The organism is Pseudogemmobacter hezensis, from assembly GCF_013155295.1.
Taxonomy (GTDB): domain Bacteria; phylum Pseudomonadota; class Alphaproteobacteria; order Rhodobacterales; family Rhodobacteraceae; genus Pseudogemmobacter; species Pseudogemmobacter hezensis.
Genome location: NZ_JABJXT010000012.1, coordinates 1 through 115,343, shown reverse-complemented (window position 1 = coordinate 115,343; position 115,343 = coordinate 1). Strand labels below are relative to the sequence as shown.

Annotated in this window: 100 protein-coding genes (1 of these 100 running past the window's edge); 36 read left to right on the top strand and 64 right to left on the bottom strand. The window is 64.1% G+C overall.

The features are described from left to right. The 3 genes in view from HOY34_RS14320 to HOY34_RS14310 are tightly spaced (at most 16 nt apart) and all read right to left on the bottom strand, a layout consistent with a single transcriptional unit that may run on beyond the window. A protein-coding gene (locus HOY34_RS14320; RefSeq protein WP_172364006.1) for an ABC transporter ATP-binding protein crosses the window boundary here: on the bottom strand, positions 1-567 show its start. Its footprint begins 963 nt before the window's first position; only the first 567 of its 1,530 coding nucleotides appear in the window; it begins with the start codon at positions 565-567; the stop codon falls past the left edge of the window. Continuing rightward, positions 564-1,964: an amidase gene (locus HOY34_RS14315; protein ID WP_172364004.1), complete on the bottom strand. Its 1,401-nt coding sequence runs from the start codon at positions 1,962-1,964 to the stop codon at positions 564-566. The genes HOY34_RS14320 and HOY34_RS14315 overlap by 4 nt, the downstream gene beginning before the upstream one ends. Positions 1,965-1,980: 16 nt before the next feature. Then, the gene (locus HOY34_RS14310; RefSeq protein ID WP_172364002.1) at positions 1,981-2,973 is read right to left on the bottom strand and encodes a BMP family protein; all 993 of its coding nucleotides are present in this window, start codon (positions 2,971-2,973) and stop codon (positions 1,981-1,983) included. 336 nt (positions 2,974-3,309) lie between these two features. Here HOY34_RS14310 and HOY34_RS14305 point away from each other — a divergent pair, with 336 nt between their 5' ends. After that, a complete protein-coding gene (locus HOY34_RS14305; RefSeq protein ID WP_172364000.1) occupies positions 3,310-4,269 on the top strand; it encodes an MYG1 family protein in 960 nt (319 codons plus the stop codon). Positions 4,270-4,362: 93 nt separating this feature from the next. Then, the gene (locus HOY34_RS14300; RefSeq protein WP_172363998.1) at positions 4,363-5,247 is read left to right on the top strand and encodes an aldose epimerase family protein; all 885 of its coding nucleotides are present in this window, start codon (positions 4,363-4,365) and stop codon (positions 5,245-5,247) included. Between the two features lie 10 nt (positions 5,248-5,257). On the opposite strand, the gene HOY34_RS14295 is transcribed toward HOY34_RS14300, so the two are convergent. The 4 genes from HOY34_RS14295 to HOY34_RS14280 are packed head-to-tail and all read right to left on the bottom strand — an operon-like array spanning position 5,258 to position 9,976. Further along, positions 5,258-6,184, bottom strand: coding sequence for an ABC transporter permease (locus tag HOY34_RS14295; RefSeq protein ID WP_172363996.1), 927 nt, complete (start codon positions 6,182-6,184; stop codon positions 5,258-5,260). A 9-nt stretch (positions 6,185-6,193) separates the two neighbouring features. Further along, on the bottom strand, positions 6,194-7,255 hold the full coding sequence (locus HOY34_RS14290; RefSeq protein ID WP_172363994.1) for a putative B6 ABC transporter permease subunit 2: 1,062 nt from the start codon (positions 7,253-7,255) through the stop codon (positions 6,194-6,196). Then, positions 7,248-8,879 (bottom strand): putative B6 ABC transporter ATP-binding protein, encoded by a 1,632-nt coding sequence (locus HOY34_RS14285; RefSeq protein WP_172363992.1) that lies wholly within the window; start codon positions 8,877-8,879, stop codon positions 7,248-7,250. Before HOY34_RS14285 ends, HOY34_RS14290 begins: the two co-directional genes overlap by 8 nt. Positions 8,880-8,932: 53 nt before the next feature. Further along, on the bottom strand, positions 8,933-9,976 hold the full coding sequence (locus tag HOY34_RS14280) for a putative B6 ABC transporter substrate-binding protein (RefSeq protein ID WP_172363990.1): 1,044 nt from the start codon (positions 9,974-9,976) through the stop codon (positions 8,933-8,935). A gap of 98 nt (positions 9,977-10,074) precedes the next feature. Here HOY34_RS14280 and HOY34_RS14275 point away from each other — a divergent pair, with 98 nt between their 5' ends. Then, the gene (locus HOY34_RS14275; RefSeq protein WP_172363988.1) at positions 10,075-10,521 is read left to right on the top strand and encodes a hypothetical protein; all 447 of its coding nucleotides are present in this window, start codon (positions 10,075-10,077) and stop codon (positions 10,519-10,521) included. A gap of 92 nt (positions 10,522-10,613) precedes the next feature. On the opposite strand, the gene HOY34_RS14270 is transcribed toward HOY34_RS14275, so the two are convergent. Further along, the gene (locus HOY34_RS14270; RefSeq protein ID WP_253944471.1) at positions 10,614-11,999 is read right to left on the bottom strand and encodes an ammonium transporter; all 1,386 of its coding nucleotides are present in this window, start codon (positions 11,997-11,999) and stop codon (positions 10,614-10,616) included. Positions 12,000-12,361: 362 nt separating this feature from the next. On the opposite strand from HOY34_RS14270, the gene HOY34_RS14265 reads away from it, so the two are divergent. From HOY34_RS14265 to HOY34_RS14250, 4 genes are all read left to right on the top strand, one after another. Continuing rightward, entirely contained in the window at positions 12,362-12,889 is a 528-nt protein-coding gene (locus HOY34_RS14265; RefSeq protein ID WP_172363986.1) for an RNA polymerase sigma factor, read from the top strand. A 52-nt stretch (positions 12,890-12,941) separates the two neighbouring features. Further along, entirely contained in the window at positions 12,942-13,997 is a 1,056-nt protein-coding gene (locus HOY34_RS14260) for a FecR family protein (protein ID WP_172363984.1), read from the top strand. Positions 13,998-14,303: 306 nt separating this feature from the next. Further along, positions 14,304-16,709, top strand: a complete 2,406-nt coding sequence (locus HOY34_RS14255) for a TonB-dependent siderophore receptor (RefSeq protein WP_172363982.1) — start codon at positions 14,304-14,306, stop codon at positions 16,707-16,709. 73 nt (positions 16,710-16,782) lie between these two features. Then, the gene (locus tag HOY34_RS14250) at positions 16,783-17,967 is read left to right on the top strand and encodes a YncE family protein (RefSeq protein WP_172363980.1); all 1,185 of its coding nucleotides are present in this window, start codon (positions 16,783-16,785) and stop codon (positions 17,965-17,967) included. A 75-nt stretch (positions 17,968-18,042) separates the two neighbouring features. Here the strand turns inward: HOY34_RS14250 and HOY34_RS14245 are convergent, their stop codons facing one another. Next, positions 18,043-18,807: a class II aldolase/adducin family protein gene (locus HOY34_RS14245; protein WP_172363978.1), complete on the bottom strand. Its 765-nt coding sequence runs from the start codon at positions 18,805-18,807 to the stop codon at positions 18,043-18,045. Then, positions 18,804-19,934, bottom strand: coding sequence for a TauD/TfdA family dioxygenase (locus HOY34_RS14240; RefSeq protein ID WP_172363976.1), 1,131 nt, complete (start codon positions 19,932-19,934; stop codon positions 18,804-18,806). The genes HOY34_RS14245 and HOY34_RS14240 overlap by 4 nt, the downstream gene beginning before the upstream one ends. 133 nt (positions 19,935-20,067) lie before the next feature. On the opposite strand from HOY34_RS14240, the gene HOY34_RS14235 reads away from it, so the two are divergent. Then, a complete protein-coding gene (locus HOY34_RS14235) occupies positions 20,068-20,982 on the top strand; it encodes a LysR substrate-binding domain-containing protein (protein ID WP_172363974.1) in 915 nt (304 codons plus the stop codon). 57 nt (positions 20,983-21,039) lie between these two features. Here the strand turns inward: HOY34_RS14235 and HOY34_RS14230 are convergent, their stop codons facing one another. Further along, positions 21,040-21,942, bottom strand: coding sequence for a LysR family transcriptional regulator (locus HOY34_RS14230; RefSeq protein ID WP_172363971.1), 903 nt, complete (start codon positions 21,940-21,942; stop codon positions 21,040-21,042). A 165-nt stretch (positions 21,943-22,107) separates the two neighbouring features. On the opposite strand from HOY34_RS14230, the gene HOY34_RS14225 reads away from it, so the two are divergent. The 3 genes from HOY34_RS14225 to HOY34_RS14215 all read left to right on the top strand — a co-directional run bounded on the left by HOY34_RS14225 (position 22,108) and on the right by HOY34_RS14215 (position 25,675). Continuing rightward, positions 22,108-22,509 (top strand): DoxX family protein, encoded by a 402-nt coding sequence (locus tag HOY34_RS14225; RefSeq protein WP_172363969.1) that lies wholly within the window; start codon positions 22,108-22,110, stop codon positions 22,507-22,509. A gap of 126 nt (positions 22,510-22,635) precedes the next feature. Continuing rightward, complete coding sequence (locus HOY34_RS14220) at positions 22,636-23,448, top strand: HugZ family pyridoxamine 5'-phosphate oxidase (protein WP_253944470.1); 813 nt, start codon at positions 22,636-22,638, stop codon at positions 23,446-23,448. Between the two features lie 133 nt (positions 23,449-23,581). Further along, the gene (locus HOY34_RS14215; protein WP_172363967.1) at positions 23,582-25,675 is read left to right on the top strand and encodes a GumC family protein; all 2,094 of its coding nucleotides are present in this window, start codon (positions 23,582-23,584) and stop codon (positions 25,673-25,675) included. Positions 25,676-25,696: 21 nt separating this feature from the next. Here HOY34_RS14215 and HOY34_RS14210 read toward each other — a convergent pair whose 3' ends face one another. After that, a complete protein-coding gene (locus HOY34_RS14210; protein ID WP_172363965.1) occupies positions 25,697-27,004 on the bottom strand; it encodes a lipopolysaccharide biosynthesis protein in 1,308 nt (435 codons plus the stop codon). 245 nt (positions 27,005-27,249) lie between these two features. Between HOY34_RS14210 and HOY34_RS14205 the strand changes: the two genes are divergently transcribed. After that, a complete protein-coding gene (locus HOY34_RS14205) occupies positions 27,250-29,529 on the top strand; it encodes a hypothetical protein (protein ID WP_172363963.1) in 2,280 nt (759 codons plus the stop codon). Positions 29,530-29,624: 95 nt separating this feature from the next. On the opposite strand, the gene HOY34_RS14200 is transcribed toward HOY34_RS14205, so the two are convergent. From HOY34_RS14200 to HOY34_RS14145, 12 genes are all read right to left on the bottom strand, one after another. Continuing rightward, positions 29,625-30,395, bottom strand: coding sequence for an HpcH/HpaI aldolase family protein (locus HOY34_RS14200; RefSeq protein ID WP_216654760.1), 771 nt, complete (start codon positions 30,393-30,395; stop codon positions 29,625-29,627). A gap of 7 nt (positions 30,396-30,402) precedes the next feature. Beyond that, positions 30,403-31,185 carry a fumarylacetoacetate hydrolase family protein gene (locus HOY34_RS14195; protein WP_172363961.1) on the bottom strand — a complete coding sequence of 261 codons (783 nt, stop codon included), beginning with the start codon at positions 31,183-31,185 and terminating at the stop codon, positions 30,403-30,405. 13 nt (positions 31,186-31,198) lie between these two features. Further along, positions 31,199-32,653, bottom strand: a complete 1,455-nt coding sequence (locus tag HOY34_RS14190) for a 2-hydroxymuconic semialdehyde dehydrogenase (RefSeq protein WP_172363959.1) — start codon at positions 32,651-32,653, stop codon at positions 31,199-31,201. Positions 32,654-32,666: 13 nt separating this feature from the next. Continuing rightward, the gene (locus HOY34_RS14185; RefSeq protein WP_172363957.1) at positions 32,667-33,338 is read right to left on the bottom strand and encodes a class II aldolase/adducin family protein; all 672 of its coding nucleotides are present in this window, start codon (positions 33,336-33,338) and stop codon (positions 32,667-32,669) included. Between the two features lie 2 nt (positions 33,339-33,340). After that, a complete protein-coding gene (locus HOY34_RS14180) occupies positions 33,341-34,201 on the bottom strand; it encodes a VOC family protein (protein ID WP_172363955.1) in 861 nt (286 codons plus the stop codon). After that, entirely contained in the window at positions 34,198-35,058 is an 861-nt protein-coding gene (locus tag HOY34_RS14175; protein WP_172363953.1) for a VOC family protein, read from the bottom strand. The genes HOY34_RS14180 and HOY34_RS14175 overlap by 4 nt, the downstream gene beginning before the upstream one ends. A 52-nt stretch (positions 35,059-35,110) precedes the next feature. Continuing rightward, positions 35,111-36,058, bottom strand: coding sequence for a 3-hydroxyacyl-CoA dehydrogenase family protein (locus tag HOY34_RS14170; RefSeq protein WP_172363951.1), 948 nt, complete (start codon positions 36,056-36,058; stop codon positions 35,111-35,113). A 3-nt stretch (positions 36,059-36,061) separates the two neighbouring features. Further along, positions 36,062-36,805, bottom strand: coding sequence for an ABC transporter ATP-binding protein (locus HOY34_RS14165; protein WP_172363949.1), 744 nt, complete (start codon positions 36,803-36,805; stop codon positions 36,062-36,064). Next, positions 36,802-37,560, bottom strand: a complete 759-nt coding sequence (locus HOY34_RS14160) for an ABC transporter ATP-binding protein (RefSeq protein WP_172363947.1) — start codon at positions 37,558-37,560, stop codon at positions 36,802-36,804. The genes HOY34_RS14165 and HOY34_RS14160 overlap by 4 nt, the downstream gene beginning before the upstream one ends. Then, positions 37,557-38,555, bottom strand: a complete 999-nt coding sequence (locus tag HOY34_RS14155) for a branched-chain amino acid ABC transporter permease (RefSeq protein ID WP_172363945.1) — start codon at positions 38,553-38,555, stop codon at positions 37,557-37,559. Before HOY34_RS14155 ends, HOY34_RS14160 begins: the two co-directional genes overlap by 4 nt. After that, the gene (locus tag HOY34_RS14150; RefSeq protein ID WP_172363943.1) at positions 38,552-39,421 is read right to left on the bottom strand and encodes a branched-chain amino acid ABC transporter permease; all 870 of its coding nucleotides are present in this window, start codon (positions 39,419-39,421) and stop codon (positions 38,552-38,554) included. The genes HOY34_RS14155 and HOY34_RS14150 overlap by 4 nt, the downstream gene beginning before the upstream one ends. A 112-nt stretch (positions 39,422-39,533) precedes the next feature. After that, complete coding sequence (locus HOY34_RS14145) at positions 39,534-40,736, bottom strand: ABC transporter substrate-binding protein (RefSeq protein ID WP_216654759.1); 1,203 nt, start codon at positions 40,734-40,736, stop codon at positions 39,534-39,536. 212 nt (positions 40,737-40,948) lie between these two features. Between HOY34_RS14145 and HOY34_RS14140 the strand changes: the two genes are divergently transcribed. After that, the gene (locus HOY34_RS14140) at positions 40,949-41,662 is read left to right on the top strand and encodes a GntR family transcriptional regulator (protein ID WP_172363941.1); all 714 of its coding nucleotides are present in this window, start codon (positions 40,949-40,951) and stop codon (positions 41,660-41,662) included. A gap of 148 nt (positions 41,663-41,810) precedes the next feature. Further along, complete coding sequence (locus tag HOY34_RS14135; protein ID WP_172363939.1) at positions 41,811-43,205, top strand: aminotransferase-like domain-containing protein; 1,395 nt, start codon at positions 41,811-41,813, stop codon at positions 43,203-43,205. On the opposite strand, the gene HOY34_RS14130 is transcribed toward HOY34_RS14135, so the two are convergent. Continuing rightward, a complete protein-coding gene (locus HOY34_RS14130; protein WP_216654758.1) occupies positions 43,177-45,297 on the bottom strand; it encodes a TonB-dependent siderophore receptor in 2,121 nt (706 codons plus the stop codon). The two genes, HOY34_RS14135 and HOY34_RS14130, sit on opposite strands and share 29 nt — an antisense overlap. Before the next feature lie 255 nt (positions 45,298-45,552). Between HOY34_RS14130 and HOY34_RS14125 the strand changes: the two genes are divergently transcribed. Genes HOY34_RS14125 through HOY34_RS14110 form a run of 4 tightly spaced genes read left to right on the top strand, consistent with a single transcriptional unit; the run spans position 45,553 to position 49,249 of the window. Then, a complete protein-coding gene (locus HOY34_RS14125) occupies positions 45,553-46,392 on the top strand; it encodes an ABC transporter ATP-binding protein (RefSeq protein WP_172363937.1) in 840 nt (279 codons plus the stop codon). After that, positions 46,385-47,368: a FecCD family ABC transporter permease gene (locus HOY34_RS14120; protein ID WP_172363935.1), complete on the top strand. Its 984-nt coding sequence runs from the start codon at positions 46,385-46,387 to the stop codon at positions 47,366-47,368. Before HOY34_RS14125 ends, HOY34_RS14120 begins: the two co-directional genes overlap by 8 nt. After that, positions 47,365-48,288, top strand: coding sequence for a FecCD family ABC transporter permease (locus HOY34_RS14115; RefSeq protein WP_216654757.1), 924 nt, complete (start codon positions 47,365-47,367; stop codon positions 48,286-48,288). Before HOY34_RS14120 ends, HOY34_RS14115 begins: the two co-directional genes overlap by 4 nt. Positions 48,289-48,316: 28 nt before the next feature. Next, positions 48,317-49,249, top strand: coding sequence for an ABC transporter substrate-binding protein (locus HOY34_RS14110; protein ID WP_216654756.1), 933 nt, complete (start codon positions 48,317-48,319; stop codon positions 49,247-49,249). On the opposite strand, the gene HOY34_RS14105 is transcribed toward HOY34_RS14110, so the two are convergent. The 3 genes from HOY34_RS14105 to HOY34_RS14095 all read right to left on the bottom strand — a co-directional run bounded on the left by HOY34_RS14105 (position 49,241) and on the right by HOY34_RS14095 (position 53,591). Beyond that, positions 49,241-50,107, bottom strand: a complete 867-nt coding sequence (locus HOY34_RS14105; protein ID WP_216654755.1) for a sucrase ferredoxin — start codon at positions 50,105-50,107, stop codon at positions 49,241-49,243. The two genes, HOY34_RS14110 and HOY34_RS14105, sit on opposite strands and share 9 nt — an antisense overlap. A 100-nt stretch (positions 50,108-50,207) precedes the next feature. Further along, positions 50,208-51,482, bottom strand: a complete 1,275-nt coding sequence (gene rhaI, locus HOY34_RS14100; protein ID WP_172363931.1) for an L-rhamnose catabolism isomerase — start codon at positions 51,480-51,482, stop codon at positions 50,208-50,210. A gap of 6 nt (positions 51,483-51,488) precedes the next feature. Beyond that, the gene (locus tag HOY34_RS14095) at positions 51,489-53,591 is read right to left on the bottom strand and encodes a bifunctional rhamnulose-1-phosphate aldolase/short-chain dehydrogenase (RefSeq protein WP_172363929.1); all 2,103 of its coding nucleotides are present in this window, start codon (positions 53,589-53,591) and stop codon (positions 51,489-51,491) included. A gap of 190 nt (positions 53,592-53,781) precedes the next feature. Between HOY34_RS14095 and HOY34_RS14090 the strand changes: the two genes are divergently transcribed. The 7 genes from HOY34_RS14090 to HOY34_RS14060 all read left to right on the top strand — a co-directional run bounded on the left by HOY34_RS14090 (position 53,782) and on the right by HOY34_RS14060 (position 60,988). After that, on the top strand, positions 53,782-54,600 hold the full coding sequence (locus HOY34_RS14090) for a DeoR/GlpR family DNA-binding transcription regulator (protein WP_172363927.1): 819 nt from the start codon (positions 53,782-53,784) through the stop codon (positions 54,598-54,600). A 22-nt stretch (positions 54,601-54,622) separates the two neighbouring features. After that, positions 54,623-55,627: a rhamnose ABC transporter substrate-binding protein gene (rhaS, locus tag HOY34_RS14085; RefSeq protein WP_172363925.1), complete on the top strand. Its 1,005-nt coding sequence runs from the start codon at positions 54,623-54,625 to the stop codon at positions 55,625-55,627. 100 nt (positions 55,628-55,727) lie between these two features. After that, complete coding sequence (locus HOY34_RS14080) at positions 55,728-57,254, top strand: sugar ABC transporter ATP-binding protein (RefSeq protein WP_216654754.1); 1,527 nt, start codon at positions 55,728-55,730, stop codon at positions 57,252-57,254. Further along, a complete protein-coding gene (locus tag HOY34_RS14075; protein ID WP_172363921.1) occupies positions 57,251-58,240 on the top strand; it encodes an ABC transporter permease in 990 nt (329 codons plus the stop codon). Before HOY34_RS14080 ends, HOY34_RS14075 begins: the two co-directional genes overlap by 4 nt. Beyond that, positions 58,237-59,250: an ABC transporter permease gene (locus HOY34_RS14070; protein WP_253944468.1), complete on the top strand. Its 1,014-nt coding sequence runs from the start codon at positions 58,237-58,239 to the stop codon at positions 59,248-59,250. The genes HOY34_RS14075 and HOY34_RS14070 overlap by 4 nt, the downstream gene beginning before the upstream one ends. Then, a complete protein-coding gene (rhaM, locus tag HOY34_RS14065) occupies positions 59,250-59,564 on the top strand; it encodes an L-rhamnose mutarotase (protein ID WP_172363919.1) in 315 nt (104 codons plus the stop codon). Before HOY34_RS14070 ends, rhaM begins: the two co-directional genes overlap by 1 nt. Further along, complete coding sequence (locus tag HOY34_RS14060) at positions 59,561-60,988, top strand: FGGY-family carbohydrate kinase (RefSeq protein WP_172363917.1); 1,428 nt, start codon at positions 59,561-59,563, stop codon at positions 60,986-60,988. The genes rhaM and HOY34_RS14060 overlap by 4 nt, the downstream gene beginning before the upstream one ends. An 18-nt stretch (positions 60,989-61,006) precedes the next feature. Here HOY34_RS14060 and HOY34_RS14055 read toward each other — a convergent pair whose 3' ends face one another. Next, complete coding sequence (locus HOY34_RS14055; protein ID WP_172363915.1) at positions 61,007-62,377, bottom strand: cellulase family glycosylhydrolase; 1,371 nt, start codon at positions 62,375-62,377, stop codon at positions 61,007-61,009. Next, entirely contained in the window at positions 62,374-63,669 is a 1,296-nt protein-coding gene (locus HOY34_RS14050) for a hypothetical protein (RefSeq protein WP_172363914.1), read from the bottom strand. The genes HOY34_RS14055 and HOY34_RS14050 overlap by 4 nt, the downstream gene beginning before the upstream one ends. Before the next feature lie 177 nt (positions 63,670-63,846). On the opposite strand from HOY34_RS14050, the gene HOY34_RS14045 reads away from it, so the two are divergent. The 3 genes from HOY34_RS14045 to HOY34_RS14035 all read left to right on the top strand — a co-directional run bounded on the left by HOY34_RS14045 (position 63,847) and on the right by HOY34_RS14035 (position 66,830). Beyond that, positions 63,847-64,977 (top strand): glycosyltransferase family 4 protein, encoded by a 1,131-nt coding sequence (locus HOY34_RS14045; RefSeq protein WP_172363912.1) that lies wholly within the window; start codon positions 63,847-63,849, stop codon positions 64,975-64,977. Positions 64,978-65,042: 65 nt separating this feature from the next. Next, a complete protein-coding gene (locus tag HOY34_RS14040) occupies positions 65,043-65,588 on the top strand; it encodes a serine O-acetyltransferase (RefSeq protein WP_216654753.1) in 546 nt (181 codons plus the stop codon). Positions 65,589-65,612: 24 nt separating this feature from the next. Further along, positions 65,613-66,830: a glycosyltransferase family 4 protein gene (locus tag HOY34_RS14035; RefSeq protein WP_172363910.1), complete on the top strand. Its 1,218-nt coding sequence runs from the start codon at positions 65,613-65,615 to the stop codon at positions 66,828-66,830. Positions 66,831-66,854: 24 nt separating this feature from the next. Here HOY34_RS14035 and HOY34_RS14030 read toward each other — a convergent pair whose 3' ends face one another. The 7 genes from HOY34_RS14030 to HOY34_RS14000 form a co-directional block, all read right to left on the bottom strand. Then, the gene (locus HOY34_RS14030; protein ID WP_172363908.1) at positions 66,855-68,213 is read right to left on the bottom strand and encodes a polysaccharide biosynthesis/export family protein; all 1,359 of its coding nucleotides are present in this window, start codon (positions 68,211-68,213) and stop codon (positions 66,855-66,857) included. 26 nt (positions 68,214-68,239) lie between these two features. Continuing rightward, a complete protein-coding gene (locus HOY34_RS14025; RefSeq protein ID WP_172363906.1) occupies positions 68,240-68,848 on the bottom strand; it encodes a YjbF family lipoprotein in 609 nt (202 codons plus the stop codon). Then, the gene (locus HOY34_RS14020; protein WP_172363904.1) at positions 68,845-71,007 is read right to left on the bottom strand and encodes a YjbH domain-containing protein; all 2,163 of its coding nucleotides are present in this window, start codon (positions 71,005-71,007) and stop codon (positions 68,845-68,847) included. The genes HOY34_RS14025 and HOY34_RS14020 overlap by 4 nt, the downstream gene beginning before the upstream one ends. Then, positions 71,008-71,877, bottom strand: a complete 870-nt coding sequence (locus HOY34_RS14015; protein WP_172363902.1) for a metallophosphoesterase — start codon at positions 71,875-71,877, stop codon at positions 71,008-71,010. It lies immediately after the preceding gene. Between the two features lie 33 nt (positions 71,878-71,910). Then, positions 71,911-72,240 (bottom strand): hypothetical protein, encoded by a 330-nt coding sequence (locus HOY34_RS14010; RefSeq protein ID WP_172363837.1) that lies wholly within the window; start codon positions 72,238-72,240, stop codon positions 71,911-71,913. Between the two features lie 254 nt (positions 72,241-72,494). Beyond that, positions 72,495-72,881, bottom strand: a complete 387-nt coding sequence (locus HOY34_RS14005) for a GtrA family protein (RefSeq protein WP_216654752.1) — start codon at positions 72,879-72,881, stop codon at positions 72,495-72,497. Between the two features lie 65 nt (positions 72,882-72,946). Then, positions 72,947-74,899 carry a hypothetical protein gene (locus HOY34_RS14000; RefSeq protein ID WP_172363898.1) on the bottom strand — a complete coding sequence of 651 codons (1,953 nt, stop codon included), beginning with the start codon at positions 74,897-74,899 and terminating at the stop codon, positions 72,947-72,949. A gap of 227 nt (positions 74,900-75,126) precedes the next feature. On the opposite strand from HOY34_RS14000, the gene HOY34_RS13995 reads away from it, so the two are divergent. Both HOY34_RS13995 and nanR read left to right on the top strand, forming a co-directional pair. Further along, complete coding sequence (locus HOY34_RS13995) at positions 75,127-76,329, top strand: glycosyltransferase family 2 protein (RefSeq protein WP_172363896.1); 1,203 nt, start codon at positions 75,127-75,129, stop codon at positions 76,327-76,329. A 179-nt stretch (positions 76,330-76,508) separates the two neighbouring features. Next, positions 76,509-77,231 carry a transcriptional regulator NanR gene (gene nanR, locus HOY34_RS13990; RefSeq protein WP_172363894.1) on the top strand — a complete coding sequence of 241 codons (723 nt, stop codon included), beginning with the start codon at positions 76,509-76,511 and terminating at the stop codon, positions 77,229-77,231. Positions 77,232-77,265: 34 nt separating this feature from the next. Here the strand turns inward: nanR and HOY34_RS13985 are convergent, their stop codons facing one another. The 8 genes from HOY34_RS13985 to HOY34_RS13950 all read right to left on the bottom strand — a co-directional run bounded on the left by HOY34_RS13985 (position 77,266) and on the right by HOY34_RS13950 (position 85,226). After that, positions 77,266-78,294, bottom strand: coding sequence for a trans-3-hydroxy-L-proline dehydratase (locus HOY34_RS13985; RefSeq protein WP_172363892.1), 1,029 nt, complete (start codon positions 78,292-78,294; stop codon positions 77,266-77,268). A 21-nt stretch (positions 78,295-78,315) separates the two neighbouring features. Further along, positions 78,316-79,980: a cis-3-hydroxy-L-proline dehydratase gene (lhpI, locus tag HOY34_RS13980; RefSeq protein WP_172363890.1), complete on the bottom strand. Its 1,665-nt coding sequence runs from the start codon at positions 79,978-79,980 to the stop codon at positions 78,316-78,318. Next, positions 79,980-80,984: a 4-hydroxyproline epimerase gene (locus HOY34_RS13975; RefSeq protein WP_172363888.1), complete on the bottom strand. Its 1,005-nt coding sequence runs from the start codon at positions 80,982-80,984 to the stop codon at positions 79,980-79,982. Before HOY34_RS13975 ends, lhpI begins: the two co-directional genes overlap by 1 nt. Positions 80,985-80,995: 11 nt before the next feature. Continuing rightward, positions 80,996-82,237, bottom strand: coding sequence for an NAD(P)/FAD-dependent oxidoreductase (locus HOY34_RS13970; RefSeq protein WP_172363886.1), 1,242 nt, complete (start codon positions 82,235-82,237; stop codon positions 80,996-80,998). A gap of 12 nt (positions 82,238-82,249) precedes the next feature. After that, on the bottom strand, positions 82,250-82,972 hold the full coding sequence (locus tag HOY34_RS13965; protein ID WP_172363885.1) for an amino acid ABC transporter ATP-binding protein: 723 nt from the start codon (positions 82,970-82,972) through the stop codon (positions 82,250-82,252). Continuing rightward, on the bottom strand, positions 82,965-83,618 hold the full coding sequence (locus HOY34_RS13960) for an amino acid ABC transporter permease (RefSeq protein ID WP_172363883.1): 654 nt from the start codon (positions 83,616-83,618) through the stop codon (positions 82,965-82,967). The genes HOY34_RS13965 and HOY34_RS13960 overlap by 8 nt, the downstream gene beginning before the upstream one ends. Before the next feature lie 12 nt (positions 83,619-83,630). Beyond that, the gene (locus tag HOY34_RS13955; protein ID WP_172363881.1) at positions 83,631-84,344 is read right to left on the bottom strand and encodes an amino acid ABC transporter permease; all 714 of its coding nucleotides are present in this window, start codon (positions 84,342-84,344) and stop codon (positions 83,631-83,633) included. Between the two features lie 72 nt (positions 84,345-84,416). After that, positions 84,417-85,226, bottom strand: coding sequence for a transporter substrate-binding domain-containing protein (locus tag HOY34_RS13950; protein WP_172363879.1), 810 nt, complete (start codon positions 85,224-85,226; stop codon positions 84,417-84,419). A gap of 374 nt (positions 85,227-85,600) precedes the next feature. Between HOY34_RS13950 and HOY34_RS13945 the strand changes: the two genes are divergently transcribed. Next, positions 85,601-86,641 (top strand): Ldh family oxidoreductase, encoded by a 1,041-nt coding sequence (locus HOY34_RS13945; RefSeq protein WP_172363877.1) that lies wholly within the window; start codon positions 85,601-85,603, stop codon positions 86,639-86,641. 215 nt (positions 86,642-86,856) lie between these two features. Here HOY34_RS13945 and HOY34_RS13940 read toward each other — a convergent pair whose 3' ends face one another. The 9 genes from HOY34_RS13940 to HOY34_RS13900 all read right to left on the bottom strand — a co-directional run bounded on the left by HOY34_RS13940 (position 86,857) and on the right by HOY34_RS13900 (position 98,126). Beyond that, complete coding sequence (locus HOY34_RS13940; RefSeq protein WP_172363875.1) at positions 86,857-87,813, bottom strand: dihydrodipicolinate synthase family protein; 957 nt, start codon at positions 87,811-87,813, stop codon at positions 86,857-86,859. Positions 87,814-87,953: 140 nt separating this feature from the next. Further along, positions 87,954-88,661, bottom strand: coding sequence for a GntR family transcriptional regulator (locus HOY34_RS13935; protein WP_172363873.1), 708 nt, complete (start codon positions 88,659-88,661; stop codon positions 87,954-87,956). 79 nt (positions 88,662-88,740) lie between these two features. Continuing rightward, complete coding sequence (locus tag HOY34_RS13930; protein WP_172363871.1) at positions 88,741-90,444, bottom strand: ABC transporter ATP-binding protein; 1,704 nt, start codon at positions 90,442-90,444, stop codon at positions 88,741-88,743. 131 nt (positions 90,445-90,575) lie between these two features. After that, positions 90,576-91,613 carry an ABC transporter ATP-binding protein gene (locus HOY34_RS13925; protein WP_172363869.1) on the bottom strand — a complete coding sequence of 346 codons (1,038 nt, stop codon included), beginning with the start codon at positions 91,611-91,613 and terminating at the stop codon, positions 90,576-90,578. Then, positions 91,610-93,256, bottom strand: coding sequence for an ABC transporter permease (locus tag HOY34_RS13920; RefSeq protein WP_253944467.1), 1,647 nt, complete (start codon positions 93,254-93,256; stop codon positions 91,610-91,612). Before HOY34_RS13920 ends, HOY34_RS13925 begins: the two co-directional genes overlap by 4 nt. A 2-nt stretch (positions 93,257-93,258) precedes the next feature. Further along, positions 93,259-94,254 carry an iron ABC transporter substrate-binding protein gene (locus HOY34_RS13915; RefSeq protein ID WP_172363867.1) on the bottom strand — a complete coding sequence of 332 codons (996 nt, stop codon included), beginning with the start codon at positions 94,252-94,254 and terminating at the stop codon, positions 93,259-93,261. Positions 94,255-94,488: 234 nt separating this feature from the next. After that, positions 94,489-96,447 (bottom strand): amidase, encoded by a 1,959-nt coding sequence (locus HOY34_RS13910; protein WP_172363866.1) that lies wholly within the window; start codon positions 96,445-96,447, stop codon positions 94,489-94,491. Continuing rightward, positions 96,444-97,472, bottom strand: a complete 1,029-nt coding sequence (locus HOY34_RS13905) for an agmatine deiminase family protein (protein WP_172363864.1) — start codon at positions 97,470-97,472, stop codon at positions 96,444-96,446. Before HOY34_RS13905 ends, HOY34_RS13910 begins: the two co-directional genes overlap by 4 nt. 90 nt (positions 97,473-97,562) lie before the next feature. Beyond that, complete coding sequence (locus HOY34_RS13900) at positions 97,563-98,126, bottom strand: LuxR C-terminal-related transcriptional regulator (protein ID WP_172363862.1); 564 nt, start codon at positions 98,124-98,126, stop codon at positions 97,563-97,565. 133 nt (positions 98,127-98,259) lie between these two features. Between HOY34_RS13900 and HOY34_RS13895 the strand changes: the two genes are divergently transcribed. Continuing rightward, positions 98,260-98,967, top strand: a complete 708-nt coding sequence (locus HOY34_RS13895; RefSeq protein ID WP_172363860.1) for a CoA transferase subunit A — start codon at positions 98,260-98,262, stop codon at positions 98,965-98,967. Continuing rightward, positions 98,967-99,608, top strand: a complete 642-nt coding sequence (locus HOY34_RS13890; RefSeq protein WP_172363858.1) for a 3-oxoacid CoA-transferase subunit B — start codon at positions 98,967-98,969, stop codon at positions 99,606-99,608. Before HOY34_RS13895 ends, HOY34_RS13890 begins: the two co-directional genes overlap by 1 nt. A gap of 97 nt (positions 99,609-99,705) precedes the next feature. Here the strand turns inward: HOY34_RS13890 and HOY34_RS13885 are convergent, their stop codons facing one another. Next, complete coding sequence (locus HOY34_RS13885; RefSeq protein WP_172363856.1) at positions 99,706-100,104, bottom strand: hypothetical protein; 399 nt, start codon at positions 100,102-100,104, stop codon at positions 99,706-99,708. Between the two features lie 242 nt (positions 100,105-100,346). Here HOY34_RS13885 and HOY34_RS13880 point away from each other — a divergent pair, with 242 nt between their 5' ends. Further along, the gene (locus HOY34_RS13880; protein WP_172363854.1) at positions 100,347-101,420 is read left to right on the top strand and encodes a DUF475 domain-containing protein; all 1,074 of its coding nucleotides are present in this window, start codon (positions 100,347-100,349) and stop codon (positions 101,418-101,420) included. 6 nt (positions 101,421-101,426) lie between these two features. On the opposite strand, the gene HOY34_RS13875 is transcribed toward HOY34_RS13880, so the two are convergent. Both HOY34_RS13875 and HOY34_RS13870 read right to left on the bottom strand, forming a co-directional pair. After that, positions 101,427-103,640, bottom strand: coding sequence for a thiamine pyrophosphate-dependent enzyme (locus HOY34_RS13875; protein ID WP_172363852.1), 2,214 nt, complete (start codon positions 103,638-103,640; stop codon positions 101,427-101,429). A 55-nt stretch (positions 103,641-103,695) separates the two neighbouring features. Then, the gene (locus tag HOY34_RS13870; protein WP_253944466.1) at positions 103,696-105,003 is read right to left on the bottom strand and encodes an NAD(P)/FAD-dependent oxidoreductase; all 1,308 of its coding nucleotides are present in this window, start codon (positions 105,001-105,003) and stop codon (positions 103,696-103,698) included. Positions 105,004-105,112: 109 nt separating this feature from the next. On the opposite strand from HOY34_RS13870, the gene HOY34_RS13865 reads away from it, so the two are divergent. Both HOY34_RS13865 and amaB read left to right on the top strand, forming a co-directional pair. Beyond that, on the top strand, positions 105,113-106,015 hold the full coding sequence (locus HOY34_RS13865; protein ID WP_216654751.1) for a LysR substrate-binding domain-containing protein: 903 nt from the start codon (positions 105,113-105,115) through the stop codon (positions 106,013-106,015). 138 nt (positions 106,016-106,153) lie between these two features. Beyond that, on the top strand, positions 106,154-107,671 hold the full coding sequence (gene amaB / locus HOY34_RS13860; RefSeq protein ID WP_172363850.1) for an L-piperidine-6-carboxylate dehydrogenase: 1,518 nt from the start codon (positions 106,154-106,156) through the stop codon (positions 107,669-107,671). A gap of 42 nt (positions 107,672-107,713) precedes the next feature. Here the strand turns inward: amaB and HOY34_RS13855 are convergent, their stop codons facing one another. From HOY34_RS13855 to HOY34_RS13825, 7 genes are all read right to left on the bottom strand, one after another. Then, complete coding sequence (locus HOY34_RS13855) at positions 107,714-109,327, bottom strand: GMC family oxidoreductase (RefSeq protein WP_172363848.1); 1,614 nt, start codon at positions 109,325-109,327, stop codon at positions 107,714-107,716. Further along, positions 109,327-110,973 (bottom strand): amidohydrolase, encoded by a 1,647-nt coding sequence (locus HOY34_RS13850; RefSeq protein WP_172363846.1) that lies wholly within the window; start codon positions 110,971-110,973, stop codon positions 109,327-109,329. The genes HOY34_RS13855 and HOY34_RS13850 overlap by 1 nt, the downstream gene beginning before the upstream one ends. Before the next feature lie 96 nt (positions 110,974-111,069). Further along, complete coding sequence (locus tag HOY34_RS13845; protein ID WP_172363845.1) at positions 111,070-112,086, bottom strand: extracellular solute-binding protein; 1,017 nt, start codon at positions 112,084-112,086, stop codon at positions 111,070-111,072. Between the two features lie 33 nt (positions 112,087-112,119). After that, positions 112,120-112,920: an ABC transporter permease gene (locus tag HOY34_RS13840; protein ID WP_172363843.1), complete on the bottom strand. Its 801-nt coding sequence runs from the start codon at positions 112,918-112,920 to the stop codon at positions 112,120-112,122. Continuing rightward, a complete protein-coding gene (locus HOY34_RS13835) occupies positions 112,917-113,810 on the bottom strand; it encodes an ABC transporter permease (protein WP_172363841.1) in 894 nt (297 codons plus the stop codon). The genes HOY34_RS13840 and HOY34_RS13835 overlap by 4 nt, the downstream gene beginning before the upstream one ends. Next, positions 113,807-114,880: an ABC transporter ATP-binding protein gene (locus HOY34_RS13830; protein WP_172363839.1), complete on the bottom strand. Its 1,074-nt coding sequence runs from the start codon at positions 114,878-114,880 to the stop codon at positions 113,807-113,809. The genes HOY34_RS13835 and HOY34_RS13830 overlap by 4 nt, the downstream gene beginning before the upstream one ends. Before the next feature lie 10 nt (positions 114,881-114,890). Then, entirely contained in the window at positions 114,891-115,208 is a 318-nt protein-coding gene (locus HOY34_RS13825; RefSeq protein ID WP_253944465.1) for a hypothetical protein, read from the bottom strand. Between the last annotated feature and the right edge of the window lie 135 nt (positions 115,209-115,343).

Below are 115,343 nucleotides of genomic sequence, written 5' to 3'. Positions count from 1 at the left end.
CCGCGCCATGTCTTTCAGCGTGGCGAACATCTGTTCGGCTTCGATATTGGTCAGAACCGCCGTCGGCTCATCCAGCACCAGGATCTTCGCGTCATTGTAAAGCGCCTTGAGGATCTCAACCCGCTGCCGCTCGCCGACCGACAGATCGCCCAGTCGCGCGTCGGGATCGACCTTCAGCCCGAATTTCACTGACAGCGCCAGCAGCTTTGCCCGCCCCCGCGCCTTGTCAGACCAGGGCCGCCAGAGGCTTTCGGTGCCGGTCATCACGTTTTCCAGCACGCTAAGATTGGGGGCCAGCGAGAAATGCTGATGCACCATGCCGATCCCGGCCCGGATCGCCGCCCGAGGGCGACCAGGCGGCAGCAGGCGGCCCATCACCGTCACATGGCCGCTGTCGGCGGTGTAATGGCCAAACAGGATCGACATCAGCGTGGTCTTGCCCGCGCCATTCTCGCCCAAAAGCGCGATCACCTCGCCGCGCTGCAGCGAAAGCGAGACATTTTCATTGGCGATCACCGGGCCAAAGCGCTTGCTGACGGCCGAGATGTCGAGGACGGTTTCGCTCATGTCAGGCCTGCAACAGCAAAGGGATGGGTCCAGCGCTCTTCCACCTCAAGCCGGGCGGCGACTGAAAGCAAGAGCTTTTCCTGTCCCATTGGCGCGATCATCTGCACGGGCAGCGGCAGGCCCTGGGCATCTGCGCCAAAAGGAAGGGTAATCGCCGGGGCGCCCGCGATATTGGCAAGGCCTGCCAGCGGCGCAAAAGCCGACATGCGGTGCAGATGCAGATCCACATCCTGATGATCGGTCGGGAAAGAGCCGATGGGCAGTGGCGCGGTGGCCAGCATCGGCGTCAGCAACAGATCGACCTGATCGAAAAGCCGCCACAGATCGCGGCTGACCAGCACCATCTCATGCAGGCTGGCCCAGAGGTCCTGACCCGACATCGCCTGGCCACGGGTGGCAAAGGCGCGGGTCATCGGCTCGACCTGGTCAAAGCCAGGGTGGGTGCATAGCCCCGCCAGGTTGACCGCGACGATATCGGCAAAGATCCGGGCAGAGCGCCGGGCGAGCCCCGTGACCGCCGCGCTTTCCAGCGGATGGATGCGGTGACCGTTTCGCGCCAGCACCCGGGCCGCTGCCTCAACCGCCTCTGTGCGCGTCTCATCAGTGGGCCAGTCGGGGCCGGTGTCAGTTACCAGACCGATCCTAAGCGGGCCGGGCCGCGCCTCTTCGAGGCTCGGGCTGGCAAAGGGCCCCTGCACGCCGCCGATGGTGCAGGCGGCAAAGATCGCCTCGGCATCGCGCACGGATCGGCAGACCGCCAATTCGCTGGCGATGCCCGCCAGATGATTGCCAAACCCCGGCCCACCCGGCACCGAGCCGCGACCGGGCTTCAGCCCGACAAGCCCGCAGGCCGCCGCAGGCACCCGGATCGAGCCACCCGCATCCGTCGCATGGGCAATCGCGGTGATACCCGCCGCCACCGCCGCCGCCGCCCCGCCCGAGGACCCGCCAGGCGACAGGCGCAGATCCAGCGGGTTGCGGGCAATCGGGCCGATGGCAGGTTCTGACGCCAGCGAAAGGCCGAACTCGGGGCTGGTGGTCAGGCCAAAGGGGCAAAGACCCGCTGCCCGGAACCGCGCCGCAAGCTGGCTGTGATCGCCCATCCCTTCGCGTGGGAAAAGGGCAGATCCGGCGCTGACCGGAAAGCCAAGGAAGGGTGCACCAAGGTCTTTGACCAGCAAGGGCACGCCGCCAAAGGCCGCATAGCGCTGCGGGGCATTGCCGGGCAGCACGTCAAACTCGGCCGCGAAGGCGCGACCGCGGGCCGGGTTCATCCAGGCAACCGCGCCCAGATCCGCCCAATCCACGGCCTGCGCCAGCGATGCCGCCATTGCATCCGCCGCCGTCAAATGGCCCCGGCGGATCGCCGAGGCCAGGGCTGTCGCATCATTTGCCACTGTGTCTTCTTACTTGTTACTTCGGCTCGTCGAAATTCTGCGGCACGGTGAAGGTGCCCGCTTTGATCTCGGCGCGGATCTTCTCCATCGCCTCTTCGGCCTCTGCGGGGGCTGCGCCCTTCACATAGGCGATATCGCTGCCGCCCTCTTTCATCAGGCCAAACGCCGTATAGTCTTTGCCGGTCGGATTGCCCGCCTCGACATCGGCGATGATCGCGTCAAGGATCGGGCGATAGCCCCACAGCGCATTGGCGAAAACCGTATCCGGATAGGCAGGGGTGTAATCGATCAGCGAGCCGATTGCCTTCACGCCGCGCTCTTTGGCGGCATCGGCGGTGCCGATCCGTTCGCCGAACAGGATATCCGCGCCGGCCTCGATATGGGCCAGGCCCAGCTCGCGGGCTTTGGGCGGATCAAAGAAGGTGCCGACCCAGGCCACCAGATGCATTGCTTCGGGGTTCGTCGCCTTGACACCCTCGGCGAAGGCATTGATCAGCAGGTTGATTTCCGGGATCGGGATCGCGCCGACAGAGCCGACAACCCCGGTTTTGGTCATCTTGCCCGCCAGCATGCCCGCCAGATAGGCGCCGTCATAATTCCAGGTGCCAAAGACGCCGAAATTGTCGCCCTCTGGCCCGGCGGAAGAACCCATGACGAAGGCGGTCTCGGGGTAATCGGCGGCAACCTCACGGCCCTGACGCTCGATGGGGAAGGTCTCGCCGATGATCAGCTTATTGCCGGCCTCGGCATATTCGCGCATCGCACGCGGGTAATCGGTGGCCGAGATCCCCTCAGAGAAGGTGTATTCGATCTTGCCCTCTGCCGCTGCATCCAAAAGCGCCCGGTGCAGGACCGAGTTCCAGGCGTTTTCAACCGGGGACCCATGCACCCCCGCCACTTTCAGCGGCGTCGAGGCCTTTGCCCCACGCGCGAAAGGCAGCGCCGATGCGCCAAGGATCAGACCCGATTGCAGCAAAAATCGGCGGGACGGACGGAAATCTGTGGTCATGGAAACCCCCTGTGGCTGGTCGTGTTGCTCTGACCAGTCGTGGAAGCGACGATCGGGCGAGTCAACGCCTTCGTCTCTTGCCACCGCTTTGGGTTGCAGGCCAGCCATGGAAGTGCATAAATTTTGACCCATTGGTCAGTTTTTTGCTGGATTGTGCGAGCGGATACTGGACCGTGACAGGCGGCAAGCGCCATTTTGGCGCCCTGCCCCCGGTGAACCCGGCGCGAAATGCGATTTCGCAGGCGACAAGGCTGCTTTTTTGCGCTAGCCGCCTGGGCTGAAACCGGCCCGATCAAAGTCCGATCAAAGCCCGCCAAAGACCAGGACCTGCCCGCCATGGAACCGCATCTGACCCCCGTCACCCATCTTGTCACCCATTCGGGCGGCTTTCATGCCGATGAGCTGATGTCCTCGGTCATCCTGACCCGGCTGTTCCCGCAGGCGCAGATCATCCGCAGCCGCGATGAGGCCTGGATCACCCCGGCAGAGAACCGCATCATCTATGACGTGGGCCGCGATTATGACCCTGCAAAACGGATCTTTGATCACCACCAGCGTGAGGCCCCTTTGCGCCCTGACGGGCAGCCCTACAGTTCATTCGGGCTGATCTGGCATCATTATGGCCGCGACTATCTGCGGGCCATGGCTGTGCCCGAAGCGGATCTGGATCGCATTCATACCAGCTTTGACATGGGCTTCGTGCTGCCGATTGACCTGACGGACAATGGGGCGCTCAGCCCCGCCGCTGCGGGCGCACAGCTGGCGGGGCTGACGCTGCCAGAGCTGATGGAATCGCTGAAACCCGTCTTTGATGACCGGGGCGAGGGCGCGGATGATCGCGCCTTCATGGCGGCGCTGCAGATCGCCCGCGCCTTTGTCGAGGCCGCGATCCGCAACCGCGCCGCCAGGGCCCGGGCCGAGGCGATGGTGATGGCGGCAATCGCACAGGCGGGTGCCTCGCGGGTGCTGGAACTGCCGCAGGGCATGCCGTTTCGCGCCGCTGTTGAAAAGGCCGGGGCGGATCACCTGCTTTTCGTGGTGCATCCGCGCGAGGCTGACTGGATGATCACCGGCATCCGCAAAGCCGACAGCGGCTTCGAGCAACGCGCCGATCTGCCGCTGGCCTGGGCGGGGCTGACCGATGCCGCACTTGAGGCCGCAAGCGGCGTTAAAGGCGCGCGTTTTTGCCACAACGGGCGCTTTATCGCCGTGGCCGAAACGCGTGAGGCGATCCTTGCCATGGCCCGGATCGCGGTGGCCGAGGCCGAGGCCGAGGCCGAGGCGGCATCCGCCTGAGGCCAGACGGCAAGGCTTGCGCGGCGGGCTGATCTGCCCCAGTCTCAGCGGGTGATACCGGGCCGCTTTCGCAGGCCCATTTAAGGGGTTGCGATGTCGGCTGAAGAAATCCGCCTTACCGATGGTCACCTGAGTGCCCTGGTCTCGCCCATGGGGGCCGAGCTGCGCTCGCTGAAATATGGGCCTGCCCAGGATGAGCTGCTCTGGCAGGCCGATGCCGCCTTTTGGGATCAGACCGCCCCGATCCTCTTCCCCATTTGCGGGCGGGCGATTGACAACCAGGTCCGCATTGACGGGCGCGACTATCCGATGACCATCCACGGCTTTGCGATGGAAAGCCTTTTCACGGTAGTGGCACATCAGCCCGCCCTGGTCAGGCTGGCGCTTTCATCGAACCCGCAGACCCGCACCATCTATCCCTTTGATTTCCAACTTGTCCTGGAATACCGGCTGCAGGACAAAGCGCTGCATTGCACGGCGGAAATCAGCAATACCGGCGCGCAGCCGATGCCCTTCAGCTTTGGCTTTCACCCCGGCTTCGCCCTGCCTCTGCCAGGCGCTGACGGCCAGCCGCATGAGGTCAGACGCCTGTCAGAAGGCCCCGACCCCATGATCGCTGAGCAGCGCGACAACTTCCTGACCGGGAAAACCCTGCCCACGGTGTTCCAGGACGGGCGGCTGGCGATTGCCGATGAAACCTTCCGCCCCTCTTCCTCAATCATCATCACGGAAGGGGCGGGCCAGCGCCTTTATTACGGCCCGGCCAGCGGGCGCGGGCTGGAGATCAGCTTTCCGACGACCGAAAACCTGGTGCTCTGGCGGCCGCAGGGGGCCGGGTTCCTCTGTATCGAGCCATGGCAGGGCCTGCCCTCGCAGATCGGGGCCGGGCCAGAGATTGCGGCCAGGCCCTATAGCACCAGCCTTGCGCCGGGTGAAACCAGGGCCTTTGCGCTGACGGTTTCGGCAGAGCGGCTGTAAAGGGCGCGGCCTACCTGGCCCCGCGCTCGAAACTTTCGCCAAGGGCTGCGGGCAGGTTCGCTTTGCGTCCGGCCAGCACCAGCACCAGCATGACCATGGCAAATGGCAGCATCTGGATCACATCGACCGGCACATTCACCCCCACCACCTGCAGCGCGGTGGTCATCGAAAGGCTGGCCCCGAACAGGAACGCGCCGCCCAGCACCCAAAGCGGGCGGCCCCGCGCCAGCATGGCCAGGACGATGGCGATAAAGCCGTTGCCATGGCTCATGAACGGCACGAATACGCCTGCCACGGCGACCGACATGAACGCGCCGCCCAGGCCCGCCAGCGCCCCGGTGGTCAGCACCGTCAGCACCCGCAGCCGCGTGACATTGCCGCCAAGCGCATCCAGCGCCGCAGGCCTGTCGCCCGCCGCCTGCAGCGCAATTCCCAGGTTGGTCTGGCGGTAGAGAAAGGCCATGGCAGCGGTCAGCGCCAGCCCCAGCCAGACCACCGGATTATGGCTGAACAGCATCGGCCCCAGCAGCGGGATCTGCGAAAGCCCAGGCACGGCCCAGGCCTGCATCCCATCAAGGCGCGGATAGGATTGCGAGAATTGCACGAAATGCAAAAGCGCGGTCAGCCCCTGCACCGCCAGCACCAGCGCAATCCCCACGACGATCTGGTTCAGCGCCATGATCACGCAAAAAAGCGCCATGAAAGCCGCGACCACCAGCCCCGCCCCTGCCCCGGCCAAAAAGCCGAGCCCCGCAGAGCCGCTGGCCCAGGCCGCGACAAAGCCCGCCCAGGCTCCCGCCAGCATCATCCCCTCAAGCCCGATGTTCAGCACGCCCGCCCGCTCGGACAGTTGCTCGCCCAGGCCCGCCAGCAAAAGCGGCATCCCCGCCATGACCGCGCCCAGGAAAAGGGTGATGAGGAAAGTTTCACTCAGCATGGGCGAGCCTCAGATTTGCGAAAGCCGCTGGCGGCGCTTTTGGAAGTGGTCAGACAGGGCGAAGGTGATCAGCATCAGCGCCACGATAACCAACGAGAAATAGCCCGGCACGCCCAGACGGCGGGCGGCACTTTCCGCCCCGATGCTGAGCGCCGAGAAAAGGAACACGTAAACAATGGTGCCATAGCCATTCAGCCGCGCCAGAAAGACCAGTGGCACCACGCTCAGGCTATAGGCGGGGTTCCAGTCGGCGCGGATATTGCCCTGGATCCCCAGCACATCCACCGCCCCCGCCAGCCCCACCAGCCCGGCTGACAGCGCAAATACCGCAATCGTCAGCGCAGGCACCGCCAGCCCGGCATGCAGCGCGGCGCGGGGGTTCGCGCCCACCACCCGCAGCCTGAGGCCAAAGGCGGTGCGCGTCATCATCAGATGCACCAGGATCACCACGACCAGCCCGATCAGCAGCCCAGAAGATATGGTCGTGTCAAAAAGGCGTGGCAGCCTTGCCTCGACCGGCAGCGTCCGGGTCTGGGGTGTGGTGGTGGTGGGATCAAGAAAAGCCAGCTTTACCAGAAGGTTCGCCAGTGAAACGCCAAGAAAGCTCATCATCAGGGTGGTGATGATTTCGTTCAGCCCCTGGCGGGCGCGCAGCAATGCTGGCAGCACGGCCCAGGCCGCACCCGTGATCGCGCCCGTCAAAAGCCCCGCCATCAGCAAAAGCCAGACCGGCCAGCCCGCCTGATGCAAAAGCGGTGCAAGGGCCGCCGCCATCACCGCCGCCAGCAGGAATTGCCCATCGCCGCCCAGATTCCAGACCCCGGCGCGAAAGGCGATGATCAGCCCGGATGCGATCAGCAGCAATGGGCCCATCCGGGTCAGCGTCGCCTCCAGCCCCGAGGGGCGCAGCATGCCGCGCTCAACGACAAAGGCGTAATAGCTGAAGGGGTTCGCGCCAAGCGCCAGCAGGATCAGCCCGCCGAGGATCAGCACCGCCAGCAATGGCCCGATCAGGAAAAGCGCCTGTATGGCCAGCTCGCGCCCTGCTCCAGTTCGAAATCGCTCAGACATCGGCACCCCCGGTCGCGCCGCTGATCAGGCGGGTGATCGCCGCGCGGGCGGTATCGTCATTCGGATACGGCGGGCTCAGCCGCCCGCGCTCGATCACCGCGATCCGGTCTGACAGTTCAAGCAGCTCATCAAGATCGGTCGAGATCAGCAGCACCGCCTTGCCGTGACCCGCGGCCTCGCGGATGCGGGCGCGAATGGCGGTGATGTTTTGCAGATCCAGCCCATAGGTGGGCTTTGCGAAGATCACCACCTGCGCCTGGCCAGTCAGCTCGCGCGCCAGCAGCACCTTCTGGATATTGCCCCCCGACAGCCTGCCTGCGGGCGTCGTGACATCGGGGGTGCGGATGTCAAAGGCCTGCACCAGGGCCCGCGCCGCCGCCGCGATGGTTGCGCTTTGCACAAGCCCGCGCCGCCAGAACGGGGGCTGGCCGATTTCCTTGAGGACAAGATTGGTCGCCACCGGAAAGCCCGCGACGATCCCCTCGCCAAGGCGGTCATCGGTGACATAGCTCAGCCCGGCCCGCCGCCTTGCCGCGACGCCGCCATTTATCTCAGCCCCGCCCAGGTGCAGGGTTCCGGTTGAGGGGATCTGCCCCGCCAGCGCCTCGGCCAGCGCTTTCTGACCATTGCCGTCAATCCCGGCGATGCCGAAGATCTCGCCCGCATGCAGGGTGAAGCTGATATCGCGCAGCGGCTGCGGCCCCCCGGCTGTCGAAAGGCCCGCCACCTTTAGCAGCGCCGGCCCTTTTTGGGGGGGCGCGGGCCGGGGCAGATCGTGAGAGAGAGGATCGGGGCGGCGGCTGTCCTCGCCAAACATCAGGCTGACGATATGGGCGGTATTTTCTGCCCCACTTCTGGCCTGCAGCACATCCGGCGCGATCATCCCCACATTGCGCCCGCCGCGCAGCACGGTGATACGGTCGCCAAAGGCCAGCGCCTCTTGCAGTTTATGGGTGATGAACACCACCGCCAGCCCGGTCGCCGCCAGCCTGCGCATCAGCGCCCCAAGCGCGCCCGCCTCTTGCGGGGTCAGCATCGCCGTCGCCTCATCAAGGATCAGACAGCGCGAGCCGCGCATCAGCGCCCGCAGAATCTCGGCCTGCTGACGCTCGCCCAGCGAAAGCGAGGCAACGCTGGCGAAGGGATCCACCCGCAGCCCCGGCCCGGCAGCGGCGGCCTGAATACGCGCAGCAAGGGCCTTGCGGTCAGGGCGCTGCCACCAGGGCCCGCCCAGGGTGAAGTTGTCGACCACGCTCAGCGAGGGCACCAGCATCGAATGCTGAAACACCGTGCCGATGCCAAGGCGCAGCGCGTCACGCGGCGCGGCCAGGGAGACCGCCGCCCCATCGATCAGGATCTGCCCCGCATCGGGCTGCTGCAGACCAGACAGCATGGCAACCAGCGTGGATTTTCCCGCGCCGTTTTCGCCCAGCAGCACATGCACCTCACCTGGCAGAAAGCCCAGGCTGACCGCATCGCTGGCCAGCACGCCAGGAAAGCGGCGCGTCACATTCTGCAAGGCGACAACGGGCCGGATGCCTGCACCAGTAACGCCTGAGCCCGCGCGGCCATATCCCGCGCGGTCATCTGCTGGCGGCAAAGCCGCCCCGGGGGGGGTCTGCATCGGCTGCTCCTTTGGCAATGCGGCGGGGGAAAGCCCCCCGCCAGAGCCGCCCCTTACTCGACGGCGCGCACCAGCGCATGCACGCTGGCGGCGTCATATTTCGGCGCGATGGTGATCTTTCCGGCGACGATATCGGCCTTCAGCGCCTCAAGCTCTGCCCAGACATCAGCCGGGATATGATCGGTTTTCAGCAGGCGCAGGCTGTCATCGGCAAGGCTGATATCGTAATTGCGGGTGCCATAGTTGCCCGCCTGCAGATCGGCGATCATCGCAGAATAGATCGGCGTCAGATCCCAGACCACAGACGAGAGCAGATGCCCCTTGTCGATGCTGCTTTTGTCGCCGATCACATCGATGAACCAGGCCTTGCCGCCATCGGTTGCGGGCGTTGTCTCTACCGCCTGCAACATCCCGAATGAGCTGCCATTGCCCTGGCCGAAGATGATATCCGCGCCAGAGGCGATCACCGTCTCTGCCACCCGTTTGCCGCCCGCCGCATCGGAATAGGCCGCAGGCCCGATCACCGCATAGCGCACCTCAATGGCGGGGTTTTCGGCCCGCACCCCCTCGGCAAAGGCCACCGACATATTGTTCCAGGACGGCGGCTCGCCCGAGACCACGATCCCGACAATCCCGGTGCGGGTCATCTTGGCCGCCAGCCGCCCGGCAAGCCAGGCCCCGTCTGACCCGGTTCCCGTGTAATCGGCCACTTTGCCCTTCGACAGTTTTTCGGGCATATCGGCGATCGCAATCGGCACGCCCATTTCCTCGCCGATCTCCAGTGCGGCGGTGTTGAAGCCCGCCGCATGGCCGATCACGAGATCTGCGCCATCCTCGATAAGCTCACGCAGGACCGGGCGCACGTCACCATAGCCAAGGTTTTCAGCCACGATCACCTCAAGCCCGGCTGCCGCTGCTGCCGCGCGGGCCGCATCAACGCCTTGCTGGTTCCAGCCCATATCGGTGCCCATCTCGGGTGCCATAATGGCAATCGTATCGATCTCTTCCGCCGAGGCCGCGCTGGCCCATCCCCCCCCCAGAACCAGAGCCAGGGCCATCACCATACGGCTGACAGAGCCGGTCACCATCTTTTTCATCACATAATTCCCTGTCGTCGTTTATCAGTTGACACTTACCCCTGGGCCGGATGCGATCCGCACAGTATGAAAAGCCAATAGCCCGACAAAAGACGCAGATGCACCGCAAATCTTTCATCACGGCCCTGCTGGCGGGTCTTTTGCCCGCTTTGTCAGGGCCTCTGGCCGTATCGGCTTTCGTGGCGCAGCATACGCTGGAAATCCGGGTAGCCAACAGCTCAGATTCAACGCTCGAATGCGGGGCGAGCCTGGCGCATTGGTTTTCAAAGGATCTGGGCCGGATTGCGCCGCAGCAGGCCCCGCATCATGAGCTGACGATCCGCTTTGGCTATGATCTGGCCAGCGGGACGGTGTATGAGCGGAACGAGACCGGGGATGAGATGCCGGTCCTGCAGCTTTGGTGCGGGCTGGCGGGGCAGGCCTGGGCGACACGTTCGGACATTCCTCTGCCGCGCGTGGCGGGTAAGGCCCCTGCAGCGCAAGGATACGACTGCTCAGTGCAGGGCGCAGCGGTCACATGTCGCGCGGCAAACAGGGGCGAATAGGCCACCAGAACCGCAAAAAAAAGATCACGCGAGAGGCGATCAGCCCCCCGCGTAATCCCGACAGATCTATGCGCCTCAGCCCGACACGTTCTTTAGCCCGGCACGTTCTTCAGCTTGGCCGGGGCCAGCGCCGCGCCATGGGCCTCGGCCGTGGGGGCAACTGCGGCACCGCCAAAGAGACCATCGCTCAGCCGATAGCCGCTTTCGCCATGCGAGGTAGTGTCGAGACCCTCATATTCCGCCTCTTCGCTGACGCGCAGCCCGACCAGCGCTTTCGCCACCATCAGCGCGATCCAGGTCGTCACCGCCGAGACCAGGATCGAAAAGCCCATGATCGCCACCTGGGGCACCATCTGGCTGACCATATCGCGCCCCTCAGGATAGCCGCCACCGCCCAGCGAGGGCGCGGCAAAGATCACCGTCAGGATACCGCCGACAATCGCGGCCACACCATGCACACCAAACACGTCGAAGCTGTCGTCATAGCCCAGTTTCGGCTTCATCACCTCGACGGCAAAGACGCAGACCGGGGCCGCCAGCAGGCCAATGGCAATCGCGCCAGCCGGGCCGACAAAGCCGCAGGCCGGGGTAATCGCCACGAGGCCAGAGATCGCCCCCGAAAGCAGGCCAAAGGTGCTGGTTTTGCCGCGATGGATCGATTCCGTGATCATCCAGCCAAGCGCACCTGCCGCGCCGCCCAGGAAGGTGTTCAGCATCAAAAGGCCCGAGAAGCCATTCGCCGCCAGCGCACAGCCGCCGCAAAAGGCCAGCCAGCCCACCCAGAGCATGGCCCCGCCCGTATAGGTCATGGTCATGTTGTGCGGTGCCATCATCTGGCTGCCATAGCCCTTGCGCGGCCCGATCACCAGGGCGCAGACCAGCGCGGCGATGCCTGCGTTCAGGTGAACGACATTGCCGCCCGCATAGTCCTGCACCTCGATCCCAAAGACCCAGCCGCCGCCCCAGGCCATATGGGCCATCGGCACATAGTTGATCATGAACCAGACGCCCATGAAGATCAGCACGGCCGAGAATTTCATCCGCTCGGCAAAGGCGCCGATGATGATCGGCGGGGTGATCGCGGCGAACATCCCCATGAACATCACATAGGTATATTCAGGGATGGTGCCGACCAGGCTGTCCGTCGTGACGCCGGCCAGAAAGACCTTGCCAAAGCCGCCGATGATCGGCCCGGTGCCGTCGATGAACAGCGAATAGCCCACCGCCACCCAAAGCACGATGATCAGCGAGATCGAGGCGAAGATCTGCGTCAGCACCGAGAGCACATTCTTGCTGCGCGCCATGCCCGCATAGAACAGACCCAAGCCCGGCAGCATCATCAGCATCACAATCAGGGCGCAGGTGGCCACGAAGGCGGTATCACCCGCCGAAAGCACGGGCTCTGCCTCTTCGGCCCTTGCGGCAAAGGGCAGCGCCGCAAGCGCTGCCGTCATTGAAATCAGGTGTCTTGCATTCATTGTCATTCCCCAAAGCTGAAGGCCGGACCCAGAGGCAAAACCCGGGGGTCAGGGCCGGGATGGCAGTCCCGGATATTTCGGCAGCTATTTCTCTGGGATACAAATTTTCCCTCTGGTAAATATTCGCAAGTCACCGGGGCTGGTGCATTTCCGGGCTGGCAGGGCCGCCAATGCCTGCATTTTCACCAAATATGAATCGATTCAGCCCCCTCACACCGCGAAACCCCCAACCGCCACAGCCACAGCTGGCGGCCTTGCAACAGTGGCGGCAAAGAATTCCAAAGAGCTATTGTCAGAAATTAACGCCCCCATTAGGGCTGGCAGCCGCATCTTCCTGCCTGACTGTTGACGGGTGACGGTCTTTGGACAAATTTCGGCCTGGCTCTCTTTTTGCTGCTTTCGTTGCGCTGCGTCCGCGCCTGCTGGCGATGGCGCAGTCACGCCTTGGCAACCGGGCCACGGCCGAGGATCTGGTCCAGGACACCTGGCTGCGGCTGGAAAATGCCAGCACCGCCACGCGCAGCGAAGGTGGCATCGCGAACACGGCAGGCTTTGTTTCGCAGGTGACGATGAACGGCATCCGGGATCATTTTCGCAAAGAGCGCAGGCGGGCAGAGCTGGATGCAGAGGTCCAGGACCTGCTGTGGGAACAGTCCGACGAGGTCTCTGCCGAACGCGCGGTCATGGGCCGCCAGACATTGCAGGCGGTGCAGGCGGCGCTGGATGAGCTGCCCGAAAAGACCCGGCAGATCTTTTTGATGAACCGCATCGAAGGGGTAACCCATCGCCGGATCGCAGAAATGCTCGATATGAGCGATGAGGCCGTCTATTATCACATCCGGCGCGCCCTTGAGCATCTGGCCCATCTGCGCGACGAGTTGAACGATTGACGACATCCGCCGCTGCCCGACCCGCCCAGAGGCCGAACCAGAGCCTGAACCGATGAGCCGCGCCCTGACATCGCCCAAAGCCGACCCCAAACTCGCCCGTGAGGCGCGGGACTGGCTGGTGCGTCTCAGCGCGGGCGGGATCGGGGCCGAAGACCTGCAGCAGTTTCGCCAGTGGCGGGCGCAATCGCCCGAACATGGCCGCATCTTTGATCTTGAGCGCAGCTTCTGGCAGCAGCTGGACGGGCTGGCTCCGGCCAGGGCGCAGACGGATCAGGCCAGTGCCCAGACTCGTGCCCAGACCCCTGCCCAAACCCGAACCCAGACCCGAACCCAGTCAGGCCAAAGGTCTGCGCCGCAGCCAGCGATTGCCGTTTTGCAGCCGCGCCGCGCTCTGATCGGGCGGCGCGGGTTTCTTGCGGGCGGGGTGGCGGCAGGGGCAGCCGCCTGGGCGGTGGACCTGCCGCATCAGTGGCAGGACTGGCAATCGGACCTGCATACCGGCTTTGGCGAGATGGCGGGGATGACGCTGCCCGATGGTTCGGTGGCCACACTGAACACCGACAGCGCAATTGCGCTTGGTTTTGAGGATGGGCAGCGCCAGGTGACGCTGCTGCGCGGCGAGGCCGAGTTCCGGGTGCCCGATGACAGGGGCCAGCCCCTGCAGGTCATGGCGCTTGACGGCATCACCGAGGCGCGGGGCGGCGTCTTTTCGGTCGGGGTCGAGGCCGATCAGGCCCGGGTCACCGTCTCTGAGGGTGCGGTGCGCATCACCGCCGCCGCCGGTCACATGCTGGAGCTGGCCGCCGCCGAACAGGCGGTCTATGGGCCCGGCCGCCGCGTGGCAGCGGTTGGCACCATCGACCCGGAAATCGCCTTTGCCTGGCGCCAGGGCCGTATCATCTTTGATGGCAAACGCTTTGACGCCGCCATGGAAGAGCTGGCCCGCTATGTGCCCGAGCGGGTGGTGATGGGCAGCCGCGTCAATCACGCCATGCCCGTCAGCGCGATTTTCTCGACCAATGCGGCGCGTGATGCGATCAGCGCGCTGGCCCTGACCCAGGGGCTGTCGGTGCGTCGGGTGCCGAAAGTGATGATCCTGGTCAGCTGAGCCCCGCCTGGCGAGCCCCGCCTGCTGACGCCATCTGCAGATCCCTTTCCGCTGATCTGAGCCAGATCATCTGAAAATTTCCTTCATTTCAAACAGATGAAATTTTTCTGAACTTTTTAGCCATTTGCTCTTTAGGCAAAGCCGCCCCTCAACCGTCAATCTGGTGAAGGGTCCAGGCAGGACGTTACCCAAACTCTTCGCGCAAGGCCCGGCGGGGGCCGCTGTCACGTGAGAAAGGGTTCGGGTCGCATGTCTCGATCAGTCAATTCTGCCCGGCGCGCATCGGCGCACCGGCTGTCTGCTTTGTTGTCCGGCACTGCGATCGGGCTGGGGGGGCTGGCGGGCGCTTCTGCGCTGTTGATCGCCTCTGCCCCGATGACGATGGCGCAAAATGCCGCCACGCATCAGCTGAATATCCCGGCACAGTCGCTGTCGCGTGCGCTGCGCGACCTGGCGCAGCAATCGGGCATTCAGATCGCCTATCGCACCTCTATTGCCGCCGGGGCGCAGGCGCCTGCGGTGCAGGGGGCGCTGACGGCGGAACAGGCGCTGGCGCGGCTGCTGGCGGGCTCGGGGCTGCGTTACAGCTTCAGCGGCGCGACGACGGTGACGATCCTTGGCGCGGCGGATGACGCATCTGCAGGCGGTGAGGCCGGCGCAGGCAACCTGGGCACCATCGTGCTGAACGCCGATGCCACCCTGACCGAGGGCACCGGATCCTACACAACCGGGGCCGCGACCGGCTCTACCGGGCTGCCGATCAGCCTGAAAGAGACGCCGCAATCGGTGACGGTGATCACCAATCAGCGCCTGAAAGACCAGGGCCTGGCGACCACGCAGCAGATGCTGGCCTATACGACGGGCGTGCAATCGGCGATCTTCGAAACCGACCGCGACAATACCTGGTCGCGCGGGCAATGGGTCTCCAGCTATATCATCGACGGGGTGGTGATTGATGGCGGCATCGGCTTTATGTCGGGTGTCGGGCTGCAATCCTCGACCTCGACCTATGACCATGCCGAGGTGATCCGCGGCGCGACGGGCCTTTTGACCGGGCCGGGCGACCCCTCTGCCGCCGTGCGGATGGAGCGTAAGAAGGCCACCGCGACCGAGCTGACCGGAACCATCGAGGCCCGCTATGGCAGCTGGAACCGCATGGGGCTGGGCATTGATGTCTCGAACAAGCTGAACGCCAGCGGCACATTGCGCGGCCGTCTGGTGGCAGATGTCTATAGCGGCGACAGTTTCCGCGACCGCTATAGCGTCGACAAACAGACGATCTATGGCACCATCGCCTGGGATATTGACGCCGCGACCACGCTTTCCTTCAGCTATGAGCGGCGCAATCACGACCCGAAAGGCTCGGAATGGAGCGCCTTCCCGACGCTGTTCAGCGATGGCACGCCGACCAATCTGCCGCGTCATCTGTCCTCGGCCCCCTATTGGGCATCCTGGGGCAGCGAGCAGGATATGGCCACCGTCCGCGTTGATCACGATTTCGGCGGCGGCTGGACCGGGAATGCCACGCTCAGCGCCGTCAAGCGCAACTACACGGCCGAGAACACCCGCTTTTACGGCCGCCCCGATCCGATCACCGGGCTTGGGATGACGCTTTTCGCCCGCAAGGCCGATGAGTTCCAGCGTCAGATCGCGCTGGATGCCTCGGTCTCCGGTCCGGTTACCCTTTTTGGGCGCGAACATGCGCTGAATTTCGGCATGCATGCCGGGCGCGACTGGAACCGGGCCGATGACTACGATGTTGTCGGTGCGCAGCCGGTTATGGGCAGCATTTATGACTGGGATGGCAGCCTGCCGCGCCCGCAATTCTACCTGCCCCAGGCAGGCGAATGGACCGAAAAATCCACCGAATATTCCGGCTATGCCTCGACCCGGCTGTCGCTGGCCGATCCGCTGAACGCGATCCTCGGGCTGCGTTACACCGACTGGGGCGCGGATACCCGCCATTTTACCGAAGTGACGCCCTATTTCGGTCTGGTCTATGACGTGAACGAGAATGTCTCGGTCTTTGCAAGCTATACGCAGATCTTCAAGCCGCAAAGCTATCGTGACATCAACCGCGACTACCTGGACCCGGTGCAGGGCAAAAGCGAAGAGGTCGGCATCAAGGGCGAATGGTATGAGGGGCGACTGAACGCCTCGCTCAGCTATTACCGCACCTATCAGGACAATGTCGCAACCGGGGCCGAGGATGCCAACGGCAACCCGATCTATATCCCCGGCAGCACCGATCAGGCCTATTACGGCGCCATGGGCCAGACCACGCGCGGCATCGAGCTGGAGATCTCGGGCGAGATCCGGCCCGGCTGGAACCTGTTCTTCGGGGCCTCGAAAATGAAAGCCGAGGGGCCGGACGGCGTGCAGATCAACACCTTCCTGCCGGAAAAAACCGTCAAGCTGTTCACCACCTACAACCTGCCCGGTGACAACAGCCAATGGACCATCGGCGGCGGTGCCCGCTGGCAAAGCGAAAGCTGGAACACGCTGGGGGTGGCAGGGGTTGGCCCGATCCGCAACTCGCAATCGGCCTTTGCGGTCGTGGATCTGATGGCGCGCTATGACATCAACGAGACCTGGTCGGCCCAGCTGAACGTGAACAATGTCTTCGACAAGGTCTACTACCCCTCGGCCAGCGTCGCCGCCGTCTATGGCGAGCCGCGCAATGCGATGCTGACCCTGACCTCGCGGTTCTGAGGCCGGATTTCTGAGGTTTTGACCCCGGCGGAACCACCCGCCGGGGCAGTCACAACAAACGGAAAGTGGGATCATGACCCTGAAAACCCGGACTGCAGGCACGTCCCTGCGCCATGCAGCGCTTGGCCTTGGGCTGCTGGGGCTGGCGATCCAGCCTGCCTTTGCCGAAGAGGCCATCCGCCCCGCCCAGACGCCTACCGCCGATTTCGTCGCCGCCGCCACCCGCAACAGCGCGGTGCCCGGCGGCTATGAGGTGCTGTCGGTGCCAGAGCTGGGCGCGGTCTTTGCCGCCTCGGTTCCCGATTTCACCGATGGTGCGGCAGGCGATGTCTATATGCTGGACGCCGATACCCTGGCCCCCATCCGCCGCATCCAGCTGAAGCTGCGCCCCTTTGCGCTGGCGGTCGATCATCAGCGCGGGTTGCTTTATGCGGGCAATACCAAGGATGGCTCGCTGAGTGTGATCGACGCGAAAAGCGGCTTTTTCCTCAGGACGATCCAGCTGGGCAAGCCCGGCGAGGGCGGCAAAATGGAACATACCCGCATGATCGAGGTCGATCAGGCAACGGGGCGTGTTTTCGTCACCGGCCCCACCAATGAGGGCATCGTCTGGATCATCGACCCCGGCCAGTCTGAGCCGACGCATCGCATCGACAATGCGGTGATCTGGGCGGCGGGCCTGGCCTATGACGGTGCGGATCGCATCTATATCGGCGGTGGCGGGGCGGAAGAAATCCTCGTGCTGAACGCCGAAACCGGAGAGAAGATCACCACCTTCTCGACCGGCGACACCCCGCCCGGCCAGGGATCAGATTCGGCGCATTTCATGGTGAACCTGTCGCTCGATGCCAAAGGCGGGCGGCTTTTCGCGGTCGACAGCCATGAGGGCAAACTTTACGTCTTCAATACCGCTGATGGCAGCATCATCGCCCAGGTGCCAATCGGCCCCGGCGCGCTGGATGTGATCTGGAATCCGGCCCGCGATGAAGCCTATGTCACCTATTACGGCTTTAACCGCGCCCAGCCGATCGGCACTGGCGGCATCATGGTGATCGATACCAAAGACTATCGCATCGCCCGCGATCTGGGGGTGAAAACCTTCCCCAGCAATCTTAGCCTTGATGTGGAAAACCAGCTGCTTTTCGCCTCGGTCTCGGAACCCGCGAATGACAAACACCCCGACTATGCCAAAGGCACCATCGGGTCGGTCGTGCGGCTGGATCTGACCAAGCTGGCCGAGCTGCCCCAGGCCGAATGACGATCAGCCCCTGGCCCGCTTTGCGGTGGGCCAGGGGTCTTTGCAAAAGCATGCGCGGGGTATTCAGGCGGGGGCTCAGTCCCGCCAGGATGGATCATCGGCATCCAGCGTTGATTTCAGATAATCGAAATGACGCAAAGCCATACCACGATAGGGCAGCCAGCCCGCCGCCGTCGCCCGCGCCACCTCATCCGACAGGACCGCAAGCGGCTGGCCAGAGGCCAGGGCCAGCATCTGCGTCTGGGCGGCCTTCTCGAAGAAATAGAGATCCTCAAACGCATCCGCCACGGTATCTGCAGCAATCGAGACGCCGTGATTGCCCATGACCAGCACCGAATTGCCCCTCATCGCCGCCGCCAGATGCTCGCCTTCCGAGGCATTGTCAGAAATGCCGCCAAAGGCCAGATCATAGCCGATCCGGCCATAAAACCGCGCCGTATTGTTATCCAGCGGCAAAAGTGTCGGATCTTTCAGGCAGGCCAGCGCGGTTGCATAGGGTGAATGGCAATGCAGGATCACCCGCGCCTCGGGCAGGGCGCGGTGCAGCGAGCCATGCACCGCCCAGGCCGAGGGGTCTGGCGCATTCGGCCCCTCCATCACGCTTTGATCTGCCGCGTCCAGCAGCAACAGATCGCTGGCCCGGATCGTCGCAAAATGCTGCCAGCGCGGGTTCAGCAGAAAGCGGCTGCCATCTGCGGATACGGCGGCGCTGAAATGATTACCGACCGACTCGCTCCAGCCAAAGCGGTGGCAAAGCCGGAAGGCCGCCGCCAGATCCTGTCGCAGCGCCAGAAGCGCCGCCGCATCACCGTGGATGTCCTCTGTCAGGGGTCTGTTCATGCGCGAAACCGCCCCTCGCTGACCAGGGCCCGCCAGGTCGAGCGCATCTCGGCCCGGTCCGCATAGCAGCCGCGCAGATAACGCTCGCCGCTGGTGGCGGAATAGGCGGCGCGGCCATGCACGATGCGGTGATTGTCAAAGACGATACATTCGCCCGCCTGCAGCGTGAAGCGCATGATATAGCGGTCACTTTGCAAGAGTTTTCCAAAGGCACAGAAGGCGGGGTAGAACCTGTCCATCTCGGTCTGCGGCAGGTCGATGATGTCCAGCATATGCTGGCTGATCGTCAGGCCGGAAACCTCGCCATGCTGGTCCAGCTCGATGATGCGCTGGCGCGAGCGCATGTCATAGGTGTCATGCTCGCAATAGAAGGGCACGTCGGTTTCTGACAGGATGCGAAAGCCCTCGGGGTCGATCTTGCGGAAATCATTCGCGGCCGCGACACCGTCACCAAAGAGATTGCGCCCGCCCTCAACCGAGTTGCGGCGCATATGCAGGAACTGCACGCCGGGGGCATGTTCCTCGGCCGGGGTGTCGGTATGCAGCTCAAGCGCGGCCGAGGTATAGGCGGTATTCGTCGGCTTGATATGGGTTTTGACGTCGAAATAATCGCCAAAGAAGGTGGGGCGCACCTGGCCCATCACATTCACCAGCTGCGTCAGCCCCTCATTGCTGTCAGGCATCCCGGTGACGACCGAGACCCCCTCGACCAGCATGGCCTCAAGCCAGGCGCGGACCTTGGTCTTATCGGCCAGCAATTCGGCATGGGTAAAGCGGGCGACATCGGGATAGTGATCGCCATACCAGGCCTTGCGCGGCAGATCGGCAGGATCGTGGCGCAGCGTGCCGCTGGCATATTGTTCCAGAAATTCCATCGGATAATGCGAGCTGTGGCCGTCATTCCAGGCCACATCCAGCCCGGCCGATGTCACCACAGTCGACAGGGGACGGGGGGCCTCGGACAGATGGAAGATGTCAAAGCTGCGCTCACGCGTGGTGGTGTTGAAAGAGGTCGGGCAATTGTCGCGCAGCCAGTAGTAGTTAAAATAAGCCGGCTTGCCAGAGGCCAGGTCAAGCGTCAACCCCGATGCGCCCAGCTCTGCGGTTTTCTCAATGGTCATATCCATGGCAGGTATTTCCGCTGTTTATGGGGCAAAAGCGCCCGAATGATCCGTCCCTGACGGGAAAATTAGCCACTGGTCGGGCAAAGCGGAATGCCGTAAAATCTTTGCATAAGATAACACACAGGTTATGATGATAATGGATCCCGCATCGCGCCTTCGCCTGCCGCCCCTGCGCCTTTTCGCGGTGTTTGAAAGCGTGGTGCGCCATGGCAGCCTGCGGGCGGCGGCGGCAGAGATGAATGTCTCGCAACCCGCGATCAGCCAGGCGGTGAAAGCGCTTGAGGATCACGTCGGCGCAAGGCTGCTGGACCGCGCCACCCGCCCCGCCAGCCTGACCGCCGAGGGCCAGGTGGTGCATCGTGCGGTCGCCGATGGGCTGGGCCATATCGCACGCGCGCTGGAACAGGTGCGCGCCATGCAGCGGCTGAATTCCGGCAATGTGACGATTGCCTGTTCTGCGGGCACCGCGACCTATTGGCTGATGCCCTGCCTCGCGGGGTTTTACGCCGCGCATGAGGATATTTCCGTCAATGTGATGACCACCGCCCAGGGCGCCCCCGCGCTGGAGCCGGGCATTGACCTCGCGCTGCGCTACGGTCTGGGCCAGTGGAGTGATGGCCGCGTCACCCGGCTGTTTGGTGAAAGCGTGGTTCCGGTCTGCCACCCCGATCTGGCGGCGCGGATGCTGCATCAGGGGCTGCGGCTGGATCAGGTGCCGCATCTGCATGTGATCGCCGGAGATGACAGCTGGCTGGGATGGGAGGGCTACTGCCGCGCCATCGGCATGCCCGCCCCCAAATCAGCCGGGCGCAGCTTTACCAATTACGTGCTGGCCAGCCAGGCGGCGATGGCAGGCCAGGGGGTGATGCTGGGCTGGGAATCAAACGTGCATGAGCTGGTGGCCCAGGGGCGGCTGGTGACCCTGCCCTTCCCCCGGATCCAGCCCGAAGAGGCCTTTTATCTTGTCAGCCCGCCCGGCCCGCAAATGCGCCCCTCGGTGCAGATCCTGTCAGACTGGCTTTGCAGTCAGGCGGCGATTTTGACGGTCTAGGCCCCTGCGCCGTCAGATCTGATGCGGGCGGGTTTGATGCAGGCGGGCCGGGCCAGATCAGGCCTTATCCAGCCCGGCATGATGCAGATCGGCCAGGGTGAAATCGATCAGCGCCCGCAGCTTGCGCGGCATGACGCGGCCCTCAAGGTAGACGACATTCAGGGTGACGCAGGGCGGCTCGTAATCGGGCAAAAGGCGCAGCAAACGGCCCGAGCGCAGGTCATCGCCCACCGCAAAAGTCGGGCAAAAGGCGACGCCCAGCCCCTCTATCGCCAGCTCGACCGCCACCCGCGCGCTATTGACCGAAAAACGCCCCTGAACCGTGACCTGCTGCACACTGCCATCACGCTCAAACCGCCAGCGCAGCGGGTCACGGCGATTGGTGTCGATAATGCAGTCATGGTCCGCCAGATCCGCAGGCGTTTGCGGCATGCTCCGCCCCGCCAGATAAGAGGGCGCCGCCACCGCGCAGGAGCGGATCTGCCCCAGACGACGCAGCCGCAGCGATTGCTGATCCTGCTCGCCGATGCGGAAGGCCAGATCAATGCCGCGCCGCGCCAGATCGACATAGCGGTCATCCAGCTGCAGATCGACCGTCACCCCCGGGTTGGCGGCCAGAAAACGCGCCAGCATCCCTTTGATATAGACCGAGCCGAAATCCACCGGCGCGGTGATCCGGATATGGCCGGAAAGCTGGCTGCTGTTTTCGGTCGCACTCGAGAGCAGGTCGTCCAGCTCTTCGATCAGCGCCGGGGCGCGGGCGTAAAATTCCTGCCCTGCCGCCGTCAGCCCGACCGAGCGCGTGGTGCGCTGCAAGAGGCGGTTGCCCAGCCGCTCTTCCAGAGCGGCGACGTATTTTGAGGTCAGCCGGTTCGAGATCGCCAGCCGCTCGGCCGCGCCCGTGAAAGAGCCGGTTTCAACCGTCGCCACAAAGGCGCGAATGCAATCAAGGATATCCATGCGGGATTAAGAACACGGCGTAGACACTGTTACAACAACAATACCATTTCATTCGCAATCAAAGCAGCAGATATTGGCTTCAACGGGATGCGCCAGAGCGGCTCTGAACGACCAGGCCGCGCTGACGCAGGGATCCCATCCTCAATTCCATAAGGGACAAAAATCATGATTGACCTTTCCACTGCATCCTGGGGCATCCTGCTGCTTCGCCTTGCCCTCGCTGCCCTGTTCTTCGCCCATGTCGGGCTGAAGCTCTTCGTGTTCAAACCCGCAGGCACCGTCGGCTTTTTCAAATCGCTGGGTCTGCCCGGCTGGTTCGCCTATGTGACCATCCTGGTCGAGCTGGCAGGCGCTATCGCCCTGACGTTGGGCATCTGGCCGCGGGTGATCGCGCTGCTGCTGGTTCCGGTGATGCTGGGCACCATCATCAAAGTGCACGGCCCCGCCGGGTTCTGGTTCACCAACCCCAATGGTGGCTGGGAATATCCCGCCTTCTGGACCATCAGCCTGATCGTTCTGGCCCTGCTGGGTGACGGTGCCCTGACGCTTGTCGCCAGCCCGTTCTGATCCGACCTGACCACGGTGACCCTGTCACAAAGGGGCGGCACTGCCGCCCCTTTCGCTATGCGCTTTATCCACCCGGCCCTCTGCCCTATTCATAGCCCCCGCAACCCCCAAACCCGGAGGGCCGCCTTGACATCGGGCCGCACAGACATCCCCCCTCAGGCAATCACGCCGCGCAGCGTGGCGCCCGACAGCCGCGCCGGGGCCAGTTTCGATCCGGTCACGGCGGGGCGGCGTTTGCTGCATGAAAGCCGGATCGCCGCGCTTTCCACTCTGGATCCGGGCGGCTTCCCCTATGGGATCATGACCAATGTCATGCCCGATGCGGATGGCAGCCCGGTCTTTCTGGCCGCCCGTATCGCGCTGCATGCCCGCAATCTGGCGCAAGACAACCGCGCCTCGCTGTGCTGGGCGGCGCTTGAGGGCGCGGATGCGCTGACAGGGCCGCGCATGACCCTGAGCGGCCTCGCGCAGCCCGTTGACGCCGGAGCGCAAGAGGCCCTGCGCCACCGCTATCTGGCGCGCTTCCCGAAGGCGCGGCTCTATCTGCAGCTGCCCGATGCGCTGTTCTTCCGCCTGCAGATAACGGCGGTCAATATCGGCGGCGGCCCGGCGCGAAATGCCGGGGCGGTCACCTTCGCGCAGCTGGGCCATCACGGCGCGGGGCGGCTGCTCGGCGCGGATGAGGCGCAGCTGCTGCAAAAGCTGAACCGCGATCCGGCGCTGATCGCCGGGCTGGTGGCGAACACGCTTCGGCTGCGAAAGGGGGCGGCGCAGACGGCATGGCAGCGGCGGCGCTGGACCATGGTTGCGCTGGATCCGGACGGCTTCGATCTGGCGTGTTCATCGCGTATTCTGCGGGGTGAATTTGCGCAGCCAGTGTCAGAGCCGGAGGGCTATGGTGCGGCGCTGAAACTGCTCCTTTCCGGACATAACGGTTGAAATAATTTCACTTAAATCTGCTTTAGGTTGACAGGTGCAGGGCATTCTGGTGCAGGCTGGAGGTGAAAGGCCGCTTTGCGGCGCGACCAGCCAGGGTCACCCAGGGTCACAAAGCAACGGGGCAGCATTCCTGATGAGCCATCTGCGCGAGGCGCCACAGCCCGAAACCCGCGACGCCGAAGCGCTTGATTTTCTGTCATTGCTGCAGGTGCTCTGGCGCGAAAAGCTGCTGCTTTGCGGTTCTGTTGCGACGATGGTGCTGCTGGGCGGGATCTATGCCTTTTTGCTGGCGACCCCGGTTTACCGCGCCACGGCGGTTGTCATGCTGGAATCGCGGGAATCCGCGATGCTGGGGCTGAACTCGGTGCTGGGTGGCCTGACCTCGGGGGAATCCGCGGTGGTCAATACCGAGGTCGAGGTGCTGCGCGGGCGCACCTTGATGGCGCGGGTGGTTGATGAGCTGGACCTGACCAATGACCCCGAATTCAACCTGGCCCTTGAGCCGCCTGGCCCGATTGGCCGCCTGAAAGACATGCTTGCGGGCGGGGCCGACCCGCCGCCGTCAGAGGCGCTGATCCGCGACAATACGGTGACCCAGCTTCTGACCCAGACCGGCATCTCGAATGTGCCGCAAAGCCTGGTGTTCCATATTACCGTCGCCAGCACCTCGCCCGAAAAAGCGGCGCGGATCGCCGATACCCTGACGCGTCTTTACATCAACGACCAGCTGCGGGTGCGCTTTGAGGCGACCGAGGCGGCGACGAAATGGCTGTCAGATCAGGTGGCGATCCTGCGCACCGAATTTGAGGCCGCCGAGCGTGAGGTGCGCGCCTTTCGCAACGACACCAATCTGATCAGCGCTGAAAACCTGGAGGCGATGGACCGCCAGCAGAAAGAGACCCGCCGCCGGATTGAACAGATGCAGGCGGATCTGACGAATTTGCAAAATCACCTGGCCCGGATCGCGGCGGCATCCGATCCGGCGGAAAAATCGCGGCTGATCGGCGATGATCAGCTGCGCGGGCTGGCCAGCTCAGACCCTGCCGCCTGGCAGCTGCGGCTGGACCAGATCCTCGCGCGGATGGCGGATGACCAAAGCCGCCTGCAGCAGCAGATCAACGCGCTGATCGGGGCCGAGGCCGCGCTGTCAAATGACATCAACCGCCAGTCGCAGGATCTTGTCCGCCTTGAACAGCTGGAGCGCGAGGCCGAGTCCAGCCGCCTTTTGCATGAGCATTTCCAGACCAGGCTGAAGGAAACCGCCGCCCAGCAGGGGATCAATCAGCCCGACAGCCGGATCCTTTCCGATGCGGTCACGCCGCGCGGCCCCTATGCGCCGCGCAAGGCGCTGATCCTGGTCGCGGCGGCGGTGTTTGGCGCGATCATCGGCACCGCCATCATCTTGCTGCGCGAGCTGACCACCAGCCGCATCCGCTCGGCCCGCGAGCTTGAGGCGCTGACCGGGCAAATCGTGCTGTCGCAGATCCCGGCCGTGCCGCAGAAATCGCGCCAGGATGTGATTTCCTGGCTGGGGCGCAATCCCACCTCGGCCCCGGCCGAGGCGATCCGCAACCTGCGCACCTCGGTTCTGCTGACCGCGAAAGGCGATCCCCCGCAGATCATCGCCATGACCTCGTCGATCCCGGGCGAGGGCAAGACGACCACCGCGCTGGCGCTGGCGCAGAACCTGACGATGATGGGGCGGCGTGTTTTGCTGATCGAGGGCGATATGCGGATGCGCACCATCGGCCTTTATATCGGCAATCAGCCGGGGGGGGCGGCCGATACCGCGTCAGTGATCCGGGGAGAGCACAGCCTTGCGCAGGCGGTGCTGAAGGTCGAGGGGATCGCCGATATTCTGCCCGGCGCCGAGGGCCGCACCAATGCCGCGGACCTGTTCTCATCGCCGGGGTTCCTGCGGCTGCTGGATGAGGCCCGCAAGCGCTATGACATCATCCTGATCGACACGCCACCTGTGCTGGTGGTGCCCGACGCGCGGATCATCGCCCGCCACGCCGATACCACGGTCTTTGTGGTGCGGTGGGATCATACACCCCAGGCGCAGGTCAGTGACGCGCTGCAGCAGCTGGCGCAGGTGCGGGTGCCGGTTGCGGGCCTGGTGCTAAGCCAGGTCGATCCGGCGGGCATGCGCCGCTATGGTCACGGCGGCTATTACGGCGCCTATTCGCGCGACGGCGAGGGCTATTACAGCACCGGGCCAGGCTGAGCGCCTCGTGATCTGCCACCGTCAGGGGCTGCCCGCATCCGGCTGATCCTGCAGCCGCGCCAGGCTTGCCGCACGGGCCGCCAGCACGATTGCGCTGGCCAGCACCATCGCCACCGCCGCCCCCCAAAGGCCGGTCAGCGGCACCAGGATCAGCGTCAGCCCGGCCACAAGGCACAGGTTCAGGATGTTCAGCGCCGCATAACGACGATCCTGCTCGGCGGCGGCAAGGGCAGAGCTGAACAGATCGCCCACCACCTTCATCGCAAAGCCCAGCAGCAGGATCGGGCAGAGACCGATCCAGGAGGCCAGCTCGGCATTGTCGGTGATCCGCATCACCAGCCAGATCATCGGCAGGCTGCAGAGATAGGCCGCCAGTGTGATCAGAACCGTTTTGCGCAGGCGCAGGCGCAGCCGCAGGTCCTGGCGCAGCCCGGTAACGCCCGCCGCCAGATAAGCCGCCCGCAGCTTCGGCTGGCAGATCTGCACCGTCGAGGCCACGCAGATCACGTAAACCGCGCTCATCAGTGAGGCATAGAAGAAATAGACCCCGGCCGCACTCAGGCCCGCCAGGGCGGTGATCAGAAAGCGGTCGATGTAAAGGCTGCCGCCAAGGCCCAGATCGCTGATCCAGATGCGCCCTGCCCGCCAGCCGATCCGGCGCGGATAGGCCCCCCCCGCCTCCGGGCGCAGCAGCCCGGCCGCAAAGCGGCGCAGATCATGGCGACAGATCAGCGCGATCAGCAGATGGCTGAGCAGCAGTCCCGCCAGCCAGAACCAGGCCAGCGCCCCGATCTGCCGCAGGCCGGGCAAGGCCCAGGCCAGGGCGACAAAAGGCAGGATCCACAGACCCGATCGCAGCAAAAGCGACAGATTGGCCAGATCGGGCCGCCCCCGCGCAATCAGCGCGACCTGGATATCAACGGCCACCATCTCAAGGCAAAGGATCGTCACCGCCAGCAAGGGCAGAACAGGCAAAGCCAGCCAGCCCATAGCATGCGCCAGCAAGACCAGCACCGCACAGACCAGCGCCATCAGAACCGTGCAGCGCAAACGGCTTTGCGCGACCTGCAGCGCCTGATCATGGGACAGGCCAACCAGCTGTCGCGCCATGAAATAATTCAGCCCCAGCCCAAAGACCGAGGGCATCAGCCCCGCCATCCCGACCGCCAGCGCAAACAGCCCGACCTCATCAAGCGTCATATAGCGCACCATGAAGACCGACAGCACAAAGCGCAGCCCCAGCCCCAGGATCCGCAGGCCACCGCTCAGCGCGGCAGGCGGCACGCGCCGCAGCACCTTTGTCAGCCGTGAAGGTGTCGCTGCGTTCATATCCCGCCCGTCCCGCAGATCCATCAGCGGCGCGGCCTTTGCCCCGGGGATGGGTGCCAGGCTATGCCTGCATCCTTTAGCGGATCGCAACCCAGAGTTGTCAAGCCTGCGCACCCCCGGCCAGGGCAGCGCACGCTGCTCCAGGCGCATGTTCATCATCTGGCGACAGATTCTGCGCGAATGCCCGTATTCGCGGCCTTTTGGCCCGGGCGGGCGCATCGCAGTCACAGAACGGGAGCTTGCAGATGGCACTCACAACCAGCCGGATCACCGGCCGCGTCCCCCTTCCCTCGAACGAACCCGCGAAAGCCGCGCAGCTTAGCTTTGCGCTTTCGGGCTGGGATGCCGAAGGCTCGCAGGTGCTGGCGCCGGGCAAGGTCACCGTCACGCTGGAGGAAGATGGCAGCCTGCCCGCCGATTTCGTGCTGTGGCGCAATGCCGGGGGGGCGAGGGCCACCCATTACCAGGTCAGCGCCAGCTGGTCAGAGACCGAGCGCACCACCACAACCCGGCGCGAGGCGAAACTGGGCCGCATCCAGATCGGCAGCGCCGCCAGCTATAGTCTCGCCGAGCTTTTGCTGGCCGAGCCCCCGGCCCCGGCGCAAAGCTGGTGGACCTCACTGACGCAGGATCAATATGACACGATGGCGGCGGCAACAGAGAACCTGTCCGGCTTTACCGAGCCGGGCTATCTGGCCGCCGTCGAGGCCGCCGCATCCGGCACGATCGGCCATGCGACAGCGGCCAATGAGGCCCGCCTTGAGGCCCAGGCCGCAGCCGCAGCCCTGAGCGGCCAGCGCCGCGCCCCGGTGATGATCATCTCTGCCCCCGCCTTTGACGGCGCGGTCGGCGGCACGGTGACCGGAACGCTGCCCTCGGGGCTGGATTACACCGCCTATACCACAGGCGATCAGCTGATGCTGACCATGCCCGCGCATAACCAGGGGGCATTTTCGGTCAATATCAACGGGATCGGTGCCCTGCCGATGCGCATCAATGGCGGCGGTGACACGCCGGCCGCGAATATGTTCCTCGCAGGGCGCAAATATCTGCTGCTGGTTGACAGTTTTGGCGGCACGCCGATCCTGCGCCAGCCGGGCGAGGCATTGATGGGCCCGACCCGGCCCGAAGGGGATTCCAGCTTCAACTGGGCAAATACGATCTTCGTCTCGGGCGCAGTTGCAACGCTGGGGCGCAATCTGCAAACCGAGATGACTGAGGTCGCCCGCTACCCGAATGCGGTGCCGCAGGGGATCGACGATTGCACCGCCACCACAGGCTGGGTGCGGCCCACAGGCGCAGGCGTGGCGCTTGTTACCCGTGACGGTCATCGCTGCCACCAGCTGACCCAGCCGCCCGGCACGCCGACCTATTTCCACATCAATGTGCCGCGCTCTGGCCTGCCGGGGGCGGAACGCGGCACCCTCTCGGCCTCTTGCCTGTTCGAGGCCGAGGCCGCCACCGGAACCGCTGCCCAGACCCGCGTCCTGCTGATGTTCTGGGCCGGCGCCAGCGAGATCACCGCCGCCCGGCAGTCCATGAGCCTGAACACGAATGGCGCGGCGGTGGCCCCCCTGCGCGTCAGCTTTCAGAATGTGGCGATTCCAGCGGGCTGCGACAGCATCCGCCTTGTCACCGATGCCCAGCCCGGCAGCGGGGCCACCGCGCCGCGCCGGGCCTGGGTGCGTGATCTGCTGGTTGCGGCGGGCAGCTCGGCCCTCTGGCGCCGCCGCACTGCCCCTGAGGCGCGGCTGCTCAGCTGGTCGCACCTGCCCGATCTGCCGGGCAGCCCGGCGGGACTGGGCTTCACCGCCACCGGCCTTGACCGGATCGGCAGCGGCCCCTTTGCGGGCTGCTGGGTGATCGGCAGCGACGGCCGCCAGGTTGAGGGCGACGGCAGCCCCTTTGCCGCCCGCATCGCCATCGTGACCGCCGATTTCCAGCGCTGCCTGGTCTCTTACGGGTTAAGCGATCCGGCGCTTGACGGTGTGCAGGGCGTCGCCTGGGATGGCCAGGACAACAGCTTCTGGCTGGCCCGCCCCGGGCTGAAACGGATCGAGCATTACAGCGCCGCCGGGGCCGAGATCGCCGCGGACCGCATCTTGCTGGACGCGCCCGGCTGGGCCGGGGCCTGGAGCGCGCCCAATGGCCTGGCCTGGGATGCGGGCAGCAACCAGCTTTTCGTCAGCGCGGCCAACAGCGCCACCGCCTATCGCATCACAAAGGCCGGGGCGATCCAGGCGACACTGACGCTGGGCACCACAACCCCCGATCACCTGTGCCATGCCGCTGCTGCGGGGATGCTTTATGCCTCATCCGGCAGCAATGGCAGCGACGGCGCGGTGCATGGGCTGGATCTGGTCAGCGGTGCAATCTCGCTGCCATGGCCGCAGCTGACCCGTTGCCAGGCCATTGAGGGGATCTGGGTAGACCACCTGGCCGGGCGGCTTTTCGCGCTAAGCGATGGTGGTTTTCATACCAATGCCAGCCCCGCGCTGAACATAGGCCTGACCTACGCGATTTAAGGCAGGCCCGCGCCATTTGTGAAAACATCAACAGGCAGTCCGGCGGGGCTGCCTGTTGGCTTTTTATCAGCGGCCTACAGCGTGACGGCGCGGGCTTATGCCCGCATCCGGGACAAGGTCTCGCCCGCAGCTTTCAGCAACAGACCCAGATCAACCGCCCCCGCAACGAAGGAATATCCCCAGTCGAGATAGCGCCTCGCATCCTCGGGGTTAGTGGCCAGAATACCGGCGGCCTTGCCGGTATTGCGGATGCGCGCTGCCGTGTCCTGCAGCACCCTTTGCACCTCGGGCGCGCCGGGGCGGCCCAGAAACCCCATCGAGGCCGAAAGATCTGAGGGGCCGATAAAGATGCCATCGACACCAGGCACCGCCGCGATCTCCTCAAGACGGGTAAGGGCGGCAGTGGTCTCAAGCTGCACAAGAACGCAGATCTCCTGATCGGCCACCTGGAAGTAATCGGATGTCAGGCCGAAACGGCTGGCGCGGGTGCCGCCTGCCACGCCCCGGATACCGCCGGGCGGATAGCGGGTGGCGGCGACAGCGGCGGCGGCCTCTTCGGGGGTTTCGACAAAGGGGATCAGCAGCGTCTGCGCCCCCATGTCCAGCGCCCGTTTGATCAGCACCTTGTCATTCCAGGCCGGGCGCACCACCGGGGATGAGGCCCCGGCCGCCGCAGCCTGCAGCAGGGGCTGCACCGCGCCCAGGTCAATCGCCGCATGTTCAGTATCGAACAAAAGCCAGTCGAAGCCGATCAGCGAAAGCGCCTCGGATGAGACCGGGCTGGCCAGCGACAGCCAAAGGCCATGCAGCGCCTCACCCGCCAGCAGGCGGCGCTTGAACGTGTTGCGGGGGGCCTCGATCACCATCACACCCTCACACGAACTGAACCGCGACCGAGCCGAGCGGCCCGAAATCGGCATGCAGCGTGTCGCCCTTCTTCGCCCAGACCGGGCGGGTGAAGCTGCCCGAAAGCAGCATATGCCCCGGCTCCAGCGTCACACCGAAGGGTGCGAGCTTGTTGGCAAGCCAGGCCACCGCCATCGCCGGATGCCCCAACACACCGGCGGCAAGCCCGGTCTCTTCGATCTCAGAGTTGCGGTAGAAAATCGCCCCCGCCCACCGCAGGTCGATATCGGTCGGGCGCACCGGGCGGCCGCCCAGCACCAGCCCCGCCGCCGCGCCATTGTCGGCCACGGTGTCAAAGATCTTGCGCGGCTCTGTCACGCGGGCGTCGATGATCTCGATTGAGGGGATCACCCATTCGGTAGCGCGCAGCACATCGACCAGCCCGACATTCGGGCCCCGCAGCGGCTCTTTCAGCACGAAGGTCAGCTCTGGCTCGACGCGCGGCACGCAGAAATCCTCAAACTGCACTTTCGCGCCATCGGCCAGCACCAGATCGTCGAACATATAGCCGTAGTCCGGCTCGTCGATCTTTGAGGCCGCCTGCATCGCCTTTGAGGTCAGGCCGATCTTATGGCCGATGATCTTCGCCCCGGCTTTCACCTTCGCCTCGGCCACCGCCGAGGAGATCGCATAGCTGTCGGCGATCTCGATATTGGGGAACAACACCGAGGGGCGCTCGCCCTGGATTTTCGTGCGGTGGCTTTCCAAGAGGCCCGCTACAGCCCGGGCGCGTTCTTCTTCGGTCAACATGGGACTGGGCCTTTCAGAGTTTGATGCAGACGTTGCGCAATTCGGTATAGAATTCGAGCGAGTGGATCCCGCCCTCACGGCCGATGCCGCTGGCTTTCGCGCCGCCAAATGGCGTGCGCAGATCGCGCAGGAACCAGGAATTCACCCAGGAGATGCCGACCTCGACGCTTCTCGCGGTGCGATGCGCGCGGCCCAGATTGGTGGTCCAGATCGAGGTCGCAAGGCCATAGGGCGTGTCATTGGCCAGGGCGCAGGCCTCTTCCTCGCTGTCAAAGGGGATCAGCGCGGTGCAGGGGCCGAAGATCTCTTCGCGCACCACCGGGTGATCCTGGGAAAGCCCGGTCCAGACGGTGGGCTGCACCCAATAGCCGCCGCTATAGCCCGCAACCTCAGGCACGCCGCCGCCTGCAAGCGCGGTTGCCCCGCCCTGGCGTGCCTTTTCATAATAGGACAGAACCTTGGCGCGATGCTCGGCTGAGATCACCGTGCCCATGGTGGTTGCCGTGTCAAAGGGATCGCCGAAGCGATAGGCGGCGGCTTTGGCGGCCAGGCCCTCGGCGAAGCGGTCAAAGATATCGCGCTGGACATAGATACGTTCGGTCCCAAGGCAGACCTGCCCGGTATTGGCAAAACACGCGCGGCCAAGGCCTTCCAGCGTCAGGGCAAGATCGGCGTCGTCAAAGACGATGCCCGCATTTTTGCCGCCCAGCTCCAGCGAGACGGGGCGCACGCCATTGGCCGCCGCCCGCATGATCGCCTCACCCGTGCGGGTCTCGCCGGTGAAGGTGATGCCATCGACATCGGGATGCGAGGTCAGGAATTCGCCCGCGGCATCGGGGCCATGGCCGTGAACCACGTTATAGACGCCGGGCGGGATGCCGACGGCATTCATCACCTCGCCCAAAAGCGTGGCGGTGGCCGGGGTTTCCTCAGAGGGTTTCACCACCACCGTATTGCCGCAGGCCAGCGCGGGCGCGACCTTCCAGGTCATCAGCAAAAGCGGCAGGTTCCAGGGGCACACCACCCCGATCACCCCACGCGGCAGGCGCAGCGCATAGTTCAGCGCACCCGCGCCATCCGGCGTGGCCATCTCGAAGGTCTCGGTCGAGGCGGTCAGGATCTGATCGGCAAAGACGTTGAAATTCGCCGCGCCGCGCGGAATGTCGATATGGCTGGCAATCGAGCGCGGCTTGCCGGTGTCGCGGATCTCGGCGGCCAGGAACTCGTCAAAGCGGGCGTTGATCCCATCGGCGAGCTTGCGCAAAAACGCCACGCGCTCGGCCAGGGGCATACGGCCCCAGGGGCCTTTCAGCGCGGCTTTCGCGGCCCCGACAGCGGCATCCACCTCGGCGCGGCCGGCGGCCGAAACCTCGCCGATCACCTCGCCCGTGGTCGGGAAATGATTGGCGAAAGGCGTGGCAGAGCCTTTGACGAACTGGCCGTCGATGAAATTAAGATAGGTGGTCACGGCAAACTTCCTTTCACGCAGTCTTTTCCGGGTCACCAAAGGTCAGGTGATCCCACATCCGCCCGAAGATCCGCCCGGCGCGGGTGGCGCGGGTCTGGGCATCTTCGGCGGAAATCTCAGGCGTATCGGCCAGCCCGGCGGCCAGGGCTGCCAGCTCGATGCGGCACATGTCATCCAGGTAGAAGGCAAGGCCCGTGGCCTCTTCAAGGCTTTCCCCCGCCACCACGCCGCCATTGCCGCGCATCAGAAGGCCCGCGCTGGCCCCCATCGCATCAATCGCGCCGACGGCCTTTTCCTCGTCGCGGATCAGCTGGATATCATCCCAAAGCCCCACCTTCGGCGCGAAATAGGTGCCAAAGCCGTGGCGCATCGCGGGCACGCGGCCAAGGGCTGCCAGCGCCATCACATTCGGCCCCATGAAGCGGATCACGCCGCCGCAATCGGGCCTGCGCTGATAGATCTGCTGATGCAGCCGCACCTCGCCCAACACGCCCTCTGGCAGGGCACCGCGCACCGGAACCAGGGTGCAGGCCTCGCCGGGCAGGATCTGCGCCATCGGTCGCGCCGGGCAGACCAGGAAGTGATCCGCATCCACCCGGGCCGAGCAATGGCCGTAAGCATGGACCAGCCCCGCCCGTCCCAGCGAGCGCGCAGAGATACGCACGGTTTTTGCAAGCGCTTCCATGCTTATTCGTCCCTGAATGCGGCGATATTGGGCTTTGCGCCCCAATGGCAAAAGCCCTTGGGCTCAAAGTGGAACTGACGGTCGCGCCAGAGCGGCTCGTCATGGATTTCGCAGACCCCGGTGGAATATTCGAAGGTCATCCCCTCGGGCCCGGTGAAGTAAAGGAACTGCGCCGAAGAGGTCGGATGCCGCCCCGGGCCGAAGGTGATATTCACCTGATTGTCGCGCACAAAGTTGAAGCTGCGCTGGATGTCATCGGCACTTTCGACCTGGTGGTTGATGTGCTGGATGCCGGATTTGTGGTAAGGAAACAGCGCGATCGAATGGTGGATCGTGCCCAGCCGCATCAGGGGCGCATCACCGATCCGGTCAGAGACGCGGGCATTGCAGACCTGGGTCCAGAAGGCCTCGTCGCGCTCGGCATTGGTGGTGCAAAGGCCGACATGGCTGAAGCCGGTGATCCCGGCATCGCGGGTGCCGTGATAGCGCAGGCCCGACACCGCCGGGCGCACCACGAACTCGATCCCATTGCCGGTGGGGTCATTAAAGCGGATGAACTCGCGCACATGGCGGGCATCGCATTCCACCGCCGAGCCATAATGAACCCGGTGCCCCAGGCTTTCCAGCGTCGCGGCGGCGCGTTGCAGATCGTCATGGCTGCCCAGTTCGAAGGCGGTCACCTGATCATCCGGGTCGCCCTCGAAATAGCACAGCGTATGCTCGCGCTCATTCGATTTGAAATAGGTAGAGCCCTTGCGGCGCTCGGACACCTGCAGGCCAAGAATGTTCAGCGCGAACCATTCCGATCCCGCCAGATCGCGGGTGCCAAGGCGGCAATAGACGACATCCTTCAGCTCGATCATGCTTCTTTCCCTCCGAATTCCGGGGCATGGCACAGCGAGCCCCAGGCGTCGTGTGACCATGTCTGGTTTGCGAACTGGCGGGGCCCCCGTGCCGCGATCTGCGGCCCTTCCTCGGTTTCGGCGGCGTAGCTGAAATAGATCCCCTGCGGCGCTTCGGCAGTGACGAAAATCGCGTTTGAGGTGGGCTGGCGGCCCGGGCCGTGGATCACGGGAACCTGAGAGCGCTGGAAGTGATACCAGCCCTGCATCACATTGTTCAGCCCCTCGACCGCCCAGACCGCACCAAGGATGCCGTCGCGCTGCGACGGGTAAAGCGAGATGCGGTGATGGGCGTCATCAATCGCCAGGAAGGCCGCGTCGCCCGCCCAGTCAGAGATGCGCGCGCCGATGCCGTCGGTCCAGAAGACCTCATTTGCGGACAGGTCGGTGCAGGCCAGCTGCACCGCCTGAAACCCGGTGATGCCCGCATCGCGCGGCCCGTGATAGCGCCAGCCAGAGGTCAGCGGCCGCCAGACCAGCTCGACCGTGATGCCATTCGGGGCGGTGACCGCCAGCCCGGCCTTGACCTGGCGGGCGAGGGCCTCGTCATCATCCAGCATCCGGGGCTGCCAGCGGGCAAGGCGGGTCATGGCCCCCGCCAGATCCTCACGGTTAGCAACCGTCAGCGCCACGGCGGCGGGGCCATCGTCGAGCGTGTAGCACAGCGCATAATTGCGGTCGTCCGAGCGGAAACGGATGGTGCGGTCGTCCTCATCGGCGCGTTGCAGGCCGAAGATGCCGGATGCAAAACCCGCCGCCGCCTGAAGGTCAGGAACCGGAACGCGCAGATAACGAAGGTCGCGGTAAGGATGCGTCATGGTCTGTTTCTCTTTCCTCTGCGGGCCTGATGTCTCAGATCCGGCGCTGTGATCAGCGCGGGTGCTCTGGGGCGTCGGGCGCCGAAACGGTGTTTGCCTGCAGATAGGTCAGCAGGCGCGAGAGGCGCTGGTCGCGGTCCTGCGCGATCTGCGCGACGGGGCGGGGGTCATGCGCGGCCATGCCCTGGACCAGGATCTGCCGGGTCCAGGGATCTAGGCGGGGGGTGCCCAGTTCATCCCACCAGCGCTCGAACTCGGGGCCTAGCGCGTCAAGGCAGCGTTGCAGCCCGCCCTCGGCCCCGGCCAGATGGAACACCCCGGTCGGGCCGACAAAGCACCAGCGCGGCGCAAGGCCCTCATTGACCGCAAGTTCTATATCGCCAAGGCTGGCGACGCCCTCGGCCGCCAGATGCACCGCTTCGCGCCACAAAGCCGCCTGCAGACGGTTGACCAGATGGCCCGCAATAGGGCGGTTCAGCCGCAGGACGGTCTTGCCAAGGCTTTTGTAAAGCGCCTCTGCCTCGTCAAGCGCGGCCGGCTCAGTGCCCGCGGCGCCGCAGATCTCGACGACGGGCATCAGATAGGGCGGCGTGCAGGGGTGACCGATCACCAGCCGTTCGGGGCGCTGCAGGGCCGCCGCGATCTGCGCCGGATCAAGCCCCGATGAGGAAGAGGCGATCACCGTGTCAGGGCGCAGATGCGGCTCCAGCGCCGCCAGCGCGGGCACCTTCAGCGCCAGCTGTTCCGGCAGTGCCTCTTGCACCAGATCGGGGGCGGGGCCTGCGTCAGCGGCACTGACCACCGGGACAGGGGCCTGGGGCGCGGGGACAAGCCGGCCCAGCTGCGCCAGCGCCTGCTGCCCTTCGGCCCAGACACGGGCAAGGCGGGTGGCAAGCTCAGGTGCGGGGTCGATCACCACCACCTGATGGCCGCCCCCGGCAAAGGCCGCAGCCCAGCCGCATCCGACCAGCCCGCCGCCAAGGATCCAGATCCGTGCCATCGCTTACAGCCCCAGATGTTCGCGTTGCAGGGCCTCATCGGCCAGAAACGCCGCCGATCCGCCGTCATGGACCAGCGTGCCGTGATCCAGGATCAGCACCCGCTCGGCCAGTTGCAGCGCCATGGTCATGTTCTGCTCGGCGATCAGCAGCGTGTAACCCTCGCTTTTCAACTGGCCGACGGTGCCGATGATCACCTCTTCAATCGCGCGGGGCGAGAGGCCCTCGCTTGGCTCATCCAGCACAATCGTCTGGGCCTGGGTCAGCAGCGCCCGGGCAATCGCCAGCAACTGCCGCTCGCCACCGCTGAGCGAGGCCGAGTGGAAACGGCGACGCTCAGCCAGGCGCGGGAAGCTGTCGAAAACCCTTTCGCGTGTCCAGCTGCGGCAGGGCTGTTTGCGGCTCCACAATGCGGCCATGTCGAGATTTTCCTCAACCGTCAGATCGGGGAATACGCCCCGCCCCTGGGGCACCAACGCAATGCCCTGGCGGGCGATGCGATGGCTGGCCCAGCCCGTTACATCCGCACCATGAATGGTGATCTGACCAGAGACCTGCGGCTCCATTCCGAAAAGCGCGGTGGCAAGCGTCGATTTGCCCGAGCCGTTGCGCCCCAAAAGCGCCACCGCCTCGCCCTTCTGAAGGGTAAAGCTGATGTCATGCAGCACCTGGACGCCGTCATAGCCTGCCGAAAGGCCGGATACCGCAATCGCGGTGGCGGTCTGGGCCGAAAATGCCTGAGCGGTCATTGCACCGCCTCCTTTCCCTTGCCGAGATAGGCGGCCTGCGCCCCTTCATGGGCGCGGATGCCATCGGGTGTGTCGCAGGCGATCATCCGGCCCAGATCCAGCACCGCCACCCGGTCACAGACCGCAAAAACGATGTCGAGATCATGGGCGACCAGCACCAGCGAGGTATTGCCGCAAAGTGTGCGGATCACCTCGATCAGATGCTCGCCCTCGGCCTTTGACAGGCCCGCCGTCGGCTCGTCCAGCAGCAGGAGTTTCGGCTCCATCGCCAGCGAGATCAGCACGTCAACGATCCGCTGATCCCCGTAGGACATCGACGAGACGACGCGCCCGGCGCGATCTGCCATGCCCGCCTTGCGCAGGATCTCCAGCGCTTTGGCATCTGCGGCGGCCAGGGCGGCACCGCTGCGCCACCAGGCATAGCCATGCGTCCGCGCCCGCAGCGCCAGCGCCAGGTTCTCCATCACGCTAAGATCCGGGAAAACCATGCTTTTCTGGAAGGTTCGCACGATCCCCATCCGCACCCGCTGGGCGGTGCGCGTCTGGGTGATGCGGTTGCCCTCAAACACCACCTCACCGTGGCTGGGGCTGAGAAAGCCCGTCACGATGTTGAAAAGCGTGGTCTTTCCGGCGCCGTTCGGGCCGATCAGGCCCATGGTCTCGCCCTGTTTCACCGTCAGGTTCACATCGGTCAGAACCTTCAGCCCGCCAAAGGCGATGCCGACATTCTCAATGCGCAGAAGATCGCCGCTCATTGTTTGCCCTTTCCGCCAAAGAGGCTGCCAACGCCATGGACGATGCCGCGCGGCATGATCATCACGGTCAGCACGAAGATCAGGCCCACAACCAGCTGCCAGCGGTCGGTATAGGAAGAGATATAGGTCTGGATGCCCAGGTAGACCGCCGTGCCGATAAAGGCCCCGTAAAGCGAGCCGACGCCGCCGATCACCAGCATCACGACCATCATCGCCGAGAAGGTCCATTGCATCGAATTGGGCCCGATATACTGGTTGACGAAGGGATAGAGAGAGCCCGCCGCCCCGGCAATCGCCCCCGAGGCCAGCAGCGCCATCATGCGGATGCGGGCGATGTCATAGCCAAGCGCGCTCATCCGCAGCTGACGCTCGCGGGTGCCGATCAGGGCGCGCCCGATGGGGGCATTCACGAAGGAACGTGCCACAGCCCAGGCCGCGAAGGCCAGCACGGCTGCCGTGACGTAAAGCGCAAAGCTTGAGGACAGATCGAGTTTGGTCACGCCCAGATTCAGGCTCAGCGTTGGCAGGCCCCGCATACCATCCGCGCCGCCGGTCACATCGCGCCAGTGGAACGCGATCTCCCAGAAGATCTGGCCGACGATCAGCGTCAGGATCAGGAAGAAAAGCGCGATGGTGCGCATCACCACGATGCCGGTGATGAAGGCCATCACCATGCCCGTCAGGGTGCCGATCCCCACCATCAGCGTCAGATCCGCCCCAAGCGAGCGCGAGGCCACCGCCGCCGCATAGGCCGCACCGCCAAACAGCGTCGCATGCCCCAGCGAGACCAGCCCGCCATAGCCAACCAGCAGATCAAGGCTGAGGACGGCGGCGCCAACGATCAGGATCTCGGCGACAAAGCGCAGCTGGTAATCGCTGGCCACCAGCGGCAGCAGCGCCGCCAGCACGGCAATCACCCCCAGGGCCAGGATCTGACGGCTGGGCGCCGGGGCCCTGCCATTCGCGGCATCCTGCAGTTTCACGGTATCGCTCATACCTGCCTCACTTTCCGTGCAACAAGGCCCTGCGGCGCGATGACCAGCATCAAAGCCATGATTGCCAGCGCTGCGACATTCGACATTTCAGGGATCCAGACCTTGGTGAAGGTCATGGTAAAGCCCAGCAAAAGCGCACTGAGCACGGTGCCGCGGAAGGTGCCCAGTCCCCCCACAACCACCACGATCAGGGCAAGGATCAGCTGTTCCTCATCAAGGCCGGGATAGGCGGAAAGGACCCCTGCCCCAAGCGCCCCGCTAAGCCCGCCAAGACCGGCGGCCACCGCGACCACGATGGTAAAAATCCGTTTGGTATCCAGCCCCAGCGTCTCGACAAAGCGGCGATCGGTCACACAGGCCCGCACCACGGCCCCCCAGATCGTGCGGTCGATCACGAACCATAGCGCAAGTGCCAGCACCGCACCGAAGACGATGATGAACAGCCGGTAGATCGGGAAGGGCATGTCAAAGACAAAGATCACCCCGCTGAGGATCTCTGGCAGCTCGGGCGAGGCGATCTGCGCCCCAAAGCCCCACCGCATCAGATCGGCGAAGATCACCGAAAGCCCATAGGTCAGCAGCACCTGCATCAGGTGGGTGCGGGTGTAGAACTGGCGGAACGGAAACCGCTCAAGCACCAGGCCCGCCAGCGCCGAGGCCAGGAAGGCCACCGGGAAGGCCAGCCACCAGGGCGCACCGCTGCCCAGCCACCAGATAGAGACATAGGCCCCCAGCAGAAAAGACGAGCCATGCGTCAGGTTGACGAAATTCAGCAGACTGAGCACGACCGAAAGGCCAAGCCCCGTCAGCATCAGCAGCATTGAGAAGGAAAGGGCGTTCAGGATCTGAACGAGATAGAAGGACATGCCGAGCCTCTTCTGGATCAGGCTGTGATTGGGACAGGAGCGCGCAGACCCTCTGCGCGCCCTGCCATATCAGGTGGGGCGGATCAGCTATTGCAGCAGATCAGACGTCAGATCAGGCGGTGGGCCCCGGATCCTGCACGCCCTGATAAGTGTGGATCACCTGGTTGACCGGGCCATCCGCGCTTTCGGTGATCTCATTGACATAGATGTCCAGGATCGCCTGATTGTTGCGCGGATCAAAAGACATCGGTCCAAAGACCGTATCGACCGGCAGGGCCAGCAGATTTTCCTTCAGCTGGTCTTTCGCGGCCACATCCCCCCCGACGCGCTCAAGCGCGGCTTTGATGACCTGCGCCGTGACATAGCCCGCAGTGCCCATCTCGCCCGGCAAAACGCCCCGCCGCGCCAGATAGGCGGCCGAGAATGCCTGCGATGCGGGCGCGGTCGGCGATTGGTTGCAGGTGTTCAGCCCGCCAAGCGCCGCATCTTTCACCGTCGCAATCACGTCTTCCTGGTCAAAGAGCGCACCACCGCCCAGCACTTTGACTTTCTCATGCAGACGGTAATCTTTCATCTGCCTGAGGAAGCGGACCGCATCCGAACCTGCGAAGAAGGAATAGATGAATTCGGGCTGCACGCTGGCAATGGCGGTCAGCAGCGGCCCGAAATCAGTGGTGCCCAAAGGCGCCCAAAGCTGTTGACCGACCGCGCCGCCCTGAGCGGTATAGGTCTCGACAAAATCGCCGATATATTCGCGCCCGGCCGCATAATCAGCGCCGATGGTAAGGCAGCCGGTTTTCGAGATTTTCTCTGCCGCCCAAAGCCCCGCCGTATGGCCCAGCATCCAGTTCGTCTTGGTCGGGCGGAACACCAGCGGGCTGGCCGCATCGCGCGCCAGCGCATTTGCAGACCCCGCCGAGATGAAGGTCAGCGCCTCGGCCTCGGTCACCACATCGCGCACCGCCAGCGCCACCGCCGAAGAGATCACGCCCGAGACAATATCAACATTGTCCTGGCCGATCAGCTTGCGGAATTTGCGCACGCCCTCATCGGGTTTGGCCTGATCATCCTCGACGATCAGCTCAATCCTGCGGCCGGCGATCTCATTGCCATATTCCTCAAGCGCCATGACGATGCCATCGCGCATCGCCTCGCCCAGGCCCGCAAAAGGCCCCGAAAGCGAGGTCACCATGCCGATCCTCAGTGATCCATTGGCGGCCTTTGCGATCAGCGGCGCGCCCAGCATCCCGGCAAAAGCCGTCGCGCCACCAGCGGCAATAAGCCTGCGGCGCGTGATTGCGTCTTTCATTGTCATTTTAATCCTCCCTGGCAGCGGCTCCCCTTCCGCTGGTTGGGATGGAACACAACCTCAGCACGACTGTCAATATAATTTCGAAATTTTATGAGGCGCCTCACGAAAACCCCCACAAATACGGCAGTTTTTCTCACATACGGCCACCATCGCGGTTGAAATATCGAAAATAATGCCTTCTATTGGCAGCAGGAACCAGCCGGAGCCGATACAGAATGACTTCCGCCAGCCCCGCCAGAAGCCTGTCAGACCGCACATATCTGCAGTTGCGCGAAGATATTGTCGCCGGAAAGCTGCAGGCCGGGGCCAAGCTGAAGCTGGAAGGGCTGATGCAGGATTACGGTGTCGGCATGTCGCCCTTGCGTGAGGCGCTGGCGCGGCTGATCGGCGACCGGATGGTCACCACTGAAGCACAGCGCGGCTTTTGGGTCGCGCCGATGTCACTGGCCGAGCTGGACGATCTGACGCGGGTGCGCAGCCTGCTTGAAACCGAGGCGATCAGCTCTGCGATTGTCAAAGGCGATGCGGCCTGGATGCAAAGCGTTACCGATACCTTCAGCCAGCTGGCCGATATAGAGGCGCAGCTGCCCGCATCCGCCGAGGCCCTGACACCGCAGCTGCTGGAGGCATGGGAATCAAGCAACCGGGCCTTTCATGCCTCGCTGGTGGCGGCAGCGGATTCGCCAATCATCATTCGGTTTCGGCAGCAGCTTTACCAGCAGTCAGAGCGCTATCGCCGCGTCTCGCTGACGGCGTCGCGCGGCTGGCGCTCGGTCACAGAAGAGCATCTCGCCATCTATGAGGCCGTGCGCGACCGCAACGTGCTGCGCGCCTGCAAGATGACCGAGATCCACCTGACCCGCACCGCAGATGAGGTGCGAAAGGCCTTCGCGGCGGCCAATCCAGAGCGGTTCCTCGCCGCCACCTGAAAGCGGCAGATCGGGAAAAACGCGCGGGCGTGCGGGGGGCAGGTGCAGCCCGCAAGGCACCCCGCATGCACCTTGCGGATACCGCCCCGATCTGCAACCAAAGCCGGGCCAGACGGTCGCATCGCCGCGCCATTGAGAGATCCCGCCCATGCGCCTTAAATCCCCTTGGAGCCCCCATCTGACCGATGGCCCCGGCACCACCTCTGACCGTCTGATCACCGCGATTTCCGATGATATCCTGGCCGGCCGCCTGGTGGATGGTGACCGCATGCCCGCCCATCGTGACCTGGGCTGGACCCTGCAGATCGGCGTCGGCACCGTCACCAAGGCCTATGCCGCGCTGGAGCGCCGGGGGCTTTTGCGCAGCATCAAGGGACGGGGCACTTTTGTCTCGGCGGTGGAATCGCGCAAAGGGCCGATGATCGATTTCTCGGGCAATGTGCTGCCGCATATGATCAGCGACCGCCTGTTGTCGCGCAGCCTGTCGATCATCGCCCGCAGGATCGACAGCGACCGCGTCAATCTGCGGCCGCCGCCTACGGGCCACGACGCCCATCGCAGGCTTCTGGCGCATTGGCTGGAAAGCATCGGCGTCCCGGCCCGTCCCGATGATATGGTGCTGACAGGCAGCGGGCAGCAGGCGCTGTGGCTGGGGTTTGACATGCTTTGCGGCGGGCGCGGCCTGATCATCACCGAGCGGTTCAGCTATTCCGGGGCGATTTCGCTGGCACGGCACCGGGGCCATCCGCTGCGGGCCGTTGCCATGGACGCCGAGGGGATGTGCCCGGCGGATCTGGATCGCGTCCTGCACGCAGAGCGTGACAATCCGAAACAGCGGCTGGTCTATGTCACCCCTGACACCCACAACCCGACCACCAGAACCATGGGCCTTGCCAGGCGCCATGAGATCATCCGCATCTGCAGGGCGCATAGGGTTCCGATTGTCGAGGACGGCGTTTACAGCCTTGGCTCTGACCCGTCCCGGCCGCCCCTTGTCAGCCTGGCGCCAGAGATCGTGCTGCATGTTTCCAGCTTGTCGAAAAGCCTCAGTGCCGGGCTGCGGCTTGGGGTTCTGCTGGTGCCGCCCGACCGGGTGGCGGCTGCAACCGCAACGCTGGTGGCCCTGCCGCTGACCGCCTCGCCGGTGGATTCGGCGCTGATAGAGCAATGGCTGCTGAACGGCGTGGCCGAGGAATTGCGCGCTGCACTGCGGCTGGAGGCGGCGCGGCGCGGTGCAATCGCGCGCACCATCCTGGACGGCCACCAGCTGATCGGGGCGGATAGCGCGTTCCATCTGTGGCTGCCGATGCCCGCCCACGAGGCCATGGCTTTCGCCAGCGCCGCCCAGTCGCTGGGAGTTGAGGTCACATCCCCCCAGACTATCATGACAGATGAGGCGGATACCGAAAGCGGTATCCGCCTCTGTCTGGGGGCCCCTGCGGGGGATGACCTGACGCGGGGCCTTTCGCTTCTGGCGGGGCTCAGAAGCGAAAGGCCGGGGCGCAAATCAGCGCTTACCAGCGGTGGCGGGCGGTCAGCGTGACCTCACGGCCATCGCCATAGCGGCAGGTCGTGTAATCGCAATCGGCATAGTCTTTGTCGAAGAGATTGGTCGCGTTCAGAGAAAGGTCGAAATTCTCCCTCACCTCATAGCGTACCAGCAGGTCAACCAGCGTATGGCCGAGGATCTCGCGCGGGATGCCCGAGGCGCGGGTATCCCCCTTAAAGCGAACCCCGGTGCCGATGGTCAGGCCCTCGACCCCCATCTGTGCCAGGTCCCATTTCAGCCAGAGCGCAGCCTGGTGGTACGGCGTATCCTCGCTGCGGCGACCAATTTCCGCGGCATCCTCGCTGCGGGTGATCCGCGCGTCGGTATAGGCGTAAGAGGCCGTCATCGAAAGCGCATCCGTCAGATCGCCACGCGCCTCCAGCTCAAACCCCTTTGCGCGGCGCTGGCCGATCTGGGTCAGATCACCGGCAAGGTTGCGGGCCACGACATTGTCCTGGGTCAGGTCATAAAGGCTGGCGCTGAACATCATATTGCTGCCAGGCGGCTGATAACGCAGGCCAATCTCGAACTGCTCGCCCAGCATCGGCTCAAAATTCACCGCCTCGGTATATTCCGAGACCGCCACCGGGAAGAAGGATTGCGAGAAGCTGATATAGGGCGAAAGGCCATTCTCGCCCTCATAGACCAGGCCTGCGCGCCAGGTCGTGCGCTCGGATTTGCGCTCATGCGTGCCGGCAAGGGCCTTATAGCTGAAGGTCTGCTCGACCCAGTCATGGCGCAGGCCAACCAACACATTCCAGCGCTCGTCAAAGCGGATCTGATCCTGCAGATAGACGCCGTGCTGGGTGATATCGGTCTCGCTGCCGCGATTGCGGGCTGGGTCGCGGTTGATTGAGAAGGTGACGCCGTAAACCGGATCGTTCAGGTCGATTGAGGGCGCGGCCGCGCGGAAATTGTCAGAGTTGAACCGCGTTTTCTGGAAGTCATAGCCGACCAGAACCTCATGGCTGAGCGCGCCGGTGGTGAAGCCGAAGCTGAGGTTCATGTCATGCGTGACACCCCGGGCGCGGTCATGACGATCACTGTACTGGCGGGCCAGAATGCCGGTATTCATCACATTGGCAACCGCCGCCGCCCCGGTCTGGGCCATCAGATAGCGCCAGTCGAGATCAGATTCGTAATAGCGCGATTTGACCGACAGCCGCATGTCATTGGCGAAACGATGGCTGAACTCATAGCCAAGCGCCATCATGTCGCTTTCCATATGGTCATAGCCCGGCTCGCCGATGAAGGTGCCGCGATCCAGAATGAAGGGCCCGCTGCCGATCCCCTCGATGATCCCATAGGGCAGTGGCGCGGGAAAGCGGGTCTTGCTGTTCTGCCAGAAGCCCAGAACCGTCAGCGAGGTGTCCTCGGTCGGGGCCCAAGTCAGCGAGGGCGCGAAATACAGCCGGTCGTCATTGACATAATTGGTTTCCGTATCGCTTTCACGCGCCAGAACCGTCACGCGGTAAGACAGCGTCTCGGAAAGGCGATTGCTGAAATCACCGGTGATCTGCCTGCGGCCATGTGTTCCGACCTCGACGCCCAGCTCATGGAAGGGGGTTTCGGTCGGCCGCTTTGAGACCGCATTCACCATGCCCCCCGGCGAAAGCTGGCCGTAAAGCACCGAGGCCGCGCCGCGCACGACATCGACCCGCTCCAGCCCGAAAGGCTCTTGCGTGCCGTCATAGGAATTCACCTGCAGGCGCATCCCGTCGCGCAAAAGCCCGCCGGTGCCTGCCTCGACATCAAAGCCCCGGATCCGGAAGCGATCCGTCGCCCGAGCGAAACTCCGAGAGGGCGATGTGAAGCCCGGTGTGTATTTCACCGCATCCCCAAGCGTCAGCGCCGCCCGGTCACGCACCTCATCTGCCGTAACCACCGAGACCGATTGAGGCGTCAGATGCAAAGGCGTGTCGGTTTTCGTGGCCCCGGCGCTGGATCCGGCCAGATAGCCGGTCACAGGGGCCGTTGACGCGCCATTGACCTGCAGCGTGATCGTTCCCAATGCAGCGCTTTCCGCCTCTGCCCACTCCTGCGCCTGCAGATCCGCGGTGAAAAGCGCCAGGAAAGCCGTCGACAACAGCAGCCCCTGCAGGACAGGCTGGGCAAGGCGGAACGGGGATCGGTTTGCATAAGGGGCCTCCTGAAAGACAGAGCAGCGCTTGACGCTGGCAGGGGAATCCTGACAAACAACGTCAAGAATTTCCCTGCGGCTAGCATGTGAAACACTTCGATAAAATCATCAAAGTGTCCCATGACACTATTTCAGACCCGGGCGAGGTGTCTGAGCGGCATGACTTCTGCTAGAGTCCTGCCCCGGCACATGCCCCCGGATATGATCAGACGGAACACTGTGGCGATACTTGAGGTTCAGGGCCTGAAGGTGATGCGCGGCGGGCGCACCATCTTGCACGATATCAACGCCCGCATCGCGCCGGGCTGCGTCACGGCGCTGATCGGGCCGAACGGCTCCGGGAAGTCGACGCTGATGGCGGCGATGGCCGGGATGCTGCCGCCTGCGCAGGGGCGCGTCATGCTGAATGGCACCGATCTGGCAAAACGCAGCAGGCGGGATCTGGCGCGCGAGCTGTCCTTCCTGCCGCAGCAGCTGCTGGCCCCTGACGGGCTGACCCTGCGCGAGTTGCTGGTCCAGGGGCGGTTTCCCCGGCGCGGCTGGCTGAAGGCCTGGACGCCGCGCGACGAAGAGGCCGTGACCCGCGCCGTAGCCCTTTGCGACCTTTCCGGGCTGATGGATCGACGTCTCGACAGCCTTTCGGGCGGGCAGCTGCAGCGCGGCTGGATCGCCATGACCCTGGCACAGGACACCCCGGTCATCCTGCTGGATGAGCCGACCACATTTCTGGATATCGCCAGCCAGCTGAGCCTGCTGGATCTGCTGGCAAACCTGCGCAAGGACGGGCGCACGATCATCACCATCCTTCATGATCTGAACCAGACCGCGCAATATGCTGACCAGCTGATCCTGATGCGCGACGGCCATGTCGCGGCCCAGGGCCCGACCTCTGAGGTCTTTACCGCCCAAACGATCGGGCAGGTTTTCTCGGTCGGGGCGCGAATGCTGCCGGATCCGGTGACAGGCCGCCAGATTTGCCTGCCCGCCTCGCTGCCGCCTGCCCCTTCGTCTTCCGCCGACCAGATGCAAAGCGATGGCTGATCTGCGCCATATCCCGGCTTTTCTGGCGCTTGCGCTTGGCCTTGCGATTGCGGGGCTTTTCCACCTGCGCCTTGGCGCAAGCCCCCTGTCCTGGGCCGAGGTCTGGGGCGCGGTAACCGCCTGGCAGCCGGAGAACCCCGCCCATAACATCGTCATCGAAATGCGCCTGCCGCGACTGTTAAGCGCGCTGACGGTCGGGGCGGCGCTTGGCCTTGCGGGGGCATTGATGCAGGGGCTGACCGGAAATCCGCTGGCAGAGCCGGGCCTTCTGGGCATCAACAGCGGCGCGGCTTTCTTTGTCGTGACGGGCCTTTTGCTGGTTCCGGGCAGCACGCTTTCCATGCTGCCCTGGCTGGCCATCGCAGGCGCAATCTGCGCGGCGCTTTGTGTCGTTCTGAATGCGGGCCGCGCGGTAGGCTCGGCGCGGCTGATCCTGGCGGGGGTAATGACGGGGGCGCTTTTCTCTGCCCTGACCATCGGGATCCTGATCCTGGATCAGCAAGGGATTGAGACATTGCGGCGCTGGCTGACAGGCTCGCTGGCTTTTGAAAGCGCGGGGATGCGGCAGATGGTGACACCCTTCATCCTGCTGGCCGCCGTGATCGCGGTCGCCAATATCCCGGCGCTGAACCTCTTTCGGCTTGGCGATCAGGCGGCGGGGCTGATGGGGCTGAATGTGGCGCGGTTTCGGCTGACGCTATTGCTGGCCATCGTGCTGTTGGCGGGCGCATCGGTGGCGACTGCCGGGCCAATCGGCTTTGTGGGGCTGGTGGCACCGCATCTTGCCCGGCTGATCTTCGGCACCGATTACCGCCTTCTTTTGCCCGCAGCCACCCTGATCGGCGCGGGGCTTCTGGTGCTGGGCGACATCCTGGCCCGCCTGGCGGTTCGCCCGCTGGAGCTGAACACCGGCATCGTCACTGCGATCATCGGCGCCCCGGTCTTTATCTTCCTTGTCGTGCGGAGGGTGAAATGAGCGCCGCCGCAAGGCCGCTGCTGCTGCCCCTCGCGGGGGCTGCGCTGGCCGGGCTGACGCTGCTTGCCATCTTCGCGGGTCGCTATCCGCTTGGCCTGTCAGATCTTGCGGCTGTGGCCATGGGCGGGTCAGAGGATCCGATGCTGCGCACCGTTCTTTTCGAGTTCCGCCTGCCCAGGATCCTGCTGGCCATGTCCTGCGGCATGGCGATGGCGCTGTCGGGGGCGGTCTTGCAGACACTGACCCGCAATCCGCTGGCCGCGCCGGGGCTGATCGGAGTCGAGGCCGGGGCCAGTATCACGGTGCTGGCGGCGATGGTGCTTTGGCCAGGCGCGCTGGCCGTCGGGCTTTATCCGCTGGCGGGTTTTACCGGCGCGATTGCGGTGGCGGGAACGATTGCGGGCCTGGCATGGCGGCAGGGGGTGTCGCCCCTGCGTCTTTTGCTGGTCGGCGTTGGGGTGACGGCGCTTCTTTCGGCGTTTTCAGACCTGCTGATCACCTATGGCCGGATCGAGCGCGTCGAATCCGCGCTGCTCTGGCTGTCGGGCCGCCTGCACCGCGCCGCCTGGGATCAGGTGCAAAGCCAGATCATCTGGCTGATCCTGGCCGGGCTGCCGATCCTGCTGCTCTGGCGGCATTTCGACCTGTTCCAGTTGGGCGACAGCCTCGCCGCCAGCCGTGGGCTGAACCCTGCACGGTTCCAGATCGCGGCGCTGTTTCTGTGCACCATGCTGACCGCCTCTGCCGTCGCCAATGTCGGCATGATGAGCTTCATCGGCCTGCTCGCGCCGCATCTGGCGCGGCAGCTGGCGGGGGCGATCATCGTGCTGGCCGCCGATACCATCGGCCGCAGCGCCTTTGCCCCTGTGCAGATCCGGCAGGGCTGGTCGTGGCGGTCATCGGTGCGCCCTATCTGCTGATCCTGCTGTCGCGCAAAGGAGCCCGCGCATGATGTCCCGCCTGCTGGCTGCCTTGCTGGTGCTTTCCCTGCAGATCCCCGGCGCAAAGGCCGAGGACCGCCAGGCCCGCATCTTCACCAATGAATTCGGCACGACCGAAGTGCCCGTCACCCCGCGCTGCATCGTCTCGCTCCACGATTTCAGTCTGACCGCCCAGCTGCTGGAGTTCGGGGTCACGCCCTGCGGCTCAACCGGGCGCAAAAGGCTTTGGGCCGAAACGCAGTTTCGCGGCAGTTCAGGGCGCTATGACACGGCTGGCATCGCCTATATCGGCACCCATCAGGCCCCTGACCTGGAAACCATCGCCGCGCTGAAGCCCGATCTGATCATTGGCCTCTCCTATCACGCGGCGCTGCGCGACAGGCTTTCGGCAATCGCACCCGTTGTGCTGCTGCCGCTGCGAGAAAAGGGGATCGGGGCCAGCGCGGCCGAGCTGGCCGATCTGGTCGGGCGGCAGGACCGATACCAGGAACTGGCGGGCGAATATCAGACCATCGTCGCCGCCTTTCGCCGCCGGGTGCCCGATGCGGACAGGATCACCGTCACCCCGTTAGAGATCTACCGTGACGGCTTTCGCCTGATCGGGCGCGGCGGCATCGAGCAGGTGATCGCCGATTTCGACCTTGGCCATGTGCCCGCCTATGACAGCCACGCCGCCGACATCCCCTACAGCCTTGAGCGGCTGGCGGATTTCGACAGCGATTTCCTCATCGACACCTATGAAGAGGCCCTGGACGAAGAGGCAGAGACCCGCGCCTTTCGCCAGACCGCGCAATGGAAAGCCCTGTTCGCGGTGCGCAACAGCCAGTTCCTTTACCTGAACCGCAGCCGCTATGGCGAGACGATGGGCGGGCTGATCGGCTCCGCCACGCTGCTGTTCTCGCATATCGCCGAGCGCGAGGCGCTGCGTCAGCTACCCTGATCCGCCTACCCCCCCCAGCGGCACAAGCGAGCTGAGCAGCCAGTGCCGCGCGGTTTCCGGCGGGGCATCCCCGGTCATGGTCCGGCACCTGGTATTGACCGCGAAATCCGCCTCATGCAGCCGGATCTCAACCCTGCCAGAGGGCAAGGCCGCATGAAAGACCGCCCCGGCATCATCGGTAAAAACCGCCTCGGGCGGGGTGGCCAGAGTTTCACCACGCGTCGCCGCATAGGCGCGGGCGGCATGATCGGCCACCTGGGCCGCCGGATCTAGCCGCGCATCGCCCCGCCAGGCGGGCAGATAGGGCTGGCCAAGCGCAAGCGCCGCCAGAAAATCCGGCACCTGCGCAGGTTCCAGCCGCCCGTAACGCGCCCTTTCCGGCAGCACCAGCAATGAGGCCGCGAACCTGCAGCCGCCGATATGCGTCGATTGCAGCACCCGGAACCGGGCCGGATCGGCCGCAGCCCGCAGCGCCTTCCAGGTGGCAAAACCATAACGCGCGCAGCAGGGGTCCATCTTGCCATCGGTGCAGCACATGATGGTGATACGGGGGTCATGATGCAGCTGGCCTGCCTCTGCCAGCGCCCCACCCCTTGCCAGCCGCAAAATAGCCGCCGCCGCCTCAGAAGGGCTGGCTGCGGGCAGCACCTCTGCCCCCGAGCTAAGCGCGATCTGATCGCCCTCGACCAGCGCGACATGAAGCCCCGCCTCATGCGCCGCTATGATCGCCGCGCTCAGATCTTCGGGCATGCCGAAAGAGGCAATCCGCGGCACCCGCCAATGGGCGCGGGGCCAATGCAAAAGCACATAGTGGCGGGCAGCAGCCCCTGCGCCAGGCATGGGCTCGGCACGGGACATGCACAGATCCCGGCAGAATTTATGGGAAGGCATAGCGCGTCGCTAAGGTCGCGCTATGGCCGGATCAAGGCGCAGACCGCCCCGCGCAACCCGCATCCGCTCAGACGATGCCGCCACCGCCGCCTGCAACCTTCGGGCGCACCGCCGCGACTGCGGCCCGGTAGCCACTGGCGCGGTAGGTGGCAATCGGGTCAATCGCCGCGCCCTTGCGCTTGCGGGCCATGGCCAGGATGGGCGAGACATCGGTCTGGAACGCGCGGCGCAGCGTCTTTGATGCCATCAGCGCGTCATTTGCGTCCTGATAGCCCGCCAGCGCCTTGCGATCGACAAGGCTTGCCTGCACGAAGGCCCGCTCGATCTCAATGGCAGAGACGATCAGGCTTTCGATCGGATCGGTCACATTATGCGACTGATCGATCATATGCGCCAGGTTCAGGCCGGGCGTATCCTCAAGCTCGACCAGCTCATTCCAGACGAGGAACAGCCGATAGGGCTCGATGGTGCCTGCATCCAGATCATCATCCCCATATTTGGAATCGTTGAAATGGAAGCCGCCCAGCTTGCCCGCCCGGATCAGCCGCGCCACGATCATCTCGATATTGACGTTCGGAGCATGGTGGCCAAGATCGACCAGGCATTGGGCTTTGTCGCCCAGCTCCTGCGCGATCATCAGGCTGGTGCCCCAGTCCTGCACCACCGTCGAATAGAAGGCTGGCTCATAAATTTTATGTTCCGAGAAGATCCGCCAGTCTGCGGGCAGCGCCTTATAGACCTCTTTCATCGAGGCCAGATAACGGTCGAACTGCTTTGAAAGGCTGGTCTGGCCCGGGAAGTTAGAGCCGTCACCGATCCAGACGGTCAGCGCTTTGGACCCCAGTTTCGCACCGATCTCGATGGTTTCGATATTGTGGTCGATGGCCTGCTGGCGGGTGGCGGCCTTATTATGCGACAGCGAGCCGTATTTGAAGCTATGCGCCATATCGGCGTGGTCCTGGAAGGTGTTCGAATTCATCGCATCGAACCCCAGGCCCCATTCTGCGGCTTTCGCCAGCAGATCGGCAGGCGCGGCCTTGTCCCAGGGGATATGCAGGGACACTTTCGGGGTCGCGCCCGTCAGCTGATGGATGACGCCGCAGTCATCCAGCTTGTCAAAGATATTGCGCGGCTCGCCCTCGCCCGGAAAGCGGGCGAAACGGGTGCCGCCGGTGCCGGTGCCCCAGCTGGGCACCGCCACGCCAAAGGCGGCGGCGCGGGTGGTCAGCGCCTCGATATCCATGCCCTGACGCGCCAGCTGCGTGCCAAGCATATCGTAATCGGCCTGCAGATCGGCATCTGCCCGCGCGTTTTCAGCCTCGATGATGGTCTTGTCAAACATGGCGGATTACCTTGTGAAGGCCTGCACATTGCCGGCATCGACATTGAGAATGTTCCCGGTCGATTTCGCCGACAGGTCAGAAACGAAGAACCAGATCCCCTCGGCGATATCCTCGGGCAGGACCGAGCGCTTCAGCATCGAGCGGCTGCGATACATCTCTTCCAGCCCCTCTTTGTCGGTCTGATAGGTGCTGGCGCGCTGATCCAGCCACTCGCCCGACCAGATTTTTGATCCACGCAGCACCGCATCGGGGTTGACCACATTGACGCGGATCCCGGCCTCTGCCCCTTCCAGCGCAAGGCAGCGCGCCAGATGGATCTCTGCAGCCTTCGCGGTGCAATAGGCCGCCGCATTGGGCGAGGCCGCCAACCCGTTCTTAGAGGCCACAAACACCACCGAGCCGCCAATCCCCTGCTGGCGCAGCAGTTTGAATGCCTCACGCGAGACCAGGAAATACCCCGTCGAAAGGATATCCATGTTCTTGTTCCAAAGCGCGAGCGAGGTCTCTTCAATCGGCGCCGAGGACGCGATCCCGGCGTTCGAGACCAGAATATCAACGCCGCCAAATTCCAGCGCGGCAAAGGCGAAGGCCTCAGCCACATCTGATTCGACGGTGACATTCATCGCAACCGAACGCACCGCATCCTGGCCAAAGACCTTTGCCATGCCCGCCGCCACATCGGCCGCAGCCGCAGCGTCAATATCGGCCAGGACCACGCAGGCGCCGTCACGCAAAAGCCGCTCGGCCGTGGCGGATCCGATGCCACCTGCACCCCCCGTCACCAGCGCGACACGCCCTGCCAGCGCCTTCGGCTTTGGCATACGGGCCAGTTTCGCCTCTTCCAGAAGCCAGTATTCAATATCAAAGGCCTCCTGTTCCGGCAGGCCCTGATAGGTCGAGACGGCCGAGGATCCGCGCATCACATTGATCGCGTTGACATAGAACTCGCCCGAGATCCGGGCGGTGGCCCTGTCCAGCGCGAAGGTGATCATGCCGACACCCGGCACCAGCCAGACCACCGCATTCGGATCGCGCAAAGCGGGACTGTCGGGCTTTTTGCAGCGCTCATAATAGGCGGTGTAATCGGCGCGATAGGCCTCGGCGGCGGCGGGAAGGCTGGCGATTGTCTTGTCCAGATCGGGGTTGGCCGGATCGAAATCGACCACCTGCGGGCGGATCTTGGTGCGCAGGAAATGATCCGGGCAAGAGGTGCCAAGCGGCGCCAGCCGGGCAAAATCCTGCGAGGCGACAAATTCCAGCACCGCATCCTGATCGTCGAAATGGCCGATCTTGTGACGCTCTTTCGAGATCAGGCCACGGATCACCGGCATCAGCCTGGCCGCAATCGCGCGGCGCTCATCTGCGGGCAGCGTCGGCACTTTCGCGCCGCCGAAAGCGGGCTTGCCCGCCGATTTCACCTCAAGCCAGGTGGCGGCTTTGTTGATGATCTCAAGCGTGGTCAGATAGCAGTCTTTCGCATCATCCGCCCAGGTGAAAAGCCCGTGGCTTTCCAGCACCGCCCCGCGCATGCCGGGGTTTTCGGTGGCCAGTTTCTCAAGCCAGAGGCCCAGCTCATAGCCCGGCTTTTTCCAGGGCAGCCAGCCGATCTCATCGCCGAAGATCTCAGCCGTCAGCTCTTTCGAATTGACCGAGGCCGCGATGGCGATGATCGCATCGGAATGCACATGATCGACGTGTTTCTTCGGCACATAGGCATGCAGCGGCGTGTCGATCGAGGCGGCGCGCGGGTTCAGATTGAAGGTGCAATGCGGCAGATAGCCGACCATCTCATCCTCAAAGGCCACACCGCGATAAAGCCCCTTCAGCGCCCGCAGCTTGTCCATGTAAAGCGTGGAAAAGCCGTCCATTTTCATAGAGCCGATATCGCCGCCAGAGCCTTTGACCCAAAGCACCTCGGCCTGGCCACCGCCCAGCGGATCGGTTTCCATCACCTTGGCCGAGGTATTGCCGCCGCCATAATTGGTGACCCGCTTGTCCGATCCAAGCAGGTTCGAGCGGTAAAGCAGCTTTTCCGATTCGCTCATCGACGCGGCTTTTGCGTCATCCCAAAGGTTCTCAAGCCGATTTCCGGCGGGGGTTGCGACCATGATGTCCTCCCAATACGCAAGCGAAGCGCTGCGCCTCCTTGCGGCGAAAACTGACGCAGGGCGGGGCGCATTGTCAATCATTTTCGATCATGTTCAATCATTGTGCAGCTGCAGAATGCGTTTCTGCGATTGAAAATGATTGACAATGAGTGTTTTGCGTTGAAACTTACGGATCGAGAGGGAGGACAATATGCACGAAACGGAACGCCACCGCGTCATTCTGTCTGCTGTGCAAGAGCGGCCGGTCGTGACCGTGCCGGATCTCTGCGCGATGACGGATGCCTCTGAGGCGACGATCCGGCGTGACATTGCCACCCTGCATGTTCAGAAAAAGCTGCGCCGGGTGCGGGGCGGTGCCGAGGCGATCTCTCCGCCCGATTTCGTGGGCATCAATGCCCGCCCCTTCGCGCTGCAGGAAACCATCCATGCGGCGCAAAAACGCGCCATTGCCCGTGCGGCCGTCGAGCTGTGCAAGGATGGTGACGCGATCATCATCAATGGCGGCACGACGACCTTCCAGATGGTGCATCCGCTGACGACAAAGCGCTGCCAGGTTTTTACCAACAGCTTTCCCATCGCGGAACATCTGCTGAAACATTCGAAAAACACCGTGATGCTGCCCGCAGGCGCGATCTACCGCGAACAAAGCATCATCCTTTCGCCCTTCGACGAGGATGGCAGCCGCCATTTCTATGCGCGGCGCATGTTCATGGGCTGCCGGGGCCTTGGCCCGCTGGGCCTGATGGAGGGTGATCCGCTGCTGGTTCAGGCCGAGCAAAAGCTGATCGGTCAGGCCGATGAGCTGGTCGTCCTGGCCGACAGCTCGAAGTTCGCCAGCCGCTCCAGCCTGCTGCTTTGCCCGCTGTCGCGGATCGACACCGTGATCACCGATGACGGGATAGACGACCGCGCGGCAAAGATGCTTGAGGCGGCCGAGGTGAAACTGATCGTGGCCGAGCTGGCCGCAGCTGAAAGCAAAATACGCGCCGAAGAGGAGACGCGCGCATAACCGCTCTGGGGAGGAGAACCAAATGAGCATTCTGAAAAAGGCACTGACGACCACCGCCACCGCAGCCGCGCTGGCAACCGCGCTGCTGGCCAGCGCCGCACAGGCGGAAACCAGGCGCATCGCGCTGGTGGTGAAATCGCTGGGCAACGGCTTTTTCGAGGCCGCAGCCCGTGGCGCCGAAGAGGCCGCCAAAGAGCTGGGCGATGTCGAGATCATCTACACCGGCCCGACCACCACCACCGCAGCTGGCCAGATCGAGGTGATCAACGCCCTGATCGCGCAGCGCGTCGATGCGATTGCGATCTCGGCCAATGACACCGATGCGCTGGTTCCGGCGCTGAAGCGCGCCATGGATCGCGGCATCACGGTGATCAGCTGGGATTCGGGCGTCGCCGCCGAGGGCCGCCAGATGCACCTGAACCCCTCGTCGAACCCGCTGATCGGCAATACCATCGTCAAATTGGCCGCGGATCAGCTGCCTGAGGGCGGCGATGTGGCCTTCCTGTCGGCCACCACCACCTCTACCAACCAGAATATCTGGATCGAAGAGGCGACGAAGGTGCTGCCGAATTACGCCGGCATCAATGTTGTGGTCACCGTTTACGGTGACGACCTGGCGGATAAATCCTACCGCGAGACCCAGGGCCTGTTGCAGACCTATCCGAACCTGAAAGCGATCATCGCGCCGACCAGCGTGGGGATCGTGGCCGCAGCCCAGGCGGTGACCGATGCCGGCAAAATCGGCGAGGTCAATGTCACGGGCCTTGGCCTGCCCTCGGAAATGGCGGGTCACGTGAAATCGGGCGCGTCGAAATCCTTTGCGATCTGGAATCCGGTCGATCTGGGCTATGCGGCGACTTATATCGCCTATGAGCTGACCACGGGCAAAGCCAAGGCAGAGCCGGGCGCCTCAATCCCGATGGGCCGCATCGGCACTGTGACGCTTGATGAGAATGGCGAAGGCGCGATGTCGGACCCCTTCACCTATGACGCCTCGAATATCGACGAGTTCTCGTCGGTCTTCTGATCGCGCAAACCCGGGGCCCCGGGCGGCGGCAGTGCCGCATGTCCGGGGCCCCACCGCCACACAGCCCAAAAAAAGCCCCTTGATCCAGGACGCGAATTCCATGCAGGCCGATACCTCGGCTGCGGGCGGCACGCCTGTGCTTCGCCTCAGCGGCATTACCAAAAGTTTCCCCGGTGTGCGGGCGCTGAACGGCGTCGGGCTGGAGCTGTTCCCGGGCCAGGTCACCGCGCTGATCGGCGAGAATGGCGCGGGGAAATCCACCATCGTCAAGATCCTGACCGGGATCTACCAGCCCGATGAGGGCGTGATCCAGGTCAATGGCCGCGAAACCCGCTTCCCCACCGCCCAGGCTGCGGGTGAGGCAGGCGTCACCGCCATCCACCAGGAAACCGTGCTCTTTGACGAGCTGACGGTGGCCGAAAACATCTTCATCGGCCATGCGCCGCGCGGCCGTTTCGGGCTGATCGACACCCGCCGGATGGAGAATGAGGCGCGCCGCCTGCTGGCCTCGATCGGGGCCGATCTGGATCCGCGTCAACGCCTGCGAGAGCTGGGCATCGCCTCAAAACACCTGGTTGCCATTGCCCGCGCCCTGTCGATTGACGCGCAGGTGGTGATCATGGACGAGCCGACCGCCGCGCTGTCGCACAAAGAAATCCACGAGCTTTATGAGCTGGTCGAAAAGCTGAAGGCCCAGGGCAAAGCGATCCTCTTCATCAGCCATAAATTCGATGAGATCTTCCGCATCGCAGACCGCTGGACGGTGTTCCGCGATGGCCAATATGTCGGCGCGGGCCTGATGTCAGAGGTCGACGAGGCGCGGCTGGTGCAGCTGATGGTCGGGCGCGAGGTGGATCAGATCTACCCCAAACGCCACGCCGAGATCGGCGCCCCCGTGCTGACGGTTGCGGGCTATTCGCATCCGACCGAATTCGACGACATCGGCTTTACGCTGCACAGGGGCGAGATCCTTGGCTTTTACGGTCTGGTCGGCGCGGGCCGGTCAGAGGTGATGCAGGCGCTGTTCGGGATCACCCGCCCCTCAAAGGGGGCCTGCCGGGTCGACGGCCAGGTGATGGTGCTGCGCTCGACCGCTGAGGCGGTGAATGCCGGCATCGTCTATGTGCCCGAGGATCGCGGCCGCCAGGGCGCGGTGAAAGGGCTGCCGATTTTCCAGAACGTCACCCTGCCCTCATTGAACCGCACCAGTCGCTCGGGCTTTTTGCGGCTGGCCGAGGAATTTGCGATGGCCCGCGATTACACGCAGCGCCTTGATCTGCGGGCGGCCAGCCTTGACCAGGACATCGGCCTTCTGTCGGGCGGCAATCAGCAAAAGGTAGTGATTGCGAAATGGCTGGCGACAAAGCCCCGGATCATCATCCTTGATGAGCCAACCAAGGGCATCGACATCGGATCCAAGGCAGCGGTGCATGACTTCATGTCGGAACTGGCAGCCGAGGGGCTGGCGGTGATCATGGTCAGCTCGGAAATCCCCGAGGTTCTGGGCATGTCAGACCGGGTGATCGTCATGCGCGAGGGCCGTATCGCCGCCGAATTCACCGGCGATCAGATGACGCCTGAAAACCTGGTGCGCGCCGCCGCCGGTATCGAAGGAGCAGCGGCATGAGTGCCTTTCTGAAATCGCGTGAGGCCATTCTTGCCCTGGCCATCCTGGTTTTGCTGGCGGTGGTCGCCAGCCGCTTCCCCGGCTTTGTCCGCCCCGGCAGCCTTGCGAATGTGCTGACCGATACCTCGCCGCTGATCATTCTGGCGCTTGGCCAGATGGTGGTGATCCTGACGAAATGCATTGATCTGTCGATGGCCGCGACGCTGGCGCTTTGCGGGATGGTGGCGGGGCTTTTGAACATGGCCGGGCTGCCGCTGCCGCTGATCTTGCTGGCGGTGGTGGTGCTGGGGGCGGTGCTGGGCGCGATCAACGGGCTGTTGGTCTGGAAGCTGGGCATCCCCTCAATCGTGGTGACCCTGGGCACCATGACCATCTATCGCGGCACGATCTTTCTGCTGACCAAAGGGCAATGGATCAATGCCCATCAGATGAGCGACGGGTTCAAGGCCTTCCCCCGGGCGGTGTTTCTGGGGCTGCCGGTCATGGCCTGGATCATGATTGCCATCGTGATCGCCGCCTGGGTGCTGGTGAACCGCACCCCGCTGGGGCGGGCCTTTTACGCGGTGGGCGGCAACCCGCATGCGGCCGTCTATACCGGGATCTCGGTTGGCAAAACGCAGTTCTGGGCCTTTACCCTTTCGGGCGCATTGGCGGGGCTGGTCGGCTATCTTTGGGTGGCGCGCTATGCGGTGGCCTATGTCGATATCGCCAGCGGGTTTGAGCTGGATATCGTCGCGGCCTGCGTGATTGGCGGCATCGCCATCGCAGGCGGCGCAGGATCAGTCGCAGGCGCGGTGATGGGCGCGATCTTCCTTGGCATCGTGAAAAACGCGCTGCCTGTCGCGGGGATATCGCCTTTTGCACAAATGGCCATCTCGGGCACCGCCATTCTGATCGCCATCGCCTTCAACGCACGCGGCCAGGGCCCCAAAGGCCGCATCATCCTGAAACAGGCCGAACACAAATCGCCGGAGGCCCGCGCATGACCGATATCAGCATGAACAAAAGCGCCCCGGTGGCAAAGGGCCGCCAGATCCCCGACCGCCTGACCTCTGGCTGGAAGCGCGGGCTGAAAAGCTGGGAGGCGCTTTTGCTGGTGGTCGCCGTGGCGATCTTCATCTTCAACTCTTTCGCCTCGCCCTATTTCCTGGATCCCTGGAGCCTCTCGGACGCCAGTTTCAACTTTACCGAAAAGGCGATGATCGCCTTTGCCATGGCGCTGCTGATCATTGCGGGCGATATTGATCTGTCGGTGGCCTCGATCATGGCGCTGGTCTCAACGGTGATGGGGGTTGCGATGGGGCTGGGGGCCTCTACCCCGGTGCTGGTGTTTCTGGGGCTGGGCACCGGGCTTTTGTGCGGGGCCTTCAACGGGGTGCTGGTTGCCGGGATGGGCCTGCCGTCCATCGTCGTCACCATCGGCACCATGAGCCTTTTCCGCGGCATCTCTTATATCGTGCTGGGGGATGGGGCCTTCACCGGCTATCCGGCGGATTTCGCCTTCTTCGGCCAGGGCTATGTCTGGTGGGTGATCACATTCGAGCTGGTGCTCTTTGCCCTTTTCGCCGTTCTCTTCGGGCTTTTGCTGCATGGAACCTCATTCGGGCGCATGGTCTATGCCATCGGCAACAATGCCACCGCCGCGCGGTTTTCCGGGATCCGCGTCAACCGTGTCCGCTTTATCCTTTTCCTGCTGACCGGCGTGATGAGCGCAATCGCCGCGATCTGCCTGACCTCGCGCCTTGGCTCGACCCGCCCCTCGATCGCCCAGGGGTTCGAGCTTGAGGTGGTCACGATGGTGGTGCTTGGCGGCGTGTCGATCCTTGGCGGATCAGGCTCGATCCCGGGGGTGGTGCTGGCGGCGCTGATCATGGGGCTTTTGACCTTCGGCCTTGGGCTTCTGAACGTGCCGGGCATCGTGATGTCGATCATCATCGGGGCGCTTTTGATCGGGGTGATCGCCCTGCCCCGGCTTTGGAAAATGGTGAGGCGCTGATGGAACGCTATGCTTTTCGCATGCAACTGCATCCCGGGATGGAGGCCGAATACCGCGCCCGCCATGATGCGATCTGGCCAGAGCTGTCGCAGCTGCTGAAAGAGGCGGGCGTCTCGGATTACAGCATCTTCCTTGATCCCGAAACCCAGGCGCTGTTCGGCATTCTGACCCGCCGCGCCGATCATCAGATGGCCGCCCTGCCCGATCATCCGGTGATGCAGCGCTGGTGGGCCTATATGGCCGATCTGATGCAGACCCACCCCGGAAATGAGCCGGTCTCGGTGCCGCTGACACAGGTCTTTCACCTGCCATGACAGCCCCTGCCATTGCCCCGGCTGCCACGGCCCTGCGCCATATCGCCGTGATCGACATCGGCAAGACCAATGCCAAGCTGGCCCTGGTCGAGGCGGAAACGCTGCAAGAGCTGGCCGTCGTCACCCGGCCAAACAGGGTGCTGCAAGGCCCCCCCTATCCCCATTTCGACCTTGCCGCGCATTGGGATTTCTTTCTCACTCATCTGGCCGCCTTTCATGCGCAGCACGGGGTTGATGCGATTTCGGTCACCACCCATGCGGCCTCGGCGGTGCTGCTGGATGCGGCCGGGCAGCTGGCCACGCCGATGCTGGATTATGAGCATGATGGCCCGGATAGGCTGGCCGCCGATTACGACCGGATCCGCCCCGATTTTGCGGAAACCGGCTCGCCCCGCCTGCCGATGGGGCTGAACCTCGGGGCGCAGCTTTACTGGCTGTTCCAGACCCGGCCCCGGCTTTTGGAGCAAACGGCCCATGTGCTGACCTATCCGCAATACTGGGGCTGGCGCCTGACCGGCGAGCTGGCAAGCGATGTCACCTCTCTGGGCTGCCATACCGATCTGTGGAACCCCTGGACGGGGGCGTTTTCCTCGCTGGCCGCGCGGCTGGGCATTACCGATCGCCTGGCCCCCGCCCGCCAGCCCGGCGAGGTTCTGGGCCGTCTTTTGCCGCAGATCGCCGCGCAGACCGGGCTTTCGCCGCAGACCCCGGTGTCGGTCGGCATCCATGACAGCAATGCCTCGCTTTACCCGCATATCCAGGCGCGTCAGGGTATTCAGGGCGGGGCGGGTGCCTTTTCAGTGGTCTCAACCGGAACCTGGGTGATTTCGATGGCGGTCGGCGCGCCGCGCCGTGATCTGGATCCGGGCCGCGATCTTCTGGTCAATGTGAACGCGCTTGGCCAGCCGGTGCCCTCGGCCCGGTTCATGGGCGGGCGCGAGTATGAGATCATCCGCGCGGGCAGCGGCCTGCAGCCCACGCCTGAGGACCGGGCGAATGTCCTGACCCAGGGCGTGATGATCCTGCCTGCTGCAGAGCCGGGATCGGGCCCCTTCCAGGGGCGGCAGATGCAATGGACATCCCCCCCCGCCACCGAGGGTCAGAAGCTGGCCGCGCTGTCTTTCTACCTGGCGCTGATGACCGAGACCGGGCTGGGGCTGATCGGTGCAACCGGGCCGACCCTGGTCGAGGGGCCATTTTCCCGCAACCCCGATTACCTTGACATGCTGGCGGCGCTGCGCCCGGATGGGGTGGCGGTCTCGGCCTCGGTCACCGGAACCTCGGCCGGGGCGGCGATGCTGGCCTTTCCGGCGCAAGAGGCGGCGGGATCTGTCTCTGACACCGCACAGCCCCGCGCCCTGCCCGCAGATCACCAGGCCCTTCGCGCCTATGCGAAGGCCTGGCGTGAACGCGTCGGGGACTGATCGATTGCCTCCGGCGCCTTAGCCGGGGGCGGCGACACAGGCGGCGGGCAGATCGCCCTGCCAGCGGATATACCAGGGCATCGGCTGGCCCGAAAGCTGCAACCCCTGCGTGGGGGCATCCCCTGCAAAGCTATGCGGCTGGCCATAAAGGTTCGCGGCGCGGACCTCTGTTGCACCCTCTGGCAGATCAGGGCGCAAGCTGCCACTGATCGCCGGGAACAGCCGCCCCGCTTTGCGCCAGACGATCATCAGCACGTCCTGGGGCGCTGATTGTGACCAGGCGTAAAGCGCGGTCAGATCATCGTTTTCCAGCAGGCACTGATGCTCGCGTCCCAGGGTCATGGCGCGAAAAGTCGCCAGCGCGTGATAGGCGGGTTTCGGGCTGCCATCCGGGAAAACCAGCCCGTAATTATGCACATAGACCGTCGGATCCGCCCCCTCATTGCGCCAGGTATACCAAAGCGAGGGGCCCTGCCCGGCCATATGCGCCAGTGCCGCGAAACGGATCAGATAGCTGGCCTGGATCTGGTCATCCATGCCCCGAAATGCCGAGGAGAACCCCCATTCGCTGGCCACAAAGCGCCGCCCCGCCGCGCCGGGCAGCGCCCTGATCTGCGCCCAATAGCCCGCCAGATCCTCAACCTCATGCAAGGAGAGATAGGGATGCAGGCTGATCGCCGACAGGCAATCGGGCAGATCCGAGACCAGAACCGCCGCCAGAAAGGCCGAGGCCCGCCCGTTTTCATTGCCGATCGCGCTGAGCGCTGGTCCCCAGATCTCTGCCTCGGGGGTGGCCCGGCGAATGGCCTGACAGCTGTCCTGGGCCAGCCGGATATAGGCGTCGGCATCGGCCTTTGGCGGCCAGAACACTTCGGAATCGGGCTCGTTCCACAGTTCCAGCACCGGATTATAGCGGTTGTATCGCCGGGCGGCCGCGACGGCCCAGGCCGTATAGGCGGCGCGGGCCTGGGCAGAGGCGGGCGCGTTCCAGGCCGCAGCCTGCTGACGGCTTTGCGAGGGCGGCGCATAAAGCGGGTTGGAATAGGCCAGGATCAGCACCGGGCGCAGCCCCTGGGCCGCCAGATCCGCGATGCGGCGGTCATAGCTTTCCCAGTCGTAAAGGCCCGCGCGGGTTTCAATCCGGGCCCAGGTCAGATCGAGGCGGGCATAGCGAAACCCAAGCGCCCGGATCCGCGCCGGATCGCCCGGTTGCAGCGCATGGGTGCTGATCCCGAACCCGGCCAGCATATCACCCTGCGCCAGCACCACACCTTGCGCCAGCACCTCGCCTTGCGCCAGCACCTCGCCTTGCGAGCCCTGTTCGCGCGGCCAGGCCCAGGCGGTCAGCGCGAAGGCAATCACGATCAGGGCCAGCCAGCCCCCTCTCACACGCCTCGCCCCCGCCCGCAGCTTAGCGCCAGCGCCAGCATCATCAGGGTGAATATCCCCTCGACCGTATTGGCCATTGAGGCCACGCCCAGCATCGAGACGATCAGCGCAAAATCGCGCCGCCCGCTCTCGCGTGCGAAGATCGCCGCCATCGCGCCGCGAAAGATCGCCCAGGCGAAGAAAAGCGACATCAGGCCAAAGCTGACAAACAGATAGACCGCCAGATTGTCGCCGGGGTTGCCGCGCCCCTCAAACATCGTCTGCGCGACGCCGATACCGCCAAAGCCGCGCCCGGTCAGCCAGTGAATCGGATGGCTTTCCAGCTCCATGGCCGAGATCGCCAGCGGCCAGGTATTGACCACCCGGTCGATGAAGGAAGAGCGCACCGTCTCGCCCATGACCACGCCGAAATAGCTGTTGCCAAACAGCACCGACAGCAGCGGCCCGATATAGACCACCCCCATCCAGGCCAGCACCAGCGCCCCCGCAGCCCAGGCCCTGCGCAACCTCTGGCTGTGACGCAGCCGCCCCACCAGCATCAGCGTCGGCGGCAGAAGAACCATCGCCAGCAGCGCCGATTTCGAATTGGTGAACCAGATCATCGCAAGGCCAAAGCCCCACCACAGCGCCCGCCACGAGAATGCGCGCAGGCGGCTTTCCAGCACGCAATAGCCAAACAGGATCTGCGCCGCCGCAATCGGGCTGCCGCGGCTGAACCCCGCCAGGCGGTCCATCCCGCCCGAGCTCCATTTGCGGCTGGCGTCACGTTCAAACTCGCCAATGGTATAGGTGGCGGCGGACCAGGGCATCTCGATGAATATATTCAGGAAAACGCCCAGTGAGGCGATGAGGAAAATGGCGGGAAAACTGCGCAGCAGCCGCTCTTTCAGGCCGATCTCAACCAGGGCCAGAAAGACGAAAGCCGGCAGCCAGATGTAAAGCGCCATCAGGATCTGCGGCAGGCTGCGCCCCAAAAGCGCAGAGATCAGCCCGCCACCCAGCACCACCAGCAGGATCATAAGCAGCGCGATACCGGCCCGCCTGGTCATCGGGCGACCGAATGTCGACAAAAGCCACAGCCCCAGCGAAACCAGCGCCAGGGCCGAGGGCAGATAGATCAGCAGCGTCAGCCCAAACGCGGGCGCGACCAGCCGCAGCACGCCGCCAAACACATCGAACCAAAGATAGCACAGCCCCGAGGCCAATAGCCCGAATGCCGCCAGCTGGCGCAGACCTGACGCGGCGGGGCTTAGCCCTGGTTCTGTGAAGCGGGTCGACACAATGCCTGTCATGGCATTCTGTCTGGCCGCAGAGGGATTGCAATGCAATTTAAAAGCGATCTATCTTTGCGAATATCGCCTTTAAGTTATTCAACACTCCCGATTACGCCTTAAAAAATTTACGCCTCACAGAATTTCAGGCCTTTGCAGGATTTCGGGCATATCAGGATTTTTCCGGACAGGGGCGCGATGCGCGAAAAGATTGTCGAGATCGTCGCCGATGGCAGGCCTGGCGGTGGAACCACTGCCGTGCTGGGCCTTTGTGAGGATCTTGCTGCCGCCGGGCGTGAGGTGGTTCTGATCACCGATCAGGGCTCTTACGCGGCGCAGCGCGGCCAGGCGCTTGGGCTGCAGGTGATCGGGCTGCCGTTTTTCACCTCGCGGCTGGATCCGCGCATTTCGCTGCAGCTGGGCCGTATCCTTGCGCGGCTGTGCCCCTGCGTGGTGCATGCGCATGGCGGGCGGGCGGGGCTGCCGCTTAGCTTTTGCCCGCGCCGGGGTGAGGCGCGGGTCTATACCGTCCACGGCTATCACTTTACGGGCAAGACCGGGCTGGCCCGCGCCCTTGCGCGGCGGGTCGAGCAGCGGATCGCCCGCAAAAGCGATGCGGTGATCTTTGTCTCGCGTGCCGATCAGGGGATTGCGAAGGCCAGCGGGATCACCCCGCAGGCGGAGCAGGTGATCCATAACGGCATTGCGCCCGTTGATCTGCCGCCTCCGCGCCCGCCTGGCCACCGGCCCCGCTATGATCTGGTCTTTGCCGCCCGCATGCACCCGCAGAAAAACCCGCTTTTCATGGCCGATCTGGCGCGGCACCTGGCCCCGCACGGCACTCGCCTGCTGATCATCGGCAGTGGCGCACTGGAAGAGACGCTGCGGGCAAGGATCCGCGCAGACGGAACCCAGGCGGCGGTCACCCAGCTGGGCGGACTTGCGCGGCCCGCGCTGCTGCAGGCGCTGCCGGATGCGCGGCTTTTCGTTATGCCATCCCTGTGGGAGGGGCTGCCCATCGCGCCGATTGAGGCGCTGGCGCTTGGCCTTCCCGTTATCGGCGCGGCGATCCCCGGCCTTGATGAGGTGGTGCGCCACCAGAAAACGGGCCTGCTGATCCAGGGCTTTGATGCCGCGATCTGGGCCCAGGAGATCCTTGCCCTGCTGGCCGATCCGGCGCGACTGCAGGCCTATGCCACGGCAGGCAAGGCGGATGTGGCGCAGCGGTTTTTGCGTGCACATTCCAGCGCAGACCATATGGCGCTTTATGACCGCTTGCAGCCCAGCCCTTCTGCCGAAAGGCCTGCCGGATCTCCGCGCAGCGGGTGATGCGATCACGGGTAAAAATAACGAGTGATCCGCCAGTTGGCGCAACCGATCTGAAAGGATTGCCCATGCCATCAGCGCTGCGCCTCGACGCAAGAATGCATCTGCGCAGCTGGGAGGGCAGCTCTCGCAAACCAAGGCTGTTTTTATGGCTGCGCCTTTGGCTGCTGACGCCGGGTTTTCAGCTGATGGTGCTGGTGCGGCTGCAAAGGGGGCTGACGCGGATCCCGTTGCTTGGCCCAGTGATCGGCCCGGCGCTGCGCCGCATTCTGTGGTATATCAGCACGATCTGGTTTGGCTGCGATATCAGCACCAATGCGCGGATCGGGCCGGGGCTTTATCTGCCGCATCCGATCGGCATCGTGATCGGCGGCGATGTGAGGCTGGGGGCCGGGGTCACGATCTTGCAAAATGTCACCCTCGGGCGGCGTGATCTGACGCAGAGCGGGTCTCCGACCATTGGCGACGGGGCAGAGATTGCGGCGGGCGCGGTGATCGCGGGGCCGGTCACTATCGGCAATGATGCGAAAATCGGCGCGAACAGCGTGGTGTTGCACGACGTCCCCGCTGGCCGCGTCGCGGTGGGCGTGCCCGCGCGGGTGCTGGACGCATGAGGATGAGCGCATGAGGGTGAACGCATGAGACTGGCGATGATATCCGCGCTTTACCCGCCAAAGATGCTGGGCGGCGCCGAGAACAGCGCCCGCAATCTGGCCGAATGGCTGGTGCGTCAGGGCGTCCATGTCAGCGTGATCCGCGCCACCGACCAGAATGAGCCCGAGGGCGATGAGGTCAATCCTGCCGGCGTGCATGTCTGGCGGGTCAAAACCACCCACCCCTATGCGCCCTTCACATTTCCCCAGCAGCCGGGCTGGAAAAAGCCGCTTTATCACCTGCAGGATCATTTCGATGCCAGGATTTCAGGCCGGGTCGGGCGCATCCTGGATCAGATCCGCCCCGATCTGGTCAATGTGCATATGATCCAGGGCATCGGCTATCCGGTCCTGGCCGAGCTGGCGCGGCGCAATCTGCCCGTGAACTATGTGCTGCCCGATCTGGGCCTGGCCTGTATCCGTATGAATATGTTCAAAAATGGCAGGGATTGCGCCAGCCATTGCACAGCCTGCCGGATCTCGCGTGACTGGAAGCTGCGGCTGATCCGCAAGCTGCCGCGGCTTGTGTTCACCTCGCCCTCGCAGTCGAATATCGATACGTTATCGCGGTTCTTCCCGGTGAAAGATTACCCAAACCGCGCGATCCTGAACCCGAATGCCTATCCCGCGCCCAGCCTCCCCCGCAGCGAAAGTGCGGGCCTGCGGCTGCTGTATGCCGGGCGGATCCACAGCTCGAAGGGGGTGGATATGCTGCTGGAAGCGGTGGCCTCGCTGGCAGAGCGGCATCCGATCTCGCTGACCATTGCGGGCAGCGGCCAGCAAGAGGCCGAGCTGCGTCAGCGCGGGCAAGACGCGCCCTGGTGCCGTTTCCTGGGCTTTGTCAGCCAGCAGGCCCTGGCCGATCAGATGATGGAAAGCGATCTTCTGTGCATCCCCTCGATCTGGGCCGAGAACTCGCCTGGCGTGGTGATCCAGGCACTGGGCCTTGGGCTGCCGGTGCTGGGCAGCAACCGTGGCGGGATCCCCGAGCTGGTCAAAGACGGCGTCAATGGCCGCCTGGTCGGGGGCCAAAGTGCCAGGGCCTGGGCCGATGCGCTGTCGGCTGTGCTGGCGGACCGCGCCAGCCTGGAGCATTGGCGGGAAAACGCGCTGAGTGCCACCGGGGGCTTCAGCCAGGACGGTTTGGGCCGCGAGGTTCTGGCCTGGATGCGGCAGGCAGCGGGCCTCAGCCAGCCTGGCTGAGACCCCGCTATTGCACTGGCCCCGCTATTGCGCGGTGGCATTGTCCAGCGGCACCGCGATCAGCGAGGGCGAGATCTGGTCGATCACCCGGTTCCAGCGCGTCACCGGCTGCTCGGCGATGAAGATCACATCATCGGGCCGCAGCTCTAACCGCGTGGCCATCACCATCCCGGCGGCGTTGCTGCCATCAAGATGCCAGGCGGTGATGCCACCAAATTCACGCGGATCGGGCGAGCCGCGCAGCACATAGATCTGTTTCGGGTTGCCGGTGCGCGGCGCAATGCCGCCATTGCTGTAAAGCGCCTCGGCGAGATGGGCCTTTTGCTCATAGGGCAGCGCCCAGCGGCCCGGGCGGGCGACCTCGCCGCTGAGGTAGACATGCTCACGCTTTTCTGCGCCCAGCTCCAGCCGGGTGGCGAAGGTCTCGCGCTGCTCTTGCAACTCGCCGCGCCGCACACCCACCTCTTGCGAAAGCGCCGTCATCGCCTGCATCCGCGCATTCGAGCGCAGGCCCGCCAGCGCGATCTGCTCTGAAAACCAGGCCTCGGCGCGGGTCAGGTCATAATCGGTGTCGACAAAGACGGAATCGCCGTCGATCAGCCGGATCTTCTGATGCTGGGCGCTGCGCAGGAATGCTTCGACCGGCAGCTCATAAAGGGTGCCGTCGCGGTAAATGCGGATCACCGCCGAGGCGCGATCTGTCGCCGCCACCCCGCCCACCGCTGCCATCGCCATATCCAGCGTCAGCGGCGTCAGCGTGATCGGCGCCACGCCCGGGCGCACCACCGCCCCCCCGACCGAGACCTTGCGGGCATTGAATTCCGCCACCTCAAGGCTGAAGGCGGGGTCGATCTGGCGTTCCAGCAGGCGCTGAAAAATCACCGCCTCGGCCTCTTCCAGCGTCAGCTCGCCGATGCGAACCCGCCCGACATCGGGAATGGCGATCGAGCCGTCATCCTGCACCGTGTAACCCTGGCGGCGGTTTTCGGCGGCCAGCAGGCCCGACAGCTCGGCCACGGTATTGCCGGGTGATTTGGTCGCCAGCAGCACCACATCGCCCACCCCGATCCGATAGGGCCCGGCGGGGGGCGCGGGCGGGATGCGGGTCTGGGTCGCGGCGGGCCGGGTCACCGGGGCATTGGCGGGCGCGGGCAGGTTCAGCCCGCCACCGCTGCCATATGTCCCCGCCGAAGCATGCAGCGCCGCAGGCAGGCCTTGCGGGTTATAGGGGCTGGCGTTCGCGGCCAGCAGCGTCTCGGGCGTCAGCCCGATCACCCGCACTTTGGCGCCGTCAACCACCCCCTCACGCACGCCCGCGCTGTGATAGACCGCGCCGCAGCCCGAGGCCGCCAGCAAAGTGAATGCGATAAGAATATGTTTCATGACAGTGCCAGGATTTCCGAAAATGGTCAGGGCAGGAAAGTAAGGACAAGAGGGCCGATTTCAGGGCTGAAGCTTTGCTCGGATTGCAGGATCTGGCCCTGATAAAGCCAGTGGCGGTTGCGATGCCCGCCGCCGGGGCTGTGACAGGTTTCGTCAATGCGCAGCGCGCTTACGCTTCGCGTCTCGCTGATGCGGACCTGCTCGGCCGGGCCGGGGGTGATGTCACAGACATAGCTGCGGATCGCCAGCCGATCCTGCCCGTCAAGGCGGCGATGGATGCGGGTGATCTGGCCGGGCTGGCCAGAGCGGATTACCTGCACCGCCTGGCCCGGATCGGCGCCGATCAGATCATCGCCCAGGCCCCGGGTGCCGATGATCATCGCGTCTTTGGTGTAGAGCTGCGCATTGTCAGTGCCGCGCCAGCGTTTCACGCCTGCCCGCTCGCCCGCCAGCAAAACGGTGACCGCCTGGCCCTTTTGCGGCAGGCGCACGATCATCCGCGGCGCATCTATTGCGACCAGCTGCGCCATCTCAGCCGGGGCGCTGTCATCGGGGCCGCCTGCAAACCGCTCGACCCCGCGTTTGGTCAGATCGGCGCAGCCTGTCAGCAGGATAAGGATCAGAAGCAGTCTCATCGCCAGAACCGCCCCCAACGCTGGCCCCGGGCCGCGTCCCGCTCATCCCGGGTCAGCTCATAAAGGCGGTTGCGCAGGGAAAGCCTGGCACCGCCGTCGCGCTGGATCGGGCGGATGGTGGTGCCGGCGCGGGTCTGCCCCGGCTCTCCCAGGATCCAGGTCAGCGGCATCGAGATGGTGATCCCTTTGTCAAAGGCGCCCTCGCCGAAATCGTCAAAGCTGACATCGGTCAGGGTGAAGAAGGCGCCGACCTCAAAGCCATTGCCAAAGCGGCGCGTCATGGTGGCGGTCGCGCCCCAGTCACCCGCCAGATAGCGCCCGATATCCAGCTGCGCCTGATAGCCGCGCCCCAGATCATAAGAGCCCGAAACATGGCCGGTCGTGGTGCGGTAATCCAGAAAGCCAAAGCCGTCATAATCGCGCTGCGCGACATAATTCACCTCAAGCCCAAGGGCATAGGGGCGATCGGGCGGGGCCCATAAAACCTCAGCCGAGAGACCGCCATACATCTGCTCCAGCAGACCCAGGCTGGCCCGCGCATAGAGGTTCTCGCCCGGGCGGGTGAAATATTCCGCCGTCAGCCAGCGCAAAGACGGGCCGGACTGTTTGGCGTAAAGACTGGCATCCGAGCGCACATGCGGCAGGATCGAATCCGAGAGCCGGGTCGCCTCATCCAGGTTGCCGACCAGTTTCTGACGCAGGCCGCCTGAGACCCACAGTCCGCGCATGGGCGTCCATTCGGCGGTCAGCTCGGCCCCCAGATCCAGCCGCAGCGGGCTGTCGGGGTCAAAAAAGCCGGGCTCAATATAGGGTAACAGCCGCCAGGAGAAGGGTTCCTCGCGCGGGCCGCGCTGATCTGGCAGGGCGCTTGCGTCGCGGATATCGGCGCGCACCCAGGCCTGCCAGGCACCGTCGGGGGCATATTCCAGTTCTTCCAGATCAGCGCGTGTCAGGGTGATTTCGCGCATCGGCATATCGCGCAGATGGCTGCGGATGCGGAAGGTGGTGACCCCGGCGGGCAGATGCGCGCTGAGCACCCGGGCGGTGCGGCCCCAGGACTGCGCCACCGCAGGCCAGAGCGTATTGGTGATCGCAATATGGGCGGTCGTGCCCTCAATATGCAGGCCCTCAAGCGCCACGCCCTGGGCGGCCAGCGCGGCCCGCACATCGGCCTCTGGCGCGGTGGTGGCGCTGCCCCAGCTGGCCGCAGCAGCCCGCGACAGACCCGGCATCACAGCGGGCGGCCCGGCCTCATATCCCGAGGGCGCTGATGGGCGCGCCGGATCCAGCGCCATCTGGTAATTCAGCACCAGGGCAGAGCCGTAAAGGACCGCCATCCCCAGCCGACCCCGATCCCCGAGACGGTAATCAAGCCCCAGATTTATCGGGGTTTTATGCTCAAACCCGATGCGTTCAGCCTCATCGCGCATCGCATCAGATGAATATTCAAGGCTGAGCGAGAGCCGGTCATTCACCTGCCAGTCGGCGGCCAGAAACAGCGCCGCATCGCCCCGGAAAAAGCGGTCGAAAGAGACCTTGCCGGTATCCGCGATCCCCTGGCTTTCGGGGCGAGGGCGAAAGCCGTCGGCCAGCAGCCCAAACGGATTGGAAAAGCTGTTATAGCTGCCCAGACGCCCCCAGCCGATGCCTGCACTGGCGGTGACCGGGCCAAAGCCCTTGGTCGCCACCAGATACTCGGCCCCGAAAATCCCGGTGCCGCCGAAATCCTGCAGCCCCACCGCCAGCGCAGGCCGCCAGCCATGGGGATCTTCCTGCAGCAGCTGATAGCGCAGGTCGAAACTGCGGTCATAAAGCGACTGGCCATCGCCGAAATAGCGGCTGACGTAGGAGTAACGGAAGGCCCCGGTCAGGCGCGGCGTGATCTGGAACACCATGCTGCTGCGCCAGACATCATGGCTGCCGGGGGTGATGGTGAAGGCGAAAGTGCCGTCCGGCAGCGCCCGCGCCGAGGGCATCTCAAGATGGCCGGGCATGCCGTAATGCGACATCCCCTCTTGCAGCAGGGCGCGGCGCTCTTCCTGCGCCAGGAGCGGCTGCCCCGCCAGGACTGCAATGACCAGCAACGCAAGAAGCCGGGCGACCGCCCAAAAGCCAGACCCGCGTGTAAGTCCCGCGCCTGTGATCGTGACGCGGGCCATTCAGCGGATCACCCCCAAAGTGACCCGCTCTGCCCCATGGGCTGCCGGTTCGATCATCGCATAGCTGAGCCGCCCGCTCTGCCAGGCCCCGGTATCCAGCGCGATCCGCCCCTGGCCGACAAAAGCCTCTTCGATAATCGTATGCCCATGCGCGACCCAGATTCCGTCGCGCCGGGGCAGGCGGCCAAAGCCCGAATTGCCCCATAGCAGCGTCGAAGGGGTCTGCGCCGCGACCGGCAGCGCCGGATCAAGCCCCGCATGGGCCACGACAAGCGTGCCGCTTTGCCACAGCAATGGCAGATCAGACAGCCAGGCCAGCAGGTCGTGGCCAAGGGCCTCGCGCAATTGCTGCATTGCGGGTTCGGCGGGCTGATCGGGTGGGACGCCGAAGGAAAGCAGCGTCGCCTCGCCACCATGACGCAGCCAGGCGCGGGCTGCCGCCGGGTCTGCAAGCGCGCTGAGCATCATCTCTTCATGATTGCCCATCACACAGACCGCGCCCGCCTCAGCATGCAGCCGCTGCAATACAGCGGCGCTGTGCGGGCCGCGATCCACCATATCCCCGGCGGCAACCAGCCGCGCCATGGGAAAATGCCGCGCCCGAAGCTGCAGCGCCTGATCCAGCAGATCTGCCCGGCCATGAATATCGCCCAGCACAAAGAGCGGCTCGTCGGGCTGTGGCCATATCGCTGCGCCGGAACGCCCCGCCTCTGCGCTGGTCGCCTGCCCCCTCTGGCGCAAAGCGGGCGGTGACGCCGCACCCGCCCATCCTGAGCGCCCCCCACGATCGGTTTTCGTTTGCAGGCCACCGGGCAAAACCGCACGGCGGCCTGCAAGATGCAGGCGCTCCAGTATCGCTTTCAGTCCCATTTCAGCCCTTCAGATCGCGGCAGCGTCAGGGCGTCAGTTGGTCGATGGCGTCGTCGAAGGAGAAGAGCCACCGCCAGCGGCCATCACCACCAGACCGGCCGCACCCGCAGCCGCAGCAGCCCCCCCCGCGCCAAGTGCGCCAAGCGCCGGCGCAAAAGCGGTCGCCTCGCCGCAGGTCACGCTGATACGGGTCGCATCCGTGGCGCTGTAGCTGGCTTCGACCGGCACCAGATCGCCCTTGCAGACACCACGTTCAACGGCCAGCTGCAGCAGCTGCTCTTTGCTGAGGGTTTGCGCTGCAACAGGGGCCGCTGTCAGCAAAAGGGCGGCGGAAAAAACAAGAGTGAGGGAATTCTTTGTCATAGCAAGCTCCGTGAAATCAAAAGGGTTATGGCTCAGAGAACACACCCACGCCTGGAAATATGGCGTTTAAAATCACTACCGCTGATGCCTGTATCCCTCGAAACAGCACCCTCATTGGTGAAAAGTCAATTCAAAGAATCTACTTATGCGTGTTTTGCCCATTTGTGGCCCGTCTTTGCCTGGCAAAAGCAACAGAATGGGTCATTGGTCCGCCACAGCGGCCGTATCTGCGGCGAATCTGCGCAAGCCTGGTCTCAGGTGGGATTCGTGAAAATCACCAGGCGGGTGATGGCATAGCTGACCACCGCCGCAAGGGCTGACGCCAGCAGATAGACCAGCGTATCGGCCAGAAACGCGCCCGTTGCGAAAAGCCACCCTGCCCCTGCTGCAATCATCATGCCCAGGCATTGCGGCAGCAGGTAAAGAATCCCGCCCCCTTTTCGCGCCTGGGCCCCTTGGAAGGTAAAGCGGCGCTGGCAGAACCAGGCCGGGGGGATGCAGGCCAGCCAGGCGATCGCCGCACTCAGCGGCGCGACAAAGGGCAAAACCGCCGTCAGAAACGCCGCAAGCAGGGAATAGATCAGGGCAAAACTGCCACCAACCAGCAAGAAGCGGGGGAAGCTGGCCTGGCTGAGCCGCATCAGCCAGGAGCTCTCGCCCGCCGCAGCAGGTTGCGGGCCCCGGTTTTGACTCTGCGCTGGCCTGGTCATGGTGTCTGTGCCAATGCGGCTTTGTCGACCTGCAACACGACCAGTTGACTGTCTTTGCCCTTGCCCGAGGGATCGACCGGGATCAGCCAGGCGGGCGTTTCCCCGTCCAGCAGGCTTTGGGCAAAGTGCATATCGCTGTGGGCATAGTCCTGCTGACGGCACAGGATAACGTAATCGGCGCCGCTTTTGCGCAGCATTTTCTGCATCTCGGCCCCGGCCTCGAATGGCTCAACCCCGTTCCAGAAGGAATCTCCGCTGCGATGATAGGGGGCGGCGGTCGCGCTGTGGCGGGTAAAATACAAAAGCGGCATGCCCAGATTGGTGGTCTCGGCGATCAGCGAAGGCGGCAGCGAACGCAGTTCGGCCATTGTTTCGGCCGTTCGGCACAGACCAATGGTCGGGGTCGGTTCACCGGGTTCAGCGGGCGACCCTGCATCATTGGCCACGCGGCTGATATCGTCAGAGCTTTCGGGCATGGCCTCGCCGGATCCAGAGACCACTGCGGCGAATGCCTTTCGCACAGGCTTCATCACTTCGGTCGGAACCGCCATCAAAAGCGTGCCCAGAAAAACCGCAAGCAGGCCACCGCGCCCGGGGGTTTCCTGCCCCCCGCGCGTCAGATGCCAAAGCGCAAAGCCGGTCAGGAACGGGATCGCGGGCGTGCCGAGGGTGATCGCACGGATCTGCCCCAGCGAAGCCAGCAGCCCAAGCCAGCCGATCGCCAGCATCACCACCAGCGCAAAGCCCAGGGCCGCCCCCAGCCTGCGCCGCACAAACCAGGCCTGCAGCGTCACAACCGGCATCAGCACCAGGATATAGAGCAGCAGGAAGTCAAAGCTGACCCCCCGCTCAATAGCAACACTCAGCGCTGGCTGGGCCTCGCCAATACGGGTGGTGATGACGGCGCGGGCCTCGGGGCTCATCGCGCCATAGGGGCCGCTCAGACAGGGGCCCAGCAAAGGCGCCGCCAGCCAGAGCCCGAGCGCCAGAAGAGCCACCATCGCCAGGATGCGCAGCCCTGGCCCCCTGAGCCATTGACCCAGCAGCACAGGCACAGCCGAGACCACCACACCCACCGCCAGCAAAGACAGCATTGGTGGGGCCAGGGCGTCACAATAGCGGATTGCCCAGGCCGCAGCCGGAATCTGCCCCGCCATCATCAGCGGCGCAAACACCGCCAAAGACAGCGCAAATGTCAAAAGCCAGCGCCCGGCGCCCGCAGCGCCAAAGGCGAACCGCAGCCCCGCGATGCCCCAGATCAGCAAAAGCACCGGCAGCATCTCAAGCCCGACGGCCAGCGAAAGCGCGGACGCCAGCGCCCCCGCCAGCGCCGCCAGCACCTGACAACGCGCACTCTTTTGCGGCCAGATCAGCGAGAAGATCAGCGCCGTCATCGCCAGGATCTGCACATTGTGATGGTCGATCCGGCCCGGCGCGAACTCAAACCCGGCCAGTTTGGTCCAGAAAAACACGCATAACATCGCCCCGACCGCGCCCACATCGCCCAGTGTCGCGCGGCTGCCAAAACCGTTCAGCAGCAAAAGCAGCACCATCAAAATCGTGGGCCAGGCGATCAGCGCCACATGCTCGGCCACAGGCATCGACATGAACAGCGCCGCCAGCGAGATGATCCCCCCGATCGCCGCATCAATATAGCGCGACCAGTGGATCGAGACCCCTTCCGGCGGCAGCAGCCGATACTGCTGGGTGTCGAACCAGCTTTGCCCGGCCAGCCAGTCACGCACCATCACCATACGTAGCAGATCGTCGTTATCGGCCTTTTCCATCCGCTCTGCCAGGCCTGCCCAGGCAGAAATCGCCCGCACCAAGATCAGGGCCAGCAACAGCCAGGTGATGTTGCGCAGGGTCAGATATTTGCGCAGGCCTGTGGGCAGCGCATCCGGATCAGAGGAAGGCAGGCGGGATTGATCAGCGGATTGATCGGGCAAAATGTATCTCCGGCACGGACAATGGAACAGGTCGTCGCGCTACGTCCTGGATTGGGAAACAGGCCAAATCGTGACCAACAAGGGATCATTCTGCGGTTTTGCCCTGAAAAGCGGCTGCAGCACAGCCCGCTCCCCGGCAAGAGCCGTGAAATGGCCCATACCGTTCCGCAATCCGGGCACAATTGCGCGCCAATATGTCCTTGTATCTGAGCCGGAGCTGTACAGTTATGACCGAACTCACCATCCTGATGCCCTGCCTGAATGAGGCAGAGACCCTGGCGACCTGCGTCACCAAAGCGATGGACTACCTGAAGCGCTCTGGCATCGACGGTGAGGTGGTTATTGCCGACAACGGCTCGACAGATGGCAGCCAGAAGATCGCCGAAGATCTGGGTGCCCGCGTCGTCGCAGTCCCGGTGCGTGGCTATGGCGCAGCGCTTGGCGCAGGGATCACCGCCGCCAGAGGCCGCTTTATCATCATGGGCGACAGCGACGACAGCTATGACTTCTCGCGCCTCGATGGCTTTGTCGAGCGTCTGCGCGCCGGGGCCGATCTGGTCATGGGCAACCGTTTCAAAGGCGGCATCGCCAAAGGCGCCATGCCGCCGCTGCACCGCTATCTGGGCAATCCGGTCCTCTCGACCATCGGCCGCGTGCTTTACGCAACACCGGTCAAAGATTTCCATTGCGGGCTGCGCGGCTTCTCGCGCCAGGCGATCCTTGGCCTTGGCCTGACCACGCCGGGGATGGAGTTCGCCTCGGAAATGGTGATCCGCGCCTCGCTGGCCGGTCTGAAAATCGAGGAAGTGCCGACCACGCTTTCCCCCGACGGCCGCTCGCGCCCGCCGCATCTGCGCAGCTGGCACGATGGCTGGCGTCACCTGAAGCTCTTGCTGACCTTCGCCCCCTTCTCGCTGTTCTTCGTGCCTGGCCTGCTGATGCTGGCGCTTGGCCTGCCCGCATTCGCGGCGCTGATGCTTGGCCCGGTGCAGATCGGCGGCATGACCTTCGCCACCGGCTCACTGATCCTGACAGCCACAATCGTGCTGACGGGCTTCCAGATGCTGTGGTTCCACGCGCTGGCCCGCCTCTTCGCGGTGCGCTTTGGCCTGTTGCCCTCGTCGCCACGGTTCGAGACGATGCGCAAAACATTCAACGTCGATACCGCCTGCAAATGGGGCGCGCTGCTGCTGGCCGGGGCTGCGGTGACGACCATCGTCGCGGTGGTCCGCTGGGCGCAAACCGGCTTTGGCGATCTCGATACTGCGACCATCGCGCGGTCTGCCTCGCTGGTTTCGGTTCTGGCAGGCCTTGGGCTGCAATCGGTCACCAATGGCTTCCTCTGGGGCCTTTTGAACCAGAACCTGCCCGCAGCCACCCCCGCCGACAAAAAGGTCTCCGAAGAAAAAGCACAACTCAGCTTCGGTTGATATCCGACGGCAGGCATCTTCACCAGAAATGTGACAAAACCCCCGCCCATGCGGGGGTTTTTCATTTTGGCAAATCCAGCCCCCCGATCCAGCCCCCCGAGCGCGGAACGCTTTCCTTTACAGGCCCCGTCATTATATCATCATGCCAGATACGCCCCGCCTGCCATAAAGGGCCCCAGATGAAGCCAGACGCCAGCCCCGTAACGCTTGCCCCCGTCGCCCGGCGCAAACTCTCGGATTCCGTGGTCGAGCAGCTGCGCGAGATGATCGCCTCGGGCCAGCTGCGCCCCGGCGACGCCCTGCCCTCCGAGCGCGAAATGATGGCCCGCATGGGCGTCGGCCGCCCCGCCGTGCGTGAGGCGCTGCAGCAGCTGCATACCCAGGGGCTGATCACCATCTCTCATGGCGAGCGCAGCCGCGTCAATGCGCTGAACCCAGACCTTGCTCTGCATCAGATCGGTGACATCGCCACCCTGCTGATCGCTGCTGAGCCGGGCAATCTGGGTCATCTGCGCGAGGCGCGGCGGCTCTTTGAAACCGGGCTTGCCCGGCTGATCACCGAGAAAACCACCCCCTCCGACATCACGCGTCTGCGGGCCCTGATCGCGGTGCAACGCGCGGCACTTGGCGATACCCCGGCCTTCATGCGGGCCGATATCGACTTTCACACAGCTCTTGCCGGGATCCTCGGCAATCCGGTGATCACCGCGCTGTCACATGCGATGCTGGGCTGGCTGTTCAAACATCACAACACCCTGCTGCACTGGTCCGGCCATGAGACCACAACCCTTGCCGAACATGAGGCGATCACCGACGCGCTGGCGGCAGGTGACGGCGACCGCGCCGCCGCGATGATGGAAAAGCACCTCACCCGCTCAGAACGTCTTTACCCCCAGGCCTGACGCTTTCTCTCTCTGACGCCCCCGGCCGACGCGTCTAACGCGCCCCCCAGGTGTCAGACAGCCGATAGCCGCCGGGCCAGGGGTCCGACGGATCCAGCATATGCTGATGGATGCCCGTCACCCAGCCGCGCCCGGAAATCTCGGGCCGGATAGCGGGTGTCCCCGCCAGATCGGTGGTGCCCAGGATCCGCCCCCGAAACTCTGACCCGATCAGCGATACCGCCGTCAGCCGGTCCGCCTCGCTCATCTGCCCACGCGCATGCAGCACCGCCATCCGCGCCGACAGCGCTGTCCCCGTCGGCGAGCGGTCTACCTTGCCCGGCCGGATCGCCACCGCAGCCCCGGCACGCAGTTCATTGCCCTGGCGCGTCACTTCGCCTGCGAAAAGACAAAAGGAATAATGCCTCCAGTCCGGGTTGGTCGGGTGCCGAAAGCCCAGCTGCGCCGTCGCCGCATCCGAGATCTTCACGCCCAGCTTCGCAATATCATGCGCCTCATCCGGGGTCAGCGCGAAGCCAAGCGCTTTGGCATCGACAAAGACGAAACTGTCGCCGCCCCAGGCCGTGTCGACGGTCAAACTGCCCAGGCCCTCAACCTCCAGCTGCGCATCCAGCCGCTCGGCGAAAGAGGGCAGGTTCTCGACAAAGATCCGCTCGGCCTTGCCATTGCGGCATTCGGCGCGGATATTGACCAGCCCGCCCGGCGCCTCCAGCACCATATGCGTTTCCGGCTCGACCATCGGGATGATGCCGCCATCCAGCAGCACCGTCGCCACACAGATCGAGTTCGAGCCCGACATCGGCGGCGTGTCCTCAGGTTCCATGATGATGAAAGCCGCATCGGCACGCGGATCAACGGGCGGCACCAACAGGTTCACATGGCGAAACACCCCGCCCCTCGGCTCATTCAGCACGAAATTGCGCAGCGTCTGATCTGCCGCGATCCAGCGCGACTGCGCCCAGAGCGTGTCACCGGGCGGCGGGCGCACGCCCCCCACGATCACATCGCCCACCTCGCCCTCGGCATGGGCAGAAATGACATGGATGGTCTTGCTTGAACGCATCTGAACCTCAAAAAAGCCAGATCATGAAAGCCAGAACGGCAGGGTTTTCGCAGCCCGCCCGGTGACAGCCGCGCGGGCACAAACCGCCAGGCTGTCAAAGCGGATCTGCCGCCCCGACAGCCCCGGCCCGTAATGGGCGTATTTGCCGGAATTGGTCATCAAAGTGCGGGTTCCGGGCGGAAAGACCGGCTCGGAAATAGAGCACCAGCACAGATCGGGCAGAATCTGCACACCCGCCGCCTCCAGCCGGGCAAATGTGCCCTCGGCCTCCAAATCGGCGATGATCTGGCGCCCGGCGGTGATGATCGTCGGGATAGAAACCGCCGCACCATTCAGCGCATCGGCAAAAGCGCGGCACTCTTCGACCGAGGCATGCGGGCTGCCAATCGCCACCAGGTCGATCTCTTCGCCGCCCTGGTTCAGCTCGCGCCATGCGCGGATGAAATCGGCGCGGGTGATCTCGGCATGATCGGCATCCGGCGCAACCAGATGCGCCTCAGGCGTCACCCCTGCCACATGCAGCATAGGCGCCGCCGAGGTGGTGCCAAAGGCCGCGCAAAGCGCCTGCAACTGCGCCCGCGAGGCCGCATCCAGACCGCGCAACACCGGGATACGATCCGGGGCCGCGCGACCTGCCAGCCAGCCCAGCAAGGGCCAGAACAAGTCATCCGCGCCAGCGGGCGTGGCCACTTCGATCACACGCCGCGCCATGCGGTTTTCGTCGAGACAGACCCCCGCCAAAGGGGCCCGCCCGGTCATGGCGATGAACAGATCAAGGAAATCCGGATGCTTGGCGGTGCGCGCCCCCAGCACTGAATTGGCAAAGATCACCGCATTGCTTTCAGACCAGGCAATCGCCTCACCCTCGCCCGGCGCGGTCTCAAGCAGATAGGGTGCACAGGTAAAGCTCGGCCGGCATCCCATCTGCACATAGGCATCCGCCAGTCGTTGCGCCGGCCCGCCGAAAAGATCAGGCACGCCCTGCTGACGCCAGTTCTCGCGGTCAACCGAGATCGCATTCATCGTCGTCGGGATCCGCACCCTGGCCCCCATCGCGGCCATTTTCGCAGCAAAGGTCAGATTGGCCGGGCTGGCGTAGATACAGCCGTCAATATGGCCCTGGCTCACATCGATCAGCTGCCCGGCCCCCTGGTTCTTCGCCATGGCAACCAGCACCCGCATCGCCTGCGAAACGGCCTCACCCTCCGCGCCGTCCAGCATCGCGTGATCTGCCGCCGTCAGCGCCAGCTCTGCCGCCGCCGCAGGGGCGACCGGCAGGGTCCAGGCGGGGGCCTCGATGGCCCCTGCCTGGACAGCCACCTCCTGCAGGCTGCCGAGCGCGGCAAAAGCCGCCTCGTCCAGCCGCAGGACAGGCAGCGCCACGCCAAACATCTCTGCCGCGATCATCGCGCCCAGCGTCACCACATCTTCGGGCTCACGAAAGATCAGCGCCGCAGGGGCCAGCCCGTTCAGCGCCATATCCAGAAGCACCCCCGATCCGGTGCAGGATCCCCGCGTCCCGGGCATCACCAGAACCCGGCCCGCAAGGGTCTCGCCATGCAAGGGATGATGCGCGTCAATCACCTTTGAGGTCGCCGGATCAACGCCGCCCCAAAAGCTCAGCGGCTCATCCGTGGCCAGCACGCGGCCCTTCGCCTCGCCGCCCAGGATGAACCGCGCTTCCATTATTTCACCACGAAACCATGGGCATAGGGATCACGTTCATCAATGAAGATCGTATTGATCCCGGTCTGCCGCGCCCAGCCGCCAATCGAGGGAATGATCGCCGATTTCCCCGGCACCGCGTCAGACGTCGCCTCGATCCGGCCCTTGAAGATCGAGCCGATGATGCTTTCGTGCCAAAACTCATCGCCAACGCTCAGCTTGCCCTTGGCCGCCAGCTGCGCCATCCGCGCCGATGTCCCCGTCCCGCAGGGCGAGCGGTCAATCGCCTTGTCGCCGTAGAACACAGCGTTGCGGGCATGGGCGCCCTCAACCGTCGGACCCCCGGTCCACAGGATATGCGACAGCCCGTTGATCCGCGCGTCACCCGGATGCACGAATTCATATTTCTCATTCAGCGCCGCGCGCAGCTTCGGGGAAAACCCGATCAGCTCTCCGGCGGTGAAATCGGCCATATCGCGGAAATTCTTCTGCGGCTCGACGATGGCATAGAAATTGCCGCCATAGGCCACATCGACGACGATCTCGCCCAGACCCTCAACCTCAGCCGTCAGCCCTTCGGCATAAAGGAAGCCCGGCACATTGGTCAGCCGCACCTCTTCGACGAAACGGCCCTCCTGGCGGTAAGAGATATCGACCTTGCCCGCAGGCGCATCAATCGACAGGCGGCCGGGCGAGCGCGGCTGGATCAGCCCGTTCTCGATCCCCATCGTGATGGTGCCGATGGTCCCGTGCCCGCACATCGGCAGACAGCCCGAGGTCTCGATGAACAAAACCGCCACATCGCAATCCTCGCGGGTCGGCGGATAGAGGATCGAACCCGACATCATGTCATGACCGCGCGGCTCGAACATCAGCCCGGTGCGGATCCAGTCGAACTCGCGCAGGAAATGGGCGCGTTTCTCCAGCATATCCTTGCCGATCAGGCGCGGCCCGCCGCCCGAGACCAGACGCACCGGATTGCCGCAGGTATGCCCGTCGAGGCAGGAGAAGGTATGAACACTCATCGTTTGAGCCCTCAGAAACGTTGCGGAGAAAAGGCAGATATGTCGATGGCGGGCGGGGTGCCAGTCACAAGGTCGGCAACCAGCCGCGCCGTGCCCGCCGATTGCGTCAGACCCAGATGGCCGTGACCAAAGGCATGGATCACGCGGGCCGAATTTTTCGAGCGCCCGATCGCAGGCAGGCTGTCAGGCAGCGACGGGCGAAAGCCCATCCATTGCACCCCGCCGCCGGTTTTCAGCCCCGGCAGGAAGGTGGCGGCCTTTTTCAGCATCGCTTCCGAGCGTTTGAAATTTGCGGGCCGCGACAGCCCGCCCAGCTCGACCGCGCCGCCGACCCGGATGCCGGTAGACAGCCGCGTGACCACGAAACCATGGCCGCCAAAGGTCACCTGCGTTTTCAGATCAAAGGCGCCCGGCGGCAGGGTGGTGTTATAGCCGCGTTCGGTTTCCAGCGGGATATGATCGCCGACCGAGCGGGCGATCAGATGCGAATGCGCCCCCGCCGCCAGCACGACATGCCCGGCGTGGCGGATCGCGGCATGTGAAAGCACCTCGACGCCCTCGGTCAAAGCCCGCAGCCCGGTGACCTCGGCGCGTTCAATCACCCCGCCATTGGCGGCAAAACGCTCGGCCAGCGCCAGGGTGTAAAGTTTGGGGTCAGAGATCGAGAACCAGCCCGGCGTAAAGGTGCCATGGGTGAAGCGATCCGCCAGACCGGGCTGGACCGCCGCCATCTCTGCCGCATCCATATGCTGGAATTCGATGCCATGTTCGGCCCGCGCCTGCCAGCCGGGCAGGCTTGCCTCCAGCTCGGCGCGGCTTTCATAGACCTGCAGATTGCCCTTCTTTTCCAGCATCAGACTGGTGCCGGACAGGGCCAGAAACGGCTCCAGCTCGGCCTTTGACAGATCCATCAGCGCGGTCTGTGCCACCGTCGAATGCCTGACCCGCGCGGGCGAGCAGGCCCGCCAGAAACGAAACATCCAGGGCGCGATTTTCAGCGCATATCCCGGCGGCACCGACAAGGGCCCCAGCGGATCCAGCAGCCATTTCGGGGCCTTCTTCAGGATCCCGGGGCTGGCCAGCGGCAGAATATCGGTAAAGGCAAAGGCCCCCGCATTTCCGGCCGAGGCCCCGGCCGCCGGCCCCTCACGGTCCAGCACCGTGACCCGCAGACCGCGGGCCTGAATCGCAAGCGCCGCGGAAAGACCCACGACGCCTGCCCCGATGACAATCACATCGGTTTCGTTTTTCATGTCAGATCAGCCTTAATGGGTGGCAGCGAGGAACTTTTGCAGCTCGGGCGTTTTGGGCGCGCCGAACAGCTCTTCAGGGGGTGCGATCTCGGCCATGATGCCCTGGTGGAAGAAGGCCACGCGGTCGGAAACCTCACGCGCGAATTTCATCTCATGGGTGACGCAGATCATCGTCATGCCCTCGGATGCCAGCATCCGCAGCGTATCGAGCACCTCACCCACCAGCATCGGGTCCAGCGCCGAGGTCACCTCGTCAAAGAGCATATATTCCGGCCCCATCGCCAGCGCCCGGGCAATCGCCATCCGCTGCTGCTGACCGCCGGAAAGACGGTTCGGATAGACCGAGAGCTTTTCGCCCAGACCCACGTGTTTCAGCTGTTTCTCAGCTTCGGCCTCGGCCTCGGCTTTGGAACGGCCCAACACCTTGCGCGGGGCCAGCATGACGTTTTCCAAAACCGTCAGATGCGGGAAGGCATTCCATTGCTGGAACACGATGCCGATCTTCTGGCGCAGCTTGTTGAGGTTGGTCGATTTCGCGTGAACCTCGACCCCGTCAACAAGGATTTTGCCGGAATCGATCGGCTCCAGCCCGTTGATACAGGTCAGAAGCGTCGATTTCCCCGAACCCGATCCCCCGATAACCGTCAGAACCTCGCCCTTGGCCACCGTCAGGTCGATGCCTTTCAGCACTTCCAGCGGGCCAAAGCTTTTGCGGACTTTTTGAATCTCAATCATTGGACCACCGTTTTTCAAGATAAGCGCCGAAACGGGCAATGGGGAAGCTGATCACGAAATAAAACACGCCGCAAAGCAGCAAGAGGAACAGGGGCTCTTGCAGGCGGGTGATCAGATCCTTGGTCGATTTCATCAGCTCTGAGACATTGACCACATAGATCAGCGCCGAATCCTTCATCACCCCAAGCGAAAGGCCGATCCAGGACGGCAGCGCCACACGGCTTGCCAGCGGCAGCGCGATATAGCGCATATCCTGCGCCCAGCTCAGCCCCAGCGAACGCGCGCCGCGCCGCGTATTGGCGGGAACCGCCTCAAGCGCACCACGCACGATTTCCGCGCAATAGGCGGCCGTATAAAGCGAAAGCACACCGCAGGCGACGGAAAACCCCGAGACCCGCAGCTTCAGCACCGCCGTCACAAAAGCAAAGGCCAGCGACAACTGGATCAGAAGCGGCACCGAGCGGCACACATCCAGCACGAAAGTCACAGGTGCGGCCCACCATGGCCCGACCTGAAAGCGGAAGATGCCGCAGATCACCCCGATCACCGTTCCAATCGCAACCGAGATGGCGGTGACAAGCAGCGTCATCCCGGCGCCCTGGACCAGCATCCAGAAGTCCTTGGCAGTCATGGCTGTATCAATCATGTCCCGCCCCCCTCAATATCTGAACAGCCGGGCTGCAATCAGCCGGGCAGAGAGCGTGATCACCTTGGTCATCACATAGAAAATGACGGCCGCGATGGCGAACATCTCGAAGGTGCGGAAATTGATCTTCACCAGGTTGTTGGTGACGCCAAAGAGGTCAGAGTTCATCGAGATCACCGCGCCAAGCGAGGTCATCAGGATCGCCCAGACAAACTGGTTGGTCATCGGCAGGAACGAAATCCGCAGCATCTGCGGCATCACCACATAGACAAAGGACTGCGGCGCCGACATGCCCAGGGATCGCGCCGAGCGGGTCTGGGTCTCGGGGATCGCCTTCAGCGCACCACGGAAATTCTCATGCAGGTAGCCGGCATTGTTGAAGGTGATCCCGCCAAGCAGCGCGATATAGGGCGAAAGCCGCAGATCGACCGCAAAGCCAAGATTGGGCTGGGTCCAGCCAGTGATCAGGATGCCAAGCCCGGCAAGCCCGAAGAAAGCCATATAGATCTGGAACAGCGCCGGCGTATTGCGGGCAACCTCGACCCAGACAGTTGTGATGCCTTTCAGGACCGGATTGCCTGAAAGGCGAAAGGCGGTCAGCAAAATGGCAAAGAAGATCCCAAGGATCATCGAAAGCACGGCGACCTCTAAGGTTACCAGCGCCCCGGCCAGCATATCAGGCAGCGATTGGAACGCCTGATTCCAGCGAAAGCTGTAGTTGAACATATCCGCCTCTCGGTCTTTGAACGGAGAAGCGGCGCGAAGGATGTCCTTCGCGCCGCCGCATCGGCGGATGGATCAGCGATAAACGCCGGGGATGGTCAGGTTTGCGGGAACGCCCTCGCCAACCCATTTCTTGTAAAGCTCGGCATAGCGGCCGGTGCGGACCTGCTGGTTGATGAAGAGGTTCATATAGTTGATCAGACCATATTCCTCACGCAGCGTCACCAGGGCGACATAGTCCGGCACCATCGGCGCCTTGTCGACAACCTTGATGTCACCGAAGTTTCCGCTCGCAACGTTGGCATTCGCCACTTCCATGGTGCCGACGGTCGCATCCAGCTGGCCCTGGCTCAGCGCAAGGAACACGTCAGCCTGGCTCTCAAACGGACGGAACTCGCCCTCGCCCCATGCCTTGACCTGACCTTCCAGCCAGATTGCCTCATAGGTGCCAGCGGTCGCGCCGACCACTTTGCCCTTCATGTCCTCCCAGGAGGCCATTTCCAGACCCGGGCGGGCGACAACGGCATTCTCAAACGCATAGTAAGGGATCGAGACGCCAACGGTCTTGGCGCGCTCCAGCGTGTCCGAGGTCGAAGCCACGGCCACATCAACGCGGCCCGACATCAGCGCAGGGATACGCTCAGGGAAGGTGGTCTCGACGATCTCGGCGGTGACGCCCAGGGTCGCAGCCAGGTCGTTGCAATAGTCAACGTCAAAGCCGATCGGGTTGTTGTCTGCGTCCTTCGAGCCCATGGGGGGGAAGTCCAGCACGACTGCACAACGAAGCGTGCCCGAGGCGATGATGTCGTCGAGTTTGTCGGCCATAGCCGGGCCAGCGAAGGCGGTCGCAGCCGCCACGCCAAAAGCGAGGACTTTGGATTTCATGCAGGCTCTCCCTGAGCTGTTCTTGCTGTTGATTCACGTAACACCACTATCATAGGTGATCCCTCTCGACGCAAATCAAAAATACAATTAGTATACAAGAACCCTGCCGCGCCGCTGATTGGAAGGCAAAATGGCTGCGTTTTCTGCTGATTTAGCCATATTTCCCGCACATACAGGAAAGGGGGCGCTAAGTTGCGCGTTTCTCAGCTGCTCAGAGGCCGGTATTCCTGTGACACGCCATGCAAACCTGTGCAGGGCGGCGAAACCGATTCCCGGCAGAGCAAAGCCCTGCCGCCCGCAAACCCCGCCAGCCCCTGGCTCTGGCACGACAAAACGGCCCTGAACCGGCCCTGCCACCACAAACGGAGATCCCGATGACACCCTCACCCCTTGCGCCCCTGACGACCGATGCGCTTTTCGGGCGTATTGAAGCGATCTTTCGCCGCGCGGGCATGAATGAGGTCCAGGCCGGGGCCATGGCACGCGTGCTGACTGCAGGCGAACGCGATCATTGCAAATCGCATGGGATTTACCGCATCGAGGGCACTTTGCGCACCGTGAAGGCGGGCAAGGTCAACCCCCAGGCGGTGCCGGTGCTCAGCCCCGATGACGGCAGCGCATTGGTGCGGGTCGATGCCCGGGGCGGCTTCGCCAATGCCGCCTTTGAACTCGGTCTGCCAGAGCTGGCCGCGCGTGCCAGGCGGCTGGGCATGGCGGCCATGGTGATCAATGATTGCACCCATCTGGCCGCACTCTGGCCCGAGGTCGAGGCCGTCACCGCCCATGGCCTCGCGGCGATGGTGATGTGCCCCAGCTATGCAACAGTCGCGCCCACCGGCGGTACCGACCCGCTCTTGGGCACCAATCCCTTCGCCTTTGGCTGGCCGCGCCGGGACAGCGACCCCTATGTCTTCGACTTCGCAACATCGGTCGCGGCACGCGGCGAGGTCGAACTGCATCGCCGTGCCGGAAAGCCCCTGCCCGAAGGCTGGGCCCTGGACGCGGATGGCAACCCAACCACCGATCCCGAGGCCGCGCTTGCGGGCGCGATGCTGCCCTTTGGCGGCCATAAGGGCTCGGCAATCTCAACCATGATCGAGCTGCTTGCGGGCATCATGATCGGCGATCTGACCAGCCCCGAAGTGCTGGACTATCTGGGCACCACCACCCTTGCCCCCCGCCACGGCGAGCTGATCCTGGCCTTCTCGCCCGGGGCATTTGCCAAAGGCCGCCCCGGCGATCCCTTTGCCCGCGCAGAGGCTTTGTTCGAAGCGATTATCGGCCAGGGCGCCCGCCTGCCCTCGCAGCGCCGGTTCAAAGCCCGTGCAGCATCTGTTGCAGAAGGTATCACACTCAGCGCTGAGGAAACCGCACAACTTGATCGCTTCCTTGTCAGCGGTCTGGATGCGATCTGAGCCTGCCCCATGGCGCCGCCCTTTACCCCGCCGGATGCCTCCGGCGGGGATATTTAAGGACAGATGAATAATCATGCCCTCTTTTCATCTGTCTCTAAATATCCCGGGGGTGAGCGGCGTAGCCGCGAGGGGGCAGCGCCCCCCTTACCCGCCTGCAAAAGAAAAAGGCTCTCCGCACCGGGAGAGCCTTTTATGTGAAGTCGGCCTGATCGGGATCAGACGAGGTAGGGTTTCACCTCAGCCTGTTGCGACCATTCGCCATACCAGGTGTCGAACAGCTTCAGCTGCGCCTCGATGAACCCGGCCTGCGACGGTGACAGACGATCATCTTCGTTGAAATGCAGCGCATATTCGGCGTCGCCCTTCAGCACCATCATATGTTTGAAGAACAGCACCAGATCCGGGCCGCCATCGACGCGGGCCAGTTCGTAGAATGCGGTATCCAGCTCTTTCGCGAGGCGGCGGGCCTTGAAGTCGCCTTTCGCTGCGGCCTTGCACAGATTGCCCAGCGTCAGGATCTCGCGCGGCAGCACGCAGCCGATGCCGGTTATCGCGCCCACTGCGCCCGCATTGACATAGCCGTGGAACACCGAGGTATCGATGCCGATCATCAGCGTCACTTCGTCATCTGCCGAGGTGATATGTTCCGCTGCATAGGTCAGCGCCGCGTCGCCGCCGAACTCTTTGAAGCCGATCAGGTTCGGATGCTCGGCGCGCAGCGCGAAGAAGAGATCCGCCTTGGTTTCGAACCCGTAATAGGGGCTGTTATAGATCACGGCGGGCAGCTTCGGCGCGGCTGCGAGGATCGCTTTGAAATGCGCTTTTTGTGCTGCCGGAACCGAGCCGCGCGACAGAACGCGCGGGATCACCATCAGACCATGCGCGCCAACCTTCGCGGCATGGGCCGCCAGTGCCACGGCCGATGCGGTATTGATCGCGCCGGTGCCGACGATGACCTTCACACCTGCCTGGACCAGACGCTCGACGCCTTCCATACGCTGTGCATCGGTCAGCAGCGGCCAGTCACCCATCGAGCCGCAATAGACCACGGCAGACATGCCAAGCGAAACCAGCTCTTTGGCCTTTTTCACCAGCGCGTCGAAATCGGGGCTGCGGTCTGCCTTGCAGGGCGTCATCAAAGCCGGGATCGTTCCGGTGAAAATCGTGCTCATCTCTGGGCTCCTGTTGCTGGCCGCGGAATAGGAATGCGGCTCGAATCTGATTGTCTTTTCCCAGTATAGAGTTTGTATTTTATTTGTCGACATAATTTCCGCCGAAATGAAAGCGCCCCGGCAAAGAGCCGCCTGCACCTTCAGATAGCGATGTCGTGGCGGCGGTCGCGGGTGACCGCTTTCTGGATCTGGTGGATGATCTGATCGGCATGGGCGCGGGCGATCTGATCGGCCGCCGCGATGTCGCGGGCGGCGATTGCTGTGACCATCTGCTCATGCTCGCGCAGCCATTGCGCGGGCATATCGCCCTCAAAGCTGCTGTAATAGTAAAGCCGCAAGAGCCTGCGCCCCTCATCCAGCAGCCGGTTGAACAGGGTCAGGTAATAGCGGTTGCGGCCGGCCTCGGCGATGGCCTGGTGAAATTCGCGGTTGGTGGCGATCATGCCGATTTCGTCATGGGCGGCGCAACGCTCTTCATAGGCCTGCTGAAAGCGGCGGATCCGGGTCAGATCTTCGGGCGTGTGGTATTCCGCAGCCAGCCGCGTGGTGACGCGATACATCAGCGTCAGCGCGTCGAAAAACGTGTGCAGATTGGCAAAGTCGATCTGCGACACCATGGTCGAGCGGTTCGGCAGCGTGTCGATCAGCCCCTCGGCCGCCAGCCGCACCAGCGCCTCGCGGATGGGGGTGCGTGACATGCCGAAGCGTTCCGCCAGCTGGATTTCGTCGACGATCGAGCCTGGCGGCAGTTCAAGATCCAGGATCTGGTCGCGCAACAGCTCATAGACCATGCGCACGCCCGAGCCACGCTTGCGGTCAGGGGTCGCGGGCGTTTCGCTGGCGGTCATGACGGGTCCCTTTCATGTCGACAAAAGGAATACGTCACGAATTTTGCGCAATCAACTGCCGCTGTGCAGGGATGCGCAATCAGGCCGCTGAAAGCCGCGCATAGCGCCCGCCACTGCCTGCAAGTTCAGCATGGGTGCCGACCTCGGTGATACGCCCCTCTTCCATCACGATGATGCGGTCGGCATCGCGGATGGTGGCCAGGCGGTGCGCGATCACCAGCGTGGTGCGGCCCTCAGCCAGACGCTCCAGGGCTGCCTGGATCTCACGCTCGGTCTCGGTATCAAGGGCCGAGGTCGCCTCGTCAAGGATCAGGATCGGCGGGTTTTTCAGGAAGACCCGCGCGATGGCGACACGCTGTTTCTGCCCGCCCGACAGCATGACGCCGCGCTCGCCCACAATGGTATCCAGGCCCTGGGGCAGGCGTTCGATCATCTCTGTCAGCTGGGCATGTTCTGCGGCCTGAAGGATCTCGGTCTCGCTCGCGTCAAGGCGGCCATAGGCGATATTCTCGCGCAGGGTTCCGCCGAAAAGATAGACATCCTGGCTGACGATGCCGATCTGACGGCGCAGGCTCTCCAGCGTGAAGCCGGTGATATCATGGCCGTCCAGCGTGATCGTGCCCGAGGTGGGTTCATAGAACCGCGGCAAAAGCGCCAGAAGCGAGGTCTTGCCCGCGCCAGAGGGGCCGACGAAGGCCAGCGTCTCGCCGGGGCGCACGTCGAAGCTGATGCCCTGCAAAACCGGGCGGCTGGCATCATAGCCGAAATTCACCGCGTCAAAGCGCATCGCGCCGGAAAGCGCGGGCGCGGGGCGTGCATTGGGACGGTCTGCGATATCGGGCTGGGTCGCCAGAAGCTCCTGGTAACGGCGAAAACCGGCGATGCCTTTGGGATAGGTTTCCAGCACGGCGGCGATCTTTTCCAGCGGACGGAAGAAGACCGACGACAACAGCAGGAAGCCGACAAAGCCGCCCGCCGTCAGGCTGCCCGAAAGCACATAGCCCGCGCCCGCGACCATGATCAGCACCTGCACGCCGCGCATACCGATATAGTTCAGCGCCTGGCTTGCGGCCATGATCTTATAGGCATCCAGTTTCGTCTTGCGATACATCGCATTGTCATGGGCGAAGCGGGCCTTCTCGTGCTCTTCATTGCCGAAGGCCTGGACCACGCGGATGCCGCCGACGTTTTCCTCCATCCGGACGTTGAAATTCGCCACGCGGGAATAGATCGCCCGCCAGGTCGCCGTCATCCGCCCGCCAAAGACGGAAACCACCAGCACCGCCACCGGAACGATCACCGCCGTCATGATCGCCAGCGGCACATGCAGCCAGAGCATCAGCCCGAATGCGCCGATAAAGGTCATGATGGCGATGAACAGATCCTCGGGGCCGTGATGCGCGACCTCGCCGATTTCTTCCAGATCGCGGGTCACGCGGCTGACCAGGTGCCCGGTGCGCGATTTGTCAAAATAGCTCCAGGAGAGTTTCTGGATATGATCGAAGGCGCGGCGGCGCATCTCTGTCTCGATATTGATGCCCAGCATATGGCCCCAATAGGTAACCACCGCCATCAGGACGGTATTGATCAGGTAGATCCCCATCAGCGCCGCTGCCGCCATCAGCGTCAGCGACCAGTTTCCCGCAGGCAGCAGCACGTCGATAAAGCCGCGCACCGCCAGCGGGAAAGCCAGTTCCAGCAGGCCCGAGATCACCGCACAGCCGAAATCCACCCAGAACAGCACCTTCCAGGGGCGGTAATAAGAGAAGAAATCGCGCAGCATGGTTCACTCCGGCTAAGGCAGGTCTCGCGGGGGGCGGGGCGGCACAAGATACAGAAGGCTTTGCCGCAGGCCCAGGCCAACAGGGACTGAACCTGCCGGGCCAAATGGTCAAGGGGGATCAGCCTGGGTTGTCACCCCGTCAGCGGCACTGCCGCCGACATGGCCGACAGGATTACCGCCTCTCCCTCAGTCAGACGCGGGCCGCCCATCTGGTCGACCTGGATCTCTGAGCCCTGGCAATCGACCCAATAGGTCAGATCATGGCCACGAAACTCGACCAGGGTGATGCGGCCCTGCGGCACCTCATCGGGGCGGGCGGCGCGGATTGCGATGGTTTCGGGCCGCAGAGACAGCCGGACCCGGTCCTGCGGTGCCTGGCCTTGCGGCCCTTGCGCGGCCGACTGCAGGGGTACGCGGCCCAGCACCGTCTGGCATTCTGCGCCCTGCACCTGGCCAGTGATCAGATTGGTGCGGCCCAGAAATCCCGCGACAAAGGCATTGGCCGGGCGGTCATAGACCTCACAGGCGGGGCCGATCTGCAAAAGCTGCCCGTCGCGCATGACGGCCACGCGATCGGCAAAGCTGAGCGCCTCTTCCTGGTCATGGGTGACAAAGATGATGCCGGTGCCGCTGGCCTTCAGAAGCGCCCTGATCTCGCGGCGGGTGCGGGCCCGCAGACTGGCATCAAGGTTGGAAAACGGCTCATCCAGCAAGATCACCCCCGGCCCTGCCGCGAAACTGCGCGCCAGCGCGACGCGCTGCTGCTGCCCACCCGACAGCTGATCGGGAAAACGTGCGCCCAGCTCGCCCAGGCCGACCATCTCAAGGAAGCGCTGCGCCGTAGCGGGCTGGCGGTCCGCTGCCCCGAACTGCACATTCTGCGCCGCCGTCAGATGCGGGAAGAGCGCGTAGTCCTGGAACACCATGCCGATGCCGCGCTTTTCCGGCGGCAGGGCGGTGATCTCGCGGCCCTGCAGGTGGATCTCGCCCGCATCCGGCGCGTCAAAACCCGCGATCATCCGCAGCGTCGTGGTCTTGCCGCAGCCCGAAGGGCCGATCAGCGCGAGGATCTCGCCCGCGCCCAGATCCAGCGACAGATCCGCCACCGCCGGGCGCGGGCTGTCGGGGAACTGACGGCGCAGGTGGCGCAGGGACAAAAGGGCACTCATGGGAGGGGTTGCTCCGTTCTGGACGGGTCGGGTTTTCCGGGCGCTGGCGGGCTGCGGCGGCCCTGGCCCTCATATTTCAGGATCAGCCCGACAAACAGCGCCGAGAACAGGATGATCACCAGCGCGAAGGGGGCGGCCTCGGCCATCATCCCCTCAACCGTGCGGGCGAAAACCGTGGTTGAAAGGCTGCGCCAGCCGGTCGGCCCCAGCATCCAGGTCAGTGGCAGCTCTTTGACGACAGCGATGAAAACCAGCAGCGCCGCCGCGATCACCGGCCCGCGCAGCCGCGGCAGCGTAACCAGCCGGAATGCGGTCACGGGGCCACGCCCCAGCGATCGCGCCGCCTCTTCGGGGCGGGTGCCCGCCTGCATCAGCCCCATCCGCAAGGGCCCAAGCGCCAGTGCAAGGAAGGTCATCACCCAGGCAAAGATCAGCACCGCATGGGTCTGATAAAGGAACGGCACCAGCGCCAGCGTGAAAAACACCATCGCAAGGCCAAAGGCCAAAGGCGGGGTTGCATAGCCCAGCCAGGCCAGCCGCTCGGCCAGCGCAGGCAGGCGCCCCGGCCAGCGCAGGCTAAGGATGACCAAAGGCAGCGCCAGCGCAACCGTCAGCACCGCCACCACCGAGGCCGAAAGGCCCGAGTTCAGCGCGGCCTGCCCCAGCATGGCCCAATCCATCGCCTCAACCCCGCGCCGCATCCAATGCGCCAGCACCAGCAGCGGCAAGCCAAGCGAGGCGAAAACCACCAGCGCCACCGCGCCCCAGGCAGGCCATGCCCAAAGCCCCAGCCGCAGCGGATGATGCTGCCGCGCAACGCCCGGGCCCAGGCGGGCAAAGCGGCGATTGCGGCTTAACCTGCTTTGCGCCCAAAGCGCCAGCACGGTCAGGGCCAGCAGCATCAAAGACAGCCAGGCAGCATAGCTGCGGTCAAAAGCACCCGCATATTGGGTGTAGATCGCGTAGGAAAAAACCTCATAGCGCATCAGCGCAATCGCGCCGAAATCGCCGATCACATAAAGCCCAACGATCAGCCAGGACGACATAAGCGCCGGCCAAAGCTGCGGCAGAACCACCTGGCGAAAGACCTGCCCCCGCGAGCGCCCAAGGCTGCGCGCGGTTTCCTCAAGCCCCGGATCCATCCCCCGCAAAGCAGCCCGCAAGCCAAGGAAAATATAGGGGAATGTATAAAGCGCCAGCGCAAGCCCCGCCCCCCACAGCCCATGCAAAGGCGGCAGGCTGATGCCCAGCCAGACCCGCGCAAAACCGTAATAGCCCGACAGCCCCAGCAGCGCATAGGCCATCACATAGCCCGGCACCGCCAGCGGCATGGTCATCAGGAAGGTGACCAGCCCCCGCGCCCGCAGATCGCTGCGCGTGACCAGCCAGGCCATCGGCAGCGCGATGGCCGTGCCAATCGCCAGCACCACCGCAACCAGCGCCAGGGTATTTCCCAAAAGCCACAGATTGCGCGGGCGAAAGACAATCCCGGCCAGCTGCGCGGCCTCGACATCAAAGGCGCGGATCAGCAGGTAAAGCGCGGGCAGGCAGGTGCCGAACCCCACCACCAGCGCCGCCAGCAGCAGCAAAAGCGGCGGACGGGACCGATGCCCCGCCCGCCTGGTTTTCGCAAAAGCCGTCAAGTTCAGAGCAGCCCGGCCTCACGCAGCAAGGCCAGCGTGCCTTCCAGATCGCCGATCTGGTTCACATCGACTTTGGGGCTGATTTCCTGCACTTCTTCCAGGCTTTCCAGCGTCGCATGCGGGATCACGCCTTTGACGACCGGATATTCATAGCCCTGCAGGGTGATATATTGCTGGGCGGCGGGCGACAGCAGGTAATCGACGAATTTCTGCGCGTTTTCCTTGTTGTCAGAGACCTCGACGATCCCGGTCCCTGCGACCAGCACAAGGTTGCCAATGTCTCCGGCCTCGAAATGGGCCTGATCAACCGGGAACTCGGCGTCTTTCGCGGTATAGCGGCCCAGGTAGTAATTGTTCACCAGACCGAAATCGACTTCGCCCGCAGCGATGGCCTCAATCTGGGTGCCGTTGTTTCTGTAAACTTTGGCGTCATTGGCGATCATCCCATCGACCCAGGCTTTGGCAGCATCGTCGCCATGCACCAGCCGGAAGCCGGTGACAAAGGCCTGAAACCCGCCATTGGTCGGCGCCCAGGCGACGCGGCCTTTGTATTTCGCATCGGTCAGATCGGTGATTTTTGCGGGCAGGTCGCCTGCCTCAACACGCTCGGTCGAATAGACCAGCACCCGGGTCCGCCCCGAGGTGGCAACCCATTTGTTCGACGGATCGCGGAAGACCTCAAGCACGCTTTCATTGGTCGCCGCAGGCAGTTCGGCGAAAAGCGGTGCCAGCGCACCAAGCGCACCCGCATCCTGCGCCCAGAAAAGATCAGCCGGGCTGTTCGCGCCCTCTTCCTGCAGCAGGGCCGCCATTTCCGAGGTCGACCCATAACGCACTTCGGTCTTGATGCCGGTATCGGCCTCGAACTGGGCGATCAGCGGGGCAACCAATGCCTCGCCACGGCCGGAATAGATGGTCAGCGTATCCGCCGCCGCCATAGAGCCCATGCCAAAAAGAAGCGCAAAGCCAGTCGCCAGTTTGCCGGTCAATGATGTCATTGTAATGCCGTCTCCGTCTTTCAGCCCCGCCAGCCACGCGACATGCGCAGCGGGATGGGCCAGGCGGGCCCGGTAACTGTCTGACCCGGGCACATTAATTGTCGCAAATTGTCTTAGCACCATTCCCGACAATTATCATCAGTAATCTTTTCCCAATCAGCCATGTTCACAGATCTGTTACCCCGGGCAGCCTTTGCGACCGCCGGGATCTGTGTCGAAACATAAGATGATCGGTCAGCCCAGTGCCAGCCAGGCGGCCTGGCCCGGGGCCTCGGCGATGATCAGCCGGGCCGTGGCTGCAGGATGGCTGTCTGGCAGGCTGTCTGGCAGGCTGGCGGCAAAGCCGCCCGGCACCGGGCTGGTGGCAAGGGGCACCCCATTCGCGCAAAGCCGGATCTCTGGCGCGTCAGTCTCAATCAAAAGCCGCGTCCCGTCCGTGTCTGATAGCTGCAGCGAAAGCTTCGTGCATTGCCCCGGCAAGGCAGGCGGCGTCGGCAGCTCTGGCACGCGCGGCGGCGGGCCTGATGGCGGTGTCAGCGCCTCAAACCCCGCAGCCAGCGCCAAAAGTGCGCTGTCATCCCAGGCGCGGCCCGCGAAGGTCAGCCCGCCCGGCATGCCGATATCCGCCATGATCCCCATCGGCACTGTCACCGTCGGCACCCCCAGATGCCGGACCGCCAGATTGCCATTGGCGACCCAGGTGCCATTCCTCCAGGCCAGATCGGCCGAGGCCGGGTTCACATCGGCATCCGCCGGGCCAATATCGGCCAACGCCGGGAAGATCACCGCATCAAGGCCAAGCGCCGCCATCCAGTCTTCCAGATCGCGTTTGCGGGTTTCCTCCAGCCCCTGAAAACCCTCTTCCAGATGCGGGATGGCGCGAAAATCCGTCACCGGATGGGCGCGGGCATGGGCCGGGTAATCGGCAATGTCATCGCCAAAGCCGGTATAGCGGTCCGGCAGCGCCCCGGCTGGCTGCGGGAAGATCTGCGCCCCGTCAACCTGGGCCAGACGGTTCAGCGCCGGATCGCCATTCGCGGCCAGAAAATCATCCCAGGCCCAGACCGAGAGATCGACAATCTCGCGCCGCAGATAGTCGGGCGAGACAAGGCCTCGGGTCTGGATCTTCGGCGCGCCCGCGCGGTCGCCCTCATAATTCGAGACCAGCGGGAAATCGGTCACCACCACCTCGGCCCCGGCCTCACGCAGCCGCGCCACCGCGGCATTGACCAGCGCCAGCATTGAGGGGCGCGTCTCAATCCGCTGCCCGGTTGGGCCGCCGATGCCAGGCGCCTCACCCGTGCCCGCCTGGCTGTCCTGGTTGATATACATCGCCGGCAGGCCAAAACGCTTGCCCGCAAGCGAGCCGCCCGCAAGCGCCTGATAGGATGCGGGCCGCACCTCTGAGGCCAGCGGGATCGGAACCCAATCCTGCATCCGCCACAGATCGCCACGTGTTCGCGTGTCGTCAGCAACGATCACGTCGAGCACCTCAAACATATCGGCCATGCTGCGGGTATGGGGCACCACCACATCCATCGTCGGCACCAGCGGCCAGTTGCCCCGCACCGAGATCACACCGCGCGACGGCGTATAGGCGCAAAGCGCATTGTTCGCGGCGGGGGCACGCCCCGAGGACCAGGTTTCCTCACCCAGCCCAAAAGCCGCAAAGCCCGCCGAGGTGGCGCTGCCCGATCCATTTGAAGAGCCGCTGGCGAAGGCCGCCGTCAGATAATCCCCATTCCAGGGCGATTCCGCCCGCCCGTAAAGCCCGCGCTGCATGCCGCCATTGGCCATCGGCGGCATATTGGTCAGCCCGATCAGCACCGCCCCCGCCGCCCGCAGGCGTTCAATGGCGAAAGCATCCTCGGTGGCGACCAGATCGCGGAAAGCGGGCGAGCCCGCCGCGACGGTCAACCCTTTGACCTTATAGCTGTTCTTCGCGGTATAGGGGATGCCGTCCAGCGGCCCGAGGCTTTGGCCCGCCGCGCGCCGCAGATCCGAGGCGCGGGCCTCTTCAAACATCGCCGGATTAAGCACGGGGATCGCATTCAGCCGGGGGCCGGCCAGATCATATGCCGCGATGCGCCTCAGATAAGCCGCGGTCAGCGCGAGCGAGGTCGTCTGACCCGCCTCAAGCGCCTGGCGCAGATCTTTGATGCTTGCGGTGGTCAGCCTCAGGCGCGGTTTCATGCACGGGGCTTTGGCTGGTGCTGGGTGATGCAATGCACGCCGCCGCCCCGGGCAAAGATCTCGCGGGCATCAACGGTGACGACCTTGCGGCCCGGATAGGCCTCAGCCAGGATTGCGGCGGCGCGGGCATCGGCTTTCTCCTCGCCAAAGCCGCAGGCGATCACCGCGCCATTGATGGTCAGATGGTTGATATAGCTCCAGTCATTGAAGCCATGCGCATCGGTCAGGGTTTCGGGCGCGGGCACCGGAATGATCTGCAGTTTGCGGCCCTTTGCATCCGTCTCAGCCTCGAGAATAGCGCGGATCTTTTGCATCACCGCATGATCCGGGTGGCCCGGATTTTGCTGATCATGCAGCAAGACCACGCCCGGCGCGGCGAAGGTGGCCACGATATCGACATGGCCGCGGGTGCCGAATTCCCAGTAATCCCCGGTCAACCCCTGGGGCAGCCAGATCACCTTTTTCGCGCCCAGCGTGCGGGCGAATTCAGCCTCAACCCGCGCCTTGTCGGCATGGGGGTTGCGGTCAGGATCCAGCTGCACGGTCTCGGTCGCAAATACCGTGCCCTCACCATCGACATGGATACCGCCGCCCTCATTGACCAAAAGGGATGAGACCACGGGCACCCCCGCCAGCCCGGCGATGAACTGCGCAAGGCCACGGTCATTTTGCCATTCCGCCGGATCGGGGCTGCCCCAGGCGTTGAAAATCCAGTCCACCGCCGCGATCTGGCCCGCCGCATCCTGCACAAAAGTCGGACCGGAATCGCGGGTCCAGAAATGCTCCAGCGGGCGCTCGATCAGCTGAACCGCACTGCCGAGCATATTCTTCGCCCGCACCATTTCAGTCGGATCAACGATCATCGTCACCGGCTGAAATTCGGCAATCGCCAGCGCCACATCGGCCCAGGCGCGATAGCCCGCCTCACGCCCCGAGGTGCCCGCGCCCAAAGTGGCCCCCTCACGCGGGAAGGCCATCCAGATCCGGTCCTGGGGGGCGGTTTCGGCGGGCATGAACCAGGTCATCGGCTGTCTCCTGTGGCATCTTCTGAGCATCTCTCGCCGCAATCAGATGCCGATTGGCCTGGCGCTGGCAAGACCAATGTTGTGGCCGCCTCAGCCAGCCGCGCCGGAATCCAGCAGGCTGCGGATCAGCTCGACACTGTTTCGGACCTGCATCTTGCGGATCATGCTGGCGCGATGCACCTCGACCGTGCGGGGCGAGCATTCCAGCACCCGCGCAATCTCTTTTGAGGTCATGCCCCCCACAAGATACCGCGCCACCCGCATCTCGGCGGGCGTCAGCAGGCCGGGCACGCGGGCGTCCGGCTCGATCGGGCGATAGGTCCAGATCGCCAGGCGGTGCGGGGCCTCGGGCGTCAGGGTGACGCCCTGCCCTTCCATCCAGACGATCTGCCCGTCCTGGCGACGCATGAACCGCGCATCCCGCACCATGGGCGCGCGGCGCATCGCGTCCAGCGCCCGCTCTCCCAGCCGTTCGAAATCGGTCTCTCCGGGGTAAAGGACGCGCATCGAGCGCCCTTCCAGCGCCGCAGGCTCCCAGCCGAAGACCGCCCTGACCGCCAGATTGGCGCGGCGGATCACCCGGTTTTCCAGCACCAAAGTCGCCTCTGGCGCATGCTGGAAGGCAAGGGCTGCAAGATCCTGGGGCTTTGGCATCGGGTCCGGTGGCTGGGGCTGAAATACCTGGTCGCCTAAGTATTCTTACGGATTCCGGCGCGGCCCGCAATGGATCAGCATCGCCATATATCCGGGCCCGCACCGCCATGTGACGGGCCTGACAGGAGGGGTTATGGGAAACAAGATCTACAAGACCGCAGCCGAGGCGCTGGAAGGTCATCTGCAGGACGGCATGCTGATTGCGGCGGGCGGTTTTGGCCTTTGCGGCATCCCCGAACTGCTGATCGCCGCGATCCGCGATGCGGGCACCAAAGAGCTGACGGTTGCCTCGAACAATGCGGGGGTTGACGGCTTCGGTCTGGGCGTGCTGCTGGAAACGCGGCAGGTGAAGAAGATGATCTCGTCTTACGTGGGCGAGAATGCCGAATTCATGCGCCAGTATCTTTCCGGCGAGCTGGAGCTGGAGTTCAACCCCCAGGGCACGCTGGCGGAACGGATGCGCGCAGGCGGCGCCGGGATCCCGGGGTTTTACACCAAAACCGGCGTCGGCACCGTGATTGCCGAAGGAAAAGAGCACCACGATTTCGACGGCCAGACCTATATCCTTGAACGTGGCATCGTCGCCGATCTGGCGATTGTGAAGGCCTGGAAGGCCGATCCCTCAGGCAACCTCGTGTTCCGCAAGACGGCGCGGAATTTCAACGTGCCCGCCGCGACCTGCGGGCGCGTCTGCATCGCCGAAGTCGAGGAAATCGTGCCGCTTGGCGCATTGGACCCGGATGCGATCCACCTGCCCGGCATCTATGTGACCAAGATCGTGCAGGGCCCGCATGAGAAGCGGATCGAGCAACGCACCACCCGCAAGAAGGAGGCCGTGTGATGTCGGAACACAAAGGCTGGGACCGCAATCAGATGGCCGCCCGTGCCGCACTTGAACTGCAGGATGGCTGGTATGTGAACCTCGGGATCGGCATCCCGACCCTGGTGGCCAATTACATCCCCGAGGGGATTGAGGTCACGCTGCAATCGGAAAACGGCATGCTGGGCATGGGCCCCTTCCCGTTTGAGGGCGAGGAAGACGCCGATCTGATCAACGCCGGCAAGCAGACCATCACCGAACTGCCGCAGACCGCGTTTTTCGACTCTGCCACCTCTTTCGCGATGATCCGCGGCGGCAAGATCGCCATGGCGATCCTTGGCGCGATGGAGGTCGATGAGAATGGCGATCTGGCCAACTGGATGATCCCGGGCAAGCTGGTCAAGGGCATGGGCGGCGCGATGGATCTGGTCGCGGGCGTCGGCCGGGTGGTTGTCGTGATGGATCACACCAATAAGGCGGGTGAATCCAAGGTGCTGAAAGCCTGCACCCTGCCGCTGACCGGCAAGGCGGTGGTGGACCGGATCATCTCAAACCTCGGCGTGCTGGATGTGGTGCCGGGCGGGCTGAAGATCGTCGAGACCGCACCGGGCGTCACGGAGGCCGATCTGCGCGCCGCAACCGAGGCGACCATCGTCGCCTGAACCGGGCCAGACATATCAATGAGCGAAACGCCGGGGCATTTCCCCGGCGTTTTGATGTGATCCAGGGTGGACGCCCCCGTGCAGGCATAGCGTAGGCCTAAACCGGGGTATCGGCGAAAGGCTCTGCGACAACCTGATCATCATCCTCATAGAGGATATAGCCGACACGATCGGTGCGGATGATCTCTGTCTGGCAGTCATGCTCTTTCAGCAGGGCGATCAGGTCAAAGGCCCTGGTGATGACAGGCGTGGCATCCTCTTTGAACCAGCTTAGGCCTTGCGTGAATTCAGCATTGTCCCGGCCCTTTGAGCGGGAGCGGCTGAACTTTTTCGGGATCGTCAGATTGGTGCTAAACCACGAAAGCGCCTCATCAAGGCGCTCTGAGGTGACGTCATCGAGAAAGCGATTTCGGCGCAATTCATAGGCGGAACAGAAGAAGCCCTCTCTCGCAGAGGTGCCCGCCAGACGCCTCGGGCGCACGAAACGGATGAACATACTGAACCAATCCTGAAAACTGCGACACCTCTGCCGCAATCTTTTCGAACCGATTCCGGCAATTTTATGGACAAATTCTCTGGCATGCATTCCGCCCGCCCCCCGGCGCGGCCCGTGGCACCCGACACCAGGCGACAGCGCAGAGGTGTTGGCGCTGCAATGCCGCTGCCGCAAAATCACACTGGTCGGCACTCTTCAGCCGCGCTAACAGATGGGCAGGAACCGACCAGGAGCGATATCTGATGCCAAGCCCGGTAACATCCCATCGCAGCACCCTTTCTTACTTCACTGCGGCCTTCATCTTCACCGCAGTCGGGCTGGCGCTTGGCCTGTGGCTGGGCTTTTCCACCGAACATACCACCGCAGGGGCGCTGAAGGTCTTCTTCATCGTCTCGGTGCTGGCGGTGCTGGAAATCTCGCTTTCCTTCGACAATGCCATCGTGAATGCCAACAAGCTGAAAGACATGACGCCGGAATGGCAGCATCGCTTTCTGACCTGGGGCATCGTGATCGCCGTCTTTGGCATGCGCATCGTTTTCCCGCTGCTGATCGTGGTGATCGCTGCCAATGTCGGGCCCTGGACCGCGCTGGTCATGGCCGCCAGCCAGCCAGAACGCTATGCCGAGATCATGCATGACGCCCATCTGCCGATTGCAGCCTTTGGCGGCACCTTCCTGATGATGGTCGCGCTGTCTTTCTTCTTCGACGGCGAGAAAGAGGTCCATTGGGTGCGCTGGATTGAGGAAAAGGCCAAAGCCTATTCCTCGGTCAAGGGGATCGAGATCGCCTTCGTGCTGATCGTGATGATCATCTTCTCGAAAATCATCGAAAGCCGCCTTGGCGTCGATCAGTCGAACACCTTCTTCCACGCCGCGATCTGGGGCCTATTGGCCTTCCTGATGGTCGAGGTTCTGGGCGGCATTCTGGACCGCAGCCAGGAGATGCTGGAAGGCGCGGCCAAAGGCGGGATCGGGGCCTTCCTTTACCTTGAGGTGCTGGACGCCAGCTTCTCGTTTGACGGGGTGATCGGGGCCTTTGCGCTGTCGCAAAACCTGTTTGTGATCGCCATCGGCCTGGGGATCGGGGCGATGTATGTGCGCTCGATGACGATCATGCTGGTCGAAAAGGGCACGCTGGCGGAATACCGTTTCCTGGAACATGGGGCCTTCTGGGCGATCCTGATCCTGTCGGTGATCATGTATCTGCAGACCATCATCCATATCCCCGAGGTGATCACCGGCCTTGGCGGCGCCTGCCTGATCGGGATCGCGCTCTGGTCCTCGATCCGCTGGAACCGCCGCCACCCCGAAGGCTGAGGCGGCTCAGCCCTTCACAAGCCGCACCGCCGCCGCCGCGATCCCCGCAGCCGAGGGCATGGTGGCGGCATAGGCGGGGCCGGTTGCGATAAAGCTGTCCTCGGCGGTGATCCGGGCAAGGCGCGGGGCCGCGCCATCCGTCTGGCCGGTTGCCTCATGGAAATGCGCCATCAGCGCCTCGGCGAGGCCGCCGGAATGGCGGGTCTCATCGACGATCAGGATATTGCGGCAGCCGCTGACCGCCGCCGTCAGCGCCTCTTTCGGCAAGGGTGACAGCCAGCGCAGGTCGACGATCCGGCTGCGGATGCCCTCGGCCCCGATCTGCGGCTGCGCCTGATGCGAGAGGTAGACGCCATTGCCGAAGGTGACGATGGCCAGATCCGTGCCCTCGCCCGAGACCCCCACCTCACCCAGCGGGATCAGCTGGCCCGGCGCAGGATAGGTCCGCATCCATTGCCCATCCTTTTGCGCATGCAGATCGCGCATCGGGTAAAGGGCGATTGGCTCCAGGAAGACCACGATCCGTTGCTCCTCACGCGCCAGCCGTACGCATTCACGCAGCATCCGCACCGCATCCGCCCCATCAGAGGGCACCGCAAGGATCAGCCCCGGAATATCGCGCAAAACCGCAACCGAGTTGTCATTGTGGAAATGCCCGCCAAAGCCCTTCTGATAGCCAAGCCCGGCAATCCGCAGCACCATCGGATTGGTGAATTGCCCGTTGGAAAAGAACGGCAGCGTCGCCGCTTCGCCCCGGATCTGATCCTCGGCATTGTGCAGATAGGCCAGAAACTGGATCTCTGGCAGCGGCACAAAGCCGTTTTGCGCCATGCCAATCGCCAGGCCAAGGATCGACTGCTCATCCAGCAGCGTGTCGATCATCCGATCCGGCCCGAACCGCGCCTGCAGCTTTTGCGTCACCCCATAAACGCCGCCTTTCAGACCGACATCCTCGCCCATCATGACGATTTCAGGATGCTCCAGCATCAGATCGGTCAGCGCCATATTGATCAGCTTTGACATGATCTGCGGCTCGGCCATGGCGCGGATATCCGCGCCAAACGCCGCCTCGCGCGCGGCGGGATCGGGGCCATTGGTGGGCTTGCAGGCACGCGCAGGCGGCACGATGCTGGCCATCACGCCCTTTGCATCTGCAAGGCGCGGGCGGGTGACCGCCTCTGCCGCGACCTCAGCCACACGGGCCGCCATATCCTGATAGATCTGCAGCGCCTTTTCGGCAGGCAAAGCCCCCGCCGCCTGCAACAGCCGCACCGAATGCAAGAGCGGATCCTGCGCCTCTTCGGCCTCGACCTCGGCTTTGGGCAGATAGGTGGTGGGCATATCCGCACCCGCATGGCCATAAAGGCGGATGGTGCGGATATGCAGGAAGGCGGGCTTGCGACGGCTGCGCACATAATCGGCGGCGGCCAGGGCGGTGGCATAGGTCTGGTAGATATCCAGCCCGTCACAGGCGAAATACTTCAGCCCCGGGCGGGCCGAAAATGTCGCCGCGATCCAGCCCTTTGGCGTTCGGGTCGAGATGCCTATGCCATTGTCTTCACAGCAAAACAGCAAGGGCAGCGGCACCGACTGATAGGCCGTCCATTGCGCGGCATTGAACGCGCCCTGCGCGGTCGAGTGGTTGGCCGAGGCATCGCCAAAGCTGCAAAATGCAATCGCATCCTCGGGCAGGATCGCATGTTCCGGCCGCTGTCTGCGGGCCGCGCCAATCGAATAGGCCGCGCCCACCGCCTTTGGCAGATGGCTTGCAATGGTCGAGGTCTGGGGCGGGATGAACAGTGGCCGTGATCCCAGCACCTTGTGACGCCCGCCCGAGATCGGATCCTCAGAGGATGAGGCAAAGGACAAAAGCATATCGCGCAGCATCGTCTCGCCGGGATAGGCACCGGGCATCTGCGCAGCCCGCTGGATCTGGAAGGCCGCGTCGCGGTAATGCAGGAATGCGATATCGCTGGGCCGCAGCGCGGCGGCCACCGCCGCCATCCCCTCATGCCCCGAGGATCCAATGGTATAGAACCCCGTCCCTGCCACCTGCATCGCCCGGCTGGTGCGATCGAGATGGCGCGACATGCACCCCGAGCGGTAAAGCGAGACCGCAAGCGCAGTATCCAGCGGCCCCGAGGGTGCCGCGCCCTGCGGCAGATCACCCGCCGCAGCCCTGCGCAGAAAGTTTTCATGAACGATGACAGAGCGGCCCATAGCGATCTTTCCCGGCAGATAATTCAGTCAGAGAGTGCACCGTCAGAAACGGGCCTTAAAAACGGGCCTCAGCCAGATGCACCAGCTGCGCCCCCGCCTCATAAAAGCACGAACGCAAGCCCCGCAGCGCGACCGGGTCCGGCTGGCTCAGCGGCAGGGCCAGGGCGTCTGCGCGGATGTCACCGGCCAGAAACCCGGCCATCTCGCGGCCAAAGACCGTGCCCGGCGCGATGCCGCGCCCGTTATAGCCGCAAAAGGCATAGATCCCCCCGGCCAGCTGGTGAAAGCGCGGCAGATTGTCAGAGGTCATGCCGATAGAGCCGAACCATTCGCTTTCAAACCCGGACGACGCCAGGATCGGGGCCAGCTGCGGATAGATCCGGCCCAGCATCCGTTTCGCCCAGGCGCGGTGAATGGCCGATCCAGTGTTCCTCAGCGCCCCGACCGAGCCGAAAACCAGCCGGTTCTGTGCATCATAGCGGAAGGAAAGCAGCACATCTTTGGTGTCCCAGACCCCCTGGCGGCCTGGCAGGATCTGACGGCTCAGATCCTCGGGCAAAGGGGGCGTGGCCATGTTGAAATAGGGCAGCACCACCTGCTGCGCAGCGATCTGTGGCATCACATGGCGGGTATAGGCATCGGTTGCCATCACCACCCGCCCGGCCCGGATCTGCCCCTGCGGTGTGGTGATCCGCCAGCCCGCCCCATCTGGCGACAGCTGCGTGGCCGGCGTCTGACAATATATCTGCGCCCCCGCCTGCAGCACCGCCCGCGCCAGGCCCCGCGCATAGGCCAGCGGCTGAATGGTGCCCGCGCGGCGGTCCAGCAACGCGCCTGCGTAAAAATCGCAGCCCAGCATCCGGCCCGCATCTTCCTTGTCCAAAAGTGTCACCGGGGCGCCGCGTGCCTGCCATTGCCGCGCCCGCTCGGTCAGTTCGGAAAGACCCTTCGCGCCAACGCCCGCATGCAGGGTGCCGACCGGATTGGCCTCACAATCGATGGCGTGGCGGCGCACCATCTCCCAGACATAGGCCGGGCCCTCGCCCAGAAGATCCAGCAGGCGGTTGCCATAGACGGGGCCAAGGCTCTGGATCAGATCCTCGGGCATCACCCACATCCCGGCATTGACCAGCCCGACATTGCGCCCCGCGCCGCCAAAGCCGATCTCTGCCGCCTCGATCACCACCGCATGAATGCCGCGCCCGGCCAGATGCAGCGCGGTCGAAAGGCCGGTATAGCCCGCGCCGATCACGGCCACATCGCAGACCACCTCAGCCCTCAGCGGCGGACAGGCGGGGGCCGGGGCAGCGCTTTGCGCCCAAAGCCCATGCGAGCGCCCGTTCATATGTGGATCAGCAGACATGCATTCGGCCCCCTCAGGCAGCGAAAGACCAAAGGCCCCGCCCTCTTTTCTCAGCCAGAGAGGCCCGGTAAGATAGCAACGCTTTTTCATGAGATCATGCCGGGTTGTAATGTCGATACGAACGCCCAGACGCTTTTTGCCCTCGGTCTCGCTGCTGGCTGCATTCGAGGCAGCCGCCCGCACCGGATCTGTCACCGAGGCCGCAGCAGAGCTGTCGCTGACCCAGTCTGCGGTCTCGCGTCAGATCAAGGCGCTTGAGGATCAGCTGGGGTTCGAGCTTTTCGTGCGGGCGCGGCAGAAAATCCGGCTGACCTTTGGCGGCCAGATCTATGCCCGCGAAATCCGCGACGCCCTGGCCCGGATTTCAGGCGCATCGCTTAATCTGCTGGCCAATCCCTCGGGCGGCACGCTGACGCTGGCGGTGCCGCCGACCTTTGGCGCCCGCTGGCTGACGCCCCGGCTGCCGCGCTTTCTGGCAGCGCATCCTGATGTGATGCTGAATATCCTCAGCCGTCTGACACGCTTTGATTTCCGCGAGGATGTCATTGATGCAGCTGTCTATTTTGGCGACGATCCCTGGCCGGGCGCCGAGATGCTGCATCTGCGCGGCGAGGCGGTGGTGCCGGTCTGCGCCCCGGCACTGGCGCAGCGCCACGGCTTTGAAACCGCCGCTGACATTCGTAGCGCGCCGCTTTTGCACCTGACCACCCGCCCCGACGCATGGGAGCGCTGGCTTGCCCATCACAATGCCCCCGATACCGGGGTGCATGGGATGCTGTTTGACCAGTTCTCAACCCTTTATGAGGCGGCGGTTGCGGGTCTGGGCATCGCGCTTCTACCCGAGTTTCTTTTCGCCGATGCGCTGGAGGCGGGCTATATCCAGCGCGCCCTGCCGCTGCCGATGACCAGCCCGGGCAGCTATCACCTGTGCTGGCCACGTGAGCGGGGCGATCATCCTTTGCTGGCCATTTTCCGCGACTGGCTGGTGGCCGAAATGGCCCGGGGCGCATGACAAAGGCACGTAGTCATTCCGCCGGCGCATGAGTTCAGGCAGAATGATCGCATGGCCCGGGCCCCGCGATATGCTATCGCTCTGCCATCCCGCTGCTGCCTTTTCGCGGCGCGTTTTGCCCGATTCAAGGAAACTGTCATGTCCCAGCCCCTGAAAACCCGCACCAAAGCGCTGCTTGAAAGGCTGGGCGTTCCCGCCACAGCCGTGACCGGCGGCACGCTGAAAAGCTTCACCCCCGTCACCGGCGAGGAAATCGCGCAGCTGACCGCCGACAGCGCAGCCACAACCGCCGCCGCCATCGCCCGCGCAAAATCCGCGTTTGAGGCCTGGCGCGTCGTTCCGGCCCCGCGCCGGGGAGAACTCGTGCGTCTTCTGGGCGAGGAACTTCGCGCCGCCAAAGACGACCTTGGGGCCCTGGTCTCGATAGAGGCCGGAAAGATCCCGTCCGAGGGGCTGGGCGAGGTCCAGGAGATGATCGACATCTGCGATTTCGCGGTCGGCCTGTCGCGCCAGCTTTACGGCCTGACCATCGCGTCCGAGCGCCCCGGCCACCGCATGATGGAAACCTGGCACCCGCTGGGGGTGGTCGGCGTGATCTCGGCCTTCAACTTCCCGGTGGCGGTCTGGTCCTGGAACACGGCGCTTGCGCTGGTGGCGGGCAATGCGGTGATCTGGAAGCCCTCGGAAAAGACGCCGCTGACCGCGCTGGCAAGCCATGCAATCCTGGAGCGCGCCCTCAAACGCTTTGGCGACGCGCCAGAGGGTCTGTCGCAGGTGCTGATCGGCGGGCCTGATGTGGGCGAGGCGCTGGTTGCCAGCCCCGATGTGCCCCTGATCTCGGCCACCGGATCGACGCGGATGGGGCGCATTGTCGGGCCGAAAGTGGCGGCACGCTTTGGCCGCTCGATCCTGGAGCTGGGCGGGAACAATGCGGGCATCGTCTGCCCCTCGGCCGATCTGGATATGGCGCTGCGGGCGATTGCCTTTGGCGCGATGGGCACGGCGGGCCAGCGCTGCACCACGCTGCGCCGCCTTTTCGTGCATGAAAGCGTCTATGACGCGCTGGTGCCGCGGCTGATCCGGGCTTACGGCTCGGTTTCCGTCGGCAATCCGCTGGAGGGCCCGGCGCTGGTCGGCCCGCTGATTGACGGCGCAGCCTGGCAGGCGATGCAAACCGCGCTGACGGCGGCAAAGGCGGCGGGCGGCACCGTGCATGGTGGCGAGCGGGTTCAGACCGGCCCCGATAGCGCCTTCTACGCCCGCCCGGCGCTGGTTGAGATGCCCGCGCAAAGCGGCCCGATGACGGAAGAGACCTTCGCGCCGATCCTTTACGTGGTGAAGTACCGCGATCTGGCTGAGGCAATCGCGCTGCACAATGCGGTGGGTGCGGGGCTTTCCTCCTCAATCTTCACGCTGGATATGCGCGAGGCAGAGACCTTCCTGTCGGCCGCAGGGTCGGATTGCGGCATCGCCAATGTCAATATCGGCACCTCGGGCGCGGAAATCGGCGGCGCATTCGGCGGCGAGAAAGAAACCGGCGGCGGGCGCGAAAGTGGCTCTGACGCCTGGAAAGGCTATATGCGGCGCCAGACCAATACGGTCAATTACTCGACCCAGCTGCCGCTGGCCCAGGGCGTGGTTTTCGATATCGACTAAGCGATTGCCGGGCGGTGACCTGCCGCCCGGCATCTGCCCCGGTTACGCGCCCGCAAGAATGGCGCGGGCGGCCTTTTCGCCGATCATCTGGCTGGGCGCATTGGTATTGCCGCCGATCAGCGTCGGCATCACCGAAGCATCGGCAACCCGCAGCCCCTTTATCCCATGCACCCGCATCGAGACCGGATCGACCACCGCCATCGCATCGGTGCCCATTTTCGCCGTGCCGACCGGGTGATAGACGGTCAGCGCCTCGGCCCGCAGATAGCTGAGGATCTCATCATCGCTTTGCACCTCCGGGCCGGGCAGGATCTCACGGCCCTGCAGGCTGGCCATGGGCTGGGCGGCAAAGATGCGCCGCGACAGCTTTATCCCCTCAACCAGAACCCGGGCGTCACGCGGGTCGGAAAAGAAGCGGTGATCGATCTCATGCGTGAGGCTGTCGCCCTGACGAAGCGGGCGGATTTCCCCGACCGAGCGCGGGCGCAAAACGCAGGTATGCACCGCAAACCCGTGGCCCCATTCCACCAGCCGCCCGCGATGGCTGCGATAGCCGGGCACGAAATGGAACTGCACATCGGGCAGATCATTTTCCGCCAGCGGCGTGCGCGCAAAGCCCCCTGCCACCACGTAATTCGTTGACAGCATCCCCTTGCGGCCCAGGGCAAAGCGGAAGGGCGCGGCCAGGAGGCTGGCGGCATTGCGCAGCGAAAACCCCAGCGTCCGCGTCGAATCTGACCGAACCGTGATCATCCCGTCGACATGGTCGCGCAGGTTCTGCCCGACGCCCGGCAGGTCATGGGCGACCGCGATCCCCTGCCCCTGCAGCGCCGCCCCCGGCCCGATCCCCGAGGCCATCAGCGCCATCGGCGTGCCAATCGCCCCGGTCGAAAGGATCACCTCGCCCCGGCAGGATATGGTCTGGCTGACGCCACCGCGAACCACCTCGACCCCGGTCACCCGGCGGTCCGTCAGGATCAGCCGCTTCAGATCGGTGCCGGTCATGATCGTCAGATTGGGCCGCCCCCGCACGGGTTCAAGATAGGCGTTATAGGCCGAGAAACGGATGCCGTTTTTCTGGGTCACATCATAGACGCCCAGGCCCAGCTGGCTTTTGCCGTTGAAATCCCGGTTGCGCGGCAGGCCGATGCTTTCGCCTGCGCGGATGTAATCTTCGCAGACCGGGTTCGGGTCTTTCGGGCGCGCGACGATCAGCTCGCCTTTGGTGCCATGCAGGCCCGGATCCTGGCCGACGTCCTGGCCGATCTGGTTTTGCTCAAGGTCTTTGAACAGCGGCAGCACATCGTCCCAGCCCCAGCCCTGACAGCCAAGCGCGGCCCATTCGTCGTAATCCGCCGCCGCGCCCCGAATATAAAGCATCGAGTTCAGCGAGGACGATCCCCCCAGCATCCGTCCGCGATTGACCGGGATCCTGCGGTTGTTCAGCTCTGGCTGCGGCACGCCGACATAGCCATAGTCAAAGCGCTTGCGGCCATACATCGCCAGGATCCCGGCCGGGACTTTGACGCGGATATCACGGTCAGAGCCGCCCGCCTCGATCACCAGAACCCGGGTTTTGGGATTGGCGGAAAGCCGGTTCGCCAGCACACAACCCGCCGCACCCGCGCCGGAGATGATATAGTCAAAACTGTCCATCAGACTGTTCCATATGTGATTTTTCCACCGCAGATGGTCAGCGAGATGGCGGCGGCGCTCTCGCTGGTCGCAAGGCCTTCAAGCTGGCCGTCGATCAGCACCAGGTCGGCATCATAGCCGGGCGCGATACGCCCGGCGCGGGTCTCGGCGAAATCGGCAAAGGCGCCGCCAGTGGTATAGGCGGCAAGGCACTGATCAAGTGTGATGCGCTGGTCGGGCATATCGTCAGACCAGGGCTGCCGCGTCAGGGCACAATGGATCGCATAAAGCGGCGACAGCGGTGAGACCGGCCAGTCGGTGCCAAAGGCCAGCGGCACCTGGCGCGACAGGATCGCAGCCCAGGGGAAGGCGGTCGGCCAGCGGGCGCGGCCCATGATCGTCACCGTAGGCTCCAGCGGCAGACCCGCCGATCCGGGCGGATGCACCGGCTGCATGGATGCGGTGATGCCAAGCGGTTTCAGGCGATCAAGATCGGCAGGCGTGATCGTGTCGATATGCTCGACCCGGTGGCGGGCATCGCGCGGGCCATTTGCCAGCTGCGCTGCCTGATAACCATCGATCACCGCCCGCACCGCGCCATCCCCCACCGCATGGGTGGTGACCTGCAGGCCCCGGCGGTCGGCCTCAACACAGATCGCGTTGAAGAGATCCAGCGGGATCAGCGGCTGCGAGCGAAATCCGGGGCGGTCGGGATAATCGGTGACGGTCAGCGCCGTCCAGGTGTCAAAGACGCCGTCCATGAACAGCTTGATGCGGCCAAAAGACAGCCAGCCCGGCACTTCGGGGCCGAAATCGTCAATCAGCGCCACGCCCTCAACGCCGTCTTTGGCCTCAAGCATCAGGGGCAGGCTGACCCGGACCGGCATCTCGCCCGCCAGCGCCAGCTCGCGCATCAGCCCGGCCTGCCAGGCGTTGCCGTCCATATTCACCGCCCGGGTGATGCCGTGGCGGGCGCAATACTCTCCCGCCGCCCGGATCACGGCGCGGTCATGGCTGCGGTCGGCCTCGGTCTCGGCCCCGGTGGCGCGATAATCCATCGCATCGCGGCCGCGCAGGGCCGAGAGCATCTTCACCCGGTTCATTGCCGCAAATTCGCGCAGCTCGCCACTGGCCAGCCCGTCGGGGCCCATCACCACCTCAGAGCCCGGGCCCAGATCGGCCCCCTGTAAGATCCCCGCCAGCTCCAGCGCTTTGGTATTTGCCCAGGCGCAATGCAGGTCGGTTGCGATCAGGCAAAGCGGACGGTCTTTGATGATCCGGTCCAGGATATGGCGGTCGGGCCGCTGATCCTTGCCAAAGATCACATAGTTCACCGCATAGCCGAAAAGGATGTCTTCACCGGCCTGCGTCTTTGCGAAATCACGCAGGCCGGCCTGAACCGTGTCAAAGCCGAACAGCGCCCCCATATTCAGCATCGAAAGTGAGGCGCCGCCCATCATCAGATGCAGATGGCTTTCGATGAAACCGGGCATCAGCTCGCGCCCCATGGCGTCGATCACCCGGGTCTGCGGCCCGATATGGGCGCGGATCGTGGCGTCATCGCCAAGGGCTGCAATCTGCCCTGCCGTCACCGCAACCGCCGTGGTGCCAGGGCTGGCAAATAACGGCCGCAGCCGTGCGTTCAGGATCACCAGATCGGCGGTCATGTCTTTCTCCGGTCAGGGGCGGGGAAGGCAGAGTTTAGGAAGGCGGGGGGCAGAAAGGCGGGGGCCGGGTCTCACCCCGCGCCCCGCTGCGCAGGCTTATTGCAAAAGCTGCGTCCAGACGCGGTTCACCAGATCCTGCGCTGCGGGCGAGCAGGTGCGCGAGAATTCCACCGGAACCTCGGGATACAGCTCTGGCGCTTTTTCCCTGGTATAGACGACCTTATCGGCCACCAGCGTCATCGGCGAGGAATGGGCGTAGTAATTCATCTGCTCGGTGGCGTTTTCCGGCTCGGACATGAATTCGATGAATTTGATCGCATTCTCGTAATTCGGCGCGCCATTGGGGATGACCATGGAATCGATCCAGCCCACCAGGCCCTCTTTGGGCAGCGCATAGGCGAAGGGCGCGCCATTCACGCGGGCCTTCAGCTCTTCACCATCCCACCAGAAATGCGCCGCAACCTCGCCAGAGGCCAGACGGCTGGCGATATTGTCCGAGGAATAGGCCGCAACCGAGGGCTTTTGCGCCGCCAGCAGGTCATAGACCTTCTTCATCTCGTCAGAATCTTCCGAGCAAAACGGCACGCCCAGGTAAAGCTGAGCCGCGCCAACCACCTCATCAGGGTAGGACAGCATGGCGATCTTGCCCGCCAGCGGGGCCTCGGGCTCGAAGAAATAGCTCAGGCTGTCCAGCGGGCCGGTATATTCATTGGTATTGACCGCGAAACCGGCGGTGCCATAGGCGACCGGGATCGAATAGCTTTGCGTCTCATCCCACCACTGGTTTTTCCAGCGCGGGTCGATCAGCTCGTAGGCCTTCAGCTTGCTGGCCTCATAGTTCTGGATCAGCCCCTCATCGATCATGATGCGCAGGAAATGCTGCGAAGGGGTCGAGATGTCATAGCCCGAAGACCCCGCCTGCAGCTTGGTCAGAAGATCCTCATTCGAGGTATAGCCATCGACATTGACCTTGACGTCATGCTCTTTCGAGAATTTCTCGATCAGTTCAGGCGAAAAGCTTTCCGCCCAGACGTAAAGGTTCAGCTGCCCCTCGGCTTTGGCGGCAGTGGCGGCGCAAAGCGCCAGGACGGATGCGGTAAACAGGTTTTTCATATTTCTTCCCTTGTTGGATTGGTTTTTGTTGTTTCAGGTGTTTCTTGTGCCCCGCCCGGCGACGAGCAGCGCAATGGTGGCAAGGATCAGTGAGGCCAGGATCATCAGCGTGCCGATGGCATTCAGCTCTGGCGAGGTGCCGGAGCGGATCAGCGAGAAGATATAGACCGGCAGCGTGGTGGTGCCGCCCGAGGCCAGCATGTTCGAGGTGATGAAATCATCCATCGAGATCAGGAAGGCCAGCATCGCGCCGGAAAACACGCCGGGGAAAATCAGCGGCAGCGTCACCCGGCGGAAGGTGGTCCAGCGGCTGGCGTAAAGATCGGCGCTGGCCTCTTCGAAATCGAGGTTCATCCCCTGCAGCCGCGCCCGGATCGGCAGAAAGGCAAAAGGTGTGCAAAAGGCCGAATGCGCCAGGATCAGTTTCAGCATCCCGTTCTGAATGCCGACCAGCGAGAACAGGATCAGGCTTGCCACCGCCAGCACGATCTCTGGCAGCAGCAAAGGCAGGTTCACCACTGTCTCTGACAGGCGGCGAAAGCGGACATTGCGGCCCCGGATGATCGCCAGCGCGGCCATCAGCGCCACGCTGGTCGCCACCGCCGTCGCAATCAGCGCCACCGTGACCGAGGTTTTCAGCGCGTTCATCAAAGGCACATTCTTCAGCGCGGCCGCATACCAATCCAGCGAGAAGCCGGTCCAGACGCCTGCGATGCGGTTTGCATTGAAGGAATAGACCACCACCACCAGAAGCGGCAGGTAAAGCCAGGCGAAGAACACAATCGTCAGCCAGCCAAAGCCCGGATAGCGTTTCACATCATGCTGACGGCTCATGCGGTGGCCTCCATTCCGGCCTGGCGGCGGGCGGCACGCAGGGCCGTGAAGATCAGAAGCAGCATCACAAGCCCCATCAGCACCATGGCAATCGCCGCCCCAAAGGGCCAGTTGCGCCCGCCCCCGAATTGCAGCTGGATCAGTGAGCCCATCATCATCTGCTTGCCGCCGCCCATCAGCACAGGCTCCAGCACCGCGCCCAAAGACGGCACGAAAACCAGGATCGCGCCCGAGATGATCCCCGGCGCGGTCAGCGGCAGGATCACCCGGCGGAAGGTGGTCAGGCGGTTGCCGTGCAGATCATGCGAGGCCTCGATCAGCGTCAGATCCAGCTTTTCAATCGAGGCATAGATCGGCAGCACCATCAGCGGCATGCAGGTGTAAACCATCGCCACCAGCGTTGCCCCGTCGTTGAACATAAAGCTGGTGCCAGGCGCGAGGCCGAAGTTTTCCAGAAAGCGCGGCAGGGGGCCGTCTTTGCCCAGGATAATCATCCAGGCATAGACCCGCAGGATCATCGAAACCCAGAAGGGCAGCGTCACCAGATAGACCAGCAGCGCCCGCATTCCCGGGCTCTGGCGCGAGATATACCAGGCCACCGGCAGCGCAAACACCAGGCAGATCAGCGTGGTCAGCCCGGCCAGCAGATAGGTCCGCCCGATAATCAGCAGATATTGCGGGGTGAACTCCAGCTCGCCCGACCAGCCCTCATTGAAAAGGATCTGCGAATAGCCGGAAAGGTTGAAATCCCAGCTGAAACCACCATGCGAGCCGCGCGTCGCCAGCGAGACCGCCGCGATGATCAGGATCGGCAGGATCAGCGCGAAGCCCATCAGCAACCAGGCGGGCAGCAGCCCCCAGAAGGGCAGGTTGTGCGTCAGCCGCCTCATGATGCCAGCACCCGCGCGGATGCGGGCAAAAAGCCGATGGTGATCGCTTCCCCGCTGGGCACCAGATCCCCCTGGCGCGAGGCATTGCGCCGCGAGGCCCGCAGCGTCACGCCGCCCGCCTCAAGCGTGTAATGGGTAAAGCCGCCCATGTAATTCTGGCTGATCACTTTCGCATCCAGCGTGATCACGCCCGCCGCCTGATCGCCGAGATTGATCTTTTCGGGGCGCAGCGACAGCGTGGCCGGGCCTTTTTGCATCAGCTTTGTCGCCGGGGCCTCAAAGGTGCCAAGCGCGGAACGGATCACAGCGCGATCAGCCTGGGCCTCAAGCACCTCGACATCCAGGAAATTGGTCTCACCCACGAAATCGGCGACAAAGCGGTTCACCGGCTCTTCATAGATCTGGGTCGGCGTGCCGATCTGCTGCACCTCACCCGCGCCTAAGACCGCGATGCGGTCTGACATATCCAGCGCCTCTTCCTGGTCATGGGTGACAAAGACAAAGGTGATGCCGGTGTCGCGCTGCAGATTGCGCAGCTCATCGCGCATCGCCTGACGCAGCTTCAGATCCAGCGCCGAAAGCGGTTCATCCAGCAAAAGGATCTCTGGCTCGGGGGCCAGGGCGCGGGCCAGGGCCACCCGCTGGCGCTGCCCGCCCGAAAGCTGGGCAGGTTTGCGGCTGGCGAAGGCCGACATATGCACGCGTTCCAGCATCTCGCCGGTGCGGGCGCGGATCTTCGCGCGTTCCCAGCCCAGGTTTTCCAGCCCGTAAGCCACGTTCTGTTCCAGCGTCATATGCGGAAACAGCGCGTAGGACTGGAACACCGTATTCACCCGGCGCTTATGCGGCGGGATCGAGGTCACCTCACGGCGGTTCAGCAGAACCGCGCCGCTGTCGGGGCTTTCAAACCCTGCCAGCATCCGCAAGAGCGTGGTCTTGCCACAGCCCGACGGCCCCAGCATGGTGAAAAACTCATTCGCGCCGATGTCGAAACTGACCGATTTCAGCGCCTGATAACTGCCGAAACTCTTCGAGACACCCCGGACCTCAACAGCCTTATCCCTGTCCATAACCATCCTTTCAGAGCGGTCCCAATTCGGTGACTTCACGCCGGAACGGCAGCGCGTCGCCGATATCGGCGGTATCAAGTTCGCGGGCATAGCGGTGGCCGGCATAGGTGGCCCAGGCAATGGGCGCGGGCGCGCTTGCATCGCCGATCAGCTTCACGCTGCGGATCCCGGCATCGGCCCATTCGGCCTGACGCGCCATCAGATCGTTGAAAAGCGCATCATCCCCCTGGCGAGAGGCCACCATCACCACCGCATCGGCAGCAATCTGGCTGCGGCGGTCGGTATAGGTGCAGTTCACCTCGACCGCGCCCGCCTGCACGGCTGTCATCCCGGTATGGCTTTGTTGCGCTATTCGGCTTGGGGGCGCAGATACCCCTTTCCCGGTTATCTTCAGCGCATGCGGACGGTCTCGGGCGTTCCGAGTGATGTGAAGCGGTTCATGAGTGCGATGCGGATCTGAACC

Coding starts and splice junctions, on each gene's coding strand:
- HOY34_RS14045 (WP_172363912.1), top strand. CDS start 63,847: ATGCGCGAAAAGATTGTCGAGATCGTCGCCGATGGCAGGCCTGGCGGT.
- HOY34_RS14225 (WP_172363969.1), top strand. CDS start 22,108: ATGATTGACCTTTCCACTGCATCCTGGGGCATCCTGCTGCTTCGCCTT.
- HOY34_RS13945 (WP_172363877.1), top strand. CDS start 85,601: ATGACACCCTCACCCCTTGCGCCCCTGACGACCGATGCGCTTTTCGGG.
- HOY34_RS13955 (WP_172363881.1), bottom strand. CDS start 84,344: ATGTTCAACTACAGCTTTCGCTGGAATCAGGCGTTCCAATCGCTGCCT.
- rhaI (WP_172363931.1), bottom strand. CDS start 51,482: ATGTTTGACAAGACCATCATCGAGGCTGAAAACGCGCGGGCAGATGCC.
- HOY34_RS13840 (WP_172363843.1), bottom strand. CDS start 112,920: ATGAGCCGTCAGCATGATGTGAAACGCTATCCGGGCTTTGGCTGGCTG.
- rhaS (WP_172363925.1), top strand. CDS start 54,623: ATGAGCATTCTGAAAAAGGCACTGACGACCACCGCCACCGCAGCCGCG.
- HOY34_RS14205 (WP_172363963.1), top strand. CDS start 27,250: ATGGCACTCACAACCAGCCGGATCACCGGCCGCGTCCCCCTTCCCTCG.
- HOY34_RS14155 (WP_172363945.1), bottom strand. CDS start 38,555: ATGAGCGATACCGTGAAACTGCAGGATGCCGCGAATGGCAGGGCCCCG.
- HOY34_RS13830 (WP_172363839.1), bottom strand. CDS start 114,880: ATGGACAGGGATAAGGCTGTTGAGGTCCGGGGTGTCTCGAAGAGTTTC.
- HOY34_RS14070 (WP_253944468.1), top strand. CDS start 58,237: ATGACCGATATCAGCATGAACAAAAGCGCCCCGGTGGCAAAGGGCCGC.
- HOY34_RS13925 (WP_172363869.1), bottom strand. CDS start 91,613: ATGAGTGCCCTTTTGTCCCTGCGCCACCTGCGCCGTCAGTTCCCCGAC.
- HOY34_RS13915 (WP_172363867.1), bottom strand. CDS start 94,254: ATGACATCATTGACCGGCAAACTGGCGACTGGCTTTGCGCTTCTTTTT.
- HOY34_RS14185 (WP_172363957.1), bottom strand. CDS start 33,338: ATGGAAGCGCTTGCAAAAACCGTGCGTATCTCTGCGCGCTCGCTGGGA.
- HOY34_RS14180 (WP_172363955.1), bottom strand. CDS start 34,201: ATGATCGAGCTGAAGGATGTCGTCTATTGCCGCCTTGGCACCCGCGAT.
- HOY34_RS14015 (WP_172363902.1), bottom strand. CDS start 71,877: ATGGGACTGAAAGCGATACTGGAGCGCCTGCATCTTGCAGGCCGCCGT.
- HOY34_RS13970 (WP_172363886.1), bottom strand. CDS start 82,237: ATGAAAAACGAAACCGATGTGATTGTCATCGGGGCAGGCGTCGTGGGT.
- HOY34_RS13895 (WP_172363860.1), top strand. CDS start 98,260: ATGGGAAACAAGATCTACAAGACCGCAGCCGAGGCGCTGGAAGGTCAT.
- HOY34_RS14075 (WP_172363921.1), top strand. CDS start 57,251: ATGAGTGCCTTTCTGAAATCGCGTGAGGCCATTCTTGCCCTGGCCATC.
- HOY34_RS13940 (WP_172363875.1), bottom strand. CDS start 87,813: ATGAGCACGATTTTCACCGGAACGATCCCGGCTTTGATGACGCCCTGC.
- HOY34_RS14245 (WP_172363978.1), bottom strand. CDS start 18,807: ATGAACAGACCCCTGACAGAGGACATCCACGGTGATGCGGCGGCGCTT.
- HOY34_RS14300 (WP_172363998.1), top strand. CDS start 4,363: ATGTCGGCTGAAGAAATCCGCCTTACCGATGGTCACCTGAGTGCCCTG.
- HOY34_RS14260 (WP_172363984.1), top strand. CDS start 12,942: ATGAGCCGCGCCCTGACATCGCCCAAAGCCGACCCCAAACTCGCCCGT.
- HOY34_RS14230 (WP_172363971.1), bottom strand. CDS start 21,942: ATGGATATCCTTGATTGCATTCGCGCCTTTGTGGCGACGGTTGAAACC.
- HOY34_RS14145 (WP_216654759.1), bottom strand. CDS start 40,736: ATGACAATGAAAGACGCAATCACGCGCCGCAGGCTTATTGCCGCTGGT.
- HOY34_RS13960 (WP_172363883.1), bottom strand. CDS start 83,618: ATGATTGATACAGCCATGACTGCCAAGGACTTCTGGATGCTGGTCCAG.
- HOY34_RS14080 (WP_216654754.1), top strand. CDS start 55,728: ATGCAGGCCGATACCTCGGCTGCGGGCGGCACGCCTGTGCTTCGCCTC.
- HOY34_RS13880 (WP_172363854.1), top strand. CDS start 100,347: ATGCCAAGCCCGGTAACATCCCATCGCAGCACCCTTTCTTACTTCACT.
- HOY34_RS14090 (WP_172363927.1), top strand. CDS start 53,782: ATGCACGAAACGGAACGCCACCGCGTCATTCTGTCTGCTGTGCAAGAG.
- HOY34_RS13910 (WP_172363866.1), bottom strand. CDS start 96,447: ATGAAACCGCGCCTGAGGCTGACCACCGCAAGCATCAAAGATCTGCGC.
- HOY34_RS13875 (WP_172363852.1), bottom strand. CDS start 103,640: ATGGGCCGCTCTGTCATCGTTCATGAAAACTTTCTGCGCAGGGCTGCG.
- HOY34_RS13885 (WP_172363856.1), bottom strand. CDS start 100,104: ATGTTCATCCGTTTCGTGCGCCCGAGGCGTCTGGCGGGCACCTCTGCG.
- HOY34_RS13835 (WP_172363841.1), bottom strand. CDS start 113,810: ATGAGGCGGCTGACGCACAACCTGCCCTTCTGGGGGCTGCTGCCCGCC.
- HOY34_RS13850 (WP_172363846.1), bottom strand. CDS start 110,973: ATGACCGCCGATCTGGTGATCCTGAACGCACGGCTGCGGCCGTTATTT.
- HOY34_RS13935 (WP_172363873.1), bottom strand. CDS start 88,661: ATGACCGCCAGCGAAACGCCCGCGACCCCTGACCGCAAGCGTGGCTCG.
- HOY34_RS14200 (WP_216654760.1), bottom strand. CDS start 30,395: ATGGTGATCGAGGCCCCCCGCAACACGTTCAAGCGCCGCCTGCTGGCG.
- HOY34_RS13995 (WP_172363896.1), top strand. CDS start 75,127: ATGACCGAACTCACCATCCTGATGCCCTGCCTGAATGAGGCAGAGACC.
- HOY34_RS14195 (WP_172363961.1), bottom strand. CDS start 31,185: ATGTTGACCGAAGAAGAACGCGCCCGGGCTGTAGCGGGCCTCTTGGAA.
- HOY34_RS13845 (WP_172363845.1), bottom strand. CDS start 112,086: ATGAAAAACCTGTTTACCGCATCCGTCCTGGCGCTTTGCGCCGCCACT.
- HOY34_RS14175 (WP_172363953.1), bottom strand. CDS start 35,058: ATGACGCATCCTTACCGCGACCTTCGTTATCTGCGCGTTCCGGTTCCT.
- HOY34_RS14005 (WP_216654752.1), bottom strand. CDS start 72,881: ATGCGGCTCAGCCAGGCCAGCTTCCCCCGCTTCTTGCTGGTTGGTGGC.
- HOY34_RS14250 (WP_172363980.1), top strand. CDS start 16,783: ATGACCCTGAAAACCCGGACTGCAGGCACGTCCCTGCGCCATGCAGCG.
- HOY34_RS14010 (WP_172363837.1), bottom strand. CDS start 72,240: ATGACAAAGAATTCCCTCACTCTTGTTTTTTCCGCCGCCCTTTTGCTG.
- HOY34_RS14135 (WP_172363939.1), top strand. CDS start 41,811: ATGCGCCTTAAATCCCCTTGGAGCCCCCATCTGACCGATGGCCCCGGC.
- HOY34_RS14160 (WP_172363947.1), bottom strand. CDS start 37,560: ATGAGCGGCGATCTTCTGCGCATTGAGAATGTCGGCATCGCCTTTGGC.
- HOY34_RS14150 (WP_172363943.1), bottom strand. CDS start 39,421: ATGTCCTTCTATCTCGTTCAGATCCTGAACGCCCTTTCCTTCTCAATG.
- HOY34_RS14030 (WP_172363908.1), bottom strand. CDS start 68,213: ATGAAACATATTCTTATCGCATTCACTTTGCTGGCGGCCTCGGGCTGC.
- HOY34_RS13985 (WP_172363892.1), bottom strand. CDS start 78,294: ATGCGTTCAAGCAAGACCATCCATGTCATTTCTGCCCATGCCGAGGGC.
- HOY34_RS13865 (WP_216654751.1), top strand. CDS start 105,113: ATGTCGATACGAACGCCCAGACGCTTTTTGCCCTCGGTCTCGCTGCTG.
- HOY34_RS14125 (WP_172363937.1), top strand. CDS start 45,553: ATGATCAGACGGAACACTGTGGCGATACTTGAGGTTCAGGGCCTGAAG.
- HOY34_RS14040 (WP_216654753.1), top strand. CDS start 65,043: ATGCCATCAGCGCTGCGCCTCGACGCAAGAATGCATCTGCGCAGCTGG.
- HOY34_RS14105 (WP_216654755.1), bottom strand. CDS start 50,107: ATGTCCCGTGCCGAGCCCATGCCTGGCGCAGGGGCTGCTGCCCGCCAC.
- HOY34_RS14170 (WP_172363951.1), bottom strand. CDS start 36,058: ATGGCACGGATCTGGATCCTTGGCGGCGGGCTGGTCGGATGCGGCTGG.
- HOY34_RS14215 (WP_172363967.1), top strand. CDS start 23,582: ATGAGCCATCTGCGCGAGGCGCCACAGCCCGAAACCCGCGACGCCGAA.
- HOY34_RS14050 (WP_172363914.1), bottom strand. CDS start 63,669: ATGACAGGCATTGTGTCGACCCGCTTCACAGAACCAGGGCTAAGCCCC.
- HOY34_RS14060 (WP_172363917.1), top strand. CDS start 59,561: ATGACAGCCCCTGCCATTGCCCCGGCTGCCACGGCCCTGCGCCATATC.
- HOY34_RS14290 (WP_172363994.1), bottom strand. CDS start 7,255: ATGTCTGAGCGATTTCGAACTGGAGCAGGGCGCGAGCTGGCCATACAG.
- rhaM (WP_172363919.1), top strand. CDS start 59,250: ATGGAACGCTATGCTTTTCGCATGCAACTGCATCCCGGGATGGAGGCC.
- HOY34_RS13930 (WP_172363871.1), bottom strand. CDS start 90,444: ATGCTGCGCGATTTCTTCTCTTATTACCGCCCCTGGAAGGTGCTGTTC.
- HOY34_RS14235 (WP_172363974.1), top strand. CDS start 20,068: ATGGATCCCGCATCGCGCCTTCGCCTGCCGCCCCTGCGCCTTTTCGCG.
- HOY34_RS14305 (WP_172364000.1), top strand. CDS start 3,310: ATGGAACCGCATCTGACCCCCGTCACCCATCTTGTCACCCATTCGGGC.
- HOY34_RS13975 (WP_172363888.1), bottom strand. CDS start 80,984: ATGAGTGTTCATACCTTCTCCTGCCTCGACGGGCATACCTGCGGCAAT.
- HOY34_RS14275 (WP_172363988.1), top strand. CDS start 10,075: ATGCACCGCAAATCTTTCATCACGGCCCTGCTGGCGGGTCTTTTGCCC.
- HOY34_RS13855 (WP_172363848.1), bottom strand. CDS start 109,327: ATGGACAGTTTTGACTATATCATCTCCGGCGCGGGTGCGGCGGGTTGT.
- HOY34_RS14120 (WP_172363935.1), top strand. CDS start 46,385: ATGGCTGATCTGCGCCATATCCCGGCTTTTCTGGCGCTTGCGCTTGGC.
- HOY34_RS13950 (WP_172363879.1), bottom strand. CDS start 85,226: ATGAAATCCAAAGTCCTCGCTTTTGGCGTGGCGGCTGCGACCGCCTTC.
- HOY34_RS14165 (WP_172363949.1), bottom strand. CDS start 36,805: ATGACCGCTCAGGCATTTTCGGCCCAGACCGCCACCGCGATTGCGGTA.
- HOY34_RS13870 (WP_253944466.1), bottom strand. CDS start 105,003: ATGTCTGCTGATCCACATATGAACGGGCGCTCGCATGGGCTTTGGGCG.
- HOY34_RS13965 (WP_172363885.1), bottom strand. CDS start 82,972: ATGATTGAGATTCAAAAAGTCCGCAAAAGCTTTGGCCCGCTGGAAGTG.
- HOY34_RS14035 (WP_172363910.1), top strand. CDS start 65,613: ATGAGACTGGCGATGATATCCGCGCTTTACCCGCCAAAGATGCTGGGC.
- HOY34_RS14210 (WP_172363965.1), bottom strand. CDS start 27,004: ATGAACGCAGCGACACCTTCACGGCTGACAAAGGTGCTGCGGCGCGTG.
- HOY34_RS14240 (WP_172363976.1), bottom strand. CDS start 19,934: ATGGATATGACCATTGAGAAAACCGCAGAGCTGGGCGCATCGGGGTTG.
- HOY34_RS14285 (WP_172363992.1), bottom strand. CDS start 8,879: ATGCAGACCCCCCCCGGGGCGGCTTTGCCGCCAGCAGATGACCGCGCG.
- HOY34_RS14110 (WP_216654756.1), top strand. CDS start 48,317: ATGATGTCCCGCCTGCTGGCTGCCTTGCTGGTGCTTTCCCTGCAGATC.
- HOY34_RS14025 (WP_172363906.1), bottom strand. CDS start 68,848: ATGAGACTGCTTCTGATCCTTATCCTGCTGACAGGCTGCGCCGATCTG.
- amaB (WP_172363850.1), top strand. CDS start 106,154: ATGTCCCAGCCCCTGAAAACCCGCACCAAAGCGCTGCTTGAAAGGCTG.
- lhpI (WP_172363890.1), bottom strand. CDS start 79,980: ATGGAAGCGCGGTTCATCCTGGGCGGCGAGGCGAAGGGCCGCGTGCTG.
- HOY34_RS14310 (WP_172364002.1), bottom strand. CDS start 2,973: ATGACCACAGATTTCCGTCCGTCCCGCCGATTTTTGCTGCAATCGGGT.
- HOY34_RS14020 (WP_172363904.1), bottom strand. CDS start 71,007: ATGGCCCGCGTCACGATCACAGGCGCGGGACTTACACGCGGGTCTGGC.
- HOY34_RS13905 (WP_172363864.1), bottom strand. CDS start 97,472: ATGACCTGGTTCATGCCCGCCGAAACCGCCCCCCAGGACCGGATCTGG.
- HOY34_RS14295 (WP_172363996.1), bottom strand. CDS start 6,184: ATGCTGAGTGAAACTTTCCTCATCACCCTTTTCCTGGGCGCGGTCATG.
- HOY34_RS14140 (WP_172363941.1), top strand. CDS start 40,949: ATGACTTCCGCCAGCCCCGCCAGAAGCCTGTCAGACCGCACATATCTG.
- HOY34_RS13900 (WP_172363862.1), bottom strand. CDS start 98,126: ATGCCAAAGCCCCAGGATCTTGCAGCCCTTGCCTTCCAGCATGCGCCA.
- HOY34_RS14095 (WP_172363929.1), bottom strand. CDS start 53,591: ATGGTCGCAACCCCCGCCGGAAATCGGCTTGAGAACCTTTGGGATGAC.
- HOY34_RS14270 (WP_253944471.1), bottom strand. CDS start 11,999: ATGAATGCAAGACACCTGATTTCAATGACGGCAGCGCTTGCGGCGCTG.
- HOY34_RS13890 (WP_172363858.1), top strand. CDS start 98,967: ATGTCGGAACACAAAGGCTGGGACCGCAATCAGATGGCCGCCCGTGCC.
- HOY34_RS14280 (WP_172363990.1), bottom strand. CDS start 9,976: ATGAAAAAGATGGTGACCGGCTCTGTCAGCCGTATGGTGATGGCCCTG.
- HOY34_RS14115 (WP_216654757.1), top strand. CDS start 47,365: ATGAGCGCCGCCGCAAGGCCGCTGCTGCTGCCCCTCGCGGGGGCTGCG.
- HOY34_RS13825 (WP_253944465.1), bottom strand. CDS start 115,208: ATGACAGCCGTGCAGGCGGGCGCGGTCGAGGTGAACTGCACCTATACC.
- nanR (WP_172363894.1), top strand. CDS start 76,509: ATGAAGCCAGACGCCAGCCCCGTAACGCTTGCCCCCGTCGCCCGGCGC.